Below are 101488 nucleotides of genomic sequence, written 5' to 3'. Positions count from 1 at the left end.
CATCCGCGATTGGTGGTTTCCGAGACACAGGCGTTCAATTGGTGAGTGAATTCCTCTCAGCACGGGCTCAAGCCAATCCGATCCCGGGCGTTATTGCGTTCTCCTCCGCTTCAGCAAGCACCGGTGTGTTCGAGCTCATTTATGACGGCTTTGAATTCGGAGGTCTGGGAGGCGTTGACCTTACAGACGCTGGTTCGAACAAGCAAATTTTGGTCGACTTCATTTCGGCGGACCACGGTGCTGAATTATCCGTAGAATTGAGGGACACCGACGGAAACTTCTTTATCGGGCAAATAGAACTCACGGAAGACCCAGGACTCGTAGGGTTTAAGCTATCGGATTTCACCGGTGTTGATACCACATCAATCGACGCAATCGCCGTAGTGGTCCATGGTGATCCCGAAGGCGACTATGTAATCGACGCTATCTACGCAGCAATTCCTGAGCCGTCCACGATAATGATTTGGAGTCTTATGGCCGTCGGCATGGCTTTCTACGTTCGTCGAAATCGAGCCAGCTAGTTTGAACTCAAACGATTATCTCAAGAAGTAGGTCCGTCGCTTGCGACGGACCTTTTTTTGTGATCAATAGCCGAATGCTGTTTGCACCGGCATGCAGCAAAACGAAAGTTAAACCTGGTTTGACAATTTCTTTGCGAATCGATTTTCGAATTCGATTTAAAGTTTTCGTCAAAACACATTGCCAGTGATTTCGTCACCAACACCTAAAAGCAAAAATCTTGGAACTAACCCCGTGATTCGAATCGCCCCGATAACCTATTTTTGCCTCGCAACAATCGCCTTGGCTCTCCCATCGGCCCATGGCTCGCTCATTGTCATTGACAGTTTTGAAGACGGCACGATCGCATTGGAAGCCACAAATTCCACGCCCAACGTCCAACTGTTGAATCAACCAACTACTTCTGCGATTGGCGGCTATCGGGATACGGCAGTGATATTAAGCAGTGACTATCTTTCCGCTCAAGCAAACAGCAATCCGATCCCAAACGCCATCGCTTTCTCCTCCGGGTCACAAAGTACTGGAGTTTTCGCATTAGTCTATGCAGGAATAGATCACTCAGGCCTGAACGGGGTTGATTTAACCGACGGAGGAACAAACCGGCAAATTACCGTCAACTTCGCCGCAGCTGACCTTGGCGCGGAGATTCAGCTGGCCCTCTGGGACACGTTCGACAGCTACATCGCAACTAGCCAAACCCTCCCAGGTGGACCAGGGCTCGTTAGCTTCCCGTTTTTGAATCTCTCGAACCAAGGAATCGACCTGACTTCGATCAAGGCAATTGAGGTGAATATCCTTGGCCAAGAAGAGGGCGACTATACGATCAACAGCATCTACGCGACCGTCCCAGAACCGACCACCCTCATGATCTGGAGTGCATTTGGAGTGGGAGTAGCGCTTTTCATCCGTCGAAACGGTGTGACCTAGTCCTACCGAACGGTGCGTTTACAACACAGTGGTCCGTCGTTTACGGTGGACCTTTTTTCATAAAAGAAACGAGTAATCATCCTTTGCCGGCGCTAGCCAAAAAAGGAACTCTTTTCGCAGCAGGAATCCTTTGAGCCAACGGACCATCGAGCTTAGTGTGAATGTTCCAAACAAGGAACTCCCTAGATCTCCTCAGACAAACTAGCCCCTTCAATGCGACGCCCTGGAGCGGTAATCGTGAAACGACCCACAAACCCAATCTTCTTCTGGCTAATCACTGCCAGCCTTTCGGCACCACTCGCCAGCGCTTCCGTGATCAACGTAGACAACTTCGGACTTGGCACGGTTGCCTTGGAAGCCACCAACACCTCCCGAGTTGCGTCCTTAGAACTACAGGCAACTCCGTCAGCAATCGGTGGTTTCCGTAGCGCCGAAGTCGAGCTACTCTCTGAATACCTTTCTGTTCAAGCGAACATCAATCCCATCCCGAATATACTTGCATTTTCTTCAACCTCACAAAGCACGGGGCAACTTGAGCTCATTTATTGGGGGGCGGAAAATGCAGGCTTAGGAGGGATCGATCTCACAGACGGCGGCACCAATCAAGTCATCAATGTCGATTTCACCGGTGCAGACTCAAACGCGGAGATCCGAATCGGTCTCTGGGAAACCAATGGCGACTACGCTGAAACCCTTCAAACCCTCTCGGATGGTCCAGAAACGCTAAGCTTCCAGCTCTCAGATTTCACTGTGGACGCCACCTCAATCGACGGAATCAAAGTCAAATTACTCGGCCAAGAAAATGGCGATTACACAATCGACCGCATCTATGCAACGGTGCCAGAGCCGAGCACCCTCACGATCGGGAATCTTTTCGTCATCGCAATCATGTTCTGGTTCCGTCGAAACCGTTAGGCTCGCGATTGGCATGGCGCAGGTCCCGTCAAACCTATCGAATTCGTTCTTCCCAGCTGCGCAAAGAGGCCTTGCTGACAACCAAATACTTTCGATAAAAACAGCTAATTAAAGCCGGTCTCTCCCTTCACGCCACTGGCGTGAAGTAATGGTGAAGCGTTACTGCGAACCATTCTGACCATTCCCCTCGAGTCGATATTATCCGACTTGCCGATTAACGAAATAGGGATAGACTGACCGCACGTCTTTCTCCATTGATTGATTCGGCACAGGGAGTCTTTTCGATGTTACGCGCTCTTTACTGCCCCTCCTACTTACGATTTTGCTTGGGTCACTTTCTGCACAAGCGGTTGAGTGGACAGGTGAAACAGGTGACTTTCTCGACGCCAACAATTGGAGTGACGATGTCCCTGAAACGAGCGACGAGGCGCTGATCAACAACGGAGGAACGGCAAAAATCGCAGACGATGCAGACGTACTTACACTTCGACTGGATCGAAATGGCGGTTCAGGCGTCTTCGAACAATCGAGTGGTTTCTTCACAGCCGGCGGCGCCTTCATCGGTGACAACAGCACCGGCTCAGCGCGGATCAGCAATGGAACTTTCGAAATCGGCAACGACAGCATTCATGTAGGATGGCGCCCAGATGGGATCGGAGAAATGACCATTGATGGAATAGAAGCGTTCATTAAATCGGGCGACGATTTCCAATTGGGACGAGAAGGCACCCGTACCCTCAATTTCTCGGCAGGTGAACTGCGAGCGGGTTACACGGTCATCGGTAAATACGGAACTGGAATTTTGGAACCAAACGGGCAGCCTGTTCGATCAAGACTTTGGGGACATTGAGATCGGTAGCGGTGACGATGCGGCTGGAATAGCTGGCCCTCGCACCGGCACCTTGAATCTCAACGGCGGATTCGTACAAACTTCCGGTCACCTTGCGATTGGAAATCGCCGAGGCGGGGGCGCAGTCAACATCTCAGCTGCCATCATGTCGACGAGCGGTCGTGAGACAAGCAACATCTATATCGGAAGGGGAGCTAATTCATCGCCGGGAACTGGCCAAGCCACAGAACTACGTGTCATCGGTGACGAAAGTATCATCGTTGCCACAGGCGACTTAGTTATGAACGAATCGGAGGTGAGCAGCAATTCGAGTTTGATAACCCAGATCAAGGGGCCAGCAATCACGCCGATTCGACTCTCTGGAGATGCCGACATCAGCAACGGTACGCTTCGCATTGAACTAGATGGATATGCGCCTAACGCAGGCGATAAGTCGACCTTGATCCAGGCCGGTGTCGAATTGGATGACGATTTCGACGCGATCAATGAAATGATCGAGGCAGCAGGATACGAGCCAGTAGAGCACGCCGTCGCGCTTGAATTAGGCGAAATCATCGGCCCCTTTAAATCGGTCGATCATTCTTTGGCGAGACTGACTCCAGGTCTCGATTGGGAAGTAACCTATACCGATGAAGAAGTGCAGCTAGGCGTCATACAAAGCGGAAACATCCCCGGCGACTTCAACGAGAATGGAGTTCTCGACGCCATCGACATTAACCTGCTCTCCGGTCAGGTGCGTCAAGGCACCAATGACATCGCTTACGATCTGAATCAGGATGAACTCGTAAATGACGCGGACCGCAAAATCTGGGTAAATGACCTGAAATTCACCTACTTCGGTGATTCGAATCTCGACGGTGAGTTTAATAGCAGCGACTTTGTTTTCGTATTTACCAAAGTTGAATACGAGGATGGCATTGCAGATAATTCAACTTGGGAGTCGGGTGATTGGAACGGCGATGGAGAATTCGACAGTGCCGATTTCGTCACCGCGTTCCAAGCCAATGGATTTGAGCAAGGGCCTCGCGCTGCGGCTACGGCCATGGCACCTGAACCCGCGTCGAGTGCGCTATTAATCTGCGGCCTGTTACTCTGCATTGGCTTTCGCCGCCGATAAACGAGCGTTAACCTAGCTCGCACCCCTTTCATGCTGCGCCGGAAACAGCGCAACAGTTCTCACCGCGGATTGGCCACCGAACGCCTGCATCGATCGGTTGTCGGCAACTGCTCCCACTCCAGCACAAAGCTTCCAGCAACGACCATGCTTCCTACATCAAGCTGGCTGCTCAACAACTGGACAAGCTATCTCCTCGTGCCTCGCCAAGCAACGAGAAACCCCGCAACACCGTGAGCTGCGCTCTTTAACAGCCAGCCGATATTCATTTCAATTTTTTCCGGCTTCTGATTGAACTCTTACACAGCAGTGCATGTCGATGTCCGATAAGAACAACAATCAGGTAACGACTCGAAACAACGTAACAGCAGCCGTCGTGACTTCAGTGACTTGCATGCAGTCGGACCCAAACGGACCCACCGAATCGGAGGTTAGCTAGACATGATGGAATCAGCAAACGTTCGCCGATATGCCTGCGCGTTACTACTGGCATCACTGCTGGCATTTACTGGCTGTATTTCGCCCAATTTCTTTTCCCCTTCTTCCATGACGGAAGACTCACGATTCGCAACAGCAGCGTGCGGTGGCTGACGAAGCTAAAACACGTGCATGGTCATGCATCGAGAAAACAGCTATTCGATAACTGATTGAACGTTCCAATCGACTGTTTGGAGCGTAGACTTCGCCGGACATGATGGCCCCAGCTTCGAATCAGCGAAATCCATTCTACTCGTCCCCAATCACCACGATCTGGCCATTACGTGGACCGACCCGAGCGACGGTTCCCGTGCGATCGACTCCCAGACCTGTTCTGCTGCAAGAAATTGATCAGATCGCCAGTCCGTGACTCGGCAATCGATCTCTTCCAAATTGCTTTTGACGCGTCCCAAGCAGTGTCGAATCTCAATCCGGAACTCCCGCCAAGAACTCGATCTCGGTCTGCACGTTGACCAGCCTTTCGACTATGATCGTAGTCGCTGGGACAGGTTTTTCATCTCAGCTGTCCAGGGAGTGACACCGTTTCGCAAACTAATTTCATTTGGTGAGACAATGACACGACGTGCAATCTGGTGTGGAACAGCTGTTTGCTTAGCAGTAATTTTGATCACCCTGTCATCCCCCGTGTTGGCGATCGGTCCCGTTCAAGCCGCTGAGGGGGAAATTGGTCAGCCCCAACATTTCACAATGATGGTGGTTTACGCCGTCGTTGCCTTGGCCTTCTCGTTTCTCTGTTCCGTCGCCGAAGCGGTGATGCTTAGTGTTTCACCATCGTATATCGCAAATCTCCGCAACTCAGACGGTGAAAAGAATGCCGCACTCCTGGAAAAGCTGAAGTCAAACATCGATCGTTCTTTAGCAGCCATCCTGACCTTAAATACAATTGCCCATACGGTCGGCGCGGGCGGTGCAGGCGCCGAAGCAGCAGCTTATTACGGCGAGAAGTACGTGGGCGTCGCGATGGCAATCCTCACTCTCTTGATCCTGTTCCTCTCAGAAATCATCCCCAAGACAATTGGGGCGATTTATTGGCGTAGGCTCGCTCCCGTGACGGGCCGTTTCGTCCAGTTTCTAATCTGGGGTCTCTACCCCCTTATTGTCGTATCGGAACTCCTGACGAAGCTACTCGCCCGAGGCAAAGACCCGCATGGGTTTAGTCGCGACGAGTTCACTGCGATGGTTGATCTGGGAGCGGAAGCCGGCAAACTACACCCCACCGAATCACGCATTCTCACCAATTTATTTCGCTTTCCGGAACTCTGTGCCGAAGACATCATGACACCTCGCACCGTTGTCTTCACTCTCCAACAAGACCTAAGCGTCACAGAAGTCTTAAAATCAGAATCCGAGCTTCGTTTTGCTCGCATTCCGATCTTCGCGTCCAACCGTGATGAGATCACCGGATTCGTCTTAAAGGCTGACATCCTTTTGAATCACTATCAGCATGACGGCCAAGCAAAGCTTCGTGATCTAAAACGCGACCTACGTGTCGTTCATGAACGAACCCGACTCAGTCGAGTACTGGATGACATGCTTGACCATCGCTGTCACATCTTGCTGGTTGTGGATGACCACGGCGGCATGGAAGGCGTTGTCACACTCGAGGATGTCGTTGAAACCTTGATCGGATTCGAAATCGTCGACGAATCCGATGCGATCGACGACATGCGGAAACTCGCAAGAAATCAGTGGGCGGAACGGATCAAGCGGGTCGGTTTCGAGGGCCCGATTGATGACCAGGCCCCGCCAACCGACGACTAACAGTTCATGTCCTGGGCATTGGGAGAATGATTCACCGCGTGACCGATCAGGACTCCGGCGAAAAGTGAATCAAGGTGCCGTCTTCGGTTGCGACAAAAATGCGTCCATCTTGATCGATGGCCGTCCCGCCCTTGACGGCCTCTGCCGGCAGAGGCACCAACCAAATATCGCTGCCGTCCTCAATATCGATGGCCACCAAGAATGGTTGATCCGGATGTGCTTCTGAGTGGCCGGTCGCGAGCAACTGCTGATTCGAGACGATAAAGCTAGTGAATCGACGATTCGCCTGATCGCGCCAGATCGTTTTGGGAGGTTGGCCCCCACGGTTTCGAATCCAGCGAGCTGCCTCTTTGCGCGGCTTGTTGACACCGGGCGGAAGCGGTTCTTGCAGCGTTAAATTACTGAACTGACTTCCCTCGTAACTCGCATCGTGAGTTAATGAGCAGCCATCCTGGCACATCACATCAAGCGAAACGAATTTCCCGTAACTGGGATAATACGGATAGAACGCCGTGCGAAACTGTGAGTGAACCTGTTTCTGAGGAGAATTCAAACATGCCAGCGTGCCGAGATCGTAGCGAGCTGTTTCATAAACACCACCGGCCAGGAACCTCAGCTCACCGTCGACGATCGTCAATTCACCCTGCAAACTAATACCATTGTTCACCTCTTGCTGAACCGAACCAGAAGAGATATTTGCCGCCTTCAAACGGCCTGTCATGGCATCGACAGCAACAAGATAGGTGCCGTCGTAATGCGCGATACCAGCCGCTGCGTAAACAACACCGTCCTGCACGACAACTCCCCCCGACACGGGCCAACGAGAAATCAATTTACCGTAAACCGCAATCCAATGATCAGCAGGTGCAACACGGAACGACCATAACTGGCGCCCTGTCTTGGCTTCGAAAGCGTAGACACGACCATCCGCAGAGCCCAAATACAATCGATCATGATCGATTGCTGGCGGAAAATAGACGGCTCCAGCAACGTAAGTCTTCCACACTTCATTGCCCTGGAGATCGAAAGCTCGAACGGTTCCCGATCGATCCGCTATGAAGACCAATCCGCCCGCAACAACGGGAGCAGTGGGAAGATGCCCTGAGGAACACTTCGCTTGAAAGCTTGTTGTTACGCTTTTTGGCACTGCGATCGTCGTTCGATTCGACCTCGCATTATCGCCTTGCAAGGTGGGCCAATCATATCGTTGAGAAGCAAGAGGTTCAACTTGTCTCGTGAGGCTCTCGACGTCACCACTGGCGACTAAGGCATCCGCATAGAGAGAGCCACTCGTTTCGGGCTTCCCAAGGTTGCCGGCGGCTGCAAGCCCAATGTTACCGTACAGCGACAACTGACAGCCACACATCCATGGCCCCCAATACAACATGCCGTTCGAAACAAGTACACCATCTTGGCAGGGCGGTCTCATTGGATCGATGTGTTGAGCCCGATTTTCCTCAGTAAACACGCGGACGGTACCGCCGCTGGCACGATAAAAAATACTGTCGACGCAACCCGTCGCTCGCGTACAAGCACGTCTTGCTGGAAACTTCGCCAACACCTCGCCGGTGTCATAATCAAACCGAAAGCCACTATTTGTTTTCTCAGGCCCCGCAGCCCACACGCCGTCATCTCGTAACACGAGTTGCAGGTTGCCTACCGGGTAGGTCCACTTGAGGCTCCCATCGTCTGTGGACGCAACCACCATTCGTTCACGCTGAGGACCCGCAAAGAACAAATACCGATCATTGCACTTCACGTAACACGTCGTTGCGTAGCCCGTGATGTAATGCTGAGCTCGTCCGTCGACACCAATTGCATCCAAAAGACTCTTGTCTTTGTTTCGCCACAACGTATCACCAGTCTCGACCGCCAGTGCTCCCAAAAAACGAGTAGGGCAATAATAATAAATCTGTTGACTGGACATGCAAACGGACCGAGCGTCGATAAATTCAGCATGATTTTTTTGCCAACGGACTTTTCCCGTATTCAAGTCGATCGCCACCAGGGTTCGCCCAAAGCCAAACGCGGTCTTTAGGTTCTCGTAGTCATGCCCATCCCACATCCCCCATGGCCAATGCCCCAACCCTCTCCTCGCAGATTTTTTCGTATCAACTTTTACTTCTTCGTTGCCCACTAAACCAAACAAGACACCATTCCGGATCGCCATCCATTTCCAAACAGGACCGTCTGCCTGCTCGGGACCGATCACATATTCATTTCGCAAATCTCCCGTTTCACCGTCAATTACCTTGCATGATTCGTTATCGCCCAAATACAACGCATCTTCGGTTGCAACCATCGTGTTTCGATGGATCATAAAACCTTCAGGTAACGCTCGTCGCCAAAGAATTGTGCCGTTATAAGCGTTAATACAAAGTAACGTATTCAGCGACTTATTTTGATTCGCCTTATGAGCGATGTGTCCCATCGCCTTGTACATCCGCCCCCCCGCGATAACCGTTTGTTCAGGCATCGGACTGAATTTTGGAAAACCAAGAAATTGCGTGCGCAATTCCCCTTTCACCAATTGATCGGTAGAGTTTGGATTGTTATCAGGACCGTGATACGGATGCGACCAGTCATCGACCCCCAAAGGCACCGGCTTTGTCAGGATACGTTCACCATCGTGAATATCCGCGTTCGGATGAATTACTCGTAACAATTCGTCATCCGACAAACGCTGAGCCGCAGTTTCCGAGACGTAGAGCAGGTCGGCAATATTGTCCGCCAGATGGATAGTCGGCGTTGTTTCGAATGCAACAAAGATTCTGTCTCCGAGCAACCCTTTATCATCTGCGCTGCTCCGCACCGCCATGACTTGCCGCGAATCATTCGACTGAAAATAGAGAATCAGCTCGGTCTTGGCCAAGAGATCGTGCACGGCGTTGACGCCGCCGGCTGGCAAATCAATCAGAGCAACAATGCCCCGCTTCATGTTAAGCTGGTGGAAGGGCGAGGCGATCGCAACACGCGAACCAATCATCATCGCGAGCGCCAACAAAGAACCAAAAAGCAGACGGCTGGTAAGATGCATTCTAAAACTCCTTTTTTTGGTCCCCAATCGTGACACACAACTGGCTCTAGTTTGACGATTACCGCAAGGAAAACCAAGCAGGAAACCGGAAAGTGACCAATCTCTCCCACTGCCCTCGACATGCAATCATTGCCCAGCCGCCACCTGCTGAGCGGCCAAAAGACGTTCAACAGGGCACAGAGCAGGGGGCTCAAACCACCCCGAAGCAGTACCGTCAGGAACCCTTTCCTTTCAAAGGAATCGGCCGCAAAACCGCCCTTTTCGCCTTGGCTCTCCTGTTCACCATCAGCTCTTCTACCCAAGCGAACTTTGATCTTATCTTCTCGTACGACCCGACGGACCCATTTGAGGAATCTGCTCGAGCATTACTCGACACAGCGGTCGTCAAAGTTGAGAAGCTCTGGGAGAGTTTGATCCTGGGTCAAGAGGGAAATGAATCGACCACTTTTGAAATCCAGATCGGCACCACTGACAGTTCCCTCGCTCTTGGCGGTCCTGCCAGCACATTCAAAAGCGGTAAGCTGACGGTAGCAACTTCAGGATGGGTGAAAATCAACCCAGCATGGGTGGAATCCGCTACCAACGGATTTGGCATCGAAACTGCGGCTGGAATTAATTTATTGGATGAGCTCATCTCACACGAAGTCGGTCACGCGTTGGGAATTGGCTCACTCTGGGACGCCAACCAGATCTACCGTAGCCAGAGCGGGCGCTACACCGGGCAGTACGGATTGCAGGCCTACCGAACGGAGTTCGCTCCTGACGCAACCCACATTCCTGTCGAACTTGCGGGCGATGCAAAAACAGCCGGTGGACACTGGGATCAGCTGCTGCGTTCCTCGGTAGAAGGCGATCCCACAGACCCCTGGTCGTTGTCACCTTTAACCGGAATCGTTGACTCGCGGGGACGAGATTTTGGCCAAGACTTGATGAGCGGTGCCATTGATCCGGATTATGGTGCACCGTTTCTCAGCAATACGACAGTCCAATCGCTGCGAGATATCGGCTACAGCGTCATCCCCCACTTCCCTCTTCCCGCCGACAAGAATGAAGATGGCTTACTCGGACCGAACGACTTAGATCGTATTGGCGTGGCAATTCGCAATCAGTCATCCGATTGGTTTTATGATGTCAACCGGGACGGTCGGTTAGATTCTGTTGATCACCGTGATCTAATGACGATACTTGGCACCGTCCCGGGCGACTCGAATTTTGACCACCGTTTTGACTCACAAGACTTCGTCATCTCATTCCAAACCGGAGAATACGAAGACGGCCAGCTCGAAAACTCCACTTGGAGAGACGGTGATTGGACCGGAGATGCGGAATTCAACTCAGGGGATTTCGTCTATGCTTTTCAATACGGAGCCTATCAACCAACGCCTGCGACCCAACAGGTGCCAGAACCAAATGGCGCAACCCTCTTGATCGCAGCATTGTGTTTCACCCTCGCTCTGTTTCACCCTCGTTGGCAGCCTCATTTGGGCTGAAAAGGGGTACCAAGGCGGTGATGACTAGAGGCCCCACCGTTTCGCAAACACCATCAGACTCGGCCTGCTCATCAATAAATCGCGTGGCATTCCACCTACTAGCGAACCACGATCAACGTTTTCGACAAGACCGTCAATTGGCCTCTTCGATGCGCGCCGGAGCTTGAGAAATCGGAAGATCCAACATCAAGGCGCGAACGAACTTGACCGGTGGAGACCCATAAGACAGAACTTGATCGTGGTATTGCTTAATCTGAAACTGACCTTGCCGTTTCGCCTCTATCTCACGACGCAAATCGGCATGCTCCAAATAACCAACGAAGTAAGTCGACAGCTGCGCCGCGGTAAGTTGTGCCCGCGTCCATTTTGCCGCCGCCTCGCGTTCTTCCTGAAACGTGTCCTCCATCATCAACCGCATCGCCTGATCACGCGATATTCCATCTGTGTGAATCGACTGATCGAGAATCGCATTCGCGATACCCCGCAAATACCATTTGCGGGCGATCAGCTTCATCAACGGATCATCGTCAAGCAAGCCTTCGTCCGCCATCATCTGCTCGGCATAAACGGCCCACCCTTCAATAAAGGTACCAGAGGCAAGCACGGATCGCAGTTTACCCGGATACTGATTCGCAATCGCCAGTTGCACAAAGTGGCCCGGCATCGCCTCATGCACCGTCAAGTCATGAATCGATCTCACATTGTATTCTCGCAGGAATGAGTCGATCTGCTGCGGATTCCAATCCTTGGGAATGGGCGAGACCGCATAGAATGTTTTCAGCCCCACATCCAAGGGCCCCGGCGAATCACAATACGCGAATGAGACGCCTCGTTGAAATTCAGGCATCGCGATGATTTCGAGGGGATCAGGCGGTATCGTTAGCAGATCTTTTTTTCGCACAAATTCGGTCGTCAACGCCAATGATGCTTTCGCCGTGTCGAGTACCTCCTCGGCATTCGGACGGTCCACATACGCCATTTCCAAGGCAGCCCGAATCATCGCCTGCTGATATTCCTCTGAAGGCGCAGCGGGAAAGATCGTGAAGGGAAACTTATCAAGATAGGCCCGCTGCGCTATTTGGTACATTTCCCGGCGAACACGACTCAATTCCGCAACAGCCCGCTTTCGGAGCTGCTGCCTCGTCATTGGTGTGTGAAGCGCAAATGACAGTTTTTTATCGTAAAGCACGGCCCCTAATCGATAATCACCACTCGCATCTGGCAACAGCTCCGACTCAAGCCACTCTTGATGTGCATGCACAGCCTTGCGTGCGGATTCAATGGCTTGATTCAGCCGCACAGCATCTTTGGCAGATAATCGGTCGATCAGGGGAACGACAAGATTATTAATCGTACTCAGTACGCCACGATTCTGCTTGATCGCCGTCTCGGCATGAATGCGGGGGACGCGACGGGCGTCCAAAGTTCCTTCGACCTGCTGCAACATTCTCGGAAGCTGCTCTAACCGCGAGACCACATTCAGCAAGCGTTCTTGCACGGGCGCAAAATCTCGCGCCATCAGTCCATAGATCGCACGACCACTCAATTCCGTATAGACCAACGGATTCCAGGCCCATTCCTGGAGCTCCTCCATTCGCCACAACTTCGCCCGTAGTTCATGCCGAAGCAGCGCTAAGTCAACTTGATGCGGTCGGGATAATTCAGCTACCTCAATCTTGTTCAGTCGAATCAAAAATTCCCGATAGAGGTCGACCGCACGTTGACGAGCGGCAGGGCTTACCTCGTCAAGCTTTCCGTCAAAACGATGATCCCCTAACACGGTGGCGGTGACAGGACTCAATGCCGGGAATTGCCGGACGTAAGATGCGGCCAGCGATTGAAATTGACTGTCCGCAGAGGGAAATGAAGTAACTGAAACAATCGCGAACAGAATGATGGTTTGCATGAATCCCTCAACATACCAGCTTGTTTGGCAAATACAGTGAGTTGGGAATCGACCGAGCCGAAAGGCAATTCAGTTCGGCAATTCAGTTCGGCAATTCTCTCACTGTAAAGATTTCGAGACAGTTTGCCAGCCAATAAAAAAAGCCGCTCTAGTGAGCGGCTTTCTTTGCGATTCAACGTGTCTGCCGAAGTATTATCGACGTCGACGGTAGGCGATCAGGCCAAGCAGAGCAAAGGCAGCGAGCGTGGCAGTGGCCGGCTCGGGTACCGTGAGAAGTTCAACTTCTGCGATCTGCATGCTGTTGGCGGCTTCCGCATCCTTCAAGGTTGGGAAGATGAGTTGATAGTGATCCCAAGCGATATCGTTATCGAAAAGGATTTCTTGATGGAAGGCAGCTGGATTTCCTGTCGGAGGAATAACAACAGCACCGCCACCGGCGTTTCGGCCGTCGGGAAGTTCTAAGTTACCCGAAGAAATTGCACTCCAAGGACCCGCGATCGTGTCCATCGAACCGAACAATTGGTAACTTGCAGGGTCACGCGGCACTGCATCATTCGCAGTGTACAAACGCAGACCAGTTACGGTGAGCTGATTGTTGGTTGGAGTTACGGAGAAACCTGAGTTCAGGTCAAGGAAGTTCAGGTACTTCTGACCGATGTCGTCGATGGCATGGGAAACCACTTCGCCAGCCGGCGGTGGCCCATCAGCCCCATCACTTTGATTTACACCACTTACGAGCTGAATCGCATCACCGGGACGGGTGATGTCGATCATACCCGCTGTGAGGAGCGAAGTTTGGCACACGAAGTACAAACTCGCAAACAGCGCACATGTTAAAAGCTTCATTGATCGTACCTCACGAGAAAAACGTCAAAACGCAGTTGATATCAAAACAAACGCAGAAACTGTCGAATCGACGAACGTGAGGCGCAACGAATTGAATTCGAACAGATCACTACTATCCCAAGAAGAAAAATGCGATCCAAGGATAGGTAGGGCAGCCACGCCAGCGTGGCCAAGAATTTGAGCGAATTAAATTGAAGCCGACTCAGTTTGATCGAGTCAACAGTTTCGCGTCACTAGCTGCCCATTATTTATCAAATGCTTGAGAAAACTCACGAATACTTACGGGACCGACCTGATCCCGAACCCCCAATATACTGGCTATGGAGTCTCAATCAATAGTTTTGACGTTAAATTCCTCCCAATTTCCCAACTTTTCTCTCCGTGATCACCTGAACTGCAAAAAAAACAACCTGTGTTGCAGCAGATTCAAAAAAAACACTTTTAATTTGACAAACAACCCGTAATCGCCGCCCCCATCCAACAAAATTCTCATCCCCTACGAACCTCCAGCAAAACAAATCGGAGCGTGGTGCTCGCACCCTTCTGGAAACGGGTAGAAAACCTACGCGTGATCGCTCGGCTTCGTTCGCTCGGTCCAGCGCCGGTCCAGCGCCGGTCCAGCGCCGGTTTTGCACCGGTTTTGCACCGGTCGCCTCGTTGCAGTCGCTCCACGGGCCGAAGAAGACCGGGCAAGCCAACCACCCACATCGATCAGGTCACTCTCACCGGGACGGTCGACGACCACCGTTGACGACCACCGTTGACCAACATCATCCATGGCATCACTTGAATAAATGCTCGGAGTCGCTTCGGGACGAAACCTCTTGGATCAGCCGCTCCAATTCCGCAACTCGGGTCTCGAGGCGCGTCTTTTCGGCTTTTTCACGCTCCAATTCAACCGCCATTTCCTCGAGGTAGCTCTGGATCGCAAATTCTTCCTTCGGCCCTTCGATTATTTCTATGCCCCAAGTGTCTCGATCCTCTGCGGATTTCGCGGCCGTCTCAAGTCGTGCCGTTTCAATCACCTCATCCCGCAACGACTCACGTATCTCCTCGCGTTCCAGGGCCGACTCAAAATAGGCTTCAAGTTGAGCTTTCTCGACAGCGGCTTCCGCAAAACGACTTAACATCTCCTCGCGTTGGGCCGCATGCTCGGCATGGGATTGCAATCTTGCGTTTTCAACCGCCAGATGGGTTTCAAAAACGAGCAAATCTTGACGTTCGACCGCTAACTCCTGACGGGTGACAAGCTCGGCATTCTCCAGCCGAAGCTGGAGCATCGCCTGCTGAAAACGATCTTTCAATCGGCCCATTTCCTCTCGCGCTTCTGACTGGGCACGAAGTCGAGCATTTTCTGCAACTAATTGCATAAGCTGAGTAGAAGTCTCGGTTCCAGCCACGGGCGACGGCTGTTTCATGGAAGACAACGTCGTTTGATCGTCTCGCACGTTCTTCAGAGGCTGTACCGGAGGGCACATCTGAGCGAAAACGGCTTCTCCCACCGAAAACGAGTCGCTTGATACTGGTTTGCTGCAACATTTTTGATCCGCACAAGTTTTATTCGCACAAGGTGGGGCTGGCCCACGGAAGCGAATTTGACGCTCAATAACGACCGGCATTTGCGTCCCAAGCCCTGGAACTTCGACCGGTTCCTGCTGCTGAGAGGTTTCAGGAGTTACATTTGCAGCCCAAAGGGACGCCAACTTTGACTCCATGGTTTCTGACTCGCTCACGTTTTTGCTCCGTGCTTGCCACGAAACAGCTTCGCCGTCCCCTCGCACCTGCCTAACGAACGACTCCGGCGATCGACGCAGATGCCCGGATTGAGTCGCAACGATGGGTACCACCGTTTCGTGACCTGGGGCCAGATCGACAGAGACGACCAGGGCTCGCCGATCGACCGACCTCGCGTCCACTGCGACTTTTTCGCTCGGGTCACGTTGCGTTTGTCGCCGGGCTAAGTTAACCCACAACTCACTGGCATTTGCGGGTTGATATTCAGCAAGCTCACCCAGGATCGATTTCGCAAAACGAGCGACACGCTCACGCGTGCAATTGACCGATTCACATCCCGCAGGTTGGTCAGAACATGAAGCAATTTGTTGGTCCGGCGATTGCCCCGCACAAACACAAGCCGAAGCTGGCGGTGATTTTTGACACTGGCAAGACGAAGATTTCGGATTCGATTTCGTTTTTGAAACGGTCCCCAGGGAGATCTTACCAATTTGGCAATCGCCAGTTTGGTTGGTGCGGCAAGCTTGATGCTCGCACGACGCGGTTCGGATCATCTCGCTGGCGAATTTGGCACCCCCATCCGTGTTGCATCTATCGCATCGCTTTCCCGCTGGACAACCCGCTGACAAGTCCGTGGCTAAGGGCATCAATCCGAGGGGAAAGCGATCCCCACGATGCAGCGACGTTTTGGCCGAACATTCAGCCGCAGCGCAATGGTCCCCACCCTCTTGATGGGCCGGATCCGCGTTCAGACTTGGAGTAACGACAGCGCTCACCAAGATAGTGAAGAACCCTATTCGGAGCATTCTGATTTCCCTTCCCAACGAAACGAGATATTTTGATACCGGTCGATTGACGCAGAGCTATACTGACAATCCTGGGCAAGTCGCAAGGTCAGTCTCGTTCGAGAGACGGGGAATCCATCGCGATGGGACGGTTGCGAACGGTTCCTGCCCGCCATTTTCGACTTTTCCAGCCGTTTATCAGATCTATCTCGAATTGTTAACAACGGAGAAACGATCTCCGCCGATTGAACGTTCGACGAAACGGCTAGCAGCCACCATGATTCATGCGACAAGATGAATGAGGGAAACTTGCATGAAGATGCATACAAGGAACAGAAACTCACATCGACAAATCGCTCCCGACCTGCGGCACGGCCAAGGACTGTGATATTTCTTTCCAAACTCAGCAAATAACCTGACACGGGCTGTCGCACACTTGCACATTCCGAGGCAGCTCCTACGAATCGGCAAAAAAGTGGCAATTTCCAACAACCATCCGGACGGACGAATTATCGCCATCGGCGACATTCACGGCTGCTCATTCGCTCTGGAGAGCTTGCTTGACGTCATTCGGCCAACTTTACACGACCAGATTGTCTGCCTGGGTGATGTGGTTGATTGCGGTCGAGAAACGCGGAACGTGCTTGACACCTTGCTCAACTTGCGCGAACAGTGCCAGTTGACGATGATTCTTGGCAACCACGAAGAGATGCTGCTGAACGCATTCGACGACTCGGGGCTGCTGTCGACTTGGTTAAATTTGGGTGGATACGACACGATCAATTCCTACCGCTATGCAGGCACGATCGCCGACATTCCCTCGGATCACATCGCATTCATTCGAGAGTTTCGCGACTTTTTCGAAACTGAAGGGCACATCTTTACCCACGCGAACTACGATCCGGAGCTTCCGTTGGCGGAAATGCCCGGGCACGTGCTGCGTTGGTCACTCCTCGAGGAACCCTTTCCAACGCCTCATCGATCAGGCAAGGTCGCCATTGTCGGTCACACCGAACAGCACAATGGGGAGATTTTGGACTTGGAGCATGTCAAATGCATTGACACCTGTTGTCACGGATACGGCTGGCTCACGGCCCTGGATGTGAATTCCGGCAACTACTGGCAAACCAGTCGCTGGGGCGCGTTTCGCGAAGGAGAAACGATCGATGGTTTACATCAGGCCAGGTCAGTGCTTCACAGCTAAGTTGCAAAACAAATCGTTCCGTTAACTCACGACTTGCCCCCGCTGCTCCTGCCAGTCACCTCTCAGTTCGGCACCGAGAAACCAGCCGCAATCCTGCGACATCGCACGGGAACTCTGGCAGCGGTTAGCAGGCTGCCCCAAGCTCCAACCGATCCGCAGTCCGGGTCGCCGCAATTTTAGGGAGACAACTCTTCGCTGCTAGAACGGAACTTCATCGTCTTCATCAATTTGCGCTGATGAGGGCACCGGCTTGGAGCCGCTATCATCTTTTTTCTTGACGACTTTGAATTGTAGTGCCTCAGCGTTAAGAAAATACTTTACTTCGCTACTTTCGTCTCGCTGCCACTTGCGGCCGTTCAACCGGTAGGTCACATCGACCTCATCACCAACCTTCAGTTCATCAACCGTATCACATCCCTCCTGAACAAATTCCAAGGGCACGTAATTTGTGAAACGCCCCTTGTCCTGTTCAAGCACCACCAGTCGTTTACGAAATCCCTTTTGGCCAAAGGTCTTCGTATCTTCGATGACATGGACCACCCCACGAACGTTTGGCTCACTCATATTCGATCCAATCTCCTCTTTTGAATTTATCAGCGATCTTGAGTTCCCAAGCTCGTCTTAAACGTCGCCGTAAAAACGGCCACCCTGAATCATTGATGGTTGGGAGGATGCCATCGTAAGAGGTCCGAGGTCCGCCAGCAAGCCATGGTGAGAGACTGTCGCTACCCACCCCCCAGCTTCTCGCCCCAAGATATAGATCCTGTCTTATTTGAGCCACAAAATCTTGGGGGTGACCAAACGTGTCTCTCGTCTGACGAAACTGGGGAAAGAATCAGTGAGTCTTCGAACCGACACAAAAGGAGTGGAGCATGTTTCCAGGAATCGTGATCTGTCGTCATTTCCAGGTTGAATGGTTGGACTCGGCCTGCTGTCGTTGTGAAGGCTGTGGAAAAATCGGACACTGGTCAAACGAGATGGTGATTTGGCAACGGCCGCCTCGATTCCCCCATGCCGTATCGGTCACGGGTCGGACACCCGACGCAGAAACAAGCCCAGAGAGTCTTCGTCTGGACAGTGGCGCCGCCAAACTGGCGAGTTGAGTCAACCAGCGACTTTTGGTTAGCTGCGAACCGAATTCAACCGTTGCAAGATTGCCTCACCATCAAGCTCAAGCAACGAAATGCGAGTCAGGCCAGCGTCGATTGCAGACAAAACATGGCCCTTTTCGCGTCTCGAGGCCGAAATCCAGCCTGAAAAAGGGCTGATCTGATCGCCGATTGTACCGACGAACGGCCAACCCGACCTGACCTTGATACTTTGGCAATCGCGAGAAGTGTCCGGCATGATTAATCAGCTTAATCGCTCCCGAAAGATTGATCGGCAAACCCCAAAACGCGAACGAACGTTATTAATGTCCACGAAGCGATAAACTTTGGCCAGTTTGGGCCTAGACGCCGTTGCTTGCCCAGGCAACTAAAACTATAGATATACGTTTGCCCATTCCCCGTTTTGATGACGCTTAGCAGCGAAAGTTTCCACATGGCCGATAAAGCACCCTGGATTACCTATCGTCCGGAACTGAAAGTTCTTGACTGCACCATCCGTGATGGCGGACTGATCAACAACCATCAGTTTACCGATGAAGTCGTTAAGGCTGTTTACGAGACGTGCATCGCCGCCGGCATCGATTACATGGAAATCGGCTACAAGAATTCACCCCGAGTGTTTTCCAAAGCCGACTATGGTGCTTGGCGTCATTGCGACGAAGACGACATGCGTCGGATCGTCGGCGACCATGACGCCGAGAAAACCGGCTTGAAACTCACAGCGATGGCCGACGCAGAAAAGAGTGATTGGAAGGACCAAATCATTCCGCGTGACCAAAGCGTGCTTGACATGGTTCGCGTGGCGTTCTACGCCCATCAGGTTTCCGAAGCCGTGCAAATGATCGAACATTGCCACGAGATGGGCTACGAAACAATGGCCAATCTCATGGCCGTTTCGAATATCACCGAGCGTGAGATCGACACGGTGCTGTCGGCGATCAAACCCACACCGGCGGGCACAATGGTAATCGTCGATAGTTTCGGTCACCTCTATCGTGAACAAATCGACATGCTCTACCGCAAGTACTTTGCGGCGATGGAGGGAACCGGCAAAGAGATCGGGATTCATGCCCACAACAACATGCAACTCGCTTTCGCAAACACTCTAGAAGCGATCATTTTGGGAGCCAATCGAGCGGATGCAACGATGATGGGTCTGGGGCGAGGCGCAGGAAACTGCCCGATGGAACTGTTGCTGGGCTTCCTCCGCAACCCAAAATTCTCACTCCGGCCGGTGATTAAGTTATTGCGGGATCAGATCGATCCACTGCGAGATACAGTCGAATGGGGGGCGCTAGTTCCCTACAACATCACCGGATCTTTGAATCTTCACCCCAGATCGGCAATGGAGTTCCGAACCACCGAAGACAAAGACGATTACCTCAAGTTCTACGATCAAATCGTCAGTGATGCCTGAACGACTGAATCCAATATCGACTGACGACCACAGTCGCTTCGACCGACACACGGTACTTGACCGTACCCTTCAAAGTCAGCCCGACCAAGGCCGTCTGCCACCAGTCCGCAGACCGGCCGATGCAAACCCATCGCGCTTCGCCCAAGCAAAAGGGGCAGCGTCCGCATGGCCGATCCGGTTTCCGTCTTTTTTCTCTGCCAAACGAAGAGACGCAAACTCGCCAAGGGCCTAACTCCAACGGAATCTTGTATGAAGGCCATGTTTGGTAGCCCCTCTCGAACAAAAAACCGAATGATCACCCAAGGTTCCGGGCCAACATGATGCTATTGCGTACCATAGAGGCAGAGGTTGCCTAGGCGAAGGTCAGAACTCTCGTTCGACGAATTGTGAAGAGAAATGGCTAACACATGTTCACCGGGCGACAATCCTCCAGGTATTCTCACGATCATTCTTGCCGTTTCAGCCGTGGAAGTGATGGCGTGCGTAGCCATTGCGTCATATGCATCTTCAGAATCAGCCGGTACATTGCTGCGGGCAACTTCTTTCCCGTCAAGATAGACGATCACACCATCGTCTCGATAACAGGTAAGAATCAAACCCAGGTATTCTCGATCGGTTTCAAAGCGAGCACGGAAATAGGCCGTGTTACGGGCACCAGCCGGCGGCTCACCAATCGATACCGCCACAGGAGCTCCATAGCCAAACCCTGTCAGCCATTCTAATTCCCGGCCCGTTTGCCAGGTTGAATCATCGTAGTCGAGCCGGTGGAATCGTTCGTGAAAACCTGGCTCCGAAACTTCTGGATCCAGACCGTCCACCGGATGCAACCACTTCCACTCCGCACCAGGAGGCAAAATGGCGACGATCGTATCCCTGAGTGCCTGGGGCACCATCACTCCGATTTCCTGTCGCCCCTGTTCCGCCATCGCCGCACGTTGAAGACGAGCGACGACGATCGGGCCAACAAAAATCACAATACTTAGAGTCCCTCCCAACGTGGCGCCGATAATCGCAAGCCAGCGTCCCTTCAAGGCTGCGGAACTCGATTGCCGTCGAATATCACTGAGGGCGCACACGCCCAAGATCAACGCCGGGATTCCGGTCAGGAATAACAGCAGAAACGACAGGAAGCCCAGCACGCAACTAATGATCGCCTTCCGGCTAAACCGGCTGCGAGGCCAACGTCCGTCCGATCGAAATTGAGTGTGACAGTTTGCACAAACCAAGCTTCCCACTCCCGCTTGTGCTAACAGTTGAGCAGCACAGTTCGGACAGACGACAGCACCCCATTCGGAAGCTGTTGTGTGGATCGAGCTGTTCATAAAACGCGGCCCCCATGCAAACCCAGTTTGCCTTCCCTTACTTGACCGATTTAATGTCGCACCAAATAGGTACCTGCCAAAATATCCTGCAAACCGCGTCTGGGCTGCAAAATGGCTGTCACGAAGCCAACAATTTGCACGATCCCAAACGCCCCCAAATAAGCACTGAGCATCGTCCAAGTGAAGCGGGTTTCCATCGGCACGTTTCCCACGCCGGCGACCATTCCAGAAAGAAAAATAAACCAGATTCCCAACACTGCTTGAAACGATAACACAGGAGTCCAAGCCACCACATTCCTCCAAGCACAGCGTGCCGAGGAGGCCGGGGCACGTGAGTTCGATCGCACGTCCGTACCCGTCAACCAAAAGGCAAGTCCACCACGTAACCCGTAACCGATCGAAGCTGCAAAAACCAACCCGATCACCGTACCTGTTGCCACGGAATATGCGATGGGAAGATTCGTTTGAGTTCCCAACATCATGGCAACCACAAACGCGACTGTCCCATAGAGAATGGTCTCGACCCCTGACGAAATGGCCAACACGCCAAGTCGGTCATCCCAGCGAAAACGATACGGATGCAAGGCCATTCGCCGCAGCGCTGAGGCAACAGCATCAATGGATTGAGTTGGATTTCGATGCTGCGATCGCACCAAATCCAATGCCACGCCCGGCGTTTCTTCATCTTGAATACACAATTGGGCGACTGCACTCAGGAACCGAGTAATACTTGACTTGTCCGTCGACTCCAGGCGATGTCCCGCCGAGACAACCGCCTGCACACCCTCCGATTCGCCACCACGCCTACTTTCCAACAATGGCTGATCAAGTAGTTTTACGTGACCATTGTTGTTGAGCCATAACTGATCCGTTGCCAGGCTATTTGGTAAGGTTCCATCCTTGCTCGCGGATGCCAACTCTTCGCATGTCTCCAGAAATACCTTTCGCCCTATCGCCCAAGGCAGATCTGCGAATCGCGTATACTCCGTCAGGGAAATGCCATCGACGGATTCCAACGCGTACCACTTGATGCCGTCATCTTCACCTTCCATGAGCCAGCGTTGACGTGCAGTACGTGCCAGACGAATTCGAGATCTGGGAACTTTTTGGTCGGTTTGAGTGAGACAAATCCAAGCGGGACGTTGCAAACGTTCATCTTGGGCAGCCAACACAGGTACGCCAGCGAATTCTCCCAGTCGCCCCAAGACATGAAAGGTTCCAAGGCGTTCTGGCAATGAGCTATCCAAGGCCGGTGCCATTTGGGGCAAGGCGAGATGGATCGCTGACAACTCATCGGCAGACAAACGTATCACTCGAGTACTGCTCACATATTCATGAATTCCTCGAAAACCGTTACGGACGCGCATCGTGCTGCAAACGACCAAGCAGGCTCCGATCTTGGCGATGGAAAATAATTGCGGCACGATTGCGCTATTCCAGACGCTGATGCTTGCAAAAACGGCTTCATCCGCTCGAAACATCAGCTCTTCGTATCGATTCTCAAGTAAATCGACGCCTAACCAGGCGACCCCGGGAAGAATCAACGCGCGAACCAACGAGCGCCAAATCCCAGGAGGCTCGCCTTCGGCATCCACCACTCGTAGTCCAAACCAAAACTTTCCCAACGAGCATCCGAACATTCCTTCACAAGCCGTGAAATACGGAATCCAAACGAGGGTTGCAATGAACCCTTGCCAAATGCCGATATCAGACGCCGAACGGCTCAGCCACTGAAAGGTGGCCAGGGCAGCAGAGATGACAGCCACCACGATGCTCAGCAGCAAACCATCCACAAAGAACGCGGCCACGCGCCGTCCCACATCCGCAATTGACTTCCCTTGACTTGAATAGGGCAGCAGTGCGCGTCGAAACTCTGCCACGTCACAATATCGCTGATCCGGATCCTTTTTCATGGCGCCCTGAATGACGCGACTGAGTGATTTGGGCACCGCAGAATTGACAGAATTCAAGGCCGGAGGATCATCCGCCACAATTTGCGCGATTACCGCCGCGGCATCGCCGGTAAATGGCGGCTTTCCTGCCAACAAAAAATACAACGTGGCTCCGACTGCAAATTCATCAGTTCGGTGATCCACATCAACGCGGCGAAATTGCTCGGGAGCTGCAAACTGCGGAGTTCCCAAGAAAGTGCCGGTTCGGGTCAGATCGGAATCGGCAACCAATGACTTCGAGAGACCAAAATCACCAATCTTAACGCGGCCCTCTTCATCAAGAAAACAGTTCGAGGGCTTCACATCTCGGTGAATCACACCCGCTTTGTGCGCGGCTTCCAAACCCTCCAGAACGTCGAGCGCGTAATCGACTGCCTGGGGGACCGGTAACTGGCCACGCTCCTGAACTTCATCTCGCAACGTGCGACCTGGCATGCGTTCCATGGCAATGAAAAAGTGTCCGTCAACTTCACCGGCCTCATAGACGAAAGTCGTACGAGGGTGCGAAAGCGCCGCGGCAAGATTCGCTTCATTTAAAAAACGGTCAATCGTCTCACGCGTTCGGGGTAAATTCGGAGACAACAATTTCAGTGCGACACGCCGCCCCGAAGCTTGATGTTCCGCATCAAGGACAACCCCCATGCCACCTTGTCCCAGTTGTCGAATCAGACGATACGGCCCCACTTGAGCACCAGGGCGCAACGGAGAAAGGGAAGGCGCTGGCTCTTCAGAAGACAACTTGGAGTCCGACTCACTTCGATAGACAAATGTTGATGCGGAAGAATCTTCCTGATTCGGCATCCACCGCTCCGTCAAGTCGCTTTGACCGCCCCCCTTTGTCCCGGAAGGAGGGAAAATCGTGGACGACAAACGTGCTCGAATCTGATCAGCTAGCTCAGGATGCTGCCGTACGAGCTCATCAACACTCGGAGCGTTATCCGACTCCAGCTCGTGTTGATAGTCTGAAACGATGCGCTCCAAACGGTCCAAATCAGGATTCTCACCGTCCAAATGACCCACTCAGACACCGCTCCTCGCATTTTTAATTCGCTGGAACACACAACCCACTCGGTTCGTTATTCTAAACGCGCAACTCTCTTGCCCGAATACGAGATGCAATCGGATTCCTCTCAAAACAGATCGGTGATCGTCCAAACGGGTGCAATTTGATACAAATCTACTCAATCAGCCTTGGCAATCGCCGATCCCCTCAACGAAGATGTTCGACATTCCCAGTCGGCCTGGGACACATGTCAGTGAAAACCAGAGGAAACCCATTGCCGGCGTACCGAGAAAGCCGTCTTTGAGCCCTAACCGGAACGTTCGCCGGCTGTCTTGCCATCCCGACACGCTCGATCACTCCCTCAGATCGCAACGAACTTCGCCCGCATATCAAAATACGAAGTCCAAGGAAATGCCGAACAAACATCACGATTGAAAACGCCGACAAATCTCTCATCCGCACAGCATCCGATTACCAGCCACCTGAGGCCAGCGGCCGAGGGACGCGACACCGCCGGCTGTCGGCCTCTTCCAGGTCGACTTACCAACAACGAAAGCTTCGCATTCTCCTGACCGAAATAGCTTAGCCAAATCAAAGCTGTCAAAGCGACCGTCTCAATTGGAGTTGCCGACCAAGTTAACTGGATCCACCCTTGTAGCGTAAAAGATGCGATTCGCCGCAGTCTTCTGGCTGCTAGGCTCCACGGAGATCGACCGTTGAAACTTGCCCATATCCGTGGTGAACAAAAAAAAGGGTGTGTGTCTCCTGACCTGACAAAACGAGTCTTGCTTCGATTCGTCAACAACTCCAGCTCTTCCGACGCCGCTACCATCGTTTCCGAAAGGATGACACATTGACTCTCCGTCAATGGAATGTCGAAGACACCCGCATCAATCAAGGAAACACCCTATTTGGTCCCAATCGGCCCGAAGGGAGTTGCTAGGATAAAACGTCAAGCTAGATCAACTGATCAAGTTTCCAACTTACAGTGCGAGTCGCCGACGAAAACGTCCGCTCGTGTTATCGGTAACAATTAACACTTCAGCAAATGTTGTTTGCGGAATCAAACAGCCGAATTGCGAATCCCATTCTCAACTCAACACATATTGCACGGCCCTCTTCACTCATGATCGATCGTTCACCTGACTCAAGCGCGCGTTTCGCAGTTATTCGCTTGTCGATTCGATGCGGCCCCACAATCGTATCGCATCAACGTCACCCGTGTCATCAAAACTGCCGATCCCCGCCTGCCCGTCAGCAAACGTTTTGTCATTGGCGACCATCACTGGTTTCGTCATGTCGTTAAAAAACGCTCGAATTTCCCCCGATGCCAAGTGCGATTCCAATCCGTTCCATCCGTTCGCTCGATGGCAATGCTGACTCGCGGCGCATCATTCACGATGAAGATCAAGTTGGCATGCGCATCTGCCTTGCGACCAAAGTGCACATAGTAAAAATGAGACGGATCTTGATAGCCAAAAAATAGACACTAGCCCTGGTGGCCATAAGGTTCGTTCGTCGATCTCATATCGACATCCAATACGAAATCCGAAACGACCCCATCCTCCCGCAAGGCTGAATTGTGCAGCAAACGTACCTTTAGCTGATAGTCACTTTTTTTTATAACGGCAAACCAACTGCGTCCATCATTCGAGTGATCTTCCTACGCCGTATCATCCGTTAGCTGCCAGCAACTCGCGGAAGAGTCAAAATCCTCAAATGCCACGAGCAGCAATTCGGTGCCTTTCAAATAAACGTCAAAGAATTTGGACATTGTCCGAAGTGACTTTTCCCGATGGACACCGAGAGTGTGTCCGGTGTGATCAAGTAGATTGAGTCGATTAGGAATCTGGGCAGCCTTCAGCTGTTCATTCAACGTTTTCGCATGAACAGGCGGGACGAGCGTATCCTCTCTACCACGCAATGTGAACACCGGAGGATCCACATGAGTCACTGGCGACGCATGCTTTCGCTGTTGCTCGTTCTCCTCGAACCGTCCCCCAATCAATGACTCCATCGATGCGCGATCCTGGATGATATTTTAAGCTGTGTGAAATCGGTGAGGCCAAAAAGTTTTCCTATGGCACGGACGCGGAATCGATTTTGCTCATCCTGTGGCAACACGGCCACCATCAGCGACAAGTGCCAGCCGGCAGACTCTCCCGTCACGGCCATTCTTTCAGGATCGATGCCGTAGGCTTGGGCGTGCGTCGCTAGCCACCGCAAGGCGGCCTGCACATCATCAAGCTGCGCGGGCCATTGGGCCATGTCAGTCGATCGATAGCCAACCCTGGCAGTCACAAATCCTGACTTGCCAGGCTGACCATTAACTCACGATAGTCGGCTCGTGATCCCTGCCACCAGCCGCCCCCATGGACCAACACGATCGCCGGTCGCATTTCTTCGACCGCCGGTTCTCAATGTCCATCCGGAGCGAATGCCCATTGGCTTCGGCAAACACAATCCCTTGCCGAACTTCAACCGCACCCGCCCCATTAACCAGCCAAATATTCAACCACAGGGCACCAACCGACCAGATCAACCCACGCACTCTCATCAACGCCAAATTTCCTTCTCAAGACATACACCCCCCGGCTACCCCATCCTGACAACTATTAAGTCAGAAGTCCACCGTATTGCAACCTGCCACGGTCGTATCCCACACACCCGTCAAACCACGCGGGATTTCTCTACAGGAGATCAGAAAACCCGGCTCGCCAAAACAAAAACGAACAACGACCCGTCGACCGCCTGGCTCCCCTTCGAGCACCTTGCTGTTAAACCTTACGGCTTAAGGAAAATCTAACGCTAAATTCCATTTTGTGAATTTACGCACCATAGGTGAAGGCTGTCGACGATCCGATCAATCCTGATGGCGCCAACTAGAAATGTCGAATCCTTAAGACGGACTGAACGGGTTGCGCGTCCCGTTCTTTTCAAAAGGATTTATTGGGCCATCGAGAGAACGTAAATGAACGTCTTACAACGAAGCATCAAAAAGAGCCGTATTGGCATCGTTGTCATCGGGACTTTGTTGGCATCCATCGGAAACCAGCAGCCTGAACTCTTTGGCCAATGCTTGAATTGTCCAAGCTCGGTACCAATCCCAGAGATCGCCCAGGGCTGGAATCTATATTGGCACAACCCCTGTCAATGTGCCAACGAAAACTGCTTTCCGTCCACCTGCTCAACCGCCATGACACCTACGGTGTATGCGATGGCCGAACTTCTTCCCTTATATCGGGACGAATCGGGAAACATCGTTTTTCAGCAGGACGGACCCGCTGGCAACTTAAACGTGTTGACTTCAGGGGGATTCAATTCAGATTTCAATGCAGGCGGTCGCTTCTTGCTCGGTGCTTCCTTGGGTGATTACTATCGGCTGGAGGGTTCCTTCCTGGGAGCGTACCAATGGGGGGATACCCAAACGGTGCGTAATCAAGATGCGAATGCCCTTGGCGGCACCGGAAACTTGTATTCGCCCTTCAGTGACTTCGGTAATTCGCCCGCTATTGAGCGGGTCGACTACAACGATCTCGCCTCAATCGATTTTTCGTCCAACATGTCGAATTTCGAACTCAATTTGCGTCGTCGAGTTCAATTGCTTGCCGACCAAAATTTCCACCGTGATTCACTCTTCAATCAGGGCGACCCCCTGTTGTTCAATCGCCGTGCCGAAGCATCGTTTCTGATTGGCATTCGTTATATGACCATTGATGAGACATTTGGCTATCACACCGAGTCGACGACCACCAATATATCAAGTGTCGATGTCGATGTGACCACAACGAACACGATGCTCGGTGCGCAAGTCGGATTCCTTTCGCAGTTCCTGATTCTGCCGAAAACCTGGATCGATTTTGATGTAAAAGGCGTGCTGTTTCAGAACGCAATAGAAGTCACATCCAGCTACGCCAACACCGACCCGCCGGGTACCACTTTCAATGGATCCGATGACCACAATCGAACGGCGTTCCTCGGCGAACTATCCCTGACGTACAATCATCAGGTGAGCAGGGCATTAACGTTCCGCGCCGGCTACTCCGCGATTTGGGTAACCCAAGTAGCCTTAGCAACGCGAAACTTCACCGACAATCTCTACCTTGCCGAAAAAGGTCCGGTGGAAGCCAGAAACGATGGCGACGTGGTCTACCACGGACCAAGTCTCGGCCTTGTGCTCGCTTTCTAGCGAGCACTTGAATCGGCAAGCCAATCCCCAAAAAGGCGATTGCATCGACCGGGCGGTTGGCGAGAAACGTCCGCAGTCGGGTCGGACGTTCGTTTAGCGGAAAAAACGTCTCTCAACGAACCGGACGACGCCTTCGAAGCATCAAGCCCAAGACTCCGAATACCAACAAAAATACCGATGTGGGCTCCGGTACCGCCTGTGCATTCGCCCGGGGCCTCGTATCAAAATCATAGGTAAAGGCGATTACGAGATCGCTCGTCGTGAACTCCGCATCTCCGTCAAAATCACCTGTGGCCCAACTGGAATTCATTGGGATCGAGTCTTCGTATTGGCCACCTTGGAATACCAAGACAAGATCGCCAGAGTCGAATTTGCCATCAAAATTAGCATCACCGAATTGGGCTGACGCCACATCATTCACCCAAGATAGGCGGTCGTTCTTGTCCAGGATCCCATCATCGTTGACGTCAAAATCCAACGATCCACGTGGCGCACGCAATTCCGAATTTAATAGATCGATGTCGTCCGCATCGTATTTATCGTTGTTGTTGAAGTCACCAAACAACGAAATCGTAAACGCAACTTGCTCTTCCGTCATTTCTCGGATAAAGCCCTTTGGCAGATCATAACCAAGCGGATCTTGCTTGAATTGCTCAAAGTCAATCTCGCCGTAGTCAAAACTGGCGAAGTCAGGTGACAATTCGAAAAGGCGGGCCGTGAGCAAGTAGTCTCCTGCGGCTAGGCTACCAAGCGGTTGGACATACTCCTTGGGAACATCTTCTGGGTATCGGTAATCCATGGTCACAAAGGCGGGATTGATCACGAACGAATCTACCGTTAAATGCTGCCCCTGCTGCTCAGACTCAACGGCGAGTGCAATCTTTCTCGAATAATCAAACATGGGAACTGCTACCGAGATATCATCGCGGTTGGACGCAACGAGATCCGTGACGGTATCTGCCTGGTCAGTCAACCTCCAAAGCAATTCCAGATGTTCCCAATAAGAAGTCGTCTGCTCGTTCGGTTTGGGGTCCACGCCAAACATCGGTGGCCGTAAAGGCCGCAATGGCCTGCCTAGAGAAAAATCGATCTCGTCTCCGGTACTTTTACGAAGGTAAATTCCATCAGCATGACCTTCAGAGACACCCCACGTCGCGAGCACCCAGACCCCCAGAAGGAAAATGCAGAGTGCCGACTTGAGCATCGGTCTGGCCGTAGAAATTCGTGTTGTCGATAGAGCACCTGACACCTGTCGCGTAAACCAATATCCATTATTCAGATTCATCTTTTGCCCGTCTCCGCCCTATTTCTTCCAATCGTCAGCACACCGGCCCAAAAAAGGCTCTCGACAACCACAACCGCTCCAGCAAGATGGTGGCGGCAACGAGGTTGGGTTCCAGCGTCCAGTATAACAAACTCGCGCAAAACCCCTAGTATTTCCCATCATTTCCACCGGTTCCGATAGGCCAAATCGGCTGGGACCGCGACTTGAACGAGTCCGCCATGGTAGCCAACACGCCGCTTTTGAGCCGGACTTGCCTCAGCCAGAGCATCTGAGGGATGGACAACAACGACGGAAAGGGTTCCGTAGGGCCTCCGAGGAGCTCTCCTGAACCGGGCATACCGTGACTCACTTTTGCCACACGAGCTTCGCTGCTGTTGCCTGAAAACAACACCGACTCCAGCGCTGATTTGTGGGGTAGGATTCAATGTCCGTCCCACATCATCCCGGCCATTCGTGTCGAAAAGTTAATCCATGCACGTACTATTCACGGTCCCCCCAAGGGCACCATCCGCACTGGATGCCACCGAACTTGAATCACGTACTCTTTACAGCGCCTCCCCTTGGGGATTGGAAGGGATTGACGATTTCAACTTCGGCGACTGGCGAGATGTTTTCGAAAACCAACTCGACCCCCAATCAGACCCCACCTGCAACTCTGCCCTCGCTTCGATGCACGGCACCGAGTCCTTATCTTTACTAGCGATTGATGGCTCCGAACTCCCAACCCATCAACCACCCTCAGCCAAAACACCGATATCGTCGACAGCCGAGCGATCTTCGATCGAAGCCATGGACGGGTCAACCCACTTAATCGGCCAGATCAACACCCGATCCCTTCATGCGAATTTAGACAGGTTACCCGACACGATCGACGAGCACGGTTTATCTCTGAGCACGATTTGCAGTAAAACCCTCGCGGCGGCAGCGGCCGGATATCTGATCTGGACATCAGGTTCCAATTATTTAATTTCTGGTCTTCGGGCAGTCACACCTGAATGGCCTCAGGTCGACCCGCTCCCGATCTTGGAATTCGCGGAAGCAGACGGAGAACAACAGGATTCGGATCGACAGATACTCGACCTCGTGCAACTCTTTGATCGCACCCACTAACCCTTGGTCATATCAGTCGATTGGTTCTTCCCAGACAGACCGATGCGCATCGAGAGATTGAAAGTAATCGATCAAATCATCGTAGAACGCATGCTTACCTAAGGTCGCGCTGTCTCCAATAAAAATAAGCTTACGGCGAGCTCGGGTCAGCGCGACGTTCGTCCGTCGAATATCTTTCAGAAAGCCAATTTCTCCTTGTCGATTGGAACGTACGGCCGAAAAGACGATGGCCTCTTTTTCACGCCCTTGAAAGCCGTCCACACTGTCGATCTCGATAGCCTCGTTTTGAAGCCTGGCCTGCAGGTGACGAACTTGTGCCGAATAGGGAGAGATCACACCGATTGCCGCTGGTGCGAGCCCTGCATCCAGCAGCTGCTGTACCTTCATTATGACGAATCGGGCTTCCCGTGGATTCAGGCGACTCGATCCGTCCGGCTCGATTTCTTCATCAAAATCAGCACCCGCTGTGTCGAAGAATTCAACCGCCTGCTTCGTGAGCTTATCCGAGATGACGGTAGAGAAATCAGCCAGACATCGTTTCGCAACTTCGGGAGCCGCTTGAAGCTGCCCCTCATAAAAATATTCCGATGAAAACTGCATAATCTGATGGTGCATTCGATATTGCGTCGTCAAACGACGAAACACTGAATCGCCATAGAGGTCCACCAGCCTTTCTTGCAAACTTGTCGACAGACCGGCCTGCGACGCCTGATGAGAAATGACCGTCGGCGGTAATTGACAATGGTCACCTGCCAAGATGATCCGATCGGCAAATTGCAAGGGCACCCAACATCCGGGTTCTGTACTTTGGCAACATTCATCAATCACCAAGCGATCAAACCGCCGTTCACCCATCAACCCAGGATCGATTGTTGTTGTACCGCACACCACATCAGCCGCATCTAACACCTCTTGAATTGCTAAGCGTTCATGTCGTCGAGCTTCCGCAAACAGCTCACGAGCGGCTTCTCGCCAAGCTCGCTTCTCACCCGGCTCGGGTCGAGCTCGAGTAAAACGGCTAGCTTTTCGTTGCAATTGCATCGCCTCTTTGACGCAGTCTCGAGCAACCTTGACCCGGTCCTGATGAGCAACCCTGGAATCGAGCGTGAGCATTTGTAGCGACTCTTGGACCCGAGCTGGATGCCCCACCCGCACCACATTGAGTCCCGCCAAATCCAGCTTTGAGGCCAAGTGATCCACCGCATGATTGCTTGGACCACACGCCAGCACGGAATCACCGGCAGCAACAGCTTGGCGGATAATTTCGACAACGGTCGTCGTCTTTCCGGTCCCCGGTGGTCCATGCACAATTCCAATTTCCTCTGCCGAGAGAGCAAATTGAACCGCATCGCGTTGCGAGTCGCTCAAATCAGCAAAGAAATCTAACGCGGGTAAGTCGCGAAATTGCGGAATTCGTTGACCAAGAAGCACATCCCGCAAGACCGCCAATCGGCCACGTTCTGCCGTTGCAGCCCGATTCATTGCATCCATTTGACGCTGGCGAGTAATCTCATCCGCCGCCAAATCCAACCGAAACCGCTCCCCCATCGGTAAATCGGCAACCGAGACTTGAATCACCCGACGATCACGACGAACGACCACTCCTCGCACGCATTCGTCCGACTCCAAGTCCGTCAGCAAAACCGGTGAACCTCCACGCAAACGAGTCCAGGGCAGCTCGAGCGATCGGTTTCGCTTCACGAACGAAACGACAAATCGCTGCCCCAGACCGGGCGCCTCGTCTTCAATGGCCAGATCGATCAGCGCTTCACCAGTGGATTCTGCGGCAACGGGTGATTTCCCCGCCAAACGCTCCGCTGCCAACTGCTTTTCGGCCTGAGCCTCGAGGGATATCAAGTCGGCGAGTTGTCGGAGATGCTCTGGAACCATAGCCGCTGTTTTTACCGTCTGATGTCAATCCGCCGCCACGAGGGTCAACCGACAGTTTCGCATGCAAACTTCCATAACGTCCAGACCACTCCAGGTTGACTCTTAAATCCACTGAGCAATTCGCGCCCCACGAGATCCACCACGAGATCCACCACGAGATCCACGAGGCAAGGTGCAAGGTGCAATGAAAATCAACTGGACGGTCAACTTGTCGGCAAACGCACCCGCTTTGTCGCCCGACAGATACCACGAATGGTCGCTTGATGACTTGAATAAATCGAATACGACAACCCAAGATCATCGGCAATCATGATCGCAAGATCCAGACCTTCCACCGCACAAATCAAGCAATCGTCCGAGCGTCGCGGGGTAAAAGCGATCCGCGCGGCGGCCGGAGGCAAATGTTGCGGGCAGTAAATAACACCTGCCTGCAGATGGTCCAACAGCCGCAACGTTGTTGACAACGGAAGCTCACGCCAAGATCGATCGTCGGCTCGTTTAATCACCCTCGAGACTCCTGCAAAAGACCGCGAATTGCACGCCCTCGGAACAACGAACATCCCTCGATGCGAATCCATGCCCCGTTTGCGTTGGCTCCCTTGAGCCCACCGAAAAGTCCAAGCGGAGTCGAGGTGTTTAACGCCTCGACCCGCTTGGCCCACCAACACAAACCTCCAACTCCGGCGCTTCTCTGCCCCCTCGGAGTGCCTCTTCTCTGCCCCTCGGAGTGCCTCTGCTCCACCCACAAACGCGACAGATCGTCACCACTCCCGCCAAAAAAGCTCATTTTTTTCCCAGGCAGCCTGCAGCCAATTGCCAGCCCACGCCGACCATGCAAAGATGGATCCAACCCTGCACCTATCAAGGGAATTCAACTGTGGCCGACGACGAAATCTGGAAATCAACTGCCTGGATAGCGCACACACGACTGCTCCTCGATTCGTATGAACGCTGGCTGGGCACGGCTTTAATTTCACGGCAAACCAGCGAACTGCAGCAATCAAAGGAACTTTTCGAAGTCCCATTCGTTGTTCTTTCACACGGTACTCAAGCCGACCCAATTCTTAATTACGGCAACGCCGTCGCCCTGAAACTATGGGAAATGGACGTGACGACGTTCACACAAACCCCTTCTCGATACACAGCCGAACCGGTACAGCGAGATGATCGGGCTGCGGTACTGGCGCGAACCACCCGAGACGGCTATGTCGATGACTATCGAGGCATTCGTATCAGCGGCTCGGGCAAGCGTTTTCAAATAGACCGAGCCACTGTTTGGAACCTCGTCGGGCCGCAAGGAACTGATGCTGGTCAGGCCGCCACATTTACCGATTGGCGTTGGTTAGCCACATCCTAGCCTTGGACGAGCGTCCAGGCTGTTGGCTGGCTGGAAACGGCGGATTTAAATCACTCGAAACAGTCCAATCGAGCCATTTCCTCCTGCGTTTGGTCGCACTAACTCGTTAGCGGCCGTCCACGAACAACCGTCTTAATTTGTGCCCCCTTGGAAACTTAACAACGAAACGATGATCGGATGAATGGCCTCATCGTTCGTCGCCTCATCGCTCGTCGACCGTCCTTCTCATAAGTGACATCCGACTCAGCGAAATCCTTTCCGCAGCCACGCCTCTTAATTGCCAGCGACGTTCAAAAACACATTGCATTTCACGGGTCGAAAAAAACACTTGCAGGCGCACTTACTCAACGCAACAACTGCAGCCAAACATCGCAACCAGTAGTGATTCCTTGGAACTCAACCGCTGGGGAGGTCTGCGACAATTTCGATCATCAAACAACGTCGCCCGACGAAGTAAAATCGATTCATCACGATTGCGATCGTTAACGCCCTCCAACCAGCGACCGAACTGACCAGTTCTCGACGGCACACGAATCCTCAAACGTTATTCGACATCCTCATTGATTCCCACGTACGACAGACTCATTCGACGCTCCATAACCTTGCATCCATTACGAATCACCGCAAGCGGACCCTGCTGATCAGGGCAGTTTTCTCACCGCAATCTATCTTCAGGAGTTTTCGTCAACAGACGAACTTTTTCATTGTATAATCCGCCACATACTTCCAGCAGAAACACCCGACCAGTCATTCACACTGAGCGACTTCATTCCCCGAAGGTCCATCAATTATGAAACGGCGAACCTCAACACGACGTTCTGTCGAAGCAAAGCAAGACCGACGGTCACATCGGCTATGTTTCGAAAACTGTGAAGCCCGGTTGGTTCTGGACAGCACGGTGGTATTCAATGAAGTCATGTATCATCCGCTTGAAGAAAACCTGACTGAGTGGGTCGAGCTATACAACCAACATTCGGTTGACATGGATTTGACGAACTGGCGGATTACTGGCGGTATCGAATATTCGTTCCCCCAAGGAACCGTGCTTCCAGGGGGTGCCTATTTAGTCATTGCGAAACAACCCGCGCAGCTCCAAGAACAACGACCTGGTGAGAGGGTTTCGCTCGGCCCATTTGAGGGCGTGATATCGGATGGCGGCGAGCGGATTGAGTTGCGCAGCGGCACCAATCGCCTGATGGACGTCCTCGACTTCGAGGATGACAATCCGTGGCCAGTCGGGCCAGACGGATCTGGCCACAGCCTTTCGAAGGTCGACGAGGACGATGCGACGGCAAATCCTTCCAACTGGGCGAGCAGCATTTTATCGGGCGGCACGCCAGGTTCTTCCAACCAAAAGCTGGCGCGAGACCCCGGTACGTTGGTTGAGTTCATCACCAGTCGCAGCGAATCTCAGCTGCTCATTCCAACCGCCAGCGATACGGACAAAGATTGGACGTCTCCTGAATTCGAAGCCACAGCCTGGCAAACGATAACCAACAAATTTGGCTTTGACACCTCAGGGTTCGAAAACGCCACACTCTCGCGGTTCTACCCCCTCGACTCGAACACGACCGACGCAACGGGCAACGGCGACCCCGGGACACTCAACTCACCCACCTTTCAAGCAGCACATCCGGCACGCCTGACAGGTGGACAGTCCCTCCATTTCGACGGGCAGGACGATGTCGTTACGATTACTGATCTCGCGAGCCCAATGGAGTACACCATTTCCACCTGGGTTCGCTTCGATGAGATCAACCAACAAAGCATCATTCTACGCAGTTTCCTCAGCCCGACACTGCTCTGGTCACACCAACTTCGGTTGAACCAAGACGGATTGTTTGAAGCACACACCTCCGACGGTACTCGGATCACGGTGACCGGTGACACCGTAGCCGTGCCTGATCGCTGGTACCACATCGCCACCTCGGCGGCCTCGAATGGCGAATTACGACTTTACGTGGATGGCATCGCCGAAGGTGCCCCAGTCCAGCTCAATTCCCTGCGGGACGACACCAACGAATGGCAACTTGGCGTCGCATCTGGCGGATCCTTTGGTTTTTTCGCCGGAAGTATTGATGAGGTAGCAATTTTCTCAGACGTTCTGAATTCCCAACAGATTCAAGCGTTGGCAGCCGGTACTCGACCAAATGACCTGACTGGTATCACTCATCTATTTGAGTCCGACATCGAAGCCCAAATGCATTCAGTCAATTCAACGGCTTGGGTCCGAACCGAGTTTAACGTACCTCAACACGAATATTACGATCAACTTAGCTTGACCGTGCAATATGACGACGGATTTGTGGCTTACCTCAATGGTAAGCCAGTGGCGTCTCGCAATGCGCCCCCGGCAATTGACTGGGCGTCCGCGGCCACCGACAACGGAACGCCCACCAGTGGGTTCGAAACGATTGATCTCACCGAGCATGTGGATGCCATCCGAGCTGGCGAGAACGTGCTTGCGGTTCACGGATTGAACCGAACAACCATGGATTCCGATTTCTTGATCAGCACCACGCTAACCGGTCGAACGGCTGATTCGTTGAGGATTCCCACAGCCAAATTCAATGAAGTCGCCGGAGCTGACGACGCAACCTTTTGGATAGAGATTTCCAACACGACTTCCACCCCGATTAGCATCGACGGTTATCGCATCGCATCTTCAAGCGGCCCAAGTTACACCATCAACGGCGGACCAAAACTGGCGCCCGGTGATTACTACGTGCTTGACGAAACCAAACTCGGATTTGACGCGGCGAAATCAACTCGCTTATTCCTGTACACAGCGAAAGACCAGCGGATTGCCGACGCCATTACGATCCGCGACCGATTGCGGGGTGTCGATGGAAACGGACAATGGCAATATCCCTCCTTGGGCACGCCGACCGGAGCGAATCGTTTTGACATCGAGGAAGACATCGTCATCAATGAGATCATGTATCACGCGCGGCCGACCTATGCTGCACCTCCCGCGGAAGCCGAAGATCTGATTACCACGCTGCTACCCGCTGGTGCGAATGACTGGCGATATCGTGAATCGTCGCTGGGTCTCCCGGTGGGCTGGGCAGAGCAACAACACCCTGTGGACGAAGACGAGTGGTTCTTCGGACAAGCACCAATTGGATACCACATTGAATTGCTGGAAAACCTGAACACAGAACTCCCTGTCCCATTCCTGCAGCGCCCCGCCATTAACACTTACTACTTTGAAACTGATTTTAACGTCGCGGAAATCCCGGCCTCATCAACGTTGAAACTCTCCCACACCCTTGACGATGGCGCCGTCTTCTATTTGAACGGACAAGAAATTTTCCGGCACAATCTGCCCTCGGGTCGAATCGACGGAAGCGTCCGAGCCGAAACTGAAATCTTAACGCCAACGCTACAGGAAGAAACGATTCTCAACGCGACGGCACTTCAGGTTGGCGCAAACCGATTGTCGGTCGAAGTCCACCAAGCTTCGGATCTCGACCCTGACATTTTCCTCGATGCAGAACTCAGCCTTCAGGAACCCTTCTCAGTGGCAGACGACTATGCGGCCTCGAACGAAGAATGGATCGAACTTTATAACCGAGGTGATCAACTCATCGACCTTTCCAACTGGAAGCTTAACAATGGCGTCAGTTTCCCCTTCCCCCAAGGCACGAAACTCGAACCGAAGCAATTCCTGGTGATCTCAAATGCCCCCTCTCAGCTCACGTTAACTCACGACATCCAGAATGTGATCGGTCCATTCCAAGGCTCCTTGAGAAACAGCAACGATGGAATTGAACTCGTAGACGCGAAGAAGAACATTGTTGATACGGTCGAATACTTCGATGATGGACGCTGGCCAATTTACGCGGACGGCGGAGGGTCAAGTCTGGAATTACGGGACCCACGGGCAGACAATGCGATTGCCGAATCCTGGGCTGCGAGCCAAGAAGGACCGAGATCAGAATGGGCTCACTATGAATACACGCGAACGGTAGAACGCTTCCCGTATGATCCCCCCATCCACTTCAATGAATTCATTTTCGGCCTCTTGGATTCCGGAGAAATGCTGGTCGACAACGTCAGTGTCATCGAAGATCCGGGAGGGCTCAATAAACAGTTGATCCAAAACGGCTCTTTTGAAACGGATCTCCTTGGCGAGCACGCGGAAAAATGGCGACTCATAGGTAACCACCGCGAGAGCCAGGTAGTCATCGATCCTGTCAATCCGGCCAATCAAGCACTTCACTTGGTGGCACAATCCAAATCCCATTACTTGAGCAATCATGCTGAGACAACGCTTGTCGACAACACCCGAGTCCGCAACGGCAACACCTATCGAATTTCCTTCGATGCAAAATGGCTTGCCGGCACCGCCCAATTACGATCGGAGCTCTACCACAAAGACGCCGCACGCACGACGATTCTTACGCAACCCAGCCTGAGTGGAACACCCGGCAAAACGAATTCAAACGTAATCGACAACCAAGGCCCTACCTACACAAACCTGCTCCATCACCCCGCGATCCCAAAGTCCACTGAGGACGTCACCGTATCAGTCCGAGCTGATGACCCCGACGGCCTATCCTCGGTCGATCTGATGTATTCGGTTGCTGACGGTGAACAACAACGACTTCGCATGACGCAAACTTTGGAAGACACCTACGAGGCGATCATTCCCGCACAGGGAAACCGATCGATCACTCAATTCTACATAGAAGCTACCGATCAACGAGGGGCGAGCACGACCTTCCCGGCGAGCGGAATCAATTCACGAGCCTTGTTCCGTGTTGACGATCGCTTCGAACGAGATGAACTACGCCACAACATCATGGTGATCATGACGGACGCTGATCGGTCAGAACTTCAATCTCGCACCAACATGATGGACAACTATCGCTATGGATCAACCGTAATCTACGATGCCAACGAGATATTCTATGACGTTGGCACCCGCTACAAAGGCAGCATGTTCACCCGCAACAGCCGTTCGACAGTTGGCTTCAATCTACGATTCGATCCGGAACAGAAATTCCGAGGCGTTCACGAAACGATCTCATTCGACCAAAAAAACGAACGAGAGATTCAAGTCAAGCACTTGGTCGCCCAAGCAGGCCTGATGGGAGCGATGTTTGATGATGTCACCATTTTCCAACCACCGGGGGCAACGAGAGGGCTGCCTACCCTCACTACCATGGCAGGCCAACGCAACATCTACCTTGACTCTCAATTTGAAAACGGGAGCCAAGGAACATTTTACAAGCTGGAAGGTATTCGCGTCATGCAGCAGACGATCGATCGTGATCCCGAAAGCCTAAAAATCTATCAACCTATCGGCTGGGTCCCGGCTTTGGACGTTCGAGATCTGGGTGATAATAAAGAAATCTATCGCTGGCCATTTTTGATCTTGAACAATCGGGCCCGAGACGATTATGCCCCGATCATGAAACTCGCCAAAACATTTGAGCTGCAGGGCGAGGAACTCAAGTCATCCATCACGGAAGTCATCGATGTCGATCAATGGATGCAAACCCTTGCCATGATGTCGGTCACCGGGATCGCCGATGTCTTTGGGCAGGCGGAAGAAAATCCCCACAACGTCAATTTCTACGTCAACCCAGAAAACAACAAGATCCTGCTGTTTCCTTGGGACTGGGATTTTTCTTTTCAAATCTCAACCAACGCCCCTCTCACCGGGAAAGGCAAGGCGATTCACAAGGTGGTCCGGCTGCCACGTTACGAACGCTTGCTTTACGGTCATCTCCTCCACATCACCGATACGGTGGGCAATTCCGACTACATGAATCCCTGGGCTGAACATTTCGGAAACCTATTACGAGAATCGTTTCGCTCCACCGGCTCCTACCTCGACCGACGAGGAAGCAGTATTCGCAGTCAAATCCAAAAGGATTTCCCTCCAATTGATTTCCGCATCCACAACGATGGACCGCTGACCATCGATAGTGATCAGATCACGCTCAGCGGTCAGGGATGGGTGAATATCCGCACTCTGAGAGTCGCCGGCAAGGATTCTCCACTCGATGTTACCTGGGACACCCAAACAGGACAGAACGCCGACCACTGGCAAACGACCCTGCCCGTGCCAGCAGGCACGCACGACCTTACAATCCACGCGTATGACTTCAACGACGACCTCATCGCCAATCAGACCGTCCAGGTCACCAGCACGCTCAATTCGAGGCCATTGATCGACTCGTTACGAATCACTGAAGTCAATTACAATCCCCACGAACCTCTCACTCATCTTGGCGAATTAGCCACCAACAACGACGACTTTGAATTCGTTGAGCTAACCAATATTGGCTCAGCCCCCATCAACTTAGCCGGAGTCGAGTTTGCTCAAACCATCGTCAATGGGTCACCTCAGGGAATCCGCTTTTTCTTCGACGCGCAGATGCTCGATCCACAACAACACGTCGTCATCGTGAATGATCGATCTGCGTTCGAATCGCGGTATGGCGCAGACCGCCGCATCGCGTTAGGTCACGACGACAACGGCAGGGCAGGGGAGTTTGGCGGCCGCTTGAGTAACGGCGGCGAACAAATCACACTCTTGGACCCGCACGGGACAACTATCTCCCAATTCACCTATGATGACCAAGACCCTTGGCCGCAACGTGCTGACGGGAACGCAAGTTCTTTGATCGTCGTCAATCCCAATGGCGATTACAACGATGCAACCAATTGGCAAAATAGCATTTCTTTCGGCGGCTCTCCCGGTGCAGCCCCAACGGCACCAAAACAAACCATCGTGATCAACGAAATTCAACCGTCAACCACTGCGCCGTCAGTCGACCAAATCGAACTCTTCAACAATACAAATCAACCCATCGACGTGCGACATTGGTATCTCAGCGATGGAGACAATGATTACTTCAAGTACACTTTCCCCGCCTCCACCGTGATTGCCCCACAGGGATATCTCGTGTTGAGTCAGACTGAATTCGGATTTGGTTTCAACGCGCAATCATCCGATGACGCTTGGCTCATCGAAGCCGACAGCACCGGCCGTCCACAGCGTTTCGCCGACCATGTCGTTTTTGACGTTACTGAACCGCAACAATCATTCGGCCGATGGCCGAATGGATCAGGGCCGCTCATAAAAATGCAAGCCCCAAGTTTTGGCGCACAAAACTTGCCTCCGACCATCGCAGGCGACCTCAATTCCAATGGACTCCTCGATCATCAGGACGTCGAACTAATCTGCGTAGCCATTCGAGCCAACGCAACCGACCCCAGCTATGACCTTAACAACGACAGGTTGATCAACCAGGCCGATCTTTTTCACCTGATCGAAGTCGAATTCTCAACCAGCGTTGGAGATGCCAATCTTGATCTCATCTTTGACTCGTCCGATCTGGTCGCTGTATTTCAAGCAGGAACCTACGAAGACAACACCCCCGAGAGCTCAACCTGGAAAACCGGCGACTGGAATTGCGACGGAAGCTTCCAGTCCAGCGATTTGGTGACCGCCTTCCAACGTGGCCGGTATGCCGACGCGGAGCGTGCAGCCCGGCTCATTACTGCACTACCGTCCACCGCAGCGGCCCATCAGCCTGTCCCAAGAAAGTTGCAAGACCACCGCAAAAAGACCCCACCGCTTCTCGGCCTGGTTCCATCGATCGTCCCGCCCTTCCTCGATTTACAGACAGCCGAACACCATCGTATTTTTGAACAAGAGCACGACTGGAACGGCAAAAACACCGCCCAAGCCGACCAACTAGAATCTATTTTGAATGAAATCACGTCGACCAAAGAGGATGCAAAACAGACCCACCTATCGACTGCGCACGACAAACAGAGTGCTAGGGTTTGAAATTGTTGCAATCACAGGCCCACCACAGTAAAACTGTCACTTCTATGACGACACGTCCACCGTGTCTTTCGTGTCTTTTTCCCCCGCAACAACAGAGACGCATTTTGCGAACCCCCCAATCGAAAGGAAAACCAGGATGTCGCGCAAGCCAGCCTACTGTCTGCTCGCAATCTTCAGCTTACCGCTCGCCAGCCTCGTCATCGCGGACGATGCATCCGAAAAGCCCAAGCCAAAATACACCATCAAGGAAGTAATGAAGAATGTCAACAAAAAGGGATTGCTAAAGAAGGTCACCAGTGGTGAAGCCTCCCAAGAAGAAAAAGTAATGCTATTGGACAACTACATTTCCCTGATCGAAAACACGCCCAAAAAAGGCGATGCCAATTCCTGGCAAAAACTGTCTGGCTCCGCTGCGTTGGCAGCTGGCAAGGTGGTCGCGGGCCGCGATGGGGCCATCGAAGAATTAAAGGTCGCATCCAACTGCAAGGCTTGTCACTCCGTCCACAAGTAGCAGTCTGATTTCATCTATTTTTGAACAGTCCGTCGCAGCCGATCGCGATGGACTGTTTTTTATTTGCCAAAATGCAATCCACATCGTGCCACAAGCCGATTAGAATCAGACCTGGCTAACAGTGCAGCTTCGCCCCACTACCTTGGAAAGAGTGAATCATGTTACGTTTAAATACCTTATTAATATTCGCCTGTTACGCGATGGGAACCAATCAAGTCAAGGCGACTGAGATCACTCCCGTGGGCGTTAAAGGCACCAGTGAATTCGGGGCAATCGACGTATTTGACACGGGTGATTTTTCTTCGGTATTCATCGACAATCTGATCGACGGCGGTGGACTAGAAGATTTTGAGGGCACACCGAATTTCACTCTCGACGATTATCACGACAACGATCCAAGTTCCGCGAATGGATGGCACAGCGGCGACTTCGACGCCGGCATTGACGGCGGAACCGACGCGGACGATGAACCGTTCACTGCCCCCCCGGTTGCGACACAGATCATCGAGTTCGATCTGGGCGGACTCCACTCACTAACGCATGCCCACATCTGGCAACAGAATCAATCCAATCTCTTTGGTGAATCGCTTTCGCTACAACGCGGCGTGGACCAATTTGAAATCCTCGTTTCCACCGCGCCTTCCGGTGCTAGTTTTGCGTCGCTAGGAGATTTCAACTTGGATTGGGAAGAGGGCGTTGAGCCTGTGCCAGCCCAAGCTGTCAGACTACCCAACAATCCAGACGCATGGCGGGTTCGATTCCAACTGAAAACCGCCTTTAGTGAGTTACCCAATGAATTCGTAGGACTATCAGAAGTTCGATTCGAAGGGGAAGCGTTTGGCATCCGCGGCGATTTCAATGGCGATGGCCTGTTGACTGCAACCGACATCGATTTACTTTCCGCCGAAGCAAGAAGCACACAGAATTCCGCTGCATTTGATTTGAATGCCGATCAACAAGTTAACGATGCCGACAGGACTGTCTGGGTTGAGGAGCTTAAGTACACGTTTTTTGGTGATTCAAATCTCGATGGACAATTCGACAGTACTGATTTCGTGGCGGCGTTCCAGGCCGGAAAGTACGAAGATGAGATTGTTGGCAATTCGAATTGGAGCGACGGCGACTGGAATGGGGATGGAGATTTCAACAGCACAGACTTTGTGAAAGCCTTTCAATCAGGCGGTTACGAAGCGGGCCCTCGCTCGGCCGCTGCGGAAATGGTTCCCGAACCATCGACGTCGCTGCTGGCCCTACTGGGCTTCCTCCTGCTCATCAACCGGCGTGGATCACGCCGTTAGGAGTCCCCTCAACATTCCTGCGCCATTTGCATCGAAACCGCGATGGTCACGATCGTTTTCAAACGGAAAACAGGTACCAATTAGCATCCTTTACCAGCTCGCAACCCCTCTAAACTGCTGCCAGAGTCTGACGAACCGGCCCTTTCCAGCCAATTCCGACCCGACAATTCTCCCTCGAGCTGACGATCAATGCGGCAATTTCCAAAACAACGACCAAACAGAAAATCGCTGACCTAAAAAAAAACCCCGGGGCCGATGCCCCCGGGGTAAAAAGTACAAACAAGTCGCCGACTACACGAAACGACTCGCTTCGCAAATCAAATGCATCTGCGTTCATTTCCGGCGACGCAGCAAGACCAATAGTCCGGTCAGAAAGAGAACGCAGGTACTTGGCTCCGGCACTGCGACTGGGACACGAGGACCTTGTTCGTAACCCGCATCCTGGAAAGCGATCACAAAATCCTGACTGTCGAATTCTCGGTCAGCATTCCAATCGCCTTCGGCCCAAACAGCGTTCATGATCGTGGAAGGATCGTCGGGGTTGTTGTCCTCATACTTCGCAGCAGCAAAGACTTGGACAAAATCCGTACTGTCAAACAGACCATCAAAATTGGCATCGCCAATCCATGTATTCTTATAATCATGAATGAAGATGCCTTGATCAACGAGATTAACGAGACCGTCATCGTTCAAATCAAATGCAGGATTGTTCGTTCCCGCTTTGATTTCATCTTGAAGTGAATCGATGGTAATGACGGGGGGCAACACGCCAATTCCCGCCTCGTAATGAGCGAGAATCCTTTCGGCAGGGAGAAGTTCGGCGTAGACGGCCAATTCATCAATCAGGCCAGGGAAGGATTGCACCACAGTCACTTCATCCGATTGCAATCGAGCACCAATCGTGGCTTGTTCAGCCTGCCAGAAAATGGGGTCCGCATCGGTCAACCCCGATAGCTGCTGACCGTTAAGGAACAACCTTACATCATCATTCTCGAGGTGAGCCGCAAAGTGATACCAGACTTCCTCCTCTGAAGGTTCAATTGCATCCGTTTCGCCCGCCAAGATGACAAAGCCAGCATCCGATCCGTCGCCACGACCAGCCCAGACGGTTCGCTTCGCCTCAAAATCCGCGTTGTTATCTCCAACGATACCAAACGCATATTGACCATCTTCAAAATTGTTGTAGTGGAAGATTCGCGGAAAGGCACTGGCCGGAAGTACCGCATCGACATCCGGCATGAGTTTGAACCAAGCCTCCAGTGTGATGTTTTGGTCACTATCAACGGTTCCCAAATCAAGAACGCCACCCACAGGCATTTCACCTCGACCACAACCTGCACCACAGCCAAAACCACCCTCGAGGGCGAATTTAACTGCCGTGTTGTCGTCGTTGACGATGGCTCCATCAAAGCCCGTTTCGATGCCACCCAGATCGTCGAACTCACCCGGCCCCACATTGCCAGTTGCATCCACAATCCCATCGTCAACGGATTTTTCATTGAGTCGCCAGTAAGCGACCGGGTTATCACTCAAAATCACTTCCTCGTAACTTGCCTGCGCGAACGCGGCCGAAGCGGGAAAGAGGATCAACAACCCAACTGCAAGCATTTTCATGCAAATTTCCATCAATACTTTCCTCCACGACAAGAACTGTTAATCGTCTGATGATAGCAATCCCTGCCCTCGCGCGAACCCTCAAACTGTGCCATTGTGATCACAAGAGCCGCATCCAGCCACGTTGGTCAGTATCTCATCGTAAGAATGCTTAACAGGCTCAGCTACCCGTATGCGATCGGAGCGAACGCAACCAACAGCAACCATGAGTTCGATCTCATCCTGCTCGGGCCATCCCAAACGGGGTCGAAAGTCTTCGGCAAGAGATGATCGATGCCCCTGATTTTTATCCGCACGGGCTCCCGTTGCGTCTTCTCGAAGCAAAAGCCACTATGCAAATCCTTAAAATTAATCTTTCATCGTGCCTCCACATCGACGGCCGCGTCGATCCCCCGATCCCGGATCTCTTGTCTCCACCAAATTCGCTCAACGGACCATTTCCTCAACACAAATAGATCTTTTGGCCGGATCCCCACCTTCCCCCTGCGACAATCAAGTCGCAATCGAGTAGATTCGATGGCAATGAACGTGCAGCGAAACACCGACCGAATCTCTCGAGTCCAAGCCCCGGTGATCCCCATTGTCGGCGGTTGGATTTCTGAGCACCCCAACACCATTTCGCTTGGCCAAGGAATGGTTCATTACGCGGCTCCTGCTCAGGTTTTCCGTGCAATCAGCACCGCCGTATCGGACGACCCGCGTGTTGACAAATACGGTCTCGTACGAGGCAACGCTGACTTACTTAATACAATTCAACTTAAACTTGCAAACGACAATCAGATTTGCATTGACGACCGTCAGTGCATTATTTTCACATCGGGTTCGAACATGGGGTTTGTCAACACGGTCCTAGCTATCGGGGACGTGGAGGACGAAATCATTCTGCTTAGTCCTTATTACTTCAACCACGAAATGGCAATTGAGCTTGCCGGCTGTCGCCCCGTGGTTGTCGCAACGAACTCAAACTATCAGATCGACCTCGATCGACTCGAGTCAGCCATCACCTCTCGGACTCGAGCCATCGTCACCGTCTCCCCGAACAATCCCACAGGGGCGGTCTACCCTCGAGAAGCGTTAATTGCAGTCAATGAAATGTGTCGCCTTCACAACGTGTATCATGTCAGCGACGAAGCATATGAATATTTCATTTACGGAGACGACGATCATTTTTCGCCAGCGTCACTGAGCGACGTTGCCGATCATACGATTAGCCTGTTTTCCTTGTCGAAGGCTTATGGAATGGCAGGCTGGCGTTGTGCCTATCAAGTCGTTCCGGCTCATCTAGAAACAGCGATCAACAAAATCCAGGACACGAATTTGGTCTGCCCACCCATCATTAGCCAGATTGCAGCTCAAGCCGCGTTACAAGTTGGTTCCGAGTGGTGTCGTGAAAAGATCGCAGGTTTTCGTCAAGTTCGCGATCTCGTACTCGATGAGTTGTCCACTTTGGGGGATCGCTGCCGAGTTCCGAAGCCCGACGGCGCATTCTACGCGCTGTTACAACTTTCCACGAATGAATCCGACATGGCGTTGGTCGAGCAACTGATCCGCGACTACGGCGTCGCCGTAATGCCTGGCAGCGCGTTCGGTGACACGTCAAGATGTTCTCTGCGCGTTGCATTCGGCGCATTACAACCCAATGCTGTTGCCGAAGGAGTGGGTCGGCTCGTTAGCGGTCTACGCAAATTGATTTAAGAAAGGCACCTGCCATGCAAATCGTCGCCGTTCAACTAAATACTGCTTGGGAAGATCGCGCGCCCAATCACCGACGAGTCCGCGAATTACTCGAGAATTTAAAATTAGCCGAACCTGCCTTGATCATACTGCCTGAGATGTTTGACGTTGGCTTCAGTATGAACGTGGCAGCGACTCTGCAAAGCGAAGCGCGCGAGGCCGAACAATTCCTGCGAGACTTAGCTCGAACACACAACGCGGCCGTCTTGGGCGGCGTGATTAGCCCAGATGGAAATGGGCAAGGAAAAAACGAGGCGGTTGCCTTCGCACCCTCGGGCGAAGAACTGGTCCGTTATCGCAAGATGCAGCCGTTCACATTGAGCGGGGAAGACCAAGCATATGGATCCGGTGACAGCCATCAGACCTTTGAATGGGGTGGCTTCAAGATCGCCCCGTTTATTTGCTACGACCTGCGATTTCCGGAACGATTTCGCCCCGCTGCACGCGATGGGGCGGAGTTAATTATCGTGATCGCCTGCTGGCCAGACGTCCGTTCGGAACATTGGGTGCGTCTCCTCCAAGCTCGCGCTATTGAGAATCTGGCCTTCACCGTGGGTGTCAACCGATGCGGTACGGACCCCGAGCATACTTTTGATGGCCGCAGCGCGGCATTCGACCCGATGGGAGAAGCTCTCTTCGAAGCTGATCCGTCCGAACAAATCTTGATAACGGAACTGGATGTCCAGCAGGTTCGAAGCTGGCGCAGCAAATTCCCCGCGCTCGACGACATGCGAGACTAGGCACGCACCGCTGACTCCATTCGAATCCACAACTCACGATCAGGCAACAAACCAGGCGTCTCTCCCCGGGGAGTAATCGCCCAGTACGAGTGAAGGCCCGATAGCCTCTCGCGCACCCTGTGCCCCGACCGCGATCAGCAGCGGAGTCCCATCGGCAGGAGCCAGCTGCGCGGCATGCTGAACCTCAACACCATGAACTTTCTGCCCAACTTTACGTTGATCGATATCATAACCCAATCGCACTTGAATTCCTTCCGATTGCAACCACCGCAACCAGGGCTTGCCGGCTTGACCGAACCCCCAAAGATCTACCTTTGCAACGCCACGTAAAGGCCCATCAAGCAAATGCACGCGTCGACAACGCTGGAATGCTTCCAGGCTATATCGCCTATCAGTCCGCGTCAGTCGCTGGGCGTTATCCATCCAATCCAGCAACACTTTGGCGACCTTCGTAAAAACCATTCCATGACTTGCAGCACGGAGCATCAAATCATAATCCTCCGGCATCCCGTCATCACGAAACCCTAGCTCAAAGTATTCTCGCCGCGCCATGATTGATGGATTAACAAGCGGAAACTCAACAAATCGGAAAGCAACGATCTGTTCACTAGCAAGCGTCTCCTTGTTGATCCAGTTTGAATAACGAGCCAGCGTCACAGACTCCTGCAACGATTCATCCAAAATGCGGACCTGACACCCCACCACATCCGCCCCTCGACGATCTAAACAGTCGAGTTGTCTCTCCAATCGGTCCGGATAAGCAATGTCATCAGCGTCCATGCGGGCAATCACCGGAGCCGACGCGATTGAGGTCGCTGCATTCGCGGCATCGACAACCCCCCGATGCTCATAACATCGCAGCTTCAATCGCGAATCTTCCATTCGTCGCACGACCGCCACGGTATCATCCGTGGAACCATCGTCGACGACAATCAATTCGATCGCTTCCAAAGTCTGATTAAGAATGGATCGAATTGCACGCGCAATGGTCCTTGCTCCGTTAAATACCGGCAGCACCACCGAAACTTGAGGATGATTTGGAGCACGTGCCATCATTCGAATCACTTGGATTTCGTAACCGTCCAATTCTGTTCTAGTCGAAATCGACCTTTCCGAGCGATCACCCGCAACATTCATCAAACAACCAGTGACTTTTTCCGGGTTGGAACAGAAAGATCCGAGCAAATCCACTGGCCTTGCCGGCGGCCGGCAGTCGTGTACAACTGCAATGCAACGACGTCACTGCAAGCACGGCATCTACGCACACGCGGCTGACTTTGCGGGCAACAGCTTGTCTCGTAAGGCATCCGCCGGCAACCGCCGATGACACACCAATGCAATAATCACTCTCCGCGAACACGCATCAGGGTAAGCTTATGGGATTCCTCTCAGGCAGCACAACTTTTCAACGTTATTGGATCACCAACGATCCGACGCCCGCGTTAGGAACAGATCACCTGGAAATATTGGAAAAAGCGAAGATTGGCAGTTTCAAGACCAGTGCTCTCGACCAGCCAAGCGTTGGATTTCTAGCGGGTTCGCACCTCCTCGACACCCAGTTTGCCTTAGAAAAAAATGTAATCGTTGACGCGATGCATTTCGGCGTCCGTATTGATACCAATCAGATACCGGCCGCGATCCGCAATGCGTGGCTGCAAATGGAGCTATTGCCGTTAGCGGTGGACAATCCGAGTGGAAAACCAACGAAAGCACAACGCCACGAGGCCAAGGAGGCGGTCGAGGCTCTTTGTGAAACAGAAGCCGCCAGCGGAAAATTCCGCAGAATGCAACAAATTCCGATTCTCTGGGATGCACTGAACGACTCGCTGTACATTGGCGGCACAAGTCCCAATGCCAACGAATTAACGATCGATCTACTCGAACGAAGCTTTGGCCTTGAACTCGAACGAGTCTCGTCTGGCTCACTTGCAAAAGCATACGCCTCGGACGGAGACCAACTCGGCGAACTCTACAAGATTGGCCCCGCCACATTCCACGATGACCAATCCGGCGGAAACATCATTTGGTGGAACGGAATGGCCGAGAATTTCGACTACCTCGGAAACGAGTTTTTACTTTGGCTTTGGTGGCAGTGGGAAACTGAATCCGATACCATCAGCCTTGCTGATGAATCGAAGGTAGCAGGCATGTTCGCGCGAACCTTAACCCTCAACTGCCCCTTGGGTGAGTCCGGAAAGGAGACCATCTCAGCCGAGTCTCCCGTCGCACTCCCGGAAGCTGAGCTGGCGATCCGTTCCGGTAAGTTACCCCGTAAAGCGGGGATCACGTTGGTCCGCAATGGCGAGCAATACGATTTCGCACTCCAAGCCGAGACCTTTACGGTCGGCAGTGCAAAAATCAAACAAATCGACGACGGTACGGCCAACGACAATACGACCGAAGACCGCATTCAGAGCATTCGCGATCTGACCGAAACACTCGATTTGCTGTTTGAAGTTTTTTTCCAACGCCGTGTCGGCAAAGCCTGGAAAAACGAACTCAAAAAGATGAGGCAATGGTTGGGAACCGATGGTTCGGCCAAGTCGCAAAAATCAGCGGCCTAACGAATCAACTTCCACAGCCCCTACCCATTTTACGGCTCCCGAATATCGAGACACAAAATGGTAGCCCGATCACGCAGGTACAGTCGTCCGTCCGCGAGAGCGGGCGATTGTCGCGTTTTCACCATCACGTTTTGTCGGCCCATTTCTTCGTAGCGATCAGGCGTTGCTTTGACGACAACCAAGTCACCTGCCATTGTAGAAATGAATAGTTTTCCGCCGGCAGAAATCAGGTTACCTTTTCCAAACCGTGTCTTTCGCCAAACGCGCTCGCCCGTTTGGGCATTCACGCAAGTCAGATGAGTGACCGGCCCAGCGCTTCCAACGTTGTCAAAACCATATAGAAATCCGTCCAGCAGAATAGAGGTCTGCCATTCATTCCGCATTACACTCTTAACGTCAACCGAAGACCACACGGGCGTGGGTTTAAACTGGTCACCATCGGGAACCAACCGCAACATGACGCAACCGTGATTTTCACCCGCGGATATAAAGACCTGATCACGATAAGCAATCGGCGCGGCAATATTGCAATCAAAGTCGGTCTTAAACGGATAGCTCCACAATACGGATCCTGAATCCGGGTCGATCCCCAACAGAGCTTTTCCAACAAAAGCCACGATTTGCAACCGCCCTCCAACATGAAGTAGTACGGGAGACGAATAACCGGCGGTGCTTGACCGACCGGCCTTCCAAGCAAGTTCCCCCGAATCTCTGTTCAGCGCCACGATCGTGGCGGTTGGCGCACCGATCGTCACCACCACTCGATCTCCGACCACCAACGGAGAGCAGGCCATCCCGTAGTCGGCAACCTCTCCAGCGAATTGTTTCACCAAATCGTGCCTCCATAAGATCGATCCATCCATCAGGTTCAGCGCCGTCAGCACTCCGGCTCCGCTGAAGGTGAGCACTTGTCCACCAACAATCGTGGGAGTTGCTCGAGGACCATTCCCCTGCGGGTTTCGATAGGCGGGAGCTACCGCAGTGCGCCAGAGTGTCTTCCCCGTCACGCTGTCCATACAAATCACTTCCTGATCACGAGCGGTTTGAATCATGGTCAGCAACTTGCCTCGCTGAATTGCCAGGCCTGACATTCCTACACCGCCTGGCACGCGCCACACTTCAGGCGGTCCATCCTGGGGCCAAACTTTGAATAATTGTGTTTCACTTGAGATGCCGGTCCGATCAGGCCCGAGAAACTGCGACCAATCATCCGCACATGTCTCCCCACAGGCTAAGCAAAGACTGATCATGAGCGCGTAGGCAGTGCGGTCTATCATAAATTTTCCCTTCAAATGATTTTCAATACGTCTATCAGTGGATCCAACCCCCACTGCGGTCAAACGCCCCAATCTAAACCAACAGCCTAATCATCCCTTGAGCCCCGCTTGATCGTAAAGCCTCATCCGCCCATTCGCACCCGGAACTCCCGTTCTGCCTGCAACGATAGAGGTCAACGCACAAACATCGATCGACAAAGAATAGCGACAAACAGTCCCACCACGACCGTCGAGCCCAAAACAAGCAGCCCGAACAGTCCGCCATAATCCCAATAGCCTTTTAATCCAAGCGACAAAAAAACCAACCCCGCCAACAGGTTGAGACAACACAAAAAAACACCCGGTCGCCTGGACTTGGGAAGCCAAAGATCAATCCACGGATTAAGCAAACAGATGATGCCACAGGACAACACTCCCGTGAACAAGCTTGCTGGAATCAACAGCGCAGTCAAACCTGGGGGCTTCGATTCCCCCGTCTGCAGTTGCACAAAAAAACTCACCGCGAGCACGAGGCTAGCACCAAGAGCCGACCAAACCAAAGCCAACTTCCGCAATCGTTTTGCCTGATTTGCGGTCCCGTCATGATACTTGAGAAGTGAATACGTTTCGCGCGTTATCGCCGGTCCAATTTCAAGGGTTCCATACAGCGTACCCAACATGGCCAACAAAGTCCCTAGAACATAGACCGGATACAGCCATGGATGCAGTCGGGTGACAAACTGTGCTTGATGCTCGAGAAAATTCCCATCCCCTGGAACTTGATGTTGGGGAGCCAGCACAAGCCAGCCGGATACGACAAACACCGTACTAAAAATCATCACGACGATAAAACTAAGAGTACAATCAACCAGGGGCGCCCGAATCCATCTCCGCAACTCTTCCCAGTCCACACGATTTGCGTCGCCACCGTCACAACGAACGCCGGCAAGTCCCCAACGTTTATCTCTCAAAAAAGAAGTGTAAGCTAGATAGTCATAGCTCGCGCCGCCGATCACTCCGACATAAAGCGTGGCCTCGACCCAAATCGGTCGACTGGCAATCGCCTGGGCTGCCGGCCCTGGGTCTTCTACCAACCAGTTTGGATAGTGCAGCGACCGTGGAAAAAATGCACCGCTAAGCATTTCGAGCCAATCAGGTTTGAGCAAAACGACGACAACGGTCACAGCAATCATCATCGCGCTGATCACAAGCAACTGCACCCGCTCCAACGCGGCATACCCACCCGTGAAGGCGAGTCCCACAACCCCTGCTAGGATTGCCATTCCCCAAAGATGAACGGTCGCTCCGTTCAGGATTTGCTTGGTGCCAGTGAGTCCCGCAAACAAGTCACCGAGAACACTCGCATGAAAGCTCACCCAGATCGGAATACAAAGGGCTGCGAAGACAAACATTACGGCCGGCAGCCAACCACGAGGGCCGATCGAAAGCTCCAACCAACGGCGCAGCGGATGCACCCCGGTCAACACCATGTGCCGGGCCGTGGAAAACACCAGAACCCATTTAAAAATCGAAATCACCACAAACAGAAACAGAATACGATATCCGAACAGGGCGCCGCCCCGCGACGAAAAGATCAACTCCCCTGTGCCGATCGTCAAGGAAGCAATTATCGCCCCTGGCCCAAAAATCGAAAGCCAACGCAACGGATTCCAGGACAACAAAGCAGGTGGCAACGGTTCGAGTGATAGCGAATTCTGTTTGCGTTCAGTCATTGGCTCTTAAAACCGCACAATCCGTTCAAAGGACCAGAAAGATAGGCATTCGAGTCGTTGTGCCCTCTCGCTCTGTGCTCGATACTACCAGCACGAAGCCCAACAAGGAACAGCACGAAACAGCCACTCTCGTTTGAAACGCCCTTCCATGACTGACCGAATGCAGGCAGCATCGTCACCCACGACTTTCGATCGGTCTCACTCAAATTAACAAAGGTCCATGAAAGAAGTCCCACACTCAATCACGATGGACGGCTACCCCATCGTCGTACAACTGCCGATCCAATGGGGTGACCTCGACGCTTATGGTCACGTCAACAGCCTGGTTCATTTAAAATGGTTCGAATCAGCGAGAGCGATTTACGCCTCTGCGGTCGGAGTGGATGTGCTTCCTAGCCCCAAGGGAATCGGAGGTATTTTGGCATCGATCCAATGCCATTACGTCCGACAAGCTAGTTATCCGGGTGATATCCTCACTGGCGTTCGTGCGGCGAGAGTCTCGGTCGCCAGCATCACATTGGAATTCCAAGTCACTGACGCGAAACTGGGCGTTCCTCTCGCAAACGGATCGTGCGACGCAATCCTTTATGATTACGCCACAGAAAGCCCCATTCCAATTCCCGATCCGATTCGCGCTGCGGTGGAGCAACTCGAAGGTAGATCATTTCCTCCTTAATCGCCCAAATCGATCGCGGATCGAAACAGCCGACCGTCGATGACCGAGTCAACGATTGAACGAAGAGCCAGCCCGCAATGCGCAATATGCCAAACCAACGTCGCGTTTCTTCCAGCTAGAAACCAACGCCTCCACCACACGCCAGCCCTCTCTAACTTGTTTCAATTTCTTGCGAAACTGCTGCTGATACAAAAAATTATCTTTTTCTTGGTGCGAGATTCTTTTTTTGTGCGGTTTCCTCACGAAATTTTTGACATCTCGGACCTTCTCGCGTTAGCCTATGCCGTTTGCATACCTCAGTTCGCACCTCAAGATTGCACAAATCTTTCACCCAGAAGTCACAAGACAGCCTAGCCTCTAAGCGTTGGAGTAAACATCAGAATGAAATTTTCAATCATTTGCTTTTCGATTTTCATCTTTAGCCTTCCGGCAACCGTGCTGGCTCAGTTCGACCGAGAGGTACCTAAATACAGTCCAACTGCCGATGGCATTATCAGCGACAGTGAGAAAATGGGGCAACTTGCCATTCCCATGATCTGGCCCGTCGAGACCGGTGCGATTCCTCTCGAAGGGTCAGGTTCGTCGGAAGAAAATCTCAGCGCGATTTGGTATGTTTCTTGGGACGATACCAATCTTAACATTGCTGCGATTGTCAAAGATGACACCCCGCTCTACCAGTTAGATTCTAACGGAGGGAATAGCGCCTATAACGCGCAGGATGTCATTCAGCCCTGTTTCAATCCATTTAACAATTGGGACCATTTTTTTGAAGATGGTATCCCCGATGACGTGGACCCCGGCGATTCGGTGGCTGCCATCTATGACATCGTAGTTGAAACGAGCGATGAATTCGGTCCAGACATATACCGCCACGGCCCCAAGCTCGACCCAGATGAATATGAAAGCATCACCGTAGCCGGCACGATCAATGAGGACGAATCTGGCTACACACTCGAAACGACCATTCCGTGGGCAGCCGCAATGGACGACGCAGCCCCCGACTATGCACCAACCGCCGGAGATCAACACGGACTGAGCTTTATCCTGCTTAGTTTCGCGACTGAGGGCGGCGCGGCGAACGCGACTCTGTACACTGATTTTGGTGAGGGTATCAATACCATTGCCGATCCCACCACCTGGAATTCAATCACACTCATTGGCGCGACAGCCCAAGCCGGCGACTTCGACGCCAACGGCTCGCTGGACATCAATGACATTGACCTTTTACATGCTGAGATCCTCGCGGGCACCAACAACGAGTCGTACGATCTAACCGCTGACCAACTCGTGAACGGCGACGACTATCATCAATGGGTCACGGGACTCAAGAACACCTGGATTGGTGACGCCAATCTCGATGGCGAGTTCAATTCCTCAGACTTCGTAACCGTTTTTGTTGCGGGTCAATTCGAGGATAGCATCAGCTTGAATTCTACCTGGGCTACAGGGGACTGGAACGCAGACGGAGAGTTCAACTCGAGCGACTTTGTTTCAGCTTTTTCCGACGGCGGTTTTGAGAAAGGCCCCCGCGCCGCAGTGGCAATCCCTGAGCCGAGTTCTTTCTTGTTATTGCTGACGAGCTTGCTTGGGTTCTTCGCAATGCGTCGATGCAAATAGCAGGCGACCGGCAGAATGCCTTGCCGGAGAGCACTCCCTGAACTCAACGGCACAGGCCATTCGAATTACCGAGAAGGTTCAATCCGCGATTGCTTCGGTTGATTCCTGATCAGCCGTGCTTTTCGCGGTGGTCAGGTTATTCTCAAACTGGCTCGCTTCATCTGGTTTCTTCAACAGAAACTTTCGATAACGCTCATCACCTTCGAGAAACAGCTTCAGCCACGAAAGCGCAAATCGCCCCACATCGTCGCATCCACGATCTTTGAATGTTCCACGAGGGCCGTTCGCCACCCAATGCCCTTTCCCATCGATCACCAACATAAGCTTCGGGGTATCGGCCGGTGTGTTCTTAAAATGTGGCAAACCATTTTCGGGGAAGGGTGCAAATCGATCCTTGGTACCCCCAAAAATCAATACGGGAACCGAATGGTCAAAATCACCTCGAGGTGTCCACGGGCAGAGTGCAACGACTGCAGCAAACGATCGATCTTTTACAGCGGCTAACTGAGCCCCACCGCCACCCATCGACCACCCGCTTACCCCGATGCGTCGACGGTCGAGTTTCCCCCTTAGAGGGGAACCGTCGCGCGTTTGTTCAGCCAAAAGTGTCACCTTCGCGTCCAGCAAGGCAGCAGCGCGGGCAGCCACATAATCCTTCAATTGATTGGTGCCAATGGTCATCACGACAAACCCATGCGATGCGTAAAACGGCCCCCATTCTTGGATGGAACTTTCTCTCGACACATAGCCGGGGACAATAATCACGCTTGCGAATGGAGGCTTGGCGTCAATCGGATAATAGATTGTTGCGCCGTCGTAATCCGGCCCATCACGGAGCCCATCAGCCTCGCGCAGCTTTCCGACCTGAAACGGACCGGCCTTCGTCGCTGACTCGCTGGTGGGTGTTTCCCCACGAAGAATGGGTTTGAGTTCCCCTTGATTATCAGCCGGACCGAGTACGACTGATTCCACCTCCGTCTCTGCGTTCGCAAGATGGCAAGACGAAACCAGAAGCGCAAGCGTCAACACGATCCCGAACTTTCGATGCATCATTCAATCTTTCTCAACAGGGCAAGATCCCCTAGCAGATCTTGCTTGGTTCTAAGTATTCAACCTAACCAAGTCCAATTTCCTGCTACGAATCTCGTGACTCGTCACCCCCATTGGCCTCGGAGCCATGTCAACGCTGGCGTGGGCGATGGGTATTTGAGTCGACATTGGCAATCCAACCTATTATGATACGCGGTAGGGTGTTTGGCGCCTCGGAATTGGACGAATACTTTTCCTCAACGGCCTTCGCAACTCGAACGCCGATCCAAACGCTCCCCGCCCGAGCCGGTTCCACAACTGCTTCCTGCCACCATGCAACTGCTCCCCCCGATCAACCTGATTTGCTCCGCCGCGCTGCTAGTCTCATTCGCGGCGATGGATGCGAGCGCGCAAAACCAGGATACGACGCCAGACTACACAGCCGACGTACTACCTATCTTGATGGCTCGTTGCGGTCACTGCCATGGCCCGGAAACGCAGGAAGCCAATATTCGCTTTGATCAGCTTTCCACCGACTTTCTCGCCAATCGAGATACAACCCAAAAGTGGATGGAGGCGTTGAACGCCATCAACGGCACAAAAATGCCACCGACTGAAGAGCCGCAACTGAGTGCTGACGAGCGAAAAATTGTCACCCACTGGATCTCCACCAATCTGCAAGAGGCGATTTCCGCACAAGCAAGTACCGGTGGACGTGTCGTTCTTCGACGTCTGAACCGTGCGGAGTACCAACAGACAATGGTCGATCTGCTCGGGCTCGAAATGAACTACGTTCGCGACTTCCCACCCGACGGACGATCCGCAGACGGCTTCTTCAACAACGGTCGTTCATTGCAAATGTCAGCCACCCAACTGGATTTCTATTTGGAGGCGGCACGGCGCGGCTTGAACCGGGTGATTGTAAGCGGATCGCCCCCTCAAGTCTTTCGACACCATTTCAAGCAGAGCAACATCGGAGGTTGGCGTGGCCCAACCGAGCCCTCCAACCGACTGGAGCGGGCTCAGAAATTCCTGGTCAAGATTGTTAATGATTATCCGGAAACGGGAGATTTCATTATCCGCGTTCGTACCCAGGCAAAGCTCAAACCGAACAAAGGATTTCCGCTGCTGGAAGTGGCTGTCGGATATCGACCGGACACGGAAGTACATTTCCGTGTCGCAGGGGTACGAGAGATCATTTCAGAAGATATCCAACAGTACGAGTTTCGCGGTCGACTCGAAAACTTTCCACTTCCGGTACGCGGGCAAGGAAAATACCCCGGCCTCGTCATTCGACTCAGAAACATCTATGACGACGGCACCGCGATTCCCAACAAGATTGAGAAGATCCAGGACGATGGTAAGGAACGAAAGGGCTTCCGCCCAGAACCTCACTTACCGCACCTCCTGATCGAATCGATTGACTTCGAAGGCCCTGCATTTTCGGAATGGCCCCCCGCCAACCATCAACGTATTCTCTTCGCATCCCAACAACGACATGCCGATGAAGCAGCGTACCTCGAGGAAGTGTTTCGACGGTTTCTCACACGAGCCTTTCGTCGGCCCCCCACAAAATCGGAAATCGTCCGAACGACGAGCTTTTACACAGTGATTCGACCGGACTATCCCTCCCTGGAAGAGGCAGTCCGCGAGACGTTGGCAATGATTCTCATTCAACCGGAGTTCCTCTACCTGGTCGAACCGGGTGGCAACGAGAAACGAGCTGTCACCGATTGGGAGTTGGCCTCTCGACTTTCGTACTTCTTATGGAGCACCATGCCCGATGATCGCCTGCTGCAAGCCGCCACACGCGGCCTGCTGGGTGAAAGTAAAATGCTGCAAGCCGAGGTCAACCGCATGCTGGCCGACGAGCGTTCCCAACGTTTCATCACTCAATTCGTATCCCAATGGCTCGAACTCGAACGAATCGAAACGATCGCTGTTGATTCCAAACTTCATCCGGACTTTCGCGCTTCGACCAAACAAGCCATGGCCCAAGAGACCACCGAACTGTTCAGTGAGTTACTACGTGGGGACGACAGCGCCTTGAAACTACTCAAAGCCGACTACACGATGCTCAATGAATCGTTGGCTCGCCACTATGGCATCGGAGGTATTTACGGGACGACTTTTCGCCCCGTGAAACTACTTACCCAACAGCAACCTGGGGGTATTTTGGGGCATGCAGGCCTGCTACTCGCCAACTCAAATGGAAGAGATTCCCATCCAATTCGACGCGCGGTTTGGATTCGAGATCGGTTGCTCGGCGATCCGCCACTCCCCCCGCCACCGGATGTACCTGACTTAGACGAAGCCAACCCGAACTTCGCAAAACTGTCCGTGCGCGAACGTCTTGAGATCCACCGCGAACAAGCATCCTGTGCTTCTTGCCATCGAAACATCGACCCTTGGGGAATCGCTCTGGAAAACTTTGACGCCGTTGGGCGCTGGCGAGATACGACTACAATGCAGGATGGAAAACCGTCCGCAAAACCGATCGTAGCGATTGGAATGTTATCCGACGGCACTCAACTTGATGGGCTCAAAGGATTACAACAGCATCTCATTCAGCATCGTGCCCAACAGTTCGGCAATGCTTTAACCCGTCGATTATTGAGCTTCGCACTGGGGCGTTCCCTCGAATTAACCGATGAAGAGGAAGCCAATGCGTTGGCGGCCCATTTCACGGAGCAAGGTTTCCGATTGCGACAACTCGTCCAACAGATCGTGGCCAGTCAGGCGTTTCAGACTAAGTGATAGTTCCGATTTCAACCGCGACACTAATCCGCTATACTCAAAGGGTCTTATATCGGCAAGGAGATGATTTCCATGTCCCGTAAATCCTGGCATCTGGATCGGCGAACCTTCCTGATGGGAACTGGCGCTTCGCTGGCACTTCCCTATTTGGAATGCATGGCACAGGATGTTCCGCCCCTCAATCGCCCCCATCGATTCTGCGGTATCTACTTTCCCTTTGGAGTGAGTCTACCAAAACCTGACAGCCAAGCAGCTAAGTGGCGTTGGTTTCCGGACAAACCAGGACGCGACTTCCAGTTCAATGAGAGCCTGTTGTCCCTCGAAAAACTGCGCAGCAAACTGTCGGTTATCGGAGGATTATCCCACCCCAACGGTCGAAAAATGGGAGCCCATGACACGGGCGATACGTTCTTGACCGGTGCTCATCTGAACGGCAAGTACCTACGTAACACGGTTTCCTTGGATCAGGTAATCGCCAAATCGATAGGCCCACAAACTCGTTTTGCCTCTCTGACGATGTCGACCGATGGTGGCGTAGGCGAACCCACACGCTCCAGCACACTGTCTTATAACGATCAAGGCTATCCGATTCCGGCGCTGAACCAACCACAACAAATATTCGACCGCTTCTTTGGGGCTGGAGATGCTGGATCGCTTGCCGAACAGCGACGCCTGAAAAGCACTTCTCAAATGCTAGACCGAATTCTGGCCAACGCAAATTCGCTCCGCATGAAACTCGGCAATAACGATCGCCAAAAGCTGGATGAGTATCTGGCTTCCGTTCGGCAAATTGAGCAACAGGTCGGTCAAGCACAAGCTTGGATCGAAATCCCTCGCCCCGAACTTAGCGACCAGGATCGCGAAAAACTCCAGCTCGCGTCGGATGACGAAGCCCCTCAAGCCTTGATTCGCACCATGTACGATCTGATTTACCTGGCGTTTCGCACCGATTCAACGCGGGTCGCAACCTACCAAATTGCCAGCATGGCAGACGCCTCCTCAAAGGCAGGGAAATTCCCACAACTTCAGGGGTTTAAAGGCTCGCTACACAGCTTGGCTCATGATTGGAACAAACCGCAAGGCGCAGAAAACCTGGGGAAATGGGACCGTTTCATGGCGGAACAATTCGCTTTTTTCCTCGGTCGCCTGGATGCGTCTCAGGAAGGAGACGCCACCATCCTGGATCATTCCCTTATCCTGTACGGAAGCAGCAATAGCCAAACACACAACAACTCCAACTACCCGCTCGTGTTAGCCGGTGGTCAACAAATGGGTCTTGAGCATGGCCAATTCCGCCAACTAAGCGACAGCATTCCGCTTTCGAATTTGTTTGTCACTTTACTAAATAAGCTATCCATTCCGACGGAATCATTCGCAGACAGTTCGGGTGAACTCACCGACATCCTTCAGTCTTAAAAAGGGGCAATCGACGTCCCCCAATCGACGTCCCCCAATCGACCGGACGAAGGCCGAATACGGCGACAGCCGGCTGAATTGGTCGACACTCAACTCCATCGGACTGCTTCCCGCGCGGTGACGACACTTATTTTGTTCACTTTCTTGGGCCATTGTCGTGGCAAGAGCTACTCGGCTGACGCGGCAGCGATTATCCTGAGGGCGTGTCGAAGTCGTTCATCCCAGGAGTCAAACAACGATGGCAATTCGGTTCTTACCATTCGGTTTGGTCGTCTTAGTTGGATGCCTGCTCCATCCCAATGCGTCAGCCAATGAAACCGCAGCGACAATCGACTTTACTTCACAGATTCAACCCATCTTTCGTTCGAGATGCTACAGTTGCCATGGCTTTGAAACGAGTGAAGCTGGCCTACGGCTAGACCAAAAGCAACTCGCATTTTCTGGGGGTGATTCGGGCCACGCTATCTCTCCCGGACAAAGTGGAAAAAGCCCCCTCATCAGCCGCATCACGAGCCATGACCCCGATCAGCGCATGCCGCCAGAGGGAAAACCGCTTTCCGCGAAAGAAGTTTCCCTTCTAACCAAGTGGATCGACGCAGGTGCGATTTGGCCCGACGGCATTGACCCCGCTGATCCAGCCAAGTCACATTGGGCCTATCAACCGATCGCTTCGCCTGCATTACCGTCGATTACCCATCCCAGCTGGCCAAGAAATGGTATCGATCATTTCGTCCTCCACCAACTCGAAACTCACTCAATCGCCCCAGCCCGGAAAGCAGATCGATCGACATTGATCCGCCGACTGCATTTGGACCTAATCGGCTTGCCTCCCACCGATCAACAGTGGCAACACTGGATAGCTTGCTCCCAACCGAATTGGTACGAGCAACTCGTGGAAAAACTATTGGCCTCACCCCACTATGGCGAACGATGGGGTCGCTACTGGTTGGACCTAGCACGCTACGCGGATTCCGACGGCTACGAAAAAGATGAGCCGCGCCCACACGCCTACCAGTGGCGGGACTGGGTAATCCGAGCCATCAATCGTGACTTGCCATTCGATCAATTTACCGAACAACAGATCGCCGGAGATCTTCTTCCCGGAGCAACGCCCGACGTCAAACTGGCGACAGGTTTTCACCGCAACACTTTAACCAACCGAGAAGGCGGTATCGACAAAGAAGAGGACCGTGTCAAACAAGTCGTTGACCGCACGAATACCGTTTCAACCGTCTGGCTTGGCCTAACCTTCGAGTGTGCTCAATGCCACACTCACAAATACGACCCGATTACTCAGCATGAGTATTATCAACTCTATGCATTTTTTAACAGCTCGGACGAAACCAACTTCCAGCTTGAACCAACACGTGCCCAGTTGGCTGATTTCGAACGCGAAAAACGTCAATACGCCGTCGCGACGGAAACAGCCGAAAAAGAGCTGAAGGAGCTTCAAGTCACCATTGAACATCAAGCTGAGAAGCTGGAAGCGGAATGGCTGGAAAAAAATTCACAGCAAACGTCTCGCCTCAACAACCTGCAAGCGATTGCACACTTCACCTTTGACGGTAAACAGCCGCTGAAAAACAGGGTAGATGAAAAGGAAGCAAAATTCCTAGGGGAACAGGCTCCACGCGTCACTCCATCGAACCAAGGTCGGGCGATTGATTTTAATGGCAGCAACGACCGGATCGAATTCACGGTAAAGGAAATCCCGCAACCCAATCATCATCCAGTGACGATTTCGGCATGGTGCTACTACCGTGGCGGAATTGGTGCGATTGTCACCAAAATGAACGAATCGGCTAGTTTCCGCGGCATTGACTTTACCGTCAACAACGGGATCCTGGAGGTCCACCTGGTTGACACTTGGCCACAGGACGCGATCAAGGTAACCACCAAAACGAAAATCGCTGAAGAACAATGGCAGCATCTGCTGATGCGATATGACGGCAGCCGCAAGGCGTCGGGCATCCAGATTTTCATCGACGGTAAGCCGCAGCCTCAAGATGTACACTTCGATCAGCTTGCGGGAGATTTCGCCATTGATCAACCCTGGCGAATCGGTAGCCGCCGAGAGGGCGGCTTCTTTCATGGCCAAATCGATGAAGTGCGCGTTTACCAGCGAGCACTCGATGTGCAGGAAGTCGTTCTCCTGGCCAGTGATCCTCGCTTAGAAGCATTTTTGGCCATTGCGAGCATCCCGACCGAAGATCGCCTGGCCGAACAACAAACTGCACAACTCGACTTTCTAATCTCCAAAAATTCTCGCGTCATGGAGGTCGAGCAACTCCTGTCGAAACTTAGTCAAAACCCACCTCAACTCGCACACGGCACAGGCATTGGACTCGCTCAGCGTGATGCACTGCGTCCCACCCATGTCCACCTGCGCGGGGAGTTCCTCCAAAAAGGAGCCGAAGTCGCGACTGACACTCCCAACTTTCTTCATACGTTTCGCGCCCGTGGAACGACACCGGATCGACTGGACTTAGCGCGTTGGATTCTCGCGAGGGACAATCACCTCACACCTCGTGTCACAGTGAATCGTTTTTGGCAAATGTTATTTGGGCATGGCCTTGTCAATTCAGATCGGGATTTTGGCTCACAGGGAACCCTCCCAACTCATCCCAAGCTGTTGGACTGGCTTGCCTCCCGCTTCGTCGCAAACGACTGGAGCGTCAAACAATTGCATCGCCTGATCGTCAACTCAGCAACCTACCAACAGTCTTCCGCGATTCGGCCTGAGCTTCTCGAAATTGATCCAAATAACCACTGGCTGGCTCGTCAAAATCGTTTACGCGTCAACGCAGAAACAGTACGAGATCTGGCGCTTGCGACCAGCGGGCTCTTGGACCCACGAATTCATGGTGAGAGTGTTTACCCACCATTACCACCCGGCACCGTTGAACTTGCTTTTGTGGATGTCATCAATCGCGGTCCATGGCAAGCCAGCGAAGGTGGCGATCGATATCGCCGCGGTGTTTACACATTCTTTCAACGAACCTCAGCTTACCCCATGCTGTCTTTATTTGATGCTCCAGACTCCAACACGACCTGCACACGGCGCGAGCGATCGAATACGCCGTTGCAGGCGTTAGCCCTGTGGAACGACCCCGTTTTCATGGAGTGCGCAAAACACCTCGCGTTACGAGCGGTTCAACCACGGAACTCCCAAGATCTCAGCCAACCCCAAAAGATTGCCGCTGCGATCTACACGATTGGGCTGTCACGCAGCCCGACAGCAGGCGAACTCGACGATCTCACGGAACTTTATCAGAGCAGCTTACACGTCTATGAAAGCAACCCGGGACTCGCAAGGGAGATCCTGACTGGAACGACACCACCCGCTCCAGTGAGTGAGTTCGAACTGGCGGCCTGGATTTCCGTCGCCCGCACCGTGATGAACTTGGATGGGTTTATCAATCGCAACTAGTGAGACAACGACCATGCTAACCACCGAGTCGTCCATTGACCGTTAATCGACTCGACTATCAGGACCCCTGTTTAGTAGTTTTCAGGAAGCAATACTTTTGTTGGATACGCAAGGCATGCTAGGAAATACCTTTGAACAATCCCGTCGCCAGTTCCTCACCTCCTCGGCCAGCGGATTGGGAGCTTTTGCCGCGCTCGACCTACTCTCCCGTGATTCGGCCGTGGCCAACGAGCCAACCCGTTCGCTTGCCAGTCGACCGCCACACTTTCTAGGCAGCGCGAAACAATGCATTTTTGTTTACGCTGCGGGTGGGCCCAGCCAATTTGAACTCTTTGATCCCAAACCGGTATTGAATGAACGAAACGGCGAATCACTGCCTGAATCGTTCACCAAGAATGTCCGTTTCGCTTTCATAAAAAAAGACGCCAAGCTGCTTGGCAGTCGACGACAATTCGCGCCTCGCGGTCAGTGCGGAACGGAATTTTCGGATTTACTTCCCCATCTCTCTACCTGTGTTGATGATATTGCCCTGGTTCGCTCCATGCACACCGAGGCCTTTAATCACCATCCCGCTCAGTTGATGCTCAGTACCGGAGTTCCCCGTTTCGGACGCCCCAGCTTTGGATCCTGGGTACTGTATGGGCTGGGCAACGAATCGCAACAACTGCCAGGCTATATCGTATTGACAGCAGGCCGCGGTGCCAGCGGGGGAACTTCAAATTGGACAAACGGCTTCTTGCCATCGACCTACCAGGGCGTTGTCTTACGGAACAAAGGCGAACCGGTCCTAAACTTGAACAACCCCCCCGGCATTTCCCGGGCGGTTCAGGCAGCGAGTCTCAAGGCAATTCGCAGTTTGAATCAGCGACAACAAGAACGATTGGGAGATGATGAAATTGCCAGTCGAATCGCTTCCTACGAATTGGCATTTCGAATGCAAATGGCAGCGCCGGATGTACTCGACCTCTCAGACGAAACGCAATCCACACTCCAGGCTTATGGCGTCGATCGCTCTGAACCGACAGATGTCAAATCCTCGATTGGTGGTGGGCCAGGGGTTTATCAATCGTTTGCGCGCAACTGCGTGTTAGCTCGAAGACTGGTTGAACGAGGCGTTCGCTTTATCACTCTCATGCATGCTTCCTGGGACCAACACGGCAGCCTCCATAGCGCCCTCGAATACAACGCGAGAATGGCCGACCAACCGCTCGCTGCATTGCTTCAAGACCTCAAAGCAAGAGGGCTCCTTGATTCAACGCTTGTTGTATTTTCAGGAGAATTCGGTCGCACACCACTTGCTCAGGGAACCGACGGTCGCGACCACCATCCGAACGCCTTTAGCGCTTGGATGGCAGGGGGTGGCATCCGAGGCGGACAGGTCGTCGGCAAAACGGATGAATTCGGCTGGAACCCAATCGAAGACCCGGTTCACATTAATGATTTTCACGCAACCCTGTTGCACTTGTTCGGTTTTGATCATACCCGCCTATCGAAGGCGTTTGGCGGACTCGACTTGCGACTCACGAACGTTGGCGGACACGTCGTCGATCAATTAATCGCCTGATCATCTCGTTAGATCAATATGGACAACCCACCAACATTCCCGCCGATCGACCAGCTACCGGCCCAAATTCAAAGCCAAAAAGGCCTCCGGCTTTTTGCCTCTGCCCTCACGTTAATCGTTTTTTGCTGCGGCACACCGACCCTCGCCGCTCCGGCGATCACTTTCGAGCGCATGGCCAATGATCTGATCGTCGCATCCGAGGTGTACAGCGAGGCTGCCATCCAAGCCGCCTGCGATCATTTCGTCGCTCATTCGACTTCGGCAATTCAACCCTTAAGCAAATTAATAACACACGAAAACAGCGTCGTAAGATGGAAAGCGATCGAAACGATCGAGCGAATCGATTTATCCGCCAACAGGCCCCCCAACGGATTGCTTAAAAAGCTTAGTGCCGCCGCAGAAGATATGGATGCCGATGTAAGATCCGCCACCGCAACCTGTCTGGCCCACTGCTTTCCCAACGCCGTAAAAACGCGAGAGATTACTGAGCGGCTGGCCAACGACCCTCATCCGGTGGTTCGCGCGAATGCCCTGTACAGTCAATGGACGTTACTCAAGGAACCCCAAGCCGTCATTGGGCTGACAAAGTTACTGATTCACGACAATTGGATGTCTTCTGAACAAGCTGAAACGCATCTACTTTCGATTGGTCTGCCAGCCGAGGCCCCCGTCACATCACTTACCATTGAGATCACGACAGGCCCCAATCGCGGCTCCACCCTGCAACAAGTTCGTTGCCTGCGTACCCTAGCTCATCTTTGTGGTTCCGAGGCAGCTCAACATCAATTTCGCTGTTGCCTTTCCCATTCGAGTCATGCAGTTGTGCGTGAGGCCGCAAAAGGAGTGGCTCGGCACGACCCCAGGGCAGTGCGCCTTCTGGCAGGACTCTTAATGTCAAGCGATCCAATCAACCAAGCTACAGCTCTCGAAACACTAGCGACGCTTGGAACCCGCGCTCAGCAAGCCGTACCTCAGGTGCAATCCCTTTTCTCGGACGACACCCCCAAGCAGCTCCAGATCGTCGCCATCACAATATTGCCCAAACTCACCGTCACCAGTCGTCAATTGCTACGACACTACGCTCAACTTTTAGAACACGAAGAGGCCGACGTACGAGCTGCAGCCCTCCTCGCAATCCGCAGCTGGGGCGCGACAGCTTATCAACTGCTACCACAGGTTCTCGTAATCGCAAAATTAGACTCGGAAGATTTCGTCCGACAGAGCGCCAACGCCACGATCAAGCATCTCGACACAAACGATTAAGAATCCGATCACCAACAACATCGCTGCCGTGCATTATCGACCGATTGTTGCGGCGCAACAAACAGCTTCGTATTCACTTCAACTCCCGAATCGCGTTTACCGTTCTTTTCGTACTTCAGGAATCGTCCGCAAGTAAGTTTATTTCAATTTTTCCGGTTGAAGGACGATCCGCCTCAAAGCATACTCGATTGAGGGCGAAACACTTTGTCCACTACAGCTTGCATTCAGCAAGATCCCTGCAACGCCCAGCGTGATTTCACAAAACTCCAACCCTTGTGCAGCGCAGTCACACCGATGAGATATCTCCTACACCTTGCAGTCGCAACCATTTTGTTAAGCCCTTTCCAAGCAGAAGCAAGCATTCAGACGGCTTACTTCATCACCACTTACAACGTGGAAGATGCCTCCAATGGCGTCACCATGGGCGATGCCACGCTAACCGGTAGTTTCAACTTTGATTCCACCGTAATGACACACCAAGCTGTTATCCTGGCCGAATTAGCGTTCGATCCGGGTACAACCGGCATCAATTCAAACGGGCTCTCATTCTCAACAACCGACCACAGCGCTCAATACCTAGCACCAGCCGAATGGCTGCTATTCTCAGTCGCGCCCCTTGATACGGCGGGCTTGAGTTATCCATACGTTGCAACCGAAACAGAGAGCGCGATTAGTGTGTCAGTTGGCGACGACACGGAGCATGAATATCCAGGGGAAACCTATATCATTGATCCTGAAGAATCCGATCCAATGAGCACGCCAGAACCATCCGCTTGCCTGACTTGGATTGTCCTCAGTCTTTTTACCTGCAGCGTCTACGCGAAAGTACGACGCTGATCGTTAAATCGCGACGGTCCCAGGCCCTTTCTAACCCGCCACGACACCCGCCGAACTTACAAGTCAACCTGATCTGTTGTTCGGTATCTGGATCAGCCTCGGTTACGCGAGTCGAGTCAGCATCAACTCCGCTTACTGATCCTCTCAGTTCACCGTGAATTCTTTACCAAAGTTGCTCGGGGTTTGTTTTGCCTGAGCCCGTTTTGCGACTTTCGGCGGGTCCGCCAAACCGCGAATCCCATCTCGAAATCGACCTGAGCTTCCTGTTTGATGTTGGTCACGCACTCAGCCGACAAATTAGCTCTTTACTCCCTTCCCCCACCATTCGATGCGTGCGTCTGATTCCTTTAGCGAAGGTGGTGCTTTCCGAGGACTCTTTTCAGCTCAAATCTTGGTAGTTTGGCGAAGAAAAACGGCCCACAAACATAAAAACAGCCTACAATCGCGGCAGTCTACGAAAGCCTGCCAAATATTACGTTCTATCTCGGTTGTGCCAACCAGCGGAAACTTCCTGTTTACCCAGGGCAAACTCGTCGATGAGACTTTAACGAACGTGCCGTTTTTGCAAGTGTCTCCCGAACTGGATTAAATCATGATACGGTCTGCCCTTCAAAACCCGTATCTAATCATCGTCGTAGGACTGGCCCTTGTCGTCTTGGGGGGGTACACGTACACCAAATTGCCCGCAGACCTTCTGCCGCAATTCGACACGTCTGCCGTGCAGATCGTCACCTTCTATCCTGGCATGCCACCGGAGGTGATGGAAAAAGACATAATGAGTCGCCTGCAACGCTGGACTGGGCAGTCCGTGGGAATCTCGCACCAGGAAGCCAAGGCGATGCAGGGCGTTTGCATCGTCAAGGATTTTTTCCGGGATGGAATTTCAATGGACACCGCCATGTCGCAAGTGTCCAGTTACGCCATGAGTGACATGTTTTATCTCCCACCCGGAACCATTCCACCGATGGTGATGCCTTTTGATCCGACGGCGTCGGTCCCTTTGTGTCTTGTCGTCGTTTCCAATGATCAAATGGATGAGCAGGAGCTTTATGACATCGCCTATTATGAGCTTCGAAATAAGCTGCAATCCATCCAAGGCGTGATTGCACCTGCGGTTTACGGAGGCAAGCTTCGTCGAATTCTCGCCTATGTCGATCCCGAGAAACTTGAAGCCCACCAACTGTCACTCCTTGATGTGCAACAGGCCTTATTGAAACAGAACGTGCTAATTCCAGCGGGCAGTATCAAGATTGGTCAGCAAGAGCTTCAGATCTTCACCAATGCCAACGTCGACCAAGTATCTCAACTAAATGATGTACCCATCAAATTGGTCGATGGACATCCCGTCCTGATGCGGGACGTGGGAGACGTTCGTAACGCTTCTCAGATCCAGACGAACATCGTACGCGTTAACGGCTCCCGCAAAGCCTATATCCCGATCTACCGGCAACCGGGCGCCAACACGATCGAAATTGTCCGCCAGATTAAACGACAATTAAGAGATATTGAGCAGCGATTAAAAGTCGAGCGTGCCGAGGACCCCAAAATGGGATCTTTGGTTCTAAGCGTAGCAATGGACCAATCGATAGGCGTTGCAGAGGGAAATCGAGCGCTTCAAATTGCCGCCAGCCTTGGCGCCGTACTGGCCGGTGTCGTTGTCCTAGTATTCCTCCGCAACCTACGCTTTACTTTTGTGATCGTCCTGGCGATTCCACTGGCCCTTCTGGCTGCCATCTTTGGTATGTATTTCACGGGCGACACGTTGAACGCCATGACGCTAGGCGGCTTGGCGTTGGCAATTGGGATTTTAGTTGATCAATCGATTGTCGTGCTGGAAAACGTGGTTCGCCACGCGCAGATGGGAAAATCACCCTTCAACGCAGCCTTGGATGGAGCCAACGAAGTCGCCCTCCCAATGCTTGTTTCCACGCTCACCTTTGCGATTGTTTTTTTTCCTGTGGTCTTTTTGTCTGGATTAGCCCGTTTCTTGTTTCTGCCCCTAGCCACGGCGGCGTGCATCGCAATCTTCGCATCCTATTTGATCGCGATCACTCTGGTTCCAGCCTACTGCGCTCAGTATCTGCACAATACGTCCCATAAAGAACCTACTCAAGGCCGTCTGGCCGTCGGCTACGAACGGTTTCTGACCTGGCTACTTGGGTTTCGCTACCCGGTCGTGCTGCTTGCCTTGCTCACATTCGGGATAGCCTGTTTCATCATGGTTCGACATACGGGTCGTGAATTGTTTCCAGCGATGGATGCAGGTCAACTCTCGATCTTTGTCCGTATGCCCACAGGAACTCGCATTGAACGAACCGAGGAACGAATTGCGCAGATCGAAGATGTAATCGTCAATACATTCGGCGAGGCGGATCCTGCCTTTGCTATCGGCCGCGAGGAAAAACCCGACTCAAATCTCCAATTACTCGTGTCCAATATTGGTGTCTTGATGGATTGGCCTGCAGCCTACACCCCCAACTCGGGGTCGATGGATGCTTTCATGCTGATTCAAACGAAAGGCAAAGTTGGCAGTCCGAGTATTTTTGAATACGTCGAGGTGCTACGCACTGAGTTGAACTCGCAATTTCCTGACGTTGAATTCTCGTTTGACACTGGAGGTATGCTCAGCGCCGCCCTCAACATGGGCGAACCATCTCCGATTCATTTTCAAGTCCAAAGCTCGAACCTGGAAGTGGCCCAGGAGGTTGCTGAATTGATCAAGCAGGCGGCAACGGAGGTGCCCGGAACGGCAGATGCAAGGATCGCCCAGCGGATCGATTTCCCCACATTAGAAGTCAACATGGATCGCGAATTGGCGGCCAGAATGAATTTAAATCCAGATCAAGTCATGAAGAATCTGGTGGCCGCGACCAACAGTTCGGTTAACTTTCAGCCCTCCTTCTGGATCGATAAGGCAAAAGGAAATCACTACTTCTTTGGAGTCCAATACCGCGAACAAGATCTCGACAGCATCGAAACTCTCGAGAACATTCCGGTGGGAAACACCGACAAAGGCCCATGCCGCCTCGGCAACATTGCTGAAATCCACCGGTCCTCCGGGCCCGCCGTCATCAACCATCGAAACATTTCCAGGGTAACAGACGTTTACGTCAACACCCTTCGAGGCTACGACGTGGGGCGAGTTGTATCCGCCATCGAGAAAAAACTCGAAGCCATGGGCGCTCAGCCGGATAGTGACGAGCGAGGCGAGTTGTTTCGTTTGGGAACCGGATCGGCTGACGTTTCCGCTAATCAGCCGTTTACTGACGCCAACCGCTTCCGAGGTGTTTCCTTTCGCATGATGGGCGAGGTGCGTTCCATGCGAGACTCCTTCCAGCAGTTCCGAGGAGGCCTGATGATCGCCTCAATCCTTGTCTATCTCGTAATGGTGGCCCAATTCCGTAGCTTCATCGACCCGCTGGTCGTTTTGCTCACCGTCCCTTTGGGATTCATTGGAGTTGTGGCGGCGCTTCAAATAACCGGTTCCCACCTGTCAATCATGTCCTTCATGGGCATCATCATGATGGTGGGAATCGTGGTCGAATATTCAATCGTGCTGGTGGATTTTGCCAATCGACGTGTTGACGAAGGGCTCGACATCCGTGAGGCAATCATCGATGCAGCAAAAGTCCGCCTGCGTCCGATTCTAATGACCTCGATGACCACGTGGCTAGCGTTACTCCCAATGGCCATTGGCTTTGCAGGCGGCGAGGCAAACGCACCGCTCGCCAGGGCGATCATTGGAGGTGTCATCGGAGCCACCCTATTGTCACTCGCCGTCGTACCCTGCCTGTACGTTATTTTCAAATCCGGCTCCGCCACAAATCCCGCTCCCATCCCCACCCCGGCAACCCACTGAAATTCAATGCACAAGTCACTCCTACTGGCAATTCTTACTGCGCTGATCTCAATCAACGGCCACTTCAGCCTAGCGGACGAACAGGTTACCGTTCCCATTCATCTACGGGGATTTGAACGAGCCGAAATCATGTCCCGTGTGGAGGGATTTGTCGACGAGGTCTTGGTTGATATTGGAGATTCCGTCAAGAAAAACCAGGTTTTAGTGAAGCTGCGGGTACCCGAACTCAACGCAGAACTTACCCGGCGACAAAAAATGGTGGAAAAGGCTCGCGCCGACTTCGCCAGTCAACAAGCAGATGTCACGGCGATTCAAGCCAAATTGCTGGCAAGCGAAGCGGTGGAAAAACTCAAGGCCAAAGAATTAGCACGCTACCAACGGCTAGTTGGTTCGGGGGCTCTCCGGCAAGACAAACTGGATGAAGCAGAATTTGCCCATTCATCCGCCCAGGCTGAACGAAACAGCATCAAGGCCGACGTCCAAGCTGCAACCGCTCACGCCCAGGCTGCTCAAGCCGCCGTTGAGGTGGCTTTAGCAGAAGAGCGAAAGGCTGCGGTCATGGTCGATTACCTTGACATCAAGGCTCCCTTTGCCGGTGAAATCATGCGCCGCGGGATTGACCGAGGGGATCTGGTCCAGACGCCGTCCGCCACCATGCCCCCCTTACTCGTACTGGTCCGGACTGATCGCTTACGGGGCTTGATGATGGTCATGGCGGACCACGCAAACCACATTGAAGTTGGACAGCCTGTCGAGATTCACAACATCCGCGGACTCCCCGACCAATCGATAACTTGCCAAGTAAGTCGACTTGCGAGATCCCTCGCAGAAGGTGCTCAGATGATGCAAGTTGAAGTCGACCTTGATAATACTGCTGATCACAATGGCGATCGCCGCCTCAAACCTGGAGATTATGGCAAGGCGATCGTTTCCATCCCGGAGCATCAGTAGCAGCTGAAACAGCACTTTCATCAGACAATCACTCGAAAAATCACTCAGCGCTTTCAACGGATTGAAACGTGAATAACATGGATTGTTTCAAACGGCGACTCCATTTTTCGATAGGCCTCGGTTTCCTCGGGTTAACTCTCGCACTTACTGGCCTTTTGACCGGATGCCAGACCACGCGCTCCTATCTTTCATTTCAGCGTCCTTCCCAGCCGTCCAATCACGGTTCTGTCGATGATTCATCGATCAAGTCAACATCACCGATCAAACGGCTACCGACACTTCCGATGACGGACCTGACGGCCGTCGCCCTGATTTCTCACCAGGAGACGCTTCCAGAAGGCACACCCTCCCGTCCAAACACAATAAGATCAACATCGCTAAATTTCCCTTGGGAGAATTCCGACTCCCCCGAGGAAATCACCGCTCTCCCTCGATCCATCTCGCCCATCGAAGACACGCACTATCCGATCGATCTCGCGAACGCATTGGGCCTTGGCGGCGCTTCTGATCTGCAAATCCGACTTGCGCGGGAACGCGTCATTGAAGCTCAGGCGGAATTTTTGGCTGCCAAAACAGCCTGGCTACCATCCTTACGATTCGCGGTTGGCTGGAACAAACATGATGGCCGCCTGCAAGAAACGGAAGGAAACATTCTGGAAGTGAGTCGAAACTCACTCTTTGTAGGTGGCGGAGCCGGCCTTGGTACAGCCCCGCTCACGGGTGCAGCAAGTGGTCCGCCCCGTATGATCGTCAATTTATCGCTATCCGATGCAATCTTTGAACCCCAGGTATTCAACAATTTATTGGCTGCCCAACGGGCTAACCGTAGTCGCGTCTTTAACGACTCGTTATCCACAATTGGCCTCGCCTATTTCAACTTGCTAGAAGCTTACGGAAGACTGGCGAATGCTCAGGTGGTCCTGTCGGCAAATCGGACCTTATTACGCCTCACAACAGATTTCGCACAAGCAGGTGCGGGCAGTGAAGCAGATGCAAGTCGGGCGAAAGCCGCCTTTGCGATGCAAGAACGAGTTGTGGATGAGGCAAAGCGTCAAATCGCCGTTGCCAGCGCAGAACTCGTGCGACTCATTCGCCTTGACGCGTCCTTGAAGCTCGCTCCTGCTGAAGAAAAAGTTGCCGTCATCGAACTCGTCGATCCAACGACTCCGATTGAAGAACTGATCGCCCTTGGGATGTCCACACGTCCCGAATTGGCGCAGTCAAACGCTTTAATTGCTGCCACGGCTGGACGTGTGGCTCAAGAACGTTGGCGACCTTGGTTACCCAACGTGATGGTTGGAGCCAGCGGGGGTTCATTCGGTGGAGGGCAGGCAACAGAATTCGAAAACCAAGCCGGTCGAAGCGACATCGACCTACAAGCTGTTTGGGAACTTGAAAACGTCGGTTACGGCAACAGGGCCGACCGAAACCGTAGCCGCAGTCAATTCCGTCAGGCTCAAATCCGTTTTCAGCTAGCCCGCGATAATGTGGCTGCACAAATTGTCACGGCCGCGAGCAATGTGGCCGGATATCGAGAACAAGTTCGCATCGCCATGCAAGGGGCGCAAGAAGCTGAACGCAGCAATCGACTCAATTTCGAACGTGTCAAAGAAGCAGAGGGGCTGCCATTGGAATTGCTACAGTCGATCACCGCTTTGCAAACATCGCTGGACGACTACACGAACGCCGTCGCAAATCACAATCGGAGCCAAATTGAACTGGTACGCGCCATCGGTCAAACGCCAGGGGCACCTCCCAAACCGTTGAACCCATCCGAAAATCGTTTTTCAAACACTCCGGCCGATCTCAGTGAAGCGCCACTACCGCCGGAATAACTATCGGCTTTCTTTCCCCGAATATCCGTGGCAGGCACGGATCAAAACGAGCGAGTTCGTAAATTCCTTTCACCACAAATTGGACGCTGATACGTTGAGATCAACTATGCCTCGGCGACTCTTCCGCAGCCCAATGCCCACCACGATTAACCCGTGCCCCTTGTGAAACGCATCCTATCTTCGCTCGGCCCATCCTTCCTAAGCTAAAGTAACGCAACTTGAAATATTAGTCCGCTGCCTCATGCTGTCTGGCCTCCGTCAACGAATCGGAGGTTGTCTGTTGATGTGTGCCCTTCAACAGCCAAATCGAAAGCAAGAGAGAAGCAAGCGACGTGACCTGTGCGATGACAAACAACCGATAATACGACACACCTCGTGAAAGCAATCCGGACATTCCATAACTTCCAACTGCCAATCCCACCCCGAACATCAACGTAAGAACTCCCCAATCGTGAGAGGCTCGAATTCTGCCCGAAATCTCACGACAACGTACCGATGTTAGCGGAACGCAGCACAAAAGAAAAAAACCAATCAGAAACGCGGACACGGTAATCAGAGTCACGTTGGCAAACACAAGCACCATCAAGACGCCAACCGCTCCCAGCAGATAATTGATCATCAGCGCCAATTGAGTACCTAACAATCGAGCAATCACTCCACTGGTTAGGGCTCCGACAAGGGATCCCAAACCGACAAGACTAAACAAGCGGCTACTGACCGCGGCCGTTGTTCCAAATCGATTATGAAGATAGTCAGGCAAGAATAGCGTGTGCGGCGTGATACTGATCGCAGCGAGAAAATACGCTATTCCGATCAGCAAAAGGGCGAACGCTGTCGGCCGTTCCAATTTGGGAAGTGATGCTTGTTTTTCCCCAGCCAGCGGCTCAGTTGATCGAGCAATCGGCCAGGCGATCACCGCTGCAATCAGCGTTAAACCGGCTTCAAACATCCACCCCGCGTTGACAGAAATCGCTAGAAACGTCGGCAATAACAGACATACGAAAACGATAGTCGCCCCAGCTCCAGCAAAGACTACTCCGTTTACAACCGTCTTCCAACGCTCTGAAATATGTTTTAACACCACCTCCGGCGCGTGAATCACCAAAGAGGCGCCCGCCAATCCGGCCAGGAACCGCGCCAACGCCAACCAGGCAAAGCCTAGATCCCAGACACACATCGATTGGCCAACGACGGCTAATACAAGAGAAAAACGCATCAACAAGGTGACGCCGATCCGCCTTGGCAAGAACAAGGCAGCCCCACACCCAATCAAGTAGCCAAGAAAATTGAACCCGCCTAAATAGCCGGCTCCAGAAGCTGTTACCCAATGATGATCGATCATCGATGGGATCAAGGGGGCGTAGGCAAAGCGACACAACGATAAGCCGATTGCAATTAAGCAAAAGCCCGCAACAGTGGCATAAACCGGATGACATTTTTTCACGAGTGAACTCTTTTCGAGGAATATCTGATATCGGAAACAGACCATTCAAAACTGCATTCACAGAATGCATGAATCAAAAAAGGTACGACAGACCAGGCCAATCGCCCCTCGGCGACAAGATACACAAGTGAGACCCAATAAAAAGATTCTCATTGCAATCTGACTTACCCCTAAATTTCAATGAAAAGCGGTCGCGGCAAATGTATTCTTTGGGACAGCTTCATGCTACAGCATCTCATTTCATCCCTTCGAGCTCAACAAGAATTCTGATTCGATAGCTACCCTTGGTCTGACTGAGCGATGACAATGAGCAATCGAACGATCTCGTCTGGTGTTGCTCACGTGACGCCACGAACGCACCTTGTTCACCCTTCCTCCCAATATTGTTCACCCTAAATCGACAATTCGCCATCCATGCATTTTAAAAAGGAATGAACGATGCCCCATGACATTGAAGTTTTGATTTCCGGCGCAGGACCAGTTGGCTTGGCTCTTGCGGCGCAACTTGAAAGCATGGGAATCACGTTCATGATCATTGAGCGTCGTCTCGAGAGATCGGACAAATCAAAAGCGCTTGTTATCTGGGGAAGATCGCTCGAATTACTTGATCTATGTATGGACGCTAATCAATTCCTGCAAATCGGCAGGCCTGTTCGCAAAGCAACTCTGTTTGACGAAGGCAAGCCATTTGCTTCGATTGATTTCGAAGGAACCGATGGCAAGTTTGGCACCGGCGTCTTGCTGGCGCAAAACAAAACCGAACAATTGTTAGAGCAACATTTGCTTGACCGAGAGCAAGCGATCAGACGGGGCGTCGAACTGGTATCGTTTCAACAACAGGCCAACGGAGTCCAATGCGAGATTAGCGACCAAGCCGGAAATTGCGAACAGATCCATGCGAGGTACCTTGCCGGTTGCGATGGCGCGCATAGCCTCGTTCGGCACAATCTGAATCTATCATTTCCCGGTAGAAAACAAAATCAACGTTGGATACTCGCCGATGTAAAGGCAGAAGGCAACCTGCCCGAATCCGAAGTGGCAGCTTTCTGGAGTCGAGCGGGAGCGATCATTCTGTTTCACTTCGAGCAAGACACGTGGCGAGTGGTTGGCGAAGAAGCACTTACGGATCCAGACGCGGAGCCAGTCGACCCGACTCTGGAAGAAATCCAACAAATGCTTAATCAGCGAGGGGCCGGGGACATCAAAATTTCGAACCCTACATGGCTCTCAGAATTCCGAATCAATGAGCGAAAAGTGGACCAATATGGAATCGGCGGCGCTTTCCTTGCGGGCGATGCGGCTCACGTTCACAGCCCGGCTGGCGGCCAAGGGATGAACACCGGCATTCAAGATGCTTGCAACCTCGCCTGGAAACTAGCTTGGTCACAACGAGCCTCTCTCACAAACACGTTACTTGAAAGCTATTCGCTTGAACGAAGCAAAGTCGGTGACAAAGTGGTGGAGACAACGTCGCGTGTTACCAAAATGGTAACGACTGAATCACGAGTCCTGCAGTTGTTACGGAACAACCTGGCTAAGATTGCCCTGCAATTTCAGTGGACGCAAGAACTAGCGAGGCAGAACATGGCCGAATTCACCGTGGCCTACCCCGACAGTCCGATTGCAGGAAAAGATCAACGACGAGATCATCTTGGCACCCGGCGAGGTGACCGCGTACGTGACATTAGCTGGCAAACCCCAGACGGTAAATCCGACACGCTGTACAGTAAGCTAGCCGGCGGGCATGCGGTCGTGCTTAGCTGGAATGCCTCCAACAAACTGGCAGAACAACTTCGCAGTGAGCTGGAACCTAAGCTTCAATCGTCGATCCTTGCCATCGATTTGGCGGATGAAACTCACGCGAACGGCAGCGGACAGGGGATCACCGATCAAGAGTCGATCGGCAAACTGGGATTGTCCGCATCAGGCCTCCTGGTCGTCCGCCCGGACGGCTATCTGGCAGCCGCAGGATCCGTGCAAGACACCGATATCCTCGCAGCTTGGCTCCACACCTTCTGTTAGCCTGGGCAAAACGGTCTAGGCAGCTGCTTTCCGTCAAAATACGATCAGCAACAATCAATGACAACGCTGCTGGGCGGGAGAATTCGATTCCCCCCTGAATCACAGGCCGGTATCAACCACCGGCTGTTGTGAACCAATCTCCATTTCAGCTTGCCGCCAGCATCGGCTTGACCACTCCGGTGCTATCCGCAAAGCGGTCCATCTTCACTCCCATCAGTCGTGCCTGCGTCAGCCACAGGTTTGCCAAGGGAGTGCCTTCCGGCATATTGATGTGTTGCCCCGCTTGAACCCGGCTGCCTCCACCGGCAACGATGATCGGCAAGTCGTTGTATTGATGGGTGGAGCCATCTCCTAGGCCGGAACCATAGGTGAACAGCGTATTGTCAAGTAAAGAGGTTCCATCCGCCTCTTCAATTTGATCCATCTTTTTTAGAAGATAGACATACTGATCCATATGAAATCGATCGACTTTCAACAGATCGTCAATCATTTTGGTTTGATTGTGGGACATATGATGATGGCTACGTGGTTTATCAAAGAGTGACTCATACATGTAGGGTGTATCCCAACGTTCGGGCCCCACCATAAACGTCGTCACGTTGGTAAGTCCAGTTTGCAAAGCCACGATCATCAGATCACCCATGAGACGAATGTACTCACCTCGTGGCAGGTGGGCTTCAACCGGCTCTTCAAATTCGACTTTGGCGAGATCGGCCTTCATCGCCTCAAGCCGATCCATTTGTTTTTCAATGGAGCGTACGGAGTCAAAGTACTCGGAAAACTTTTGTCGATCAGGATAACTCAACTGCTGTTTCATTGACCTTGCATCTTCCAACACCAAATCGGTCACGTCGCGATAATTCTCGATTTCGCGTGTTGAAAACAATCGGCGATACATTTCACGAGGATCGCGAATCGAGGGTGCCAGATGCCCGGTTCCAAACCAGGAAATATTATCGAAGTAAATCGATTCCTTGTTGTCCTGGTGACTATTACAGCTGAATTCAAGTGTCCGAAACGGGGTCTGACCGCCTATTTGATCCGCCACGAGATGATCAAGCGTCCGATCCAACGGCCAAGCCGTTCCGTCGATCGTATAAGGTTCGGCACTACTCAGATAACAGGATGCACATTGTGCGTGTACGTCGGTCCCTTGCTGAAACGTCCGATCCATTCCAGTGATCAGATTGATCTTCTGCTTAAACTCCTCTAGCGGCTGCATTGTAGGCGTAAATTGTTGGAGCGACTCGGCGCGAAAAAAGGGATCTTGCTTTCCAAGCGACTTCATCACGTTTCCCAAATTCCCTTTTGGAATTACGTGATCTGCCTCTCCAGGAAAGAATCCACGTCGCACGACACCAATCGGCACGTAGAAATGTGCCATTCTCTGTAGCACACTGCCTGTCGAACTGGCGGTAGCAAGCGTCTCCATCCAGGGCAACGCTAAGGCCACGCCGCCGATCCCTCGCAAAAAGCTTCTTCGTGATGTGATCGTCATCCTACTCCTTCCGTTCAAACACTAACGTTCAGCTGACCGATTCTTAAAGTCGAGGTTGCGCTGAAATGGCTCACTAAAAATCACTTGTTTCAACAAGCTCTGCATTTTGTAGTCATCGTTTGCTGTCGCCTCAACAATCTGGTCGAGCGCAAACTGATCCGAGGCGTTTACTTCACGAGCGAGCGAAAATGCAAGCAAATGCGCGGCTAACGCCCGAGTAAATCGATCTTTTTCGGCAAGCAGACCATCTTTCAACTCGGACACATTTTTGAATTCGTGGCGTCGAAATAGCGTCCCCGCGGCATCCACATCCCGACCGTTATCGTATGTTTCTCGCCAAACCCCAATGGGATCATAGTTTTCCAGAGCAAAACCGAGCGGATCAATTTTCTCATGACATCCTCTGCAATCCGCTCGTTCGCGATGCTTGCTAAGTCGTTCTCGCAAGGTCAGCGTCTGCTCGCCGTTGGCAGTCTTATCGACAAGGGGCGGAACATCGGCTGGTGGCGGATCAGGCGGATTATTAAAGATGACTCCGGCCATCCACGCGCCCCGCGTAATCGGCTGCGTTCGCTCCGGGCCGGAAGTCATTGTCATCACAGCCGCATTGGTGATCAGACCGCCGTTCCGACGATCCGTAACCGGAACGCGACGAAAATTCAGCACGCCCACACCACCGCCACCCTTTTTTCCACCATGTTCAGCCGGAGTCGCCAGATCTTGATAAGCTTCCTCCAAGAGGCCAGATCGATAGGTGAAGTCAGAATCAATGAATTGCGTGATTGAAAGATTTTCAATCAGCACAGTTTCAAACAGCAGTAAAGGCTCGAGCATCATGTGCATGCTGTCCCGATACTTCAGAAAATAAAATCCCGGGTATTGGTCCACATTCGGCGCAGAAGAAATAATCCGTTCCAATTGCAACCATTGAGATGGAAAGCTATCACAAAACCGCTTCAACTTCCGATCTTTCAACATTCTTTGCACCTGTGCATCCAGTACCGCTGGCTGGTGCAGCGTTTCTGATTTCGCCACCTCGAGCAACGCCTGATCGGGGATACTTCCCCACAGAAAAAACGAGAGTCGCGAAGCAAGTTCATAATCACCCATCGGTTTCGAATTCTCGCCACCTCCCTCTTGACCATAGAGATAAATAAAACGTGGCGATGCGATCGTGGCGGCCGCAACCGCTTTCATTGCATCGACAAACCTCACACCGGAAGCTCGCTTTCGCGAAACAAATTGCAGGTAACGTTCCAAGAGTTCCTGATCTGGAGGCCGCCGAAAGGCCCGCGTCAAAAACAGCTCGAGTCGATCGCGAACAATCGCGTTTTCATCGCCTCCATTCGCCGGAGGATCAAAAAAATGCGACCAATTCCCCACGTTACGTGGAACAAAGTCGGCGCTTTGCGTAATCGATTGACCTAGCTTCAAAAAGGCCTCCATTAACAACGGTGACAACGACAAATGGTCCCCCCGATTGTCGAAACCATGCTCCGCTCGCAAATCTTGTGGAAACGCAGCGACGCCGGCCAAACGCCGTTCGATCATCTGAGATTTACCAAGAGGACGGCTTCCGACCGTGACGACGTCAGCCATCTTGCCAGTCTCTGGCTTGAAGTAATCTCGATGTTCCCGCATCATTCGCTCAGGCAACGTAAATACAATGCACTTCAGATCGAAAAGATCGGTAACCGCATTGTTATATTGAAAACGATTCATCCGCCGTATTGGCGTGCGCTGGCCCGGGATTTGGTTGGAGACCGTGTCGCGCAGAATCAGTTTCAACGCCGCTACCAGTTGTTCCCGAAGTTTTAAATCCAGTTGCGGCTCGTCCTCTGGGGGCATTTCTCCCAAATCAATCACTTCAACCAAGCGATGCAGCAGCTCAACTTTCTCTGGAAAATTGTCGCTTCGAAGTTCAAGGAGATTCGTATCGCCTTCCACTTCACCATCGGCACCATGGCACTTTGCACAATGTTTTTTTATAGCGGGCAAAACAAGTTCAGAAAAACGATCGACATCGGCTGCAGCAACACCGGAAATTAACAGACAAAGCGATAGAACTTGCATCGCAAGTCGTTTGCGCCAACGGCAGGTCAAAAGACAAATTGTCATCTCAATAGAAATCCCTGATTGCTTCAAAATGGCATTTCGTATCATTCTATCCGAAAACAAGAGAGCATTCCGAGACCAAGGCCGCCTTAGCCGAAACGGTTTAAAAAAAACAAACGCCATCCTGCCGACAGACCGCAGCCGATGATCTCAAGCCCCAAACGGGGTCTTGGCTACACAGTCCTTTCTCCTTACAAACCCGCACAAACCCGCAAACGGCCCGATAAAAGGTTACAATAACGATCCGGCGAGGCGCACGAACCCTTGCTTTCACCCCGATCCGAACCAGGACTCCGCATGCGTTCCCCCTGCTTATTTGCCTTGTTGACATTGAGTTTGAGCAATCCGCTATTTGCGAAATCACCTGCATCAGATCGGCCCTTCAACGTCCTGTTTATTATCTCGGACGATCTCACTTCTACCGCTCTTTCCTGTTATGGCAATCAGCTCTGCCACACCCCCAATATTGATCGGTTGGCCAGATGTGGCACGCGTTTCACTCGGACCTATTGCCAAGGGACCTACTGCGGACCTTCGCGTGCCTCGTTCATGTCCGGCTACTACCCTCATGCCACAGGAGTACTAGGTTACACAAGCCCTCGCCCGGCAATTGGCGAGCGAGCTACCTGGGCAGAACATTTCAAGAATGCAGGTTACTACACGGCTCGAGTCAGTAAGATTTTTCACATGGGGGTTCCCGGAGGAATCGAACTGGGAACGGACGGGGCGGATGATCCGACTTCCTGGACAGAACGATTCAACAGCCAGGGGCCTGAATGGCGGGCAAGCGGGACAGGCGAAACACTCGAAGGTAATGCCGATGGCAGAAAGCCTGTCGTGGGTGGCAACACGTTCGTGGTTGTCAAAGCGGACGGCGACGACCTGGCCCACTCAGACGGTAAAACGGCCGCCAAGGCGTGTGCGCTAATCGAAGAACACCAAGCGGATTCCTTCTTTATCGGCGTCGGTTTTGTCCGCCCCCACGTACCGTTTGTGGCTCCACGCTCCGACTACGAATCGTTCCAACCCTACAGCAAGCTGAGCCTTCCTCAAAAACAGCCAGGCGATTGGGACGACATCCCGAAAGCGGGAATCAACTACAAAACCAGCTCAAACATGCAGATGGACATCCGCCAGCAAAAGAAAGCTCTTGGCGGCTATTACGCATCCGTGGAATACATGGATCGCCAAGTCGGAAAAGTACTCGACGCTCTTCAGCGGGAAAACTTGGTCGACAAAACAATTGTGATCTTCACTAGCGATCACGGCTACCATTTGGGCGAACATGACTTCTGGGCAAAAGTCAGTCTCCGCGACGAGTCTAGCCAAGTCCCCTTGATCATCTGTGTGCCTGGCAAGCAACCTGCCGTCTGCCACTCACTCACCGAGTTACTCGACCTTTACCCAACCATCTCAAAACTTTGCGGGCTTGAAGTGCCAACCCGTTTACAGGGCAAAGACATTTCGCCCATGCTGGACGACCCCGACTATGAAGTACGAGACACGGCATTTAGCGTCGCGCCCATGCGAAAAGGTTTTTTGCTTCGAGAGGATGAATGGGCCTACATCCAATACAAAGAAGATGCGTCTCACGGAATCGAACTGTACAACATGGAAACCGACCCGCAACAATTTCGCAATTTAGCCAACGTCCCCGCATACCAATCGCAGGTAGATCGCTTACAACAAAAACTAGCTGACAAACTTGTCGAGATTCGCAATCACGATCTCGATGAATAGTCGCCAAACGCTCTTGTCGCAGATGAGGGTCCAACGATACCGCGCGGCAAGCGCCGGATTCACTCTTTCATCATCTCGCGCAGATTCGCTGTGAACACGAGTGGTCACCTTGCGGCAGTAACAACCTGTCCGGCCCAGCAACCCTCTGCGGAGATACTGTGTTTCCGTTCAGCACACGGATTCATCTCCGACTCCTACTCCACGCCATGTTCTCTGGCCCGCGCCGAAGCTTCAATCAAAAGCCGCCCCGCATCCCTCCACAAATTGGCCGCAGCTAAAGCCGAAATGGTTTCATCGTTGGCTGCCGAAATCTTCTCGGCCGCTCGGGTCAACAACTCGTATAGGTCCGAATCGTAGGGAGCCATTTTGCGTCCTCCTTTGTGCCTTGGTTGGAGAACTGTACGCACTTGATCTTCGGCGGGCAAACGAATGCTAGCATGCCTTTAAGATTTCGCATAAGACACTCACCGAGACAAGCTGATTCCAATCATTCGTCTCGTGATGAAAAGCTCACCGATACGATCCGCTCGGCAAAGCCAACAGAGTTCACACCAGCCAACCATTCATTCGCCCGCCCCCCCAGTCACCGCAGATATCCGGCAACTCACCATCGCTGGCTCTCCATCAAAAGTGCCAGTTAGGTCGAAACAACGCGCTGCCGCGACCCATGACGGATTTAAAAAGAAGAAAGATCTGCGCCAAGCAGGCCAACCTTGATTCCATTCTGTTTTAACACAGCAGTGGCTTTACCATTCACAACCAACAAACTGATCAATCCAATACAAGGCAGCAAACAGCCGACACCAAATACAATCCCCAAGGCCACGCCGTAAACTTGAACCGACAAAAGGAAAACAAAAACGGCACTCACGATTCCAACAATTGATGAGATTCCCAAGGCAATGATCACCAATTCCGAAGGCAGGACAATTAGGCAAATAAACACGACCACCAGCTGAATCAAAATGCAGACGAGAACTCCCTTTTGGAACTTAGCGACCTTCCGCAGGTCATCGTGAGAGCCGCTGATAACACCGACAGCTGGCGATGGTGAATCCGGCGATTGAAAGGGGTTTTCTGCCATCTTCCTCTTCCAGTGGAATGAGAGGATTGTAGGTGAATCAGCGACGAAAAAAAATCAAATGCGTCCCTTGTTTCCTGATGGTAACAATTCAAAGCACGGAAAGCAAAACCAACGACCCTGGGCTTCGCAGGGTCGCCAACACGCCCAATCAACCAAAGCTTCCATTAGGCCTCAACCCGGCATCACAAACAGCGCAGGATGGACACAGTCTTTTCGAGATTGACCGATTAGAAGGCGAGAAACCTCAGGCTGCCGATACCTCGTGGGTTGATCCCCAAAAACTAGCTGCATTTTTTTGTCTTCACTTCTTTTAAAGCACGACCAAAGTCACAATCGACTACCAGTCAACGACGGAACCATCATCAGGATCGAATTGGGCCGGGTAGGGTTGCGGTTCACCAACCTGATCCATCAGCTTGTCTTCGTCGATCGTGATTCCTAGCCCCGGAGCCGTCGGAATAGGCCGATGTCCATTTTTGACTGGGGGCAGAGGTTTGGCGAGCAGGTCCGCGTATTCATTGTCACCTCGCTCCTGAATCATGAAGTTAGGAATCGATGCGGCAATCTGTAGGCTCGCCGCGAGCGAGCAGGGCCCTTGAGGATTGTGTGGGGCCAGAGGCGTGTAATAGGCTTCCGCCATGCCCGCGATTATCTTCAATTCTGTAATGCCGCCGGCATAGCAAACGTCTGGCTGCAAGATCACTGCCGCCCGCTTCTCAAGTATTTCCCTGAACCCCCACTTCGTGAAGACGCGTTCACCGGTTGCAATTGGTATGTGGGTTTTCTTAGCAAGTTCTGCCATCACATCCACATTAAGCGCCTGAACGATTTCTTCGTAGAACCAAGGATGGTAAGGTTCTAACGCCTTCATCAGTAGCAATGCGGTAGGTGGCTGAACGGCTCCATGAAAATCGATGCCGATATCAACGTCTGAGCCATATTTTTCACGGAGAGCTTTGAACCGATCGGCAACCTCATCAACAAACTTCTTCCCTTCAACATATTTAAACGGTGTCCGCGACGCACCGGGACCAACCTTCATTGCGGTTACGCCGGTTTCTTTACTTACTCTTCCATAGACCCGCACTTGTTCACGAGTTGGCCCTCCCAGGAGCTTATAAACTGGCACACCGTAGCACTTCCCGGTGATATCCCAGAGGGCTTGATCAATACCTGATGAGATCGCAGTCTTGATCGGACCGCCCCGATAGAATGCTCCGCGGTGGATAGCCTGCCAGTGATGAGTCACGCGCCGAGGATCTTTACCGACCAGGTAATCAGCCACTTCTAACGCACCGGCACCGCAAGCCTTTGCGTCGTCTTTCAGCATTTCGCCCCAACCGGTGATACCAGCATCGGTCGATATTTTGACAAAGACCCAAGAATTCTTGAGGACAAACGTTTCGATTTCAGTCACTTGAATCTTGTCATTCGGACCGATGGCAGCCGCATTCGAGCGTTGGGCATGAAAGGCTTGCATGCTAAACAATGCTGCCGGACCAAACAGAAGGGATCGCAACAAGGATCGTCGATCGTGTTGAATTTGGGACATGCGGACGCTCCGTTCTCTCAAGTTGAATTGATTGGATTGCTGTCGCAGTGTAGCTACAGCGTAGATTCGCTCGAATCCCCTGTAAAGAAAAGTCCGTCTCAAAACAGGGTAAAAAAGGTGTCAGGTACCTATTTGGCTAAACAGGCAACTATTTGGCTCGGTATGCAACCGCTGTTTTGTTGGGGGAGAGCCGCGGGAACTCGGACAACTTCTCGACATGGCGAACATTCAAAAATCTAGGGCAGGAGGAGGGGGGGGGAGTCGCGATCTCGCGTGAATCGTACACTGAAGAAGAGATCGGGTCTTACACCGCTTCAAAATCTCGCCTGAAGCGCCGAACTATCGGGTACTGTTCCCTACCTCGACAGGGATGACAACGGTTGTATTTCCTTTTACGAAAGGTACTCATGAACCAACCGATCGCCTACTTGAAAGGTAAATTTGTTCCTGCATCAGAATGTGCCCTCCCAATGCACGATCTTGGAATCGTTCTCGGCGCTGCGGTCACTGATTTCATGAGAACGTTTCACCAACAGCCTTACCGCATGGAAGATCACATCCATCGCTTCTACAGATCGTGCAAATATGCCCGCATCCATCCGCCCGTCACGTTCGAAGAGAGTATCTCAATCTCTCAACATCTGCTGACCAGCAACGGCCCACTCTTCCCTGGACAAGAACTGGGTCTGATTTTTTACATGACGGCCGGAGAAAATTCGGTTTACGCAGGCGCAGCCGGCATGCCGGCAAGCCTCGCTCCAACTTACGTCCAACACACGTTCCCGATGCGTTTCGACCTATTCCGTGAGATCTTCACCCGCGGCGTTCATTGCATGACGCCGTCACCGCGTCATTGGCCCCCGCAATGTTTATCTTCGAAAATCAAGAATCGCAATCGGCTCCATATGTGGATTGGCGAGCAAGAAATCCGACAGCTTGACGCAACGGCCATGCCGCTCTATCTCGATATCCACGGCAACATCACAGAGACCAGCGGATCAAATTTTGTCATCTACCGTGATGGAAAAGTCATTTCCCCACAACGCAACAATGTGTTGTGGGGAATTAGCCTGACGGTACTTGAAGAGATTTTGGAGGACCTAAACATCCCCTTCGCCGAGGAAGACATTCAAACTTATGATGTCGTCAACGCAGACGAAGCATGGATCGTCAGCACACCCTATTGCGTGGGCCCGGTCGTCAAAATCAACGGTGTTCCGATCGGCACTGGCACACCGGGTCCTATGTGGCGCCGCATACTCAATCATTGGAGCGAAATCGCTGGAAAAGACATTTACCGCGAGACAGCGGAAGCCTTTTAACGCTCGCCTCAAACAAACCTTCACAGCCGCGCATTTGCCCCGAAGACACAGAAAGCCACCCGGTCTTCCACACTACCACCCGAAACCCGCAGACTCAGGAACGATTTAACGAAGTGCCGATTTTCCAAGAAAAAAGGGCAGCCGATCAACTGCATGATTGCGTAAAAAGCTATGGCTAATGATTGTCGCGGAAAGCAGCTAAGATCAGACAAAAAGATAACTGCCTGTGTTTTTGGCCATCAAAAGGCAACAGCCAGCTGCCAAAACAGTTAGTTGCGATCGTTGCTAGAGCACAACTTATCAAGATCGTTTGCGGCGACGAAGTGACCCGATCTTAGCTGCTGAGAGCCGGAATGACTCACCGCTCTGGCGACCCCGCAGGAGCAAGTAGTTTGTCGGTAACGACCGGCAGCCCAACAGTGCCAATAGACTCAGTGCCAACAACGCAAAGCTGAATGGCTCCGGCACCAGATTAACTTCCGCCTCCTGCTCGTAGCGTCCACCTACCGAGTCGATGCCTCCAGAAGTCGAGCCTCCAGAAAAGGCAACGATCAGATCAGCCGTATCGAAATCGCCATCGCTATTCCAGTCGCCTTCGGTCCAGTAAGCGTTTCCAGCAATATCGTCTTCGTATTTCCCAGACGCCAGAACCTGCACAAGGTCACTGCTATTGAACTTGCCGTCCAGGTTCGCGGCTCCATAGAAAATGACCGAAAGCGTATTCCCAGCTTCGGCAGCAAACCCATTCGGTTCGTCGGTATAGGTGTCAAATAGCGATTGGTCGACGCCTACGGAAGACTGGTTTGCAACGACTTGCTGACGCAGGCACGCTACCGAGAGACCTGCTGTTTGTTGCACGCCACAGTGACATCAAGACAACCCAGACCTTTTACATCTCAAACGATGCCCACTCCGTCGCAGATCGGTTTGGGAACATTTCTGGGAACAATCAAGTTAGAGTTGGTGCCCAGGGCAGTGTCGAAAAAGCAGTTGGCATTGCTATCTAAGAATGGGGATGACAGGAATCGAACCTGCACTCCGGTTAAGGAACTAGATCCTAAATCTAGCGCGTCTGCCAATTCCGCCACATCCCCGGCAGATTCACCTGGCTTGCATCGCCCAGGCGGGAAACACCCCTTCCTGCCAGCGCGCAATTCCAGTGAGCGTGCGTAACAAATTATCCGAGATCAGTTACCACTGCAAGACGAAACGCCTGTGTCCATTCAAAATTCCACAGGATCAAACCGTCGGTATTCCAAGCACTCGCCTCCCCCGACAGCGGTTACCCCGACAGCGGTTACCACGGCAGAAAATGTTGAATTCTGAATCTGGCTGGGGCGTTGAGGAAGCGACCTGCTCGGTCGAATGTCGGATAAAAACGTTCCGAGCCCTCCAATGAACACTCCCCACACCACGGCCGACACAAACCCAGTCCAATGAAAAAGGAACTGCGATCGTTTACGGTGCACCGGTCAATCCGCTCTAAGCTATTGCTTTGCGCCGATAGACAAAGATGCCCAAATATTCCTTGAAATTTTGGCGGGCAATTCGATCACACAACGCGTCTAATACCGAACCCTTAACGGCCACTTCAGAAAAACCCGGAGTTCAGAGACTTGCCACCTGATGTTGGGATAGGCAGCTTATTCACCAATCAGTCATCCAAGCGCAGGCTTCTATATCAACCGGTGGCAAGCCTCTGCACTCCTTCACCGCTAACGCCCCAGGAATCCTGAGATAACGGACCTGAAGTTGACAATCGCGATCAGAAGTTCCATTAACTTTGCAAATCGCCAAGAAATCGGCATCCGATTACAGCAGGAAGCATTGCGAGGGTGGGTAGGCGAGGGGCCCATCGGCCAACTACAAAGCCGATGAGCCCCGAGCCATTTTCTTCACCGAATACTCACGGGTCCCCCATCGCATCACCGCGACTGCCTGCGAGCTGCTCTTAAATGCTCGTCACCTCTAACCACCCCTCATGCTTGTCACTGATGATGAACTGCTTTCGAGATCAGTAAGCTTCAAAATCCATCCACAAGCGGCCTCAGCGCATAATCAAGCCAGTACCAAGCGATCGCTAATGGAACAACCGCCGTCAGTAGGAACCAAACAAGCGTAATCGTCGCCTTCACCCAGGGCTTAAACCGAGGGCTAAACCAAAGCGCTGGCAATCCCAGCGGCCCAACGACAGCCAGCAAAACCAGGACGACCCATCGGTTGTTCAAGACAGGGGCAAACGTGGGCGAAATCTCGATAAACACCGGGGACGTTTGCTCCGAGGGAACCGACCTGGCCTGCGCCTCCAACAGCTGGCTACTACAATTCACTGTTGCAACGACAGCATCCTGCTGCTCGGACAAATTCTGCCTCAAGGGCCTGCCACACGCGGCACAGAAACGATCATCGCAACTCCGTGGATGACCACAGACGTTACAGAAATCGGCATTATCTCTATCTATCAGACTCTTGCCCACGATAGCGGCTCTCCCGCTTCAAGCTTAGGGCACGCCTTTCACATTGGCTTCTCAAGAGACCCGTTCAGGACTCTCACTACCCATGAGACAAAAGAAGAAAGTACCGTTTATTTGGCCTGTCAATATCTTGCGGCCCCGCGCCGCTGAAAATGCGACGAATCACTCACACGCCGTGCGCCCCATCCCTTCAACGTCGGCTATTATTTCCTCAGTTTGCTAATCAATGGCTGCAAACTCGCAATCAATGTACTGATCATGATGATTACCCGGAACGACTGCCGCTAATTCCAGCACGGCTCGTCGCAAGTAAAGGAAACCGCAACATTGCCCCGCCTTCTGATCATTTCCATCGTCTCGCTTGCACTCTCTGTTTCATTTTCAATTTCGTGCCACGCGCGTGAACCGAGTTGGTCACCGCATGTCATCTTGCCGAACGCGAAACGGGACAACATCCAGTCAAAAGAGATTATCCACCGGCCTTACCGACCACTCCACTTCTACGGCAACACAATTCGCCGTCGTTATCATCGCGGCTCCGCACGCCCCACTACAGACGACCTACAGACAACCGTATCAGCGATTCTCAGTCGATAGATGATCGGTCGATCGCATATCGCCGAGTCTGTATGCAAAGCGGGCCGGGGCTGCTGACACAGGGAAATCCCCCTCACACTGCGCCTTGCGGTATGCATCGCGGCACACCAAAATAGCAACACTGGCGGAATGCACGCAGGGCAGGTCCAGCAGCTTGGTGGACACGAACGACTCGTGTCTGCAGCCCAAACGATCCTTCCTGCGACTCATCCCAACAGCTGCGTTCTAGATGCCCAAACCCCCTTTGTGGCGACGCCGCGTCTACCTGGCAGTTCACGACTGCCAGGCAACTTAGCGCGTCAACGTCATGAAGCCGAGCGATGAAACGTAAAGCCACAAATCAAATTGATCGATCGCAGCGTTACAGAGCAAGCAAAAAAGGCACTCACATGACACGCCCCGAAGTCCCTTCATTGACTAACGAACAGGCGTTCGAACTCGCCCGTAACGTCGTTCGATCATGCCGCTTTCCACAACTGGCAACCTGCGATGGAGACCAACCAAGATTGCGCCCTGTCTCACCAGTTCGTACTGACGACTTCGTCGTTTACATCGCAAACCTACGCAGCTATCAAAAAACCAAAGAGATCGCAGCGAACCCCCAAGTTGAGCTCTGCTATCTCTCCGACACTCACGACCAAGTTCGCATCTCCGGCCTCGCCAAAATAGTCGACGACCAAAGCCTGCTCAAAACGATTTGGGCAGAGAACCCACTGTTGCGACAATACCTCGGATCGGTCGATAATCCAGAGTTAATCATCTACCGGATTCAACCCAAGCGAATTCGTTTGATGCAGGAATGGGCGCTTTCCTACTACGAGATCCCAATACCGACCTAATACGATCCTAAGAACAGAATCCACCTCACGGTTCAAGGAGTTACTAGATGTCCACCCCATGCCAGCTACGCAAACTAACGCGACGCGAATTTCGTGAACGAATGGACAGTGGCGAACTAAAGGCTTGCATTCTCCCTGTAGCTGCCATCGAACAGCATTTGGAACACTTGGCGATGGAACACGATTGGCGCAGCGTTACGGCAGTGGCCTTACAAGTCGCTCAAAACCTTTCGCCATCCGTTCTGGTTGCCGAGGCCCTCATGGTAGGAATCAGTGAACATCACATGAATCACCCGGGCACATTAACCCTCCGCCCCGGTACCTTCCTAGCCGTCTTGAACGATTTAATTCGCAGCCTCACCAAAGCTGGCTTCACAAACATCCTCGTCTTGAATGGCCATGGCGGTAACATGCAACCCTGCCAGGCCGTATGGGATCAGTTCGTGCGAGAATTTCAAATCAATCTTGAATTTTTCTCGTATTGGGACGTCTTAAATGAATCCGATGCCGTTGACCTCCTCAAAAGCGGACACCGACTGCCAGATGATCTCCCTGGGCACGCCCAGGAATTTGAAACAGCAATCGCAATGAGCGAATTTGGTGAAAACGTCCGTGAAAGCGCCATGCGTTCCCAAGCGGACCAGACACCAACTCACGCGACGCAGGCACAGGGCGCAGAATTCATGGAACGTATTGTCGAACGATTAACCGAACACTTGGAAAAATTGATTCGCGGAGAACGCAAGATCAAAGTTCCCGCATTTCATCCGTGATGCTTCGGTTCAAACAATTTCGATCGGACCATGAATGAGGCAACAGGCGATTAGGCTTTCATTATCTAGGCCGATGATCGAGGAAATTCGCCCGTTTAAACTTGGCTTGACACTGATCGAGATATGCTGAAAATCGCTTCGCAGAACCTGACCGCAGAGGTTCGGTGTGACGCCGGTATGGCCCTTGATGGCATTCCGGAGTTCCATCCGCATTTGACCCAAATCGGACCGTTGTCAGCTGTAAAACCAGGAAGGTAGCACAGCTTCGGCACGAGCTCGCGGTTCCCGCCGCACTAGGGCAAGGAGGCCTTAGTAGCATGCATGACTTACCTGCTTCCAACCATGGTTTGCGTCTTTCCAGCATCATTCCACGAGGCAAGTGGCACGGCGGCGATGAAACGCGCGTTACGTCCTGTTGCGTTGCTCCCGATCAATGCCAGCCTGGCGATTTGTTTGTCGTGATGGACGACACGCACCTTGAATCCCAAGAAGCGATTGAATTGGCGGTCGAGCGTGGTGCAACGGCGATTCTAACCGAACGAATCATCCCCTGTTCCGTTCCACAATTCATCGTAACCGACACACGAGTAGCCTTCGGTAGCCTGTGCCATGCACTGTCAGGTAATCCGTGTCAGTCTTTGCGAACTATTGGAATCACAGGTTCCTACGGAAAATCAATGACCCAACAGTTATTGATGGGAATCTTTGCACAGGCCAATATCAAAGCTGGCTCGATGAATTCCTATGGTCCAATCGGCGAGAACCGCTCGACCACGGAGCTCCACACTCACCCCAATCCAGCCACGATGGCGAATTGGCTAGCCCAATCCCGCAGCCAAGGCGCTACCCATGCTGTCATGGAGGTTTCCAGCCGCTCACTGGCAACACGACAGTTCAGTGGCATGAGCCTCGATGCTGCTGTGATCACCAATATTCGCCGCGAGCATGTGGAGTGGCATGGCTCCCTACGAAATTATCATCTCGCCAAGGCTCGCCTACTCAAACATCTGAAACCTGGAGGCTTTGCCGTCCTCAATGCGGACGACGCAGTGAGCTGCTCTTTGCTAGCAACGCTTGACGTGCCCGCACTCACAATTGGCCTTAACAAACCGGCTGAACTATCCGCCACGCTAATCGAAAGACACCCCAGCGAACAAACGTTCCTCCTCGATGCCGGTGATGAATCGATCGCCATTCGCACGCAAATCATCGGGGATGCCCACATCTACAACTGCCTGACTGCTGCCGCCATCGCTTTAACGCTAGGGATCGACCCCAACAAGGTTGTTCGCGGCATTGAATCGATCGAATCCGTGCCCTGTGCACTGCAAAGAATCGAGTGCGGTCAATCTTTTGGCACATTTGTGGACGCGTCTCACACGGCCGAATCACTCGGGAACGTCCTGCAAACCCTGCAAGAAGTCACGGCAGGACGCCTGCATTGCGTGCTCGGTGTCGACCATCGAGTTTCCACTGCGGGTCGAGCCAGAACAGGGCAAATCCTCGAAAAATTTGCCGACTCAACGGTGCTCACGAGCAGTCGATTCGATCGAAAAATGGCACTCAATTCAGCACATGACGTGCTCGACGGTTTCGACCGACCGTCCCAAGGACACCTCATGCCCGACCGGGCCAAAGCAATTTGCTGGACACTTGCCGAAGCAGAACCTGGCGACACCGTTGTTTTAGCCGGCGGTCGGGAATCGATGGGCCCCGACCAAGTCACACTTTGCGACGAAGACGTCGCACGCTACTGGCTACAACATGTGGACGACAATTACTCGTGCCCTTGGTCACCTGCATAATCCCAGCAGAATACGACCATCGAATCGAGCAGATCACAACCCACCAACAGCCGGCAGCCATTGACAGCTCGCCGGCTGTTTTTTTTGCGGCGGAATCCACTCAAGGCCCCGCCACTTCCCTACAAGCAAGCGGACCGCTCTACGGTTCTCGAGTTGCCTCAACGGGATTACGATTACGCCGAGGCGGCATTCTCAACGCCCCACATCACCAGGCCCCAACGCCAATCAAATCGCAACCGAAGCAACCCAGCCGACCTCAAGACGTGATTTCAAGTTCGCTTGACTGCAATGCCATCGAACCCGCTATCGTCCAGCCCGGCGAGCGATTCGATATGCGAAATTCTATTTCCAGAGTTTTTTTGGCGCTCCGGACTATTTTGACATTGGCAGAGATCACCAAGGGTGATATATCCCTTCCTCAGTTGAGGACGCAGTTGTTCGAGACATCACTTCGAACGCTGCTGTCAATCGCTGATCTACCAACGGATCAGCAAACCAGCATGCGGCTTCACGGTATTCACTGTCGGTCGCAAACAGACTTGTCAACGTTGACAGTATCAATTCACAAACCGTATTCACGTAACAATTCCAGCTCGGTGGGCTGGGAACCCGAATCGAGAATTTTTCGGATCGGCCGACGTGGTGAACAAAGGTGATGAAATAATTTGAAACGCGAGGGCTTCACCGTCAGTATCGAGAATTGCGGGATTTTGGTACTACCCTCCCTCCTGGGTTGAAGCGAACAACGTATCGGACCAAAACGGTAAATGGGTCAACCGTTCCGATAGGTGCTTCACGGTGAAGCTCACTACTGAAGCAGCGGAGAGTTCAAACTCTCCGCTGCTTCAGGGAACACGACGGCAGAGCGATTCATCGCTCTGCCGTTTTTTTTTGCCGTGATTGAGAAAAGATAGAACTCCGCCGCTGACCTTTATTCATGGTCATCGCGTTGCCAAAATCGACTCGCCAGAGCAGCTAACCGGTCGGCGAGCGGAGATGCATTCTAAATGCATCGCGACAGGCAATAATCGGATCGCTTGAGCGACCATTTAGATCGCTGCCATCAAGGCTTACAAACGCTAACAGCGATAAACTGCCTGGGTGTCCAACAGCTCTTTGCTTCCTAACACTCCGCACCTAGCCAGCGATTACTTTCAATCACTTCTTCGTTTGTCCTTTGTTGTTCGCGGTTGCCAGATAGCTTGCTGCTGTTTTTGCGACACGAGCCAAATAAGACGAAGCCACGGCCAACACGGATTCGTCGACGTCGAATTTTGCTGAGTGGGCTGGATACCCATGCTGGTCGCTTCCTCGTGCTCCATAACGCACATAACAGCCTGAAACGTGCTCGAGATAGTAACTAAAATCTTCTCCTCCCATATTAGCGGATTCCATCGGGAGAACCTGATCATGACTCACCACATCAATTGCAGAATTTCGCGCTAGTTCCAGAGCTTTTCCTTGATTGATCAGCATAGGAGTTCCTCGACTGATTTCCACGGAGACTTTCGCCCCATGCAATTGCCCGATCGAAGCAGCCATTCTTTTCAATGCTGCCTCAAGGCGAAGTCGCACGTCGGCATCTTGCGCTCGTACAGTCCCTTGGAGTGTGGCTGTATCGGCAATTACGTTCGCCGCCGTTCCGGCTTCGAACCTTGCCACCGTCACAACGGCAGGATGCGATGGATTGATTTCCCTGGAGACAATGGTCTGAAGGGCCATAACGAGCAGTGATCCGACCATCACCGCGTCAATCGTCTGATGAGGGCGGGCCGCATGACCGCCGCGCCCCTGAATATGAATGACAAAAGCATCGCTGGATGCATTGACGGTACCTTCCGCAACAACAATGGTACCAACGGGATAATGCTGATCGACGTGCCCACCAAAAATCATTCCAACATCCCGCAGGGCACCGGCTTCAATCATGGCTTGAGCACCATCGCCTGTTTCTTCGGCCGGTTGAAAGAGCAAACGAATCGGTGCGGCAAGCTCGCTTTCCTCTGCCAATAAGGTCGCGGCACCTAACAATGCGGTCGTGTGCACATCGTGCCCACAAGCGTGCATCACACCCGGCACCGACGAGGCAAACGGCAAGCCCGTTTCTTCATGCATCGGCAATGCGTCTAAATCGGCCCGCAAGGCCACCCAAGACGCTTTCTCAGCAAATCGCCCGCGTACGATTTCGGCAACAACTCCCGCTCCCGCCACTTTTTGGCGGTAATTTACCTCAGGCAGTTGATCCAAAAACGCACAAACACGGTCAGCCGTGCGATATTCCTGGTAACTCAATTCAGGATGCTGGTGCAGATCACGACGTATCTGAACAAGTCGCTCAAACAGATTCTTTTCGAATTTTGCCATCACCTTGTTTCATTGCAAAAACAGGACATCGAATCAACAAACCGACCCTGGGACCAAATTATCATCGCGCACCGAGCAGATAGGATGGAACGATCCATGACGAGTGCGAGCGTCCCTTATTCTCCTCTCAGAACAGGCAACGTCGCAAGTGGTCAATCAGCTTAGCAAAGGCAGGCAAGACGGCGTCGAGCAGGCTGGAGACGAGCACGTTGACAGAATCCTATACAATCGGTAAGAAGCACCATCGAATAGGAAGCCTCGTGTCTTGCGACGATTCGCTGAAAAGGCCCAGTTATGCAACACCCAAATCCGGTCGCCATCATTACGGGTTCTTCGCGAGGTATTGGTCGAGCAATCGCTGCGAAACTTGCCTTGGAAGGCTATTCCGTTGTCATCAATTTTGTAAGGCGATCGGACGCTGCACTCGAAGTCGTCGCCGAAATAGAAAGAGCAGGGGGGCAGGCAATCGCACTTCAGGCAAGCGTCGGCGATGCCGATCAGCGACAGCGTCTGATTGCCATGACGCTTGAGAAATGGGGGCGTATCGACCTGCTCGTTAACAACGCTGGAATCACTTCCCCGGGCCGAAAAGACCTACTTGAGTCGACACCAGAAGATTGGGATCACGTTTTTGACACCAATTTGAAAGGCCCTTTTTTTCTATCCCAACTCGTCGCAAATGAAATGAGCCGAGCGGCAAAGAAAGGTCCAAGCCTACGATTGAATATCATTAATATCTCTTCCGTGTCCTCCTACACGGTGTCTGAAAATCGAGCCGATTACTGCATTGCTAAAGCTGGCATGCAAATGATGACATGGCTATTTGCCACTCGCCTTGCTGAATACGGCATCGGAGTATTCGAGATTTGCCCTGGCGTAATCGCAACGGACATGACATCACCCGTGAAGGAAAAATATGACCGGCTAATCGAGGATGGTCTGACTCCCATTCGACGCTGGGGCGACCCCAGCGATGTCGCTTTAGCCGTTTCCGCGATCGCAAATGGCTCTTTCCCCTTTAGCACCGGCGAGCGTATTAACGTCGATGGTGGATTTCACATTCGGCGACTGTAATTAGATGCCTGCTAAAAGCAAAGAAGCAGTTTTCTCAGCAACTCCGCGATTAAGATGCGTTGCACAAAGCGAGAGTCATCGTGAATATCCCGGCTGATGGCACGCTCGTTTTCCTATTCCAAATTCCAACCATCCGGAACGATCGCATCTTTGAGAATCACAGGGATCCCATCACAGACGGCACAAGGTCCGCTTTCGTGAAGCCCCTGGGGAAAATCTGATCTGGGCACAATTTTCACGCCCCGTCCGATGTGACAATTCTTATCAACGATCGAACCGACGATTAACGAATCCGCTCCAATACCAATCGGTGGCCGATCCAAACGATCATCATCTCGCAATTCTGAATTCGTCTCGTATTCATCGGCTCCCATGATGATCGAATCACGAATGGTCACATTTTCACCGATCGTACAACGCAAGCCAATCACGCTATTTTCAATCTTCACCCCTGGTGAAATTCGGCAACCGTCCGCGACTAGACTGTTACGGATATTGACTCCATCGAGTCGTGAAGGCGGCAAAAATCTCGCACGTGAATAAAGCGGCGCTTCAGGATAAATCAAATCGAAGGGTGGTTTATCCGTGGCCAATTGCAGATTTGCGTTGTAAAAAGCCTGGATGGTACCGATGTCTTCCCAGTAACCATCGAATAGGTGGACCTGGACGTTTTTGGGTTCGATCAGCGTTGGGAAAATCTCTTTCCCGAAATCTTGATAGGAAGTGCTTCGCAACACGTCAACCAGTAAATCTCGATTAAAAACATAGATTCCCATACTTGCAAGACATTCACGTCCTCGACTTTCAATACCCCGCGCCTCGATCCATGCTGGATCCATCAAGACGGGACCTAGCTGCTCGTCAGTTGTTGGCTTCTCAACAAAGCCATGCACACTTCCATCATCGCCGATTCGCATGATCCCAAGTGCAGCAGCGTCCTTGCGATCAACTGGAATCGCCGCAATCGTGGCGTCGGCGTTGGCTTCGATATGCGTCTTCATCATCTCCCGATAGTCCATCCGATAGAGCTGATCTCCGGATAGAATGACCACATAATCAATATCAGACTGCTCAAGATATCGCACATTTTTCCGGACCGCGTCGGCAGTCCCTTCGTACCAATCCGTCCCATCCATGGTCTGTTGCGCGGCGAGAATCTCGACAAATCCAGCACTGAACGAATCGAATCGGTAGGTCTGGCGAATGTGACGGTGCAAGCTCACCGACATGAACTGCGTCAAAACATAGATCCGCCGCAAATCACTGTTGATGCAATTCGAGAGGGGAATATCGATCAGACGATATTTTCCAGCCAACGGCACAGCGGGTTTCGACCGAACCTTTGTCAGCGGATAAAGGCGACTACCACGGCCACCACCCAACACGAGTGTGATCACATTTCGCATAGAATTTCCCTAAGCGTCGAGATCCGAAATCCCAAGAGCCAATAAAGAGCTGTAGTTTGCCTACCCCATACAATCGCTCAGACCACACAGGCGTACATCAAAAGACAGGCGGCCAGGACCCCTCAGCCGACCATTGTTTTTAGGATAACAGCGGAAGTCAGCTTCGATCAACCCGGAGCGCGACAACAAACAGAGTTGCTGCGTTCAAGACCTGGCGACTTCACTCCGGTTCAAGACGGCCATTCGCTCACGTAGCGCGGGCTGCCGATCAAGCAATCGAGCAATCCGATGCCAATCCAGCTCATCCGCCCCCAAGGCTTCCACCACCTGCTCAGCATGCTCCCAATCTTCCTGATTTTTGAGCGAGAGTCGCAAATCGTCCCGGTCTAACTCCTTGGGCACTGGCAGTAATCTCAACACAAATTCTTCCGGATGATTTCGAACGAAGTGCATCGGATCGGATCGATGACAAGCTTCGGTCGCCCTGAGATTGGCACGCTTCAAGGCCGCAGCTCGGCAGTATTCCGCGATCAGTCCCAGTTGGGCGTGCAGTAGGCTCGCTCCATCCGTCGAGGCGAAAGTTGCATAGTCGGTCGAAGACTCACCTTCTAACGCTGTAATTAACCGATCCAAGAGACTCGGATCGACGAGTGGAGACTCGATCCGGATCCGCACGACTGCTTCCGCAGGAAAAGACTCCAAGCAATCGCATACCTGAGCTAAACCGTCACTCTTCTCACTGACAAAGATCCGGACGTTGGGCGGCACGAGCTCCTGCAACTCCGTTTCGTTACATCCACTTGGAATGATCACGACCACATCGGAAAGACGCTGTGCCTCAGTCGCTCGCCGGACGACCCAATCGACGAGTGGTGTCCCAGCCAGCTGTCGGCTGGCAAACGGCCCCAACTGATTCGAAATGGGAGTTGCTTCGGAAGAACTGAGTAAGACACAGCCGAGAGTTTTTAACATCCTTGCACCACTTCCATGTTTTGCCACGGTCCTCGCCAAGAGAAACGAGGCCCTTGCATTGGCCCTCGTCGGCGAAGCGAATTGACTGCCTGCTTGAGTCTAACAGTGCCGTCGACTAAACGTCAAGTGAAAAGCACCCCACGCTATTTAAGCGCGGCTAGAATCCGCTCGTCGGCTAAACTGTTTACCGTTAATTGGACTCCGTCATAGCAGTGCCCCACGCTGTGATCGCCGGGAACCGCCACAACAAAGGCCGCTGCAGCGAGCGCTGCTTGGCACCCCGCCTCACTATCCTCCAATACCATCATTCGCTCAGCAGCCACCTTAAATCTTTTTGCCGCCAGCTGATAAATTTCAGGATCTGGCTTGCCATTTTTTACATCTTCGGCAGACAACACAAAGTCAAATTCTGTGGGCAGCGAAATAATCTCCAACACACGTTCGACAAAAGAGCGCCGACTGCTGGTGGCAATCCCTTTCGGGATCTGGTTCTCATCCAGATATTGAATCAATGACACTAGTCCTGGCATCGGTGACAACTGATCGCTGAGGAGACTCTGAAACGTCTCCGCCGTTTCTTTTTCGAGTTCTTCCACCGAATCTGACAGTCCATACCAGTCGATCATGAGTGGCAGACTGACGCGACTTGGACGGCCCATCATCTGTCGAAGCAGACCAAGATCTAAATCAAATCCTCGACGGTTGATCATCTGCGTGCCGACTTGGATAAACAACTCTTCGGTGTTCACCATCAATCCATCAAGATCGAACGCCACGGCAGCCAGGCTTGGCGGTTTCGTCAAAAGAGCTCCCTTCTAAAATCAAATGCGGCCGATCCTGCCAGTGGACCGAGCCAGAACGCCACGTCAAACGCTCAACAATTGTTTATTCGAGCGACAAAACGGGTGACCAAGGCAACGGCCAAACGAGGGCCACGAGTTTACCAAAGTTTTCGATCATCGGCGCCCGCAGTTGAACAACCCGCGTTTCAGGATGCGGGGGCAGAAGGGCCATTGACTCGCTGGCCCAGCGAGAAGCTCATGAATTCGCCCCACGATCGGCAGGAAAACGATTAAACTCAGCAGCTATTAACAGGCGAAATGACAACCAGAGTTGATCACAAGACCATTCGGGCACCGCACGTTTTGAGCAGCGTCGGAAGGCCTCTTAAAATAGCGACCACAAAGGCATTCGAGGAGCCACACGTTGCCACTGCAAACTCGTGTTTTGATCTTGCTTGAATATGCGACGCTCAACGGAGGCGAATATTCGCTGCTAAGCGTGCTACCAGAGGTCAGCCGTCATTTCGAGATCCACCTGGCTGCGCCGGCAGAGGGTGATCTGGCCAAACACCTTCAGGCACTCAACGTTTCCCTACTGCCTTTCAATTTACCTGCCAGTCAAGCGAGTCAAGATGAACGACGACAGCAGCTGAAGCAGATCATCCAACGAGTGCAACCCGATCTAATTCACGCAAACAGCCTGTCGATGAGCCGCTTGTCGGGTCCGATTTGCCGTGATTTGGGAATTCCAAGCCTTGGACACCTGCGGGATATGATGCGTTTGAGCCAAACGGCCGCCGGCGATGTGCTGGCGCATACAAGATTGTTGGCCGTTTCTTCGGCCACGCGAGACTGGTACCGAAAGGCCAAATTTCCAGCGGAACAAATCCATGTCGTTCACAATGGCG

Annotated in this window: 68 protein-coding genes and 1 tRNA gene (1 of these 69 running past the window's edge); 38 read left to right on the top strand and 31 right to left on the bottom strand. The window is 52.5% G+C overall.

Annotated elements, in window-relative coordinates:
- The 6 genes from P8N76_18805 to P8N76_18780 form a co-directional block, all read left to right on the top strand.
- Positions 1-521: hypothetical protein (locus P8N76_18805; GenBank protein ID MDG2383730.1), on the top strand; the 521-nt coding region annotated here is incomplete at its 5' end.
- A 232-nt stretch (positions 522-753) separates the two neighbouring features.
- Positions 754-1446, top strand: coding sequence for a hypothetical protein (locus tag P8N76_18800; GenBank protein MDG2383729.1), 693 nt, complete (start codon positions 754-756; stop codon positions 1444-1446).
- A gap of 237 nt (positions 1447-1683) precedes the next feature.
- On the top strand, positions 1684-2361 hold the full coding sequence (locus P8N76_18795) for a hypothetical protein (GenBank protein MDG2383728.1): 678 nt from the start codon (positions 1684-1686) through the stop codon (positions 2359-2361).
- A gap of 322 nt (positions 2362-2683) precedes the next feature.
- Positions 2684-3211, top strand: a complete 528-nt coding sequence (locus P8N76_18790; GenBank protein ID MDG2383727.1) for a hypothetical protein — start codon at positions 2684-2686, stop codon at positions 3209-3211.
- On the top strand, positions 3114-4328 hold the full coding sequence (locus P8N76_18785) for a hypothetical protein (protein MDG2383726.1): 1215 nt from the start codon (positions 3114-3116) through the stop codon (positions 4326-4328). The genes P8N76_18790 and P8N76_18785 overlap by 98 nt, the downstream gene beginning before the upstream one ends.
- Before the next feature lie 1047 nt (positions 4329-5375).
- Positions 5376-6584 carry a CNNM domain-containing protein gene (locus P8N76_18780; protein ID MDG2383725.1) on the top strand — a complete coding sequence of 403 codons (1209 nt, stop codon included), beginning with the start codon at positions 5376-5378 and terminating at the stop codon, positions 6582-6584.
- Positions 6585-6630: 46 nt separating this feature from the next.
- Here P8N76_18780 and P8N76_18775 read toward each other — a convergent pair whose 3' ends face one another.
- Positions 6631-9621, bottom strand: coding sequence for a PQQ-binding-like beta-propeller repeat protein (locus P8N76_18775; GenBank protein MDG2383724.1), 2991 nt, complete (start codon positions 9619-9621; stop codon positions 6631-6633).
- Positions 9622-9713: 92 nt separating this feature from the next.
- Between P8N76_18775 and P8N76_18770 the strand changes: the two genes are divergently transcribed.
- On the top strand, positions 9714-11111 hold the full coding sequence (locus P8N76_18770; GenBank protein MDG2383723.1) for a hypothetical protein: 1398 nt from the start codon (positions 9714-9716) through the stop codon (positions 11109-11111).
- Between the two features lie 133 nt (positions 11112-11244).
- Here the strand turns inward: P8N76_18770 and P8N76_18765 are convergent, their stop codons facing one another.
- From P8N76_18765 to P8N76_18755, 3 genes are all read right to left on the bottom strand, one after another.
- The gene (locus P8N76_18765) at positions 11245-13017 is read right to left on the bottom strand and encodes a DUF885 domain-containing protein (protein MDG2383722.1); all 1773 of its coding nucleotides are present in this window, start codon (positions 13015-13017) and stop codon (positions 11245-11247) included.
- A gap of 192 nt (positions 13018-13209) precedes the next feature.
- Positions 13210-13863, bottom strand: coding sequence for a PEP-CTERM sorting domain-containing protein (locus P8N76_18760; GenBank protein ID MDG2383721.1), 654 nt, complete (start codon positions 13861-13863; stop codon positions 13210-13212).
- Between the two features lie 782 nt (positions 13864-14645).
- Positions 14646-15596 carry a hypothetical protein gene (locus P8N76_18755; GenBank protein MDG2383720.1) on the bottom strand — a complete coding sequence of 317 codons (951 nt, stop codon included), beginning with the start codon at positions 15594-15596 and terminating at the stop codon, positions 14646-14648.
- Positions 15597-16857: 1261 nt separating this feature from the next.
- Between P8N76_18755 and P8N76_18750 the strand changes: the two genes are divergently transcribed.
- Positions 16858-17586, top strand: coding sequence for a metallophosphoesterase (locus P8N76_18750; protein ID MDG2383719.1), 729 nt, complete (start codon positions 16858-16860; stop codon positions 17584-17586).
- Positions 17587-17784: 198 nt separating this feature from the next.
- Here P8N76_18750 and P8N76_18745 read toward each other — a convergent pair whose 3' ends face one another.
- Positions 17785-18150: a DUF3127 domain-containing protein gene (locus tag P8N76_18745; protein ID MDG2383718.1), complete on the bottom strand. Its 366-nt coding sequence runs from the start codon at positions 18148-18150 to the stop codon at positions 17785-17787.
- 308 nt (positions 18151-18458) lie between these two features.
- Between P8N76_18745 and P8N76_18740 the strand changes: the two genes are divergently transcribed.
- Together P8N76_18740 and P8N76_18735 are read left to right on the top strand one after the other, a co-directional pair.
- Positions 18459-18689, top strand: a complete 231-nt coding sequence (locus P8N76_18740; protein MDG2383717.1) for a hypothetical protein — start codon at positions 18459-18461, stop codon at positions 18687-18689.
- A gap of 439 nt (positions 18690-19128) precedes the next feature.
- Positions 19129-20112, top strand: coding sequence for an aldolase catalytic domain-containing protein (locus P8N76_18735; GenBank protein MDG2383716.1), 984 nt, complete (start codon positions 19129-19131; stop codon positions 20110-20112).
- 323 nt (positions 20113-20435) lie between these two features.
- On the opposite strand, the gene P8N76_18730 is transcribed toward P8N76_18735, so the two are convergent.
- The 5 genes from P8N76_18730 to P8N76_18710 all read right to left on the bottom strand — a co-directional run bounded on the left by P8N76_18730 (position 20436) and on the right by P8N76_18710 (position 26690).
- Positions 20436-21434 carry a hypothetical protein gene (locus tag P8N76_18730; protein MDG2383715.1) on the bottom strand — a complete coding sequence of 333 codons (999 nt, stop codon included), beginning with the start codon at positions 21432-21434 and terminating at the stop codon, positions 20436-20438.
- A 50-nt stretch (positions 21435-21484) separates the two neighbouring features.
- Entirely contained in the window at positions 21485-24406 is a 2922-nt protein-coding gene (locus tag P8N76_18725; GenBank protein ID MDG2383714.1) for a protein kinase, read from the bottom strand.
- A gap of 1149 nt (positions 24407-25555) precedes the next feature.
- Positions 25556-25735, bottom strand: a complete 180-nt coding sequence (locus P8N76_18720; protein MDG2383713.1) for a hypothetical protein — start codon at positions 25733-25735, stop codon at positions 25556-25558.
- A gap of 317 nt (positions 25736-26052) precedes the next feature.
- Positions 26053-26406: a prolyl oligopeptidase family serine peptidase gene (locus tag P8N76_18715; protein MDG2383712.1), complete on the bottom strand. Its 354-nt coding sequence runs from the start codon at positions 26404-26406 to the stop codon at positions 26053-26055.
- Positions 26394-26690: an alpha/beta hydrolase gene (locus P8N76_18710; protein ID MDG2383711.1), complete on the bottom strand. Its 297-nt coding sequence runs from the start codon at positions 26688-26690 to the stop codon at positions 26394-26396. Before P8N76_18710 ends, P8N76_18715 begins: the two co-directional genes overlap by 13 nt.
- Positions 26691-27360: 670 nt before the next feature.
- Between P8N76_18710 and P8N76_18705 the strand changes: the two genes are divergently transcribed.
- Positions 27361-28578 (top strand): BBP7 family outer membrane beta-barrel protein, encoded by a 1218-nt coding sequence (locus tag P8N76_18705; protein ID MDG2383710.1) that lies wholly within the window; start codon positions 27361-27363, stop codon positions 28576-28578.
- 112 nt (positions 28579-28690) lie between these two features.
- On the opposite strand, the gene P8N76_18700 is transcribed toward P8N76_18705, so the two are convergent.
- Entirely contained in the window at positions 28691-29863 is a 1173-nt protein-coding gene (locus tag P8N76_18700; GenBank protein MDG2383709.1) for a PEP-CTERM sorting domain-containing protein, read from the bottom strand.
- 471 nt (positions 29864-30334) lie between these two features.
- On the opposite strand from P8N76_18700, the gene P8N76_18695 reads away from it, so the two are divergent.
- On the top strand, positions 30335-30973 hold the full coding sequence (locus tag P8N76_18695) for a hypothetical protein (protein ID MDG2383708.1): 639 nt from the start codon (positions 30335-30337) through the stop codon (positions 30971-30973).
- A gap of 12 nt (positions 30974-30985) precedes the next feature.
- Here the strand turns inward: P8N76_18695 and P8N76_18690 are convergent, their stop codons facing one another.
- Complete coding sequence (locus tag P8N76_18690; protein ID MDG2383707.1) at positions 30986-32863, bottom strand: AAA domain-containing protein; 1878 nt, start codon at positions 32861-32863, stop codon at positions 30986-30988.
- A gap of 203 nt (positions 32864-33066) precedes the next feature.
- Positions 33067-33369: a hypothetical protein gene (locus P8N76_18685; GenBank protein MDG2383706.1), complete on the bottom strand. Its 303-nt coding sequence runs from the start codon at positions 33367-33369 to the stop codon at positions 33067-33069.
- A gap of 371 nt (positions 33370-33740) precedes the next feature.
- Here P8N76_18685 and P8N76_18680 point away from each other — a divergent pair, with 371 nt between their 5' ends.
- From P8N76_18680 to P8N76_18665, 4 genes are all read left to right on the top strand, one after another.
- Positions 33741-34220 carry an MEKHLA domain-containing protein gene (locus P8N76_18680; protein MDG2383705.1) on the top strand — a complete coding sequence of 160 codons (480 nt, stop codon included), beginning with the start codon at positions 33741-33743 and terminating at the stop codon, positions 34218-34220.
- Between the two features lie 790 nt (positions 34221-35010).
- Entirely contained in the window at positions 35011-42033 is a 7023-nt protein-coding gene (locus P8N76_18675) for a lamin tail domain-containing protein (protein MDG2383704.1), read from the top strand.
- A 136-nt stretch (positions 42034-42169) separates the two neighbouring features.
- Entirely contained in the window at positions 42170-42544 is a 375-nt protein-coding gene (locus P8N76_18670) for a hypothetical protein (GenBank protein ID MDG2383703.1), read from the top strand.
- Positions 42545-42702: 158 nt separating this feature from the next.
- The gene (locus P8N76_18665) at positions 42703-43842 is read left to right on the top strand and encodes a hypothetical protein (protein MDG2383702.1); all 1140 of its coding nucleotides are present in this window, start codon (positions 42703-42705) and stop codon (positions 43840-43842) included.
- 333 nt (positions 43843-44175) lie between these two features.
- Here P8N76_18665 and P8N76_18660 read toward each other — a convergent pair whose 3' ends face one another.
- Positions 44176-45456 (bottom strand): PEP-CTERM sorting domain-containing protein, encoded by a 1281-nt coding sequence (locus tag P8N76_18660; protein ID MDG2383701.1) that lies wholly within the window; start codon positions 45454-45456, stop codon positions 44176-44178.
- Between the two features lie 516 nt (positions 45457-45972).
- Between P8N76_18660 and P8N76_18655 the strand changes: the two genes are divergently transcribed.
- Together P8N76_18655 and P8N76_18650 are read left to right on the top strand one after the other, a co-directional pair.
- Positions 45973-47151, top strand: a complete 1179-nt coding sequence (locus tag P8N76_18655; GenBank protein MDG2383700.1) for a pyridoxal phosphate-dependent aminotransferase — start codon at positions 45973-45975, stop codon at positions 47149-47151.
- Positions 47152-47165: 14 nt separating this feature from the next.
- Positions 47166-47930, top strand: coding sequence for a nitrilase-related carbon-nitrogen hydrolase (locus tag P8N76_18650; GenBank protein ID MDG2383699.1), 765 nt, complete (start codon positions 47166-47168; stop codon positions 47928-47930).
- Positions 47931-47969: 39 nt separating this feature from the next.
- On the opposite strand, the gene P8N76_18645 is transcribed toward P8N76_18650, so the two are convergent.
- Positions 47970-48986, bottom strand: coding sequence for a glycosyltransferase (locus P8N76_18645; GenBank protein ID MDG2383698.1), 1017 nt, complete (start codon positions 48984-48986; stop codon positions 47970-47972).
- A 320-nt stretch (positions 48987-49306) separates the two neighbouring features.
- Here P8N76_18645 and P8N76_18640 point away from each other — a divergent pair, with 320 nt between their 5' ends.
- Positions 49307-50494 carry a hypothetical protein gene (locus tag P8N76_18640; GenBank protein MDG2383697.1) on the top strand — a complete coding sequence of 396 codons (1188 nt, stop codon included), beginning with the start codon at positions 49307-49309 and terminating at the stop codon, positions 50492-50494.
- Positions 50495-50523: 29 nt separating this feature from the next.
- Here P8N76_18640 and P8N76_18635 read toward each other — a convergent pair whose 3' ends face one another.
- On the bottom strand, positions 50524-51771 hold the full coding sequence (locus tag P8N76_18635) for a PQQ-binding-like beta-propeller repeat protein (GenBank protein MDG2383696.1): 1248 nt from the start codon (positions 51769-51771) through the stop codon (positions 50524-50526).
- 173 nt (positions 51772-51944) lie between these two features.
- A complete protein-coding gene (locus tag P8N76_18630) occupies positions 51945-53483 on the bottom strand; it encodes an Nramp family divalent metal transporter (protein ID MDG2383695.1) in 1539 nt (512 codons plus the stop codon).
- A 220-nt stretch (positions 53484-53703) separates the two neighbouring features.
- Between P8N76_18630 and P8N76_18625 the strand changes: the two genes are divergently transcribed.
- Positions 53704-54159 carry a thioesterase family protein gene (locus P8N76_18625; GenBank protein MDG2383694.1) on the top strand — a complete coding sequence of 152 codons (456 nt, stop codon included), beginning with the start codon at positions 53704-53706 and terminating at the stop codon, positions 54157-54159.
- A 381-nt stretch (positions 54160-54540) separates the two neighbouring features.
- Entirely contained in the window at positions 54541-55776 is a 1236-nt protein-coding gene (locus P8N76_18620) for a PEP-CTERM sorting domain-containing protein (GenBank protein ID MDG2383693.1), read from the top strand.
- Positions 55777-55854: 78 nt separating this feature from the next.
- Here P8N76_18620 and P8N76_18615 read toward each other — a convergent pair whose 3' ends face one another.
- Entirely contained in the window at positions 55855-56829 is a 975-nt protein-coding gene (locus P8N76_18615; GenBank protein ID MDG2383692.1) for a hypothetical protein, read from the bottom strand.
- 309 nt (positions 56830-57138) lie between these two features.
- Between P8N76_18615 and P8N76_18610 the strand changes: the two genes are divergently transcribed.
- The 9 genes from P8N76_18610 (at position 57139) to P8N76_18570 (ending at position 74717) form a co-directional block, all read left to right on the top strand.
- The gene (locus P8N76_18610) at positions 57139-59562 is read left to right on the top strand and encodes a DUF1592 domain-containing protein (GenBank protein ID MDG2383691.1); all 2424 of its coding nucleotides are present in this window, start codon (positions 57139-57141) and stop codon (positions 59560-59562) included.
- A gap of 72 nt (positions 59563-59634) precedes the next feature.
- A complete protein-coding gene (locus tag P8N76_18605; protein ID MDG2383690.1) occupies positions 59635-60978 on the top strand; it encodes a DUF1552 domain-containing protein in 1344 nt (447 codons plus the stop codon).
- A 238-nt stretch (positions 60979-61216) separates the two neighbouring features.
- Positions 61217-64408, top strand: a complete 3192-nt coding sequence (locus tag P8N76_18600; GenBank protein MDG2383689.1) for a DUF1553 domain-containing protein — start codon at positions 61217-61219, stop codon at positions 64406-64408.
- Positions 64409-64523: 115 nt separating this feature from the next.
- Positions 64524-65972, top strand: coding sequence for a DUF1501 domain-containing protein (locus P8N76_18595; GenBank protein MDG2383688.1), 1449 nt, complete (start codon positions 64524-64526; stop codon positions 65970-65972).
- Between the two features lie 171 nt (positions 65973-66143).
- On the top strand, positions 66144-67235 hold the full coding sequence (locus tag P8N76_18590; protein ID MDG2383687.1) for a hypothetical protein: 1092 nt from the start codon (positions 66144-66146) through the stop codon (positions 67233-67235).
- A 294-nt stretch (positions 67236-67529) separates the two neighbouring features.
- Positions 67530-68072: a hypothetical protein gene (locus tag P8N76_18585; GenBank protein MDG2383686.1), complete on the top strand. Its 543-nt coding sequence runs from the start codon at positions 67530-67532 to the stop codon at positions 68070-68072.
- A 592-nt stretch (positions 68073-68664) separates the two neighbouring features.
- Complete coding sequence (locus P8N76_18580; GenBank protein MDG2383685.1) at positions 68665-71931, top strand: efflux RND transporter permease subunit; 3267 nt, start codon at positions 68665-68667, stop codon at positions 71929-71931.
- A gap of 6 nt (positions 71932-71937) precedes the next feature.
- Positions 71938-72882: an efflux RND transporter periplasmic adaptor subunit gene (locus tag P8N76_18575; protein MDG2383684.1), complete on the top strand. Its 945-nt coding sequence runs from the start codon at positions 71938-71940 to the stop codon at positions 72880-72882.
- A gap of 77 nt (positions 72883-72959) precedes the next feature.
- Complete coding sequence (locus P8N76_18570) at positions 72960-74717, top strand: TolC family protein (protein MDG2383683.1); 1758 nt, start codon at positions 72960-72962, stop codon at positions 74715-74717.
- Between the two features lie 226 nt (positions 74718-74943).
- On the opposite strand, the gene P8N76_18565 is transcribed toward P8N76_18570, so the two are convergent.
- Positions 74944-76161, bottom strand: a complete 1218-nt coding sequence (locus tag P8N76_18565) for a YbfB/YjiJ family MFS transporter (protein MDG2383682.1) — start codon at positions 76159-76161, stop codon at positions 74944-74946.
- A 438-nt stretch (positions 76162-76599) separates the two neighbouring features.
- On the opposite strand from P8N76_18565, the gene P8N76_18560 reads away from it, so the two are divergent.
- Positions 76600-78183 (top strand): FAD-dependent monooxygenase, encoded by a 1584-nt coding sequence (locus P8N76_18560; protein MDG2383681.1) that lies wholly within the window; start codon positions 76600-76602, stop codon positions 78181-78183.
- A 145-nt stretch (positions 78184-78328) separates the two neighbouring features.
- On the opposite strand, the gene P8N76_18555 is transcribed toward P8N76_18560, so the two are convergent.
- A complete protein-coding gene (locus P8N76_18555; GenBank protein MDG2383680.1) occupies positions 78329-79681 on the bottom strand; it encodes a DUF1552 domain-containing protein in 1353 nt (450 codons plus the stop codon).
- 21 nt (positions 79682-79702) lie between these two features.
- Positions 79703-81799, bottom strand: a complete 2097-nt coding sequence (locus P8N76_18550; GenBank protein MDG2383679.1) for a DUF1592 domain-containing protein — start codon at positions 81797-81799, stop codon at positions 79703-79705.
- A gap of 294 nt (positions 81800-82093) precedes the next feature.
- Between P8N76_18550 and P8N76_18545 the strand changes: the two genes are divergently transcribed.
- Positions 82094-83536 (top strand): sulfatase, encoded by a 1443-nt coding sequence (locus P8N76_18545; GenBank protein ID MDG2383678.1) that lies wholly within the window; start codon positions 82094-82096, stop codon positions 83534-83536.
- A gap of 194 nt (positions 83537-83730) precedes the next feature.
- On the opposite strand, the gene P8N76_18540 is transcribed toward P8N76_18545, so the two are convergent.
- The 3 genes from P8N76_18540 to dgoD form a co-directional block, all read right to left on the bottom strand.
- The gene (locus P8N76_18540; protein ID MDG2383677.1) at positions 83731-83901 is read right to left on the bottom strand and encodes a hypothetical protein; all 171 of its coding nucleotides are present in this window, start codon (positions 83899-83901) and stop codon (positions 83731-83733) included.
- 311 nt (positions 83902-84212) lie between these two features.
- Positions 84213-84620: a hypothetical protein gene (locus P8N76_18535; protein ID MDG2383676.1), complete on the bottom strand. Its 408-nt coding sequence runs from the start codon at positions 84618-84620 to the stop codon at positions 84213-84215.
- A 337-nt stretch (positions 84621-84957) separates the two neighbouring features.
- Positions 84958-86172 (bottom strand): galactonate dehydratase, encoded by a 1215-nt coding sequence (dgoD, locus tag P8N76_18530; protein MDG2383675.1) that lies wholly within the window; start codon positions 86170-86172, stop codon positions 84958-84960.
- Between the two features lie 407 nt (positions 86173-86579).
- On the opposite strand from dgoD, the gene P8N76_18525 reads away from it, so the two are divergent.
- Positions 86580-87494, top strand: coding sequence for an aminotransferase class IV (locus P8N76_18525; GenBank protein MDG2383674.1), 915 nt, complete (start codon positions 86580-86582; stop codon positions 87492-87494).
- A gap of 300 nt (positions 87495-87794) precedes the next feature.
- On the opposite strand, the gene P8N76_18520 is transcribed toward P8N76_18525, so the two are convergent.
- The 3 genes from P8N76_18520 to P8N76_18510 all read right to left on the bottom strand — a co-directional run bounded on the left by P8N76_18520 (position 87795) and on the right by P8N76_18510 (position 89758).
- Positions 87795-88352: a hypothetical protein gene (locus P8N76_18520; GenBank protein ID MDG2383673.1), complete on the bottom strand. Its 558-nt coding sequence runs from the start codon at positions 88350-88352 to the stop codon at positions 87795-87797.
- 152 nt (positions 88353-88504) lie between these two features.
- Positions 88505-88588: transfer RNA gene (locus P8N76_18515), tRNA-Leu, on the bottom strand.
- Positions 88589-89518: 930 nt separating this feature from the next.
- Complete coding sequence (locus P8N76_18510) at positions 89519-89758, bottom strand: hypothetical protein (GenBank protein ID MDG2383672.1); 240 nt, start codon at positions 89756-89758, stop codon at positions 89519-89521.
- A 1127-nt stretch (positions 89759-90885) separates the two neighbouring features.
- Between P8N76_18510 and P8N76_18505 the strand changes: the two genes are divergently transcribed.
- From P8N76_18505 to P8N76_18495, 3 genes are all read left to right on the top strand, one after another.
- Positions 90886-91404 carry a pyridoxamine 5'-phosphate oxidase family protein gene (locus tag P8N76_18505; protein ID MDG2383671.1) on the top strand — a complete coding sequence of 173 codons (519 nt, stop codon included), beginning with the start codon at positions 90886-90888 and terminating at the stop codon, positions 91402-91404.
- Positions 91405-91451: 47 nt separating this feature from the next.
- A complete protein-coding gene (locus P8N76_18500) occupies positions 91452-92177 on the top strand; it encodes a creatininase family protein (GenBank protein MDG2383670.1) in 726 nt (241 codons plus the stop codon).
- A gap of 317 nt (positions 92178-92494) precedes the next feature.
- Positions 92495-93982 (top strand): Mur ligase family protein, encoded by a 1488-nt coding sequence (locus tag P8N76_18495; GenBank protein MDG2383669.1) that lies wholly within the window; start codon positions 92495-92497, stop codon positions 93980-93982.
- Positions 93983-95140: 1158 nt separating this feature from the next.
- On the opposite strand, the gene P8N76_18490 is transcribed toward P8N76_18495, so the two are convergent.
- Entirely contained in the window at positions 95141-96346 is a 1206-nt protein-coding gene (locus tag P8N76_18490) for an amidohydrolase (protein MDG2383668.1), read from the bottom strand.
- A 294-nt stretch (positions 96347-96640) separates the two neighbouring features.
- On the opposite strand from P8N76_18490, the gene P8N76_18485 reads away from it, so the two are divergent.
- On the top strand, positions 96641-97420 hold the full coding sequence (locus P8N76_18485) for a 3-ketoacyl-ACP reductase (protein ID MDG2383667.1): 780 nt from the start codon (positions 96641-96643) through the stop codon (positions 97418-97420).
- A 113-nt stretch (positions 97421-97533) separates the two neighbouring features.
- Here P8N76_18485 and P8N76_18480 read toward each other — a convergent pair whose 3' ends face one another.
- The 3 genes from P8N76_18480 to P8N76_18470 all read right to left on the bottom strand — a co-directional run bounded on the left by P8N76_18480 (position 97534) and on the right by P8N76_18470 (position 100601).
- The gene (locus P8N76_18480) at positions 97534-98826 is read right to left on the bottom strand and encodes a glucose-1-phosphate adenylyltransferase (GenBank protein ID MDG2383666.1); all 1293 of its coding nucleotides are present in this window, start codon (positions 98824-98826) and stop codon (positions 97534-97536) included.
- Positions 98827-99030: 204 nt separating this feature from the next.
- Positions 99031-99798 carry a hypothetical protein gene (locus tag P8N76_18475; GenBank protein MDG2383665.1) on the bottom strand — a complete coding sequence of 256 codons (768 nt, stop codon included), beginning with the start codon at positions 99796-99798 and terminating at the stop codon, positions 99031-99033.
- Between the two features lie 143 nt (positions 99799-99941).
- Positions 99942-100601, bottom strand: a complete 660-nt coding sequence (locus P8N76_18470; GenBank protein MDG2383664.1) for an HAD family phosphatase — start codon at positions 100599-100601, stop codon at positions 99942-99944.
- A 403-nt stretch (positions 100602-101004) separates the two neighbouring features.
- Between P8N76_18470 and P8N76_18465 the strand changes: the two genes are divergently transcribed.
- Positions 101005-101488, top strand: partial view of a glycosyltransferase family 4 protein gene (locus P8N76_18465; GenBank protein MDG2383663.1) — the 5' portion only. It continues 632 nt past the right edge of the window; only the first 484 of its 1116 coding nucleotides appear in the window; it begins with the start codon at positions 101005-101007; its stop codon lies beyond the right edge, outside the window.

This window comes from Pirellulaceae bacterium, from assembly GCA_029243025.1.
GTDB lineage: Bacteria > Planctomycetota > Planctomycetia > Pirellulales > Pirellulaceae.
Note: the sequence above shows the minus strand (reverse complement) of the source record. Positions and strands in the feature narration are given on the sequence as shown.

Excerpts from the sequence above, each read along its gene's own strand:
- P8N76_18545 (MDG2383678.1), top strand. The coding sequence starts at position 82,094 with ATGCGTTCCCCCTGCTTATTTGCCTTGTTGACATTGAGTTTGAGCAAT.
- P8N76_18605 (MDG2383690.1), top strand. The coding sequence starts at position 59,635 with ATGTCCCGTAAATCCTGGCATCTGGATCGGCGAACCTTCCTGATGGGA.
- P8N76_18505 (MDG2383671.1), top strand. The coding sequence starts at position 90,886 with ATGAAACGTAAAGCCACAAATCAAATTGATCGATCGCAGCGTTACAGA.
- P8N76_18495 (MDG2383669.1), top strand. The coding sequence starts at position 92,495 with ATGCATGACTTACCTGCTTCCAACCATGGTTTGCGTCTTTCCAGCATC.
- P8N76_18735 (MDG2383716.1), top strand. The coding sequence starts at position 19,129 with ATGGCCGATAAAGCACCCTGGATTACCTATCGTCCGGAACTGAAAGTT.
- P8N76_18765 (MDG2383722.1), bottom strand. The coding sequence starts at position 13,017 with ATGCAAACCATCATTCTGTTCGCGATTGTTTCAGTTACTTCATTTCCC.
- P8N76_18645 (MDG2383698.1), bottom strand. The coding sequence starts at position 48,986 with ATGATGGCACGTGCTCCAAATCATCCTCAAGTTTCGGTGGTGCTGCCG.
- P8N76_18675 (MDG2383704.1), top strand. The coding sequence starts at position 35,011 with ATGAAACGGCGAACCTCAACACGACGTTCTGTCGAAGCAAAGCAAGAC.
- P8N76_18475 (MDG2383665.1), bottom strand. The coding sequence starts at position 99,798 with ATGTTAAAAACTCTCGGCTGTGTCTTACTCAGTTCTTCCGAAGCAACT.
- P8N76_18555 (MDG2383680.1), bottom strand. The coding sequence starts at position 79,681 with ATGACGATCACATCACGAAGAAGCTTTTTGCGAGGGATCGGCGGCGTG.
- P8N76_18600 (MDG2383689.1), top strand. The coding sequence starts at position 61,217 with ATGGCAATTCGGTTCTTACCATTCGGTTTGGTCGTCTTAGTTGGATGC.
- P8N76_18660 (MDG2383701.1), bottom strand. The coding sequence starts at position 45,456 with ATGAAAATGCTTGCAGTTGGGTTGTTGATCCTCTTTCCCGCTTCGGCC.
- P8N76_18570 (MDG2383683.1), top strand. The coding sequence starts at position 72,960 with ATGGATTGTTTCAAACGGCGACTCCATTTTTCGATAGGCCTCGGTTTC.
- P8N76_18670 (MDG2383703.1), top strand. The coding sequence starts at position 42,170 with ATGTCGCGCAAGCCAGCCTACTGTCTGCTCGCAATCTTCAGCTTACCG.
- P8N76_18560 (MDG2383681.1), top strand. The coding sequence starts at position 76,600 with ATGCCCCATGACATTGAAGTTTTGATTTCCGGCGCAGGACCAGTTGGC.
- P8N76_18575 (MDG2383684.1), top strand. The coding sequence starts at position 71,938 with ATGCACAAGTCACTCCTACTGGCAATTCTTACTGCGCTGATCTCAATC.
- P8N76_18615 (MDG2383692.1), bottom strand. The coding sequence starts at position 56,829 with ATGATGCATCGAAAGTTCGGGATCGTGTTGACGCTTGCGCTTCTGGTT.
- P8N76_18580 (MDG2383685.1), top strand. The coding sequence starts at position 68,665 with ATGATACGGTCTGCCCTTCAAAACCCGTATCTAATCATCGTCGTAGGA.
- P8N76_18640 (MDG2383697.1), top strand. The coding sequence starts at position 49,307 with ATGGGATTCCTCTCAGGCAGCACAACTTTTCAACGTTATTGGATCACC.
- P8N76_18485 (MDG2383667.1), top strand. The coding sequence starts at position 96,641 with ATGCAACACCCAAATCCGGTCGCCATCATTACGGGTTCTTCGCGAGGT.
- P8N76_18620 (MDG2383693.1), top strand. The coding sequence starts at position 54,541 with ATGAAATTTTCAATCATTTGCTTTTCGATTTTCATCTTTAGCCTTCCG.
- P8N76_18535 (MDG2383676.1), bottom strand. The coding sequence starts at position 84,620 with ATGGCAGAAAACCCCTTTCAATCGCCGGATTCACCATCGCCAGCTGTC.
- dgoD (MDG2383675.1), bottom strand. The coding sequence starts at position 86,172 with ATGTCCCAAATTCAACACGATCGACGATCCTTGTTGCGATCCCTTCTG.
- P8N76_18480 (MDG2383666.1), bottom strand. The coding sequence starts at position 98,826 with ATGCGAAATGTGATCACACTCGTGTTGGGTGGTGGCCGTGGTAGTCGC.
- P8N76_18665 (MDG2383702.1), top strand. The coding sequence starts at position 42,703 with ATGTTACGTTTAAATACCTTATTAATATTCGCCTGTTACGCGATGGGA.
- P8N76_18610 (MDG2383691.1), top strand. The coding sequence starts at position 57,139 with ATGCAACTGCTCCCCCCGATCAACCTGATTTGCTCCGCCGCGCTGCTA.
- P8N76_18655 (MDG2383700.1), top strand. The coding sequence starts at position 45,973 with ATGGCAATGAACGTGCAGCGAAACACCGACCGAATCTCTCGAGTCCAA.
- P8N76_18540 (MDG2383677.1), bottom strand. The coding sequence starts at position 83,901 with ATGGCTCCCTACGATTCGGACCTATACGAGTTGTTGACCCGAGCGGCC.
- P8N76_18550 (MDG2383679.1), bottom strand. The coding sequence starts at position 81,799 with ATGACAATTTGTCTTTTGACCTGCCGTTGGCGCAAACGACTTGCGATG.
- P8N76_18730 (MDG2383715.1), bottom strand. The coding sequence starts at position 21,434 with ATGAACAGCTCGATCCACACAACAGCTTCCGAATGGGGTGCTGTCGTC.
- P8N76_18780 (MDG2383725.1), top strand. The coding sequence starts at position 5,376 with ATGACACGACGTGCAATCTGGTGTGGAACAGCTGTTTGCTTAGCAGTA.
- P8N76_18775 (MDG2383724.1), bottom strand. The coding sequence starts at position 9,621 with ATGCATCTTACCAGCCGTCTGCTTTTTGGTTCTTTGTTGGCGCTCGCG.
- P8N76_18635 (MDG2383696.1), bottom strand. The coding sequence starts at position 51,771 with ATGATAGACCGCACTGCCTACGCGCTCATGATCAGTCTTTGCTTAGCC.
- P8N76_18740 (MDG2383717.1), top strand. The coding sequence starts at position 18,459 with ATGTTTCCAGGAATCGTGATCTGTCGTCATTTCCAGGTTGAATGGTTG.
- P8N76_18525 (MDG2383674.1), top strand. The coding sequence starts at position 86,580 with ATGAACCAACCGATCGCCTACTTGAAAGGTAAATTTGTTCCTGCATCA.
- P8N76_18715 (MDG2383712.1), bottom strand. The coding sequence starts at position 26,406 with ATGGAGTCATTGATTGGGGGACGGTTCGAGGAGAACGAGCAACAGCGA.
- P8N76_18590 (MDG2383687.1), top strand. The coding sequence starts at position 66,144 with ATGGCCAATGATCTGATCGTCGCATCCGAGGTGTACAGCGAGGCTGCC.
- P8N76_18705 (MDG2383710.1), top strand. The coding sequence starts at position 27,361 with ATGAACGTCTTACAACGAAGCATCAAAAAGAGCCGTATTGGCATCGTT.
- P8N76_18625 (MDG2383694.1), top strand. The coding sequence starts at position 53,704 with ATGAAAGAAGTCCCACACTCAATCACGATGGACGGCTACCCCATCGTC.
- P8N76_18630 (MDG2383695.1), bottom strand. The coding sequence starts at position 53,483 with ATGACTGAACGCAAACAGAATTCGCTATCACTCGAACCGTTGCCACCT.
- P8N76_18595 (MDG2383688.1), top strand. The coding sequence starts at position 64,524 with ATGCTAGGAAATACCTTTGAACAATCCCGTCGCCAGTTCCTCACCTCC.
- P8N76_18700 (MDG2383709.1), bottom strand. The coding sequence starts at position 29,863 with ATGAATCTGAATAATGGATATTGGTTTACGCGACAGGTGTCAGGTGCT.
- P8N76_18745 (MDG2383718.1), bottom strand. The coding sequence starts at position 18,150 with ATGAGTGAGCCAAACGTTCGTGGGGTGGTCCATGTCATCGAAGATACG.
- P8N76_18650 (MDG2383699.1), top strand. The coding sequence starts at position 47,166 with ATGCAAATCGTCGCCGTTCAACTAAATACTGCTTGGGAAGATCGCGCG.
- P8N76_18760 (MDG2383721.1), bottom strand. The coding sequence starts at position 13,863 with ATGAAGCTTTTAACATGTGCGCTGTTTGCGAGTTTGTACTTCGTGTGC.
- P8N76_18585 (MDG2383686.1), top strand. The coding sequence starts at position 67,530 with ATGAGATATCTCCTACACCTTGCAGTCGCAACCATTTTGTTAAGCCCT.
- P8N76_18695 (MDG2383708.1), top strand. The coding sequence starts at position 30,335 with ATGCACGTACTATTCACGGTCCCCCCAAGGGCACCATCCGCACTGGAT.
- P8N76_18490 (MDG2383668.1), bottom strand. The coding sequence starts at position 96,346 with ATGGCAAAATTCGAAAAGAATCTGTTTGAGCGACTTGTTCAGATACGT.
- P8N76_18690 (MDG2383707.1), bottom strand. The coding sequence starts at position 32,863 with ATGGTTCCAGAGCATCTCCGACAACTCGCCGACTTGATATCCCTCGAG.
- P8N76_18500 (MDG2383670.1), top strand. The coding sequence starts at position 91,452 with ATGTCCACCCCATGCCAGCTACGCAAACTAACGCGACGCGAATTTCGT.